Source organism: Halobacteriovorax sp. DPLXC-1 (assembly GCF_036903125.1).
Classification (GTDB): domain Bacteria; phylum Bdellovibrionota; class Bacteriovoracia; order Bacteriovoracales; family Bacteriovoracaceae; genus Halobacteriovorax_A; species Halobacteriovorax_A vibrionivorans.
Map to the genome: position 1 here is coordinate 115,344 of NZ_JAYMCO010000003.1, position 115,343 is coordinate 230,686.

Sequence of the window (115,343 nt, forward strand, 5' to 3'; positions counted from 1 at the left end):
ATTCCCCTGTTACAGGTTAGAGAGTTAATCTCTTTACCAGAGACGACTAGTGTACCATTTAGTCCAAAGTATTATGTAGGTATTATGAACCTTAGAGGTCAAGTTATCTCTATTATTGATATGCGTACAAGACTTGGTGTACAGCCTTCAGAGTCAAATGAAGAGGCCGTAATTATCGTAGAGTTTGGAGAATTATGCCTTGGAATAGTTGTAGATAATATTTGTAAAGTTCTTCCTGTTGATGAGGATAAAATTCAAGAAGTTGCATCAATTGAAACAAAGAAAAGAGATCGTCTAAATCGCGTTTATCGACATAGCGAAACAGACACTCTTATTCAACTTGTTGAGCTGGAGTCAATTCTAAACATTGACGAGTTAACTGGTTTAGCAAAAAAAGCAGCTTAATAGAGAAAAGATAAAACAAAATTTTGGGGAAAATTATGTCAAAGACAAAACTATCAATGAGTAAGAAGACAATTCTTAGTTTCTTAGGAATCTTTCTTATGTTTGGTATTGGTTTAGGTGTTGCAATCTACTCTTTTAATGGGTTAGTTGATACCCTTACTGATACAATCAATAAGGACCTTGAGAAAAAGGATTCATTCCGAATTGTGGCAAAGAATATCGTTGAACAAATCTCATATGAAAAAGAGTTTGTGATCACTAAAGATGAATTTGCAGCAGAACAGTTTCATGAGTTTTCAAATTATAATGATGATTTGATTAAAAAAATGAAGGAAACGAAGTTTGATTATTCTGCTGAGGTTGACTGGCCAGCAATAGATAAAGCCTATTTAGCATATAAAGACAATTTCAAAGAAATAGCGAGGCATACTAAGATTGAAGGTGATTCTAAAGATGGATTAAGAGGAGAGCTTAGAAGTTATGCTCACAACATCGAGGAGCATATTAAAAACTATAACTTGGGTGATTCCTTTATGGTTTCTCTCCTAACTCTAAGAAGATATGAAAAGGACTTTCTCCTTAGAAGAACTGAGAAATATGTTAAGCGTGCAATGGCCGAGTCGCAAAGAATCAAAGATGAGCTAGTTAAGAGAAATTATAAGAAATATATTGTTGATGACTTCAATAAATCTATAGATGGTTATGTAAGTACATTTAAAAAATTATATGATAATCAGCTTGAATTAAATCGTCATATGAAATTATCACAAGAATATGCTGGTAAGATGATTGTTTTAATTGATGGTGTAGTAAATCTTGTGGATAAGAGAATTGAAGAAAAAGTTGCTGGGATTAAGGTTAAAGAAAATCAAGTGACTTATACTGTTCTAGGTTTATTTGGGGTTATTGCTCTATTTGCATTTGGTTTCCAATATAACTTCTCTAAATCAATTAAGGCTATTGTTGATCTAAGTATGAGATTAAGAGAGTCATCACAAGTAACTGCAAAATCGAGTACTAATATGTCGATGGCCTCATCTAAAGTTTCGTCTTCTGTAACGGAGCAAGCAAGTGCTATTCAGGAAACTGTTGCAACATTAAATGAAATCTCAGCAATGGTAAATAAGAGTGTTGAGAGTGCAAGAACATCAACTGAAAAAGCTGATGAGTCTCAAAAGGTTGCTCAGGAAGGTAAGCTTGCCGTAAATGATATGGTAAATGCTATTGATCAAATCAACGGTAATAATGAAGATATCATGAAAGAAATGAGCCGTAGTAACGAAGAGATCGTTAAGATCGTTGACGTTATTAAGGAAATTTCAGAGAAAACAAATGTTATTAACGATATTGTTTTCCAAACAAAGCTATTATCTTTTAATGCCTCAGTTGAAGCGGCTAGGGCCGGTGAGCATGGAAAGGGATTTGCTGTTGTTGCTGAAGAGGTCGGTAATCTCGCTCAAATGAGTGGGAACGCTGCACTTGAGATTGAGGATCTACTTGGTGGATCAATTAAGAAAGTACAATCTATTGTAGAAGAGACACAACGAAATGTTGAATCACTTATAAAAGATGCAAAATCTAGTGTTGAAAGAGGTGTAGACGTATCTGAAAGTTGTGGGAGAATTCTTGACCAGGTTGTTGGCAATGTTGAAGCTGTTACTAAGTTAATGGCCGAAATCTCTACAGCATCTCAAGAACAAGCTGAAGGTATTAATAATATCACTGTAGCAATGAATCAGTTAGATGAAGTTACTCATTCTAACTCTACGATTGCTCAAGAGACTTCTGGATTTGCAGATAGCTTATCTGAACAGACTACTATCTTAAACAATATTGTTGAAGAACTAGAAAGTGAAGTACTTGGAGGCAAAGTTCATGTAAGCCAAGTATCAAAAGATGATTTAATTGATTCTATTGGAACGACTAGTTTTGAAACAGAAGATACTTATCACTCAACAGCTAGTCACTCTGTAAAAACTGAGGAAGACTTTCCAAGTTTTGAGCCAGAGATTGTTGAAGAAGATAGTTATGAACAAGTAGCTATTGCCGAAACAGCAGATGATCCTGTTATGGAAGTATCAAGTGAAGAATATCCTAGTGAAGATGATGATCGATTTGATAAAGCGGTTTAAGAAGAAGTAGTTGAGAGATAGAGATAATGGGTAGTTTAGCAAAAAGCTATATTGAGATTGCTGATGTTATGGCAAAAGAGAGTGGAGCGCACTTTACAGCGCAAAACAACGCCATGATCAAATCTCGTATTGATAAGAGAATCGTTGAATTAAAATTGAATGGTGTTGATGAATATTTAACTCTCATCAAGAAACCAGGCAATCAAGAAAAGAATGCTCTTATATCGCTACTAACTACTCATTACACTTTCTTTATGCGTGAAAAGGGCCATTTTGATTTTATTGTTAAATCATTGCCTAAAATAATTGAAAGAGCAAAATCCAAAGGTCGCAAGAAGCTTAGTATATGGTGTGCTGCTTGTAGTAAAGGTGACGAAGTCTATAGTCTGGCGATGGTGCTAAAGTATCATCTTAAAAAAATTGATCCGAGTTTTACATTTGAAATTTTAGGGACAGATATTTGCGAAGCATCTATTAAGCATGCTCAAAAGGGTGTGTATTATTGGAAAGAGCTGCAAAAAGTACCAAAAGAGTACCTGGCCGGGAATTGGTATAGAGGAAGTGGAGATATTTCTGACTTTGTAAAAGTTAGTGATGATCTTAAGAAATATTGTCGTTTTAAGACACATAATCTTGTAAATGATGATAGTCCTGAATATAAAGAAGAATTTGACTTTGTTCTTTGTCGCAATGTTTTTATATATTTTAATGAAGCACAAATTAACAAGGTCATGAAAAGTCTCAATAGGTGTATTGTTAATAAGGGATACTTATTTCTAGGCTTATCCGAAACATTATTAAAATATGAAGGCTTCCAAAATATTGGCCAGTCCATATTTTTTAGAACTGATACTGATGTAAATTCACCAGTTCAACTTAATAAAAGTGCAAAGAAACGAATTCTGATTGTAGATGATTCGGCAACTGTTAGAAAGCTTATTAAGAAATGTCTTGTGGATAATAATGATTTTGAAATTGTTGGAGAGGCAGTAGATGGCCAAGATGGCCTTGATAAGATTAAAGAGCTTAGGCCAGATGTTATCACTCTTGATATTAATATGCCTAAAATGTCTGGTCACGAGGTAATTAAGCGACTGCCAAGTAATCTGAAGGTAGAAACAATTTTAATTAGTTCTGTAAGTAAGAGTGATGGTGATATTGTTATGAGGTGTCTTGAAGATGGTGCCTTTGATTATATAAAGAAGCCTTCTTTTGACGATATCTTCAATTTCAAAAAAGCCTTAACGGAAAAAATTAATCTTGCTTATAGCAGTATTGTAAAAAGTAAGAGAGGACGTTTATCAAGTTGGCAAGGTCAAGGTACTTTCAATTTTCAAGAAGGACAGCTTATTGCTATTGGGGCCTCAACAGGTGGAACAGAGGCGATTAAACAATTGTTACTTACTATGCCAAAGCAATTTCCACCTATTTTAATTGTTCAACATATTCCACCAGTTTTTTCTACTGCTTTTGCAAATAGACTTAATGAATTATGTCCATTTACCGTAAAGGAAGCAGTTGATGGAGAGGAATTAAAAAATAATACCGTTTATATTGCACCTGGAGGAATCCATATGGGTGTAATAGGAACTAAGAATTTAGCTATCAAGTTAGATGAGGAAACGCCACTATATTCAGGTCATAAGCCTAGTGTTGATTACCTTTTTGAAAACTTAGCAAAAGTTAAATCTCATTGTGTTACTGCTGCATTATTAACAGGTATGGGAGCTGATGGAGCTAAGGGATTATTAAAACTAAAAGAAAATAAATCATTTACGATTACACAAGATGAAGACACATCGGTTGTTTATGGAATGCCGAAAAAAGCATTCGAACTTGGTGCATCCTGTGAGTCATTGGCCCTTGATAAGATAACCGACAAGATCTTATCAAAGATAAAATAGAGAAGAGGAGTTTGGGGGACGTATGAAGAAACAATGGACAATTAAAAAGCAATTAATTGCTTTGTCAGGAACAATGCTTTTAATTCAATTAATTATTGCGGCCGTAGGATATACTTCTCTTACTTCTGTAAAATCACATCTATACACAGTTTTCTCAAAAAGACTTCCAGGTATTGATGCATTAGTACAGGCAGATAGAGATTTTCAACAGATGCTTGTGGCAGAAAGGTCTCTTTTATTAGATGGCCTAACTGCAGAGCAAAAGAAGTCTTTTGCACAAGATTATTTCGATAACAAACAACAAGTTGTTGATCGCTTTAATAAGTATCGAAAGCTCGCTAATACTCAAGCTGAAAAAGAGATTTCTGCTGGCTTTGAAAAAAATATTGCCTCTTTTGAAAAAGCTGCAAAGGCGCATTTTGCAATCGATGGTAATGGGGATTTACCAGCAGGCACTTCTAAGGCGGAGGTAAGAAAGCATTCTCTTACAACATTAAATACATCTTTTGAAAATGCCCGTGAAGACTTAAATAAGTTACAGGAACTTATTATGAGTATGGGGGCTGCAGAATTTAAAGACGCTGATAAAACATACTCTAGTTCAGTATTTTTAATGACATTTATTTCAATATTCAGCTTTATTGGTTCGATCTTTATTGCTGTCTTTATGGCACGTAAAATTGATAGTCGTATTAACGGAATTGTGGATTCAATCTCAACTGAAGGAAATAATCTAGATGCAGTTTCAAAAACATTTAGTAGTCGCTCTGTGGCATTGAGTTCTATCTCTGAACAATTATCTGCTGCGGCTACAGAAACATCGAGTTCTCTTCATGAGATATCTCAAATGATTAAGAGTAATACAGATGGATCAAATAAAGTAGCTCATCTAATTCAAGAGAGTCAGGGACTTGTAAATGATGGTGTTGGTTATCTTTCTGATCTCGCTCAAGGTGTAAAAGAGGTTGACTCTAGTACGACTGAATTAGCAACGACTGTAGAAAAAAGTAATGAAGAGCTAAATGAAATTGTTAAAGTATTTGAAGAGATTAACGTTAAAACGCAAGTTATTAACGATATTGTTTTTCAAACGAAGCTCCTTTCTTTCAATGCTTCAGTAGAAGCTGCTAGAGCAGGAGAGAATGGTAAGGGTTTCTCTGTTGTCGCTGAAGAAGTAGGTAACCTTGCAAAAATGAGTGGTGAATCAGCTGATGAGATTTCAAAGCTTCTCGTCGATAGTTTAAAGAAAGTTTCACAGATTGTTGAAGACTCAAGTCGTCAGGTTAATAATTCTTTAAATGCAAGTAAGGATAAAATTAATAAGAGTGTTGAGATTAGTAGCCAATGTCAAAAAGTTTTTGGACAAGTTATTAATAACTTTGATGAAGTAGCTGCAAACTCAAATGAGGTTGCATCAGCATCAAAAGAACAACTTATTGGAGTCGAAGAAGTTAGTAAGGCAATGCAGGAAATTTCGAGTTCTGCTAGTCAGACAAGTCAATCTGCTCATGACCTTAAAGCTGCTTCAACAGATCTAAGTCAGTCAGTAGTAAATATTGGTGGTAATATTACTAACTTAAAAACATTAATTACTGAGAATACTTCTTTTGTAAAAAAAGGCGAAGTGATCAACTTTATGCCAAAAGCAAAGAAGGCTTCACCGAAGAATAATAAAGCCGCTTAAAATATCATTTAGGGGTAACTCATTTATGAGTTATCCCTAATATAATCCTAAGAACTTCCACCAAATACCGCCTACTATCATCCAGATCGCAATATTTACGATAGAAATAATAAATCCAATTATCCACCATTCACTTAATTCCACATAACCTGAACCAAAGAAAACAGGTGCTGGGCCTGAACCATAATGAGTGAGACATCCAAATAAGTTTGAGAAGAAGCCAAGTGTAATGGCCATTAGGTAGGGAGGTATGCCAATTTGAATCCCTACGGCCAAAAAAACTCCGGCCATGGCCGTTACATGTGCTGTTGCTGATGCAAAGATATAGTGTGAGTAGAAATAGACTCCAGCTAATATTGGAAATGCCATTTTCCATGCTTGTCCTGAAACTTCTTTTGCAACAAGTTCACTGAACCAAGGGATGAATCCAAACTTATTAAGATATGAGGCCATCATAACTAAGACCCCAAACCATATTAATGTATCCCATGCACCTTTTTCTGATTTAATATCATCCCAAGTTAGTACATTTGTTATAAGCAATATAGATAATCCTATGAAAGCTGTTGTTGTGGAATGAATCTTCAGTGTTGATCCCAAAATCCAAAGAATAATTAGGGTCACAAAAGTAAAAATCATAATCCACTCACTTTTGGTAATAGCTCCCATCTCTTCTAGTTTCTCTTTTGCTATCTTTTTTGCTTCCGGTGTTTTCTTTACAGTGGGTGGATAAATCAAGAAGACTAGAAGAGGAATTATTATAAGAGAAGTAAGACCGGGGACGACTGCAGCGATTGCCCAGCTACTCCATGTGATTTTTACTCCATTTTCAGCTGCAAATTGTTGTATCAATGGATTTGCCGCCATGGCCGTAAGAAACATCGCAGAAGTAATCATACACACTTGAAAGCAAGTGATTGTTAAGTAGCGGCCAATTATTTTTCTTGAATCAGACTTTGGTCTGGATTCATAGCTTAATGAAAGAGATCTCATTATTGGAAAGATAATCCCTCCTCCTCTGGCCGTGTTTGAAGGAGTTGCTGGCGCTAAAATTAAATCACTAATGGCCAATCCATAAGCTAATCCAATCGTTTTTCTTCCAAGAATATATATAAAGAAATAGGCAATCCGATTACCAAGGCCTGTCTTGGCAAAACCATGGGCAATAAAGAAGGCAATTACAATTAACCAAATGGTACTATTTGAAAAGCCACTTAAAGCCTGTGTCTTTAAGTCTAATACTCCAGTTAAAGTAGAGATGGCCAAACCGAGCATACACATTGATCCCATTGGCATGGCCTTAAAGATAATGCCTAATATCGTTGATAGAAATATTGCAAATAGATGCCAAGCTTTTGTCTCTAGGCCACTTGGTATTGGTGAATTCCAAATGATAAGACCTATCATTGCTATGACAAATAATTTTAAGAGGCTAATTTCTTTCTTCATCACTAGTCCTGTCGATGATATTTATTGATACTATTCGATATTCATACTGCTTGCAATTTAACTTTTTATTAGGGAGAATTCGCTCATGAAAATTTTGGACTACCATGCACACCTATATTACGACGAAGAAACTTATGAAAAAGCATTAAGAGTTATTAATAAAGCTCGAGATCTTAACTATATTCAGGTTGGAAGGGCCCATCAAAAAGAGGTTGGTCCTCATCCTCGATGGAGTTGTCAGTTTCTTTTTTCTAAAGAAAAGCTTAATGATTTTATACCTTGGCTTTTTGAAAATAGAGATGAATTAACAGTTTTCTTACACGCTAATACTGGTAATGATTATCTTGATCATACTCAAAATACTTTATGGATGGGTGAAGTTTTAAGTTTGAAACTAGAAATATTTAATAAATAATATCTCTCTCAAAGCCTATAAATACTATGTGTTACAGTTCTACTAAAATTGTGGGAAAACGTAAAAGTGTCAAAAGTATTATGATCTATAAACTATTATCGACCTCTTATTGAGCTATAATTTAGTTTAGGCAATAACATAGTTATGTACTTAGGGGGAGAATATGAGTAATGAAGTCAATTCTGAAATTCAAGAATTAGTTTCTGATCATAAGTCATTACGAGATGACTTTAAAGAGCTCATTATCATGGCCAAAGAAGTTGAAGTAAAATGTGTCGATCCGGATGTCCCAAAAGAGATTTCAACATTCTTACTACGCTTTTGGGTCACTATTGAGGCATTGATACAAAAAGAAGAGGGGATCATATTTCCTTTAATCTTAGATGATCGTGTTGATGAAAGTTATGGTGATATACAAGAGGTATTAGCAGTACATCGCTGTTTTGAAAAAGAATTACAACCATTAATTGATGAAGTGTTAAACTATGAAGTTGCGACAAAAAGTTGTGATTTATGGAAGAGCCTAGTTGAGAGAACACGTCTTTTTGTTGAAGATCTACAGGCCCATGTTAAAAAAGAAGATCGTTTTTTAAAAAAATCAATTGTTATCTTTGATAGCGAGTCAATTGATGAGCTCGATTTAGAACTTGAACTTGAGCTTGAAGTCAGTTAGTGAGGTCATGTTTTATCAATAAAATATTTGTGCAAACAAATTAATCTTACAAAGAAAAACTCTTTAATTTCATCGGCTTAATAACTTTGTAGTTTAAAAGCTTGTACCAAATTTACCATGATGAATATCATATTATTTGCACCGCATTGAGTTAGGATAAGAAGCTAAGTATAGTTGTCTTATCAAGGGTGTAAAAGTGAGTGCTGAATTCAAAGCCAAAGTAGAAGAGTTAATCTCTTATCATCAAATTATTCGAAATGAGTTTAAAGCATTAATGCGTAGATCATATGAAATTGAAGAGAAGTACCAAGATGATCCAAATATTCCAAAAGGACTTTCTAATTTCTTCATCCGTTTTTGGATTACTATAGAAGCAGATATGCAAAAAGAAGAATCTCATTTATTTCCTCTTCTTTTATCAGATGAACTAGAAGCCTGTGAAGATATCAAAGAAATATTAGAAGGGCATGAAGAGCAGGAAGTAGAGTTAAAAGAGCTAATGGCAAAGGTTCAGGGATACGAATTAAGTAGTGAAGTGAATAAAGAGTGGACTGAATTTATTAAAGATATCAAGAGAGTTGTTTCAGATATTAATATTCACATGGATCGAGAAAATGAAATTCTCTTTAAATATCTTTGTGAAATTGAAGAGTCTAGCTCTTTACAAGCTTGTTCTTAAAATAGAAAGACACCAAACTCTTGTAGCAATAGTTTAACAGAGGAAGAAATTGATTTCTTTGATGGTGTTACTGCCCAAATTGGGATTGATTGTTGTGTGTAGTCACTTAGAAGTGGTAGCAGAGTTTTATTTCTAATATGGTCTAGAACATAGACACCTGGGAGTTTACAAATACCTAGGCCTTGAAGAGAAGCATTCATGATGGCCCTACCGTTTGAACTTCTAAAGTTTCCTCTTATTGAAACTTTTTCATTTCCACTCTCATGAGTAAAGCTCCACTTTTCATTGCTACCGATAAGACAATTGTGGTTAATAAGTTCTTTTGGTTTTTTTGGAATACCGAATTTATTTAAGTAATTTGGAGAAGCACACACAAATTCTTTTCTTTCTGAAATCTGTATGGCAAATCCCTTTGTCGGTTTTTTTTCAGCGACGCGAATTGCAAGATCAAACTCATGAGTTGTTATATCCACAAGCTCTGTAGAGAAGTCTAATTCCGCTTCTATTCCTGGATGCTTTAATAAGATATTTGATATCATTGGTGCGATAACATCTTCTCCGTATGCACCAGCTAAAGAAATTCTAATCTTACCTTTGGTGTCTTTTACTGTTTCTTTAGAAATCTTAGTAAATCTTTCTATTTCTTCGATATGATTTGCACAAGTTTCGAAGTATTTTTTACCAAAATCAGTAAAGTCAATAAAACGGGTATTTCTTTTTAAGAGAGGCTGACCGAGCTTTTCTTCTAGCTCCTTAACAGACTTACTCAAATGTGAACGTGAAACCTTGAGCGCTTCTGCGGCCTTTGTAAATGAGCGAAATTGGGCAACTTTGATAAAGCTATAAATATGGGTAAGGTCCTTTATTGTTTCCATGTGTAAACAATTTGTATCAGTATGTCACAATTGTCAACAATCTGGTTTCCCCTTATAATAATGAATCAAATAAATAATTAATCGGAGGTATATATGAAAGTAAAAGCAGCTGTTGCTTGGGGCCCAAATGAGCCACTTAAAATTGAAGAAGTTGACCTAGAAGGACCAAAGAAAGGTGAAGTTCTAGTCAAGATGCACGCAACTGGTGTTTGCCATACTGATGCATACACGCTCTCTGGTGCAGATCCTGAGGGGCTTTTTCCTGTAATTCTTGGCCATGAAGGTGGTGGGGTTGTTGTTGAAGTTGGTGAAGGTGTAACAAGTGTAGAAGTTGGTGATCATGTTATTCCTCTATACACTGCTGAATGTGGTGAATGTAAAATGTGTAAGTCTGGAAAGACCAATCTTTGTTCTTCTGTAAGAGAAACTCAAGGTAGAGGACTGATGCCAGATGGGACAAGCCGTTTCTCTAAAGATGGTAAAATGATCCATCACTATATGGGAACTTCAACTTTTGCTGAATATACAGTAGTGGCAGAAGTTTCACTTGCTAAAGTTAGTAAGGAAGCTCCTCTTGATAAAATCTGCCTTCTTGGTTGTGGTGTAACAACAGGTATTGGTGCCGTATTCAATACTGCAAAGGTAGAAGAAGGTGCAACAATTGCAGTTTTTGGACTAGGTGGTATCGGACTTTCAGTTATCCAAGGTGCCAAGATGGCCAAAGCAGGAAGAATTATTGCAATTGATATTAATGACGATAAGAAAGACATGGCCATGAAATTTGGTGCAACTGATTTTGTTAATCCAAAAAAATATGACAAGCCAATCCAAGAAGTTATTGTTGAATTAACTGATGGTGGTGTTGATTACTCATTTGAGTGTGTTGGTAATGTTGAGCTTATGAGATCTGCTCTTGAGTGTTGTCATAAAGGTTGGGGTGAATCGATTATCATTGGTGTTGCCGGTGCTGGACAAGAGATTAGCACTCGTCCATTCCAACTCGTAACTGGACGTGTTTGGCGTGGTAGTGCTTTTGGTGGTGTAAAAGGAAGAACTGAACTTCCAGGCTACGTTGATCGTTATATGTCAGGAGAAATTAATCTTGATGACCTTGTAACATTCAAACTTCCACTAGAAAAAATCAATGAGGCTTTCGATTTAATGCACGAAGGGAAGGCCATTAGAACAGTTATTGATTTTAACACTGAAGGGTAAGCTATGAGCTTTGAAAAAGTAAAGAGTCATAAATCGTTTGAAGGGGAGACAGCTTTCTGTCTCCATTCATCAAGTGTAACAAAAACAGATATGAAGTTTTCGTACTTCAAACCTAAGACAGATAAAATTGAAAATATCATTATTTGGTTATCTGGACTTACTTGTACTGAAGAAAACTTTATTACAAAAGCAGGAGCTCAGCTTCATCTTGCAAATACTAATACTATGATTGTTTGTCCTGATACTTCACCAAGAGGACTCGATCTTCCTGGTGAGCATGATAGTTATGATTTCGGTTCTGGGGCCGGTTTTTATCTTAATGCCACAACTGAAGGATATAAAGATCATTATAATATGTATGACTATATTGTGAGTGAACTCATTCCAATGCTTAAGGATGAATTTAAGCCTGAGAACTTCTCAATCACAGGTCATTCAATGGGGGGGCACGGAGCTCTTGTTATTGGTTTAAGAAACCCTGATCTTTTTAAAGCGATTTCTGCATTTTCTCCAATTGTTAATCCTACAGCAGTAGCTTGGGGAGAAAAAGCGCTCACTGGTTATCTTGGTGATGATCGTGAAGCATGGAAAGCATATGATGCTTGTGAGCTTGTAAAAAGTGGGAAGCGTCATGTTAAGAAAATCTTAATTGAACAAGGTTTAGCTGACGAATTCTTTGAGGGACAACTTAAAACTAAGAACTTCGAAGATGTTTGCACTGATAATAATCAGGATTTACAAGTTAATTACCGTGAAGGTTATGACCATAGCTATTACTTCATTGCTAGCTTTATTGGTGATCATATAAAACATCTAATTTCATGATATAGGCCTCCTTTTTGGAGGCTTTTTTACTTTCTTATATTTGTAACATTAGAATAATAAGCGATATAATATCCCCTATGGATAATATGAAGCTTGTATTTTATGGTGCCACTTCAACAGTAACTGGATCTAAGACATTATTAGAAATTAATAATAAGAAGGTACTTGTTGATAGTGGAATGTATCAAGGTGATAAAGATTCTACGAAAAAGAATCAAGTTCTTCCCAATTTCAATATTAATGAAATTGATGCAATCTTTTTAACTCACGCTCATTACGATCATTGTGGCTACTTACCTGTGCTAATAAAGAATGGCTTTAAAGGCAAGATCTATTGTACAGAGGGAACACGTAAGATTGTTGAGCTTATTTTAAGAGACTCTGCAAGTATTCAAGCTTACGAGTTTAAAGAAGGTAAGTCTCAGTCAATCCTCTATGATCTTGATGATGTTGATGCAACTCTAAGTCATCTAAGATCTGTAAGTTTAAATAAATGGTATGATAAAGGTTTTCGATTTATCTATGAAGAAGCGGGCCATATCCTCGGTGCCGCCAATATCACATTTGATAATGGGACTAAAAAGATATGCTTTTCTGGTGATGTTGGAAGAAGAGATGATCTAATCCATAATCCTCCTCAAAAGAATATTCAAGCGGACTATCTTGTTTTAGAGTCAACATATGGTGATCGACTTCATAAGAAAGAAGATTCTATTGAAATATTAAAAAAACATATTGAACGAGTAATTTCAACAAATGGCGTCTTACTTATCCCTGCTTTTGCTGTCGCAAGAGCGCAGGTTCTTATGTATCTTCTGGCTGAGCTGTTTACAAAAGAGCCTCAAGTAAAAATACCTGTTTATCTTGATACTCCAATGGGGGTTAGGGCCACAAGGCTCTATATGGGCATGGCCGACTCGCTAAAAGTTGATCCTGAACAATTTAATGAAGCAATGAAGTCTGTGAAGTTTATAGAATATAGCTCTGATACAAAGAAGCTCGCTAGAACAAAGAAACCATTTATTCTAATTAGTTCGTCGGGAATGATAAGCGGTGGAAAAGTTCTCAAATACATGGAAATGTATGGAAAACATGAAAATAACACTATTCTTATAACTGGATTTCAAGGTGAAGGAACAATCGGAAGGAAGTTAGTAGAAGAAGAAAGGGAGATTTACTTACTCGGTCACAGTATGGAAGTTAAGGCCCATGTTGAGAAACTCGAGTCTTTATCTGCTCATGCCGATCGAGATGAATTAATCGAATTTATTCAAAAAGTTGGGCCATCGCTAAAGAAAGTCTTCTTAAATCACGGAGAAGAAGAAACAGTCATACATTTTGCTAAGAGTATTGAAGAGCGATTAAAGATTAAGGCCATCAATGTTGAAGATGGTAAGACATATCTTTTGGATAGTTAATGAGCGCTAGAAAAAATAAAAAGCTTAAGTACTTAATTCGAAAAGTGAATCGTACGTATGAAGAATTTGATAAGAAGAAGTTTGCAAAAAGTTTAAAAGCTGCTGGTGTATCGAAAGAGGACACTGAAGATATTGTTAATGAGGTCTATCAGGGACTAGAGCCCCTATCATCAACAACCAAAATACATCAGCAAACATATCGAGCTTTAAAGAAGATCTCCAAAGTCGATGCAGCTAATTATAATATCAAAAGGGCCATCTATAAATTAGGTCCAACAGGTTATCCTTTTGAAGTCTTATGTGCAGAGATGCTGAAGGCCAAGGGGTATGAAACTCAAGTTTCTGTTTTAAAAAAAGGAGTGAATGTTCTACATGAAGTGGATGTCGTCGCGGAACGTGCTGATGGTGATATATATTGTGAATGCAAATTTCACAATCGCAAATACTATAAGAACGATGTGAAAATTCCTCTCTATGTTCATTCACGCTACCTAGATATAAAAGAGGCCAATCCAGAGTTAAACTTTCAATATGCACTTATGTCCAATACTCAATTTTCTGAAGATGCTATTGCCTATGCTAATGGAGTAGGTCTGCTTCTTTATTCAATGAATTACCCTAAGAAGAATACTTTCTGCCAATTGATTCAAAAATATCGTATCTATCCAATAACAGCTTTATCGACTTTAAGGGCACGAGAGAAGAAGGCCCTATTGCAAAGAAATATCGTCGTTATTAAGCACTTAGAAAGAAAGCACCTTGAAAAGCTTGGTCTCTCAAAGAATGAAATCAATAAGGTCATGAGAGAAGTTAAGCTACTTCTTAAGCGAGATTAATCTAGAGGTACCTAATTTTAGGTGTTTAGCTCTGGTAATTATTACAATTTTCCTACGAAATGATCGTGCTCAAACATGAATATGTCATAATTCTGCCATGCATCATTATCATTTAGGGAGAATAAAATGAAAAGAGTAATGTCTGGAGTTCTTTCAGTTCTTATCTTGTCCACATCAGTTAGTGCTCATGCTTCTGATTTTGAGAATTATGTGAGGACTATTAAGAATGCAAAGCTAGATTCACAACTTGAAGCTGAAATCAAAGATGTTGTATCTCGAAATAAATTACCACTTACTCGTCCAGAGTTTTGTCCACTAAATAACACTCGCTCATATGAACAAGCATTAACAAGTCTAAAAAATATTGTAACGGTATTTAAAGATGATTGTTTTGATGGGAATGAGTCTTTAATTGGAAACCTTATTGATAGTTCAAATGAGTTAGAAACTGAATTAAATAAATTGAAAGAAGAGCAAGGAAAAGAAACGACAGACGTAATCCCAAGTAGTGAAGAAGTAACTGTAGATGGTATTCCTGTAGCTCAAGTAATTAATGGTGTTAATACGTTATTTTCAAATAATAGTTGTTCTAGTTTAGAGAGAACACCTTTCTTAGAACGATCAGCAGATATCATTCAAACATTTTCACAATTTGGTTTATATTCGCCATCTGGAATTACTGTTGCATATGGTGGATTAGCAGTTGCTTCAATCTTAAGATTTGTAAGCAATATCTTTAATGATAGATTTGAATTTGAAAATGAAGAAGATATAAATACTTTCGTAAAACTTAATTGTGCTTACTATGATGTTCGTAATCAGGTGAAAGCTTTAGAAATTTTTGATATTGACACTCAAAGACACTATACAGACCGTGAGCTTTCAAAAGCACTTGTTGCACAAATTAAAAAAGATTATGAAGCATTAGCAAAAGCGAAAGAAAATGTTGAAGCAGAGTTTGAAAAGATTAAGTCGGCAGAAGTTAATAAGATAGATGCAGAAGTTGAAAAATTAATTTCAGGTCTCTATGAGAAAATGAAAAATCCTCTATCAGATCTGCCAGGAAAGTCTGCTCGCTATCAGCAAGCTGAGGTTTTAGGAGAGTTGGCTTTTTCTAAAGATTTATTAGAAGAGTATCTAGATTCTTATATTTCAGAGTCTAAAGGAGCTGATCGTTTCTTAAATATTTTATTTAAGCAGAAGCTAAGTCTTTTGGATAATCCTATGGCACTTATGGAAATGAGCGTGAAAGACTTTAATAAAGAATTTCTTGCTGATATGGCAAGCTCTTTCAATCGTGTTCTTAAAAACATTAGTGCAAAGAGAGAGAAAGCAAGATCTATATTTGATGATACATATATTATCTCTTTGGGTGATGAAAATATAACAGTGAAAGAGTATAAGGAACTTTTAAAGAGTGAAGATCTTAAAAAGAGAGAAAAGAGAATCACTGATGCTTTAGCTGCAATTTCAGATGTCGACAATAGACTTGCTGCGATTATTGCAAAAAAAGAGTACTCATCTGAAGACTCTAAAGATGGTGATCTAAGAGAAATTATTAAATCATTAGATATCATTAGAAATCATGTATACGGAAAGTACGGCCGTGAATTTGTCGATAAAATGAGAAGTATGGCAGAAGATCAAAATAAGAACTTTAATGATAAGTATAAAGATTTAGAAAAGCATTACAATATTAGTAAATCTGGTGAGTCTGATGACTTAGGCGAAGATAGAAAACTAAATGCTTGTGTTGATGTTCAAACAACTCGAGAAGTATGGGTTTATGCTCAAAAGTTATCAGAGCTTGGTTATGACTTTTTGGCCACAAATAATGATATCTTTGGAGATGCTGATAATAAGGATCGCAGAAAAATTAAGTCTCATAATGATTCAGCAATTCTAGCAAGAAGAATCATTACTGCTAGAAATTACTTAAAGAAAATCTCAATGCAAAGAGAATTAGGAAGAAGTGAAGTTGAAATTGAAGGAGAGACTTACTCATTAGAAGTTGCTGATAATGTTGCTCGTACGATTAACTTTTACGGTAAAGAGTTGACATTAGAAGAAGCCCAAGAGTACCTGGATGATAAATTTGGTCATAAGGGATTAAGAGCAGACCGCCTAGGTCAAATAATGATGGAGATTGTTAATAATCGCGATCGAACAGTTGGCCTACAAAAGTTTTATAAAAAGAATAAATGTTCTAATTTAACAACAATAACAAGGTAAAGAAAGGCCCTATTTTAGGGCCTTTTTTTTACTTACAATTAACCTTCTTTAAGTACTCTGAGTCTTTTTCTATTGCTACAAGTACATCTAATTTTTTAATTAACTTGTATGGAGGGGAAATGAAAAGAGTTCTTACAACAACACTATTTTTATTAAATTTACTATTTGCACAAGGCGCTAGTGCTCAAACATCTGATATTTTAAATACTGTTGAATACGCACTGACTGACTCAGTTAAATCATTAAAGATACATTATTCAGCTCATAACGGAGCAAATGTAAAAGAGTTTTTAAGAGGACGAGAACTTGTTAACTCTGTTCTTAAGGGAATCATTGATGAAGGCTTTACACCAATTCAACCAACTTTAGATATTGGTATAACACCAGTTAAGATGCCTGAAGGATTAAGTGTATTAAAGGATGGAAAGCTATTTGTTTCAATTACAATTGATGAGGACACTTTAGAAAGAGTACTTCTTGACTACTTTAGGTTTGATACTGTTACAGAGGATGGAATTTTATTTTTCCTACATAATAGCTCTAATACAGAGGAGTTTCACCTCGGAAAGGATCTTGTTTTAGCAGTAATTGCAAAGATTAAAGAAAGTGGATTTGTCATGGATGTTACAAACTTAGAAGTTGGAATCTCTCCTGTGACAATGTCTGGCGAGCATATTATTGAAAAAGATGGAAGGCTTCTAGTATCCACAGAAGTTAATCTTGATAATTTAGAGAGAACTCTTTTAAAATACTTTGTTTGGCCAAATTAATTATAAGAATAAAAAAGACTAGCATAAGCTAGTCTTTTTTTATGGTGCCTCGGGCGAGACTTGAACTCGCACGCTATTGCTAGCAACGGATTTTGAATCCGTCGTGTCTACCATTCCACCACCAAGGCATAGAGAAGATACGTGAGTTATAAGTCTATTCATATATGAAATATCAGTCAATTATTAATATTACTAGTCTTTGTTTGTGCCATGTGTCGTGGTTGGGTTTTAATAATATCTTCTTAAAATAAAAATCCTTCATTTAATAATTTACCTTTCTTAACTTATTGCATGTGAATGCAGTTCCGAAAAAGTTTACGTAACTATAAAAAAGGAAAAGTTATGAAACTAGGATTTGCAATTGTATTTTTATGCCTAATCTCATTCTTTGTTGGACGAGGCACAAGTGTCATGTCGACGGCATTCACTGAAACCAAGCAGTATTTTAAAAACCCAATGATGAATGCTAAAGAAGATAAACTTGTATCACTTGAAAATGGAGCAAAAGTCACTCAAGAGACAAAAGATTATTTAAATCTTCCATCAGAAAGTGAGAAGAGAGGTTCTTATGATAAGTTGACAACAGTTAACTTAGGAAACGGTCTTTACACTATTGGAAGTGAGAGTATTGTAAACTCGCATTTCATTGTAGGCAAGGGGGGAGTCATTATCTATGATACTGGAGATAATGCCCATGACGCAAAACAGTTCTATAGTGAAATGAGAAAGGTCACAAATTATCCTGTTAAGGCCATCATCTATTCTCATGAACATTATGCACTTGGTACTAAGTATATTGTTGATGAAGAAAAGAAGCGTGGAAATTCAAGGATTCGAATCATCGGCCATCCGGATACAAATAAAGAAATGCTAACAACTGGAGGAGTTTCAACTCTTCATCCAGAGGTTGGAGGTGTTCTTATGGCAAGATCAGTTGAACAATTTAATCTCTATCTTCCAGACTCAGGTCCTGATGCCAGATTTAAAAATACCATTATTCCAGGAGCCTCTGGATTTGTACCTGTAAATACTCCCGTTAAAGATGGTCAAAAATTAACAGTGGCTGGAATTCAGATGGTCTTTTATACAGAAGGAGTTGGAACTGACACTAATAATCAAGTTCTCGTACATATCCCATCTAAGAAGGCAGTTTTAAATAATGTCATGTGGGGCTGGTACCCAAATATTTATAGTCTGCGTGGTGGACGTTATCGAAATCCATTAGGATGGAAACAGTCAGTTGAGTTAATCAAAAAATTAAAACCTGAAGTTCTTATGAGTACACATTCGACAAGTGTTGTTGGAGCAGAGAAAGTTGCACAAAGATTACAAAATTATCAAGATGGCCTGTCTTATGTTCTTGATCAAACTCTCAAGGGGATTGCACTTGGTATGGGGCCTGACGAACTTCGCTATTTTGTAAAACTTCCTGAATATCTTTCAGAAGAAGCGACATTGATTCAAAACTATGGCCCAATTTCGACAATGGCCCCTCGTATTTTTACAGCAATCTTTGGGCAATTTAATCGTGATGCGACAACTCTGTTTAAGCTTCACCCAAAAGATGAAGCTAACCGTATGGTAATGTCTATGGGTGGGGAAGCACGTGTTAAGTATCTTGCAGATAAGGCTTATCGTGATGGTGATTACCAGTGGTCTTGTCAGTTAGCACGATATCTAGTGGATGTTAATGACAGTAAGGATAATCGTAAGATTAAGGCAAATTGTCTTAATGAAATTGGATATAGAAGTCTTGCGACGACAGCTCGAAGCTGGGCCCTTAGCCAAGCAAGAGAAGCTGAAGGTAAAACTGCAATAATTAAGAATGCACCAGCAGATAAGACTCAAGTTGTTAATAATGTTGGTGACTTTGTGAACTACTTTAGGATTAGAATTAATCCAGAGCAGTCAGTAGGAACTAGAGAGTTTATTTCTCTGGATTTTGGCAACGGTATGAAATATGGACTAAATATTAGAAATGCAGTTGTTGACTTTGTTGATGATCAAAAGAGAATCGAAAAGGAGAAAACTGTCGAATTAAGAATGAAGCCTGAAGTATGGGTGAGTATCTATAATAATCTCGATAATGTTGAGAACTTAATTCAGCAAGATCTCGTTTCTGTGACAGAAGGTTCTAATGAAAAAGCGATCTCTGCTTTTTCTAAATTTGATATGATTTATGATTGGCAAAATGATCCAGCACTTAAGCAGCTCGTTGAGCGCTCAATTGCGAGTGAGCAAGAAGACTAGATTTTATCGCCCTTCCTTTTAAGGGAGGGGCTTTCTTAATAGCGATAAAGTCTTTTTCGTATCGTATTTGAAAATATCTTTTGAAATATATTTTTGAATCTTAGAATTATCAATAACACATGAATACATAAGAAAGTCTAAAAAGTACCCTGGAAATGTCCATAGCTTTTTAAATACTTTAGAAACCACTCCTACAGTGAATATAGGAAATGGGATATTCTTTGTACCGATGATTTTCTTTGCTTCTTGTAAGGAGATTGTTTGGTCTGGAGCAACATTATATACACCTGTTGGAACTTTATCTAATGTTTCAAACAATATATTGGCCATATCATATTCGTGAATGAATTGAAGAATCGGATTAAAGTCAATTGGAACAGGTGTCATATGTGATGTTAGGTACTTTGTGATTGTATTATCAATTTGAGGCCCAATAATATTACATGGCCTTAGCACAACAGTCTCAATAGAATCTTGATTTTTCCACATCCAGTTCGTACATAGAGCATCAACTTCAGTAACATCTCTTAATTCTGAGTGTTTGATACTTGCTCTAAGAGGGAAGTCTTCATTAATAAAAACTGGATTATCTGCAAGTGCTCCATAAACATGGTATGAGCTTAATAGGATATATTTCTTTACTTTATTTTTCTGTGCTAATTCTAAAACCTTATTTGTATTGACGAGACTAAAACTTAGGCGTTGTTCAATTGTTCCGCCTGGAGGGGTGAGACGTCCAAGTTGATAGATGGCATCGAATTTATTTTCTCTAAAAAGCTTCTCAAAATTTCTTCGAGTATATCTCATTCTTTCAAAAGAGAAGTTCTCAAAGTCGATATCATTTTTTAAGGCCCTTGTATCGATCCCTATGACACGACATTCACTTCTGCGTTTTGACAGTATTCCACATAGAATATTGGCAAGTCCACCAGCGGCACCAATGATAAGAATTGAAGGTTGCTTGTTCATTAATTTGCATCCTTTTTTTGATCTTTTGAGAAGATCCAAGGTCTTCTTTTTTCTCTTCCCTCATTAATCATCTCTTGAATTGTTCTTTCAATCTCTCTTATATGTGGTGTGATCAAATGGTCTTCACTTTCTGAATTAATATCAGTTGGAAGCTCTATTGGTTTACCGACATGAATATCGATAGGAGAAGGTAGAGGAAAGTAATTGGCACTTATGGGTAATGCGGGAAGATTAAGTGCTTGGGCAATCCCTTTGGCTTGATATACATAAGGGAAAACTTCTTCAGCTCCAACAACTGCAACGGGAAGTATTTTAACTCCGCTTTTAAGGGCCATACGATAAAACCCTGTTGTAAAGTCCTGAAGTTTGTAAAAGTCACTGGTACTCTTTGATACTCCACGAACACCTTCTGGGAAGATGAGTAGAGATTCCTTTCGTTTTAAAAGATTTAGGCAATTGTCGCGGTCACCTAAGACTGCTCCGCACTCAGCAGACCACTTATTTATAAAGGGAAGTGCTGTAAAAAACCTCTCAACCATTGGCCTTAATACTCTTGGTTTATCAACTTCAAAAGCAAAGGCACAGCCTATTAGTAGGCCATCAATAGCGATTTGTCCTGAGTGGTTTGAGATAACCATATAATGTTCGTCTTTAATATTTTCTTTACCAAAGAAGCGTACTTTAAAATAATGCTGATATATGGCGTAGAGTATTTCGATACTCTTTCTGGCCTTTGGGATATTTAGTCCCCAAGGATCTTCATTTTCACCGTATTTTTCAAGAAGTGCTTGATAAGATTTCTCAACTTGTTCTTTTTCTTTACTGGTAAGCATCTCTAAGTAAGCTGAGAGCTTTTTTTCAAGAACTTGTTCAAAACTAATGAATTTTTTAGTGAAAAAATCTAATGAAATCATACTCAACTTTTTGTAAGATGTTGCTATAACAATTATTGGGGAAACCCTTACTTTATTCTATCTGAAAGAGTGAATTATGCAAAAAGAGGAATGGAAAACCAAGATTAAGAGAATAGTTGATGACTGCTCTCAGGAACTGTCAAAAGCTACAGTTATTGGTAAGAAAATGCTTACTGCTTCTCATACTAATGCAGCTCTCAATGAGAAGTATCAAGAACTTGGCCAGCTTGCCGCTAAACATCTTCGTAGTGGAATATTAGAGTGGGAAAATCCAAGAGTTAATGAACTCTTAAAAGAAATTGAAGAGTACGAAAATCAGCTCGATCTTATGGAAAAAGATGTCTCAAAAATTAAATCTAAGAAATAATCTTTCTTACATTGAAGCTTGCTTATTAAGCTCATTTTGTAAGAGTAGATAATTTACAATGGCATCTTCTAGTTGAGGAAGACCTTTGCCTTTTAATGCCGAAATAAAGTGTATTTGTGAAACCCATTTATGTTGCTTAAAGATCTCTGGCTTTAATTTATTAAGCGCCGCTCTTTCTTTTTGAGTTTTTAACTTATCTAATTTGTTAAATAGTAGAAATGCTTCATGCCCAAAAGGAGCAAGGTAATCTCTAAAGACGAGGTCTGCTTTTTGATTTGGGTGTCTAGCATCTTGCAGATTAAGCATTAGATTCTGATCACCACAATTTCTAAAGAACTCATCCATTAGGTGGGCCCACTGTGCACTCATGTCTTTAGAAACTTTTGCATGTCCATATCCAGGAAGGTCAAAGAGGTAAAATGGAGGTAAGTCCTCAACAGGTTTTCCTTCCTTTTCAAGTTGAAACGAAAAGATATTTACTTGTCGAGTTCGACCAGGAGTTTTTGAAGTAACTGCTGTATTCTTTCCAAAAAGAGAATTGATAGTTGAAGACTTTCCTGCATTAGAGCGCCCAATAAAGCTTACTCCAATTGGTTTTTCTTCATTTAACCATTCAACTAATTGATTTGAATCAGTCATTCCGTATCTGAATTTTGTAGTACCTCTGGCAACTTTATATTCCATATCTTTTATCTTCCAATTATTTATAGTGTGCTTAATTTCCAAGGAGTTATATCATGATAGAAGTACCAAAGTTAGATAAGCTTGTAAAAGATACATTTTGCCATTTCGGCCATCATATAGAAATTACACCACTTTTTGGACGAAAGAGGCGTATTGAGCTCAAGAGAACAAGGTATGATCTGGTTTTAAGTGGTCAGGATCTGATTATTTCGGCCACAAGTATCACTTTACCTAAATTAATAAATCCTGGTGAAGGTCTTGAAGTTAAATTTCGCATTAGTTTAATTCCAACAAATATTGGGGATATTTACAGTATTTCATGTAATCAAAAGGGGGGAAATCTTATAAAGGTCAATGGTGTTTATACTTCTCATGCATATCTAAGAATTGGAGATGAAGTTATTATTGGCCGCAACAAACTTAAGATTAAGGCTCCAATAAATTGCGATTCCTATGATCGCTCTCATTCAGAATTAATTAACTCAATCCATCCCAGTCTGAATGTTTTAATTGAAGGTGAAACGGGAACAGGAAAATCATTTCTTGCCAAAAAACTACATGAAGAAAGCCAAGTTAAAGGGGAGTTTGTTCATTTAAATCTAAGTGCCTTTGGAAAAGGAACTCTTGAATCAGAATTATTTGGTCATCGAAAAGGATCTTTTACAGGAGCAGTAAATGATAAGGATGGAGCATTAAAACGTGCTAATGGAGGAACTCTTTTTTTAGATGAGATTGATTCGATATCAAAAGAGCTGCAAACTAAATTGCTACTCTTTCTCGATGATGGGCTCTATTATCCTGTTGGAGAGAATCAACCACAATATGTGAAAACTCGTCTTATTGTTTCTTCTGGTCAAGATTTATTAAACTTAGTGAATAAGGGAGAGATGCGCAGAGACTTCTATTATCGAATCAGTTCTGAGGAAACTATTTTCTTAAAGCCTCTTCGTAAGAATAAAGACAGGCTACAAGATATTCTAGATTCATATGAGATGAAATTTGGAATTACAATTCATCCTAAATTGAAAAGTTTTTATCATGGATATGAATGGCCAGGTAATATAAGACAAATCAATGCTCATATAAAAAAGAAGAAAATTAAATCAAAGGGAAGTTTACTAACATATTGTGAAATTGATGAAGCACTATTGAAGCTTACTTGTAAAAGTAATCTCGTTTCAGATATCGAAGAAAATCTTCCGAGTTATCGAGAACTTAAATATCAGTATTTTTTAAAGGTTTACAATCGTTGTCATCAAAATGTGAAGGCGACATCAAAGTTATTGAAGGTATCAGATCAGACCGTTCGTTCTGTTCTAGCCATTTAAAATTGAGTGAATGAATACTTCATCGACACGGCCTTCGATCTTTAAGTCTTCTATGAGATGATTAACTTCTCTGCGAATTTTTTCCTTAATAATCTTCTTTCCCTCTGGTTCGAGAGGAAAGTTAGGTACGACGGCCTGGAGAGAAGAGTTTAATCGATCGCGTATCATGATCTCGTTTTCTGGCTTGTAGAAGTAACGAGCGGTGTAGCGATTATTTGTTTTAAGTGAAACATCAATTTGTAAGTTCTTCATTCCATTTCTATTCTTGATATAAATTGGAATATAAACATTTCTTAGAAAGATTCGTTGTTTTTGAATATTGCGAAATCTTGTTCTTCCCCATCTTTCTTTGTCTTCTTTAGATACACTTGCAATTTTTCTAACTTGCTTTGGGGATGTTTTATCAGCAATTTCTTTTACATTTTGATAAACAGAAATTCCTCCAAGTGAAAAGACTGTAAGGGTACAAGTAAGACCTACTGCTTTTGCTGGAGATAGTGCAGCAACTTTTGCGACAATATTCTTTGATACAAATTGCTGTGTACTTTTATACATTAGGAGAGGAAGCTCTCCCGTTAACTTAAAGCCTTTTAGAGATGCTACTAGTTTCGCCGCAGACTCTTTCTTGGCCATTAGAAAACTGATAATGATGGCAAGCTTTGCCATAAACCAACGTTTTCCATTTTCTTTAAAGAAAAGAGGGATCTTTGCAAAGGTTGTAAAGAATTTACTAATAGAGTTCTTAATTCCAAGATATGTATTTTTGAAACTATTGGGCGTTAACTTCTTAAAGAAGTTAACAAGCTTAATTAAAAGCCCATTGATTAAATTTTCAAGTTTGACCCATTTGTCCATCATATGGAAAATCCCCATTATTCTCTCTAACTCTTATCGGTAGGAAATGAGATTTCCTAAGTATTCCTGAGTAAAACATTTAGCTAGGTAGATTTTGCTGAAATTGAGCTAAATGTGGGCAAATTTTAAGAATTTCACCTATTTTCACCGTAAAGTGCAGAAGATGGGGGAGATAAGTAAGGAGAAATTATGCTTAAAGCATTAACACTACTTTCATTAATAGCAATCGTTTCGTGTGGGCCAATTTCTATGGACCGTCGTTTCTTAAATGAGATGGGAACAGAAGAAGATGATGGATTTGCACTTTTTAGCCCAGGAAAGGCCTTTGATACAGTTGGGGGCGATCCAAGTTATGAACGCTATACTCGTGAAGAGATGATGGAGAGAACTCCCGCAAGTGAAGAAGATTATCCAGAGTGGACCCAGGATCGAAGGCTTAAGCGTGAGCTACAAGGTAAGCTTAATAGCCTAAGGCCAGCTGATCGCGAAGAGTTTTATCGTAAAGAGCGCTACTTTGAAAATGATTCACAAAAGCTCTATTATTTAAGTTTAGGGCGATATGAACAAAAGAAATATGATGAGAATCTATATGCTTACCGCAATCAAAGAAGTTTTAGACATAATAGAAAGACGAGCGCAAAAAGTCGTAATTTAGCTTCAGTTTTTCATTATTCACCAAGAGCACAGGCACATCGTGAAATCGAGATCGGAATGGATAAGAAAGCCGTTATACAGAGATGGGGAAATCCACACCGAGTTGATACGGCCGGTAATCCTAGACTTGGCAACGAGCGTTGGACTTTCTATGAGAATGGGGACAGTAAATATGTCTTCTTTAGTAAAGGCAAGGTTGATGGATGGACTTTAGAGTAATCTAAGGGGCCAATTCAGCAGCAATAGATTTGATATGGACTGCGTTATAAATAAGCTAGTAAATATTGAATATTATTATAAAGCTTGTTGTTGATAAGGTCTTTTAATTAGGTTAAAAAAGTCATTCATTGGGAGAGGAAATGGCCAAAGAAATACATTCAATGACTGGTTTTGGTAAAGGCGAAGCTGGAGATGACAAACTTCAATTAACTGTTGAGATTAAGACTGTTAATCACCGTTTTAAAGACATTAGATTTAAGATGTCCTCACTTTTTAATAGCACTGAATTAGAAATGAGAAATCGCATCGCTAAAAACTTTAAGCGAGGAAGTTTTGATATTAATGTCAATTACAAGAAGCTTGAAACTAAATCACGTTTTGATGATATCGATAAAGAAAAAGTGAACGCATTTGTTAGTTCCATGAAAATTTTGGCCGATGCTAATGATGTTCAACTTGATATCAAACCGACAGATTTCTTAAGAAATGAATTCATGAAAGAAGTGGATGAGTCTTCTATTGAAAAAATGTCGAGCTATGCCTTAGAGGCGCTAGATTTGGCGATTGAAAATTTAAAAGAGTCACGTCGAAGCGAAGGCCAGAAGATGCTGAGTGTAATTGAAAAGCACCAACAAGCATATGAAAGCTTTTTTAAGGTAGTCACAGATAAATCTCAAGAATTTCAAGATACAGTAAAAGAAAGATTAGAAAAGAAGTTTGAAGAATACAAAACTTCGATGCCTACAGATGAGCCTCGCTTTATGCAGGAAGTAATCTTTTATCTTGAGAAAATGGATATTCACGAAGAAATTAACCGAATTAATGCCCACCTGACGAAGTTAAATGATATTCTATCTAAAGGTGGAGAAGTTGGACGTCAACTGGACTTCTTAGTTCAAGAGTTGAACCGAGAAACAAATACAACTGGCTCAAAGTCAACGATACAAGAGATCTCTGAAGCCGTTGTTCAAATGAAGGTTCAACTTGAGAAGATTCGTGAACAAGGATTAAACCTCGAGTAATATGATGAATAAAGGAAAGATAATCGTAATTGTTGCTCCATCGGGCTCAGGTAAATCGACGCTTATAAAGAGAATTAAAGCGGAGTTTCTTGATTTACTTGAATCTGTGTCGTTTACAACTCGTAAAGCACGAGAAGGTGAAATCAATGGACAGCATTATAATTTCATCTCAGAACAAGAGTTTCTTGATCGTAAAGAAAATGATGAATTTCTAGAATGGGCCAAGGTTCACGGGAATTATTATGGTACTTCAAAGAAGTTTGTTGAAGATGAGATTTCAAAAGGTCACAACTTACTTTTTGATCTTGATATTCAAGGAACTGATTCTTTTAAGGAATACTTTGGAGATCGCGCAAGAGTAATCTTTATTGCTCCTCCTAGCGTTGAAGCTTTAGAAAATAGGCTAAGAGGTAGAGGGACTGAGACAGAGGAGAGTCTTAATATTCGTCTTGAAAATGCGAAGAGAGAATTACTTCGTAAAGATGACTATGACTATCTTGTCGTAAATGACGAATTAGAAAAAGCATATTTAGACTTAAAAGATATTTTTGAAGGAATCCTTAGATAAATGTACCAGCAACTTGATTTCACTCACGAGCGTGAATTAAATATTGATGAACTTTGTCGACGTGTCGAAGCCTATTATCCCGATGCGAACTTTACTCTATTGAGAAAAGCGTATCTCTTTGCTGAAAAATCACATGAAGGGCAAATGCGAAGCTCTGGTGAAAAGTATATTATTCACCCATTAAATGTAGCAGCGACTTTAGTTAAGTTACACATGGATTTGGATACTATCATTGCAGGTCTTTTACACGATGTTGTAGAGGATTGTAATGTAACACCAGAAGAGATTGAAAAAGAGTTTACGACAGAGATTGCACAAATTGTTGTTGGCCTGACAAAGATTTCAAAAATGAAATTTAAGTCAAAGGAACAATCTCAAGCAGAAAACTTTCGTAAGATGGTTGTAGCAATGGCCCAGGACTTAAGGGTCATTATTGTTAAGCTTGCAGATAGAATGCACAATATGAAAACACTTCAATATGTGCGTGAAGAAAAGCAAAAAAGAATAGCTGAAGAAACTCTGGATATTTATGTTCCATTAGCTTCAAGACTCGGTATTAACTCAGTTAAGATTGAACTTGAAGATATCTGTCTTCGCTATTTACATCCAGATGTATATTATCGCTTAGCTGAAAAAGTTGCGATGAAGAAGTCTGAACGTGAAAATTATATTGGTGAAACGATAGGTGTTGTTACAGAAAAGCTATTTGAGTATTCTGTAAGGGCCGATATTACAGGACGCTCAAAGCACTTTTATTCAATTTATAAGAAGATGGTTTCTCGTGGTGTCGATTTTGAACAAATCCACGATATCCTTGCTTTTAGAATTATCGTAAATAATATCACTGAATGTTATAAGGCCCTTGGGATTATTCACTCGGCCTTTACTCCAATTCCTGGTCGTTTTAAAGATTATATCGCTATTCCAAAAGTTAACAATTATCAATCTCTTCACACGACAGTTGTCGGGCCTAAGGCAGAGAGAATTGAAATTCAAATTCGTACCCAGGAAATGCACGAAGTTGCTGAACGAGGGATTGCGGCCCACTGGAAGTACAAAGAGGGTGTCTCATCAGGTAAAACTAAACTTGATTGGGTACAAGAACTTCTTGAGTATAATAAAGATACAGACAATAGTTCTGAATTCATGTCACATGTTAAAAACGACTTAGATGTCGGTGGAGTCTTTGTCTTTACTCCAAATGGTGATGTTTTCGAGCTACAGGATAATGCGACACCACTAGATTTTGCTTATCGTGTACACACTGATATCGGAAATCGCTGTGTTGGTGCAAAAGTAAACGGAAGAATGGTTCCACTAAAATATTCTCTAAGGTCTGGGGATACAATTGAGATTCTAACTTCTAAGACTCAAACACCAAATAAAGACTGGCTTAATATTGTAAGATCATCAAAGGCTAAGGCCAAGATCAAATCTTATCTTTTAAAAGCTGAACGTGAAAGAAATATTGAAGTTGGTAAAGAAACTTTAGATAAAGCATTTAAAGTTCTAGGAACAAGCTTAAAAGCGGTTCTTAAAAGAAATGAATTAGATAATGCAAAAGAGAAGCTTTCTAATATAAAAACTTTTAGTGAAATCTACAATAACGTTGGAGCAGGTAAGCTTCACGTTGATAAGGTTATTGAATGTATTCCTGGCCTAAAAGATGATCACGATAAAGACGAAACAAAGAAGAAAGAGATTGATACTCTTTCTACGACAATTTCTAAAACGGCAAAGAGACGTGCCCATAAAGATAATGCGGTTATCGTTGATGGCCTTGATGATTTAATGGTTAGAATGGCCCGTTGTTGTAATCCAATTCCAGGTGATCCAATTATTGGTTATATCACTAGAGGACGAGGGATTACAATTCACCGCTCAGATTGTACACGTTATGATGTTGGTGATGTTGGAAGACAAATAGCTGTAGAATGGAATGAGAATTTCAGCTTTAAGCATCCTGTAAATATCAGAGTTCTAACACATGATCGCCCAGGTATTCTTTCGATGATCTCAAAAGAGCTTGGTAACTTAGGGGTTAATATTCGCTCTGCTGTTGCAAGGTCAACGCAAGATAGAAAGGGAAGTTTAGTTTTTGAAATTGAAGTAAAAGATTATTCTGAACTTTTAAAGACCATCTCGGGTCTTGAGGCACTAGATGCCGTAATTTCTGTTACAAGGGGATAGCCCTTTTAAGATAAAAAAAGCAGGCCATAAGCCTGCTTTTTTTTTATACCTAATTTTTAAAGTAACCAATTAGCGTTTCAACACCTTGACCAGATCCACCTTGTTGAACAAGTGATGGCCTAAATCCTGATGTCCAACCGAAGATATCAAAGTGTGCCCACTTTGTATCACCAATGAACTTTTCTAAGAAAAGAGCAGCACCAATTGAGCCACCTTTAACCTTAGACATATTATTCATATCTGCAAAATTCGATTTGAATCCTTTATAATATGGACGGTAAAGAGGCATACGCCATGAAAGATCACCATTTGCTTGTGATGCTCTTAAAAGCTTATCAGCGAGTTCATCATCATTTGCAAACATGCTTGTAACAAAATCACCCATTGAAACTTTTGCTGCACCTGTAAGAGTTGCGAAGTCGATAAGTACTTCAGGTTTTTCTTTTTGAGTGATTGCAATATCCATTGCATCTGCAAGAGCTAGTCTTCCCTCTGCATCAGTGTTTCCAATTTCAACTTTAAGTCCATTACGAGAAGTGTAGATATCTCCTGGACGTGAAGCGTGTTCATTAATTGCATTTTCTGCAAGAGCTAGATAGATATCAACTTTCTTTTTAACTCCTGAATTCTCAAGCCATGTAGCAAAGCCCATAACTGTTGCTGATCCACCCATGTCTTTTTTCATAACACCCATACCGGCGCCACTTTTAACATTAAGTCCACCACTATCAAAAGTGATACCTTTTCCAACGATTGCAGTAGGTTTTCCCTTTGCTCCTGCTGGCCTATATTTTAAATGAACAATTCTTGGAGGATTTGCAGCAGCTTGTCCAACACTTAGGATTAGACCGCACTTTTCTTTTTCTAACTTCTTTTCATCGTAGACAACGACTTTCATTGTTGAAGACTTTGCAAAGTGTTTCTTTACAGCATTTGTATAAGTTACTGGGTTAAGTAAATTTGCTGGAAGGTTAACTAGGTGTCTTGCTGTATTAATTGACTGAGCAATGGCCAGTGCTTTATCAGCAATTGATTTTTTAACTTTTTTCCCATCATCTAGGAATGTAATTGAACCATGACTTAACTCTTCGTTGTAACGATATAGTGCAAGTTCTAAACCAACGATTGCACCAGTTACCATTTCTTCATCTAGTCCAAAGAAATTGATTTCAACTTTCTTAGAGCGCTCTTTCTTAATGCTTCCAACAAGAGAGCCTAGGGCCTCTCTGGCAATAGAGTAATTGCTGTCAGCAATGAGGTTATAGTGTTGATCTTCTTGGCTTTGAGTATCGATAACCTTAAAGATAATTGGTCCTTCACTACCAAGGATACTAACTTCTTTCTCATCTCCAATTCTCTCAATAATCCATTCTGGAATACTTTCTGAATGAGTAATTTTACTGTCTTTAAGAGCTTCAGTAGTTAGAAGATAAACTTTTGTTACTGTTGAACGTAGGTTTTTTGCGGCACTTTTCTTAGTTGCCATAATTGATGGAACGATATTCATTATTCCTCCCTTTGTATTTTTTAATCTTTACTTGCAAGAGCTAAGTAAGTAAGTGTTCTGAAGTATTTAAATACTTCTTTGTAGATGATTTTTAGACTTCTAAAAGATGCGAGATCAGACTTGACCCCCCAGTAATAGAATTGGTAATTATCAGTTTCTCTTCTTCTGTAGTTTAGAATCGATTTGATTCTAAGGATGTGATAATCGTGAGAAACGATTAAAACAGTTTCAATATTACTCTTCTTACGTAAGGCCTGTAGTGTCTCAAGAACGTTTTCCAGGGTATTTCTCGCATTATAATCAATATCAAGAAAGTCATGATTTATTTCATCTGTAATATCATGAGTTCTAACTAGGATATTTACATTATTATTTGTGTGAACACCTGAGATCAGAATATTTTCTTGATTGTATTCTTTAGCTAGTTTTATGGCCTCTTGAATTCGTCCGCGATCACCAGTGAAGACGGCGATAAGGTCAGGCCTCTTTTTAAAGAAGGTTTCTTTAGTTTTTACGTTTTCGTTTTGAGAGTAGAGTATGAGGATATAAGAAAGAAGAGAGTATCCGAGGAAAACAAATAAGACTTTGAAGAAAAGGCTCGTTGCCTTTCTCCAAAATCTTGTCTCTGTGGTCTCGAATACATACTTCTTATCAAACATATATTAAACTAGCTTTTTGCAGCAATAACTTCAATTTCAACAACTGCATCCTTTGGAAGAGCTGCTGCTTGTACACAGCTTCTTGCTGGATACGGCGCTGTAAAATACTTTTCATAAGCAGCATTTACTTCACCGAAGTTTGCAAGATCTGTAACGAAGATTGTCGTTTTAATAATATTTTCTCTTGTAAGGTCTTGAGACTCTAAAAGGCCGTCTATATTTTTCATGATTTGATCAAGCTGTGGAACAAATCCTTCTTTAAGAATTCCGTCAGCTGGATCAATTCCAATTTGTCCTGAAAAGTAGAAAACGCCATTGAATTCGACACCCTGTGAGTAAGTACCTACTGCACTTGGTGCTTTATCTGTTGAGATTATATTCTTTTTAAAACTCATATTAGATCCTTTTATTAGTGTTTCGGTTCTTCAAGTGCTCTTAGAGCTGTTAAGCGACAAGAGTCAACAATTTCTTTAATCGAAGCAGTTCTTTGAATGATATTAACTGTTTGATTCATTGGAGCAAGAATTGGCCCAATTGCTGAAGCTTCACTTAATTGTGCAAGTAACTTATATGAAATATTTGCTGAGTTAAGTTCTGGGAAGATTAGGATATCTGCAGAACCACCAAGCTTACTGAAATCAAATAGATGATTCATAATATTTTCATTAACTGCAACGTCGGCCTGCATTTCCCCTTCAATAATTAATTCAGGGTACTTCTCTTTTGCCATCTTCGTTGCGTTTTTCATTTTTCTTGCATCAGGAAGTTTTGAGTCACCAAAGTTAGAGTAACTTAAGAATGCAATTCTTGGCTCTCTTCTCATTAAAGACTTGTATAAGTGCTGAGTCGACTTTGCAATCTCCACAAGATCTTCTGCTGAAGGATCAGGTTGAACTGTAGTGTCTGCTAGGAATAGAACACGGTCTTTAAATACTAGAATAAAGACACCGGCTGCCTTCTTTCCTGGCTGTGCTCCAATTACGCTTAAAGCTGGCTTTAGACAGTCACTATAGTTAAGACTTGGACCAGCAATAAATGTATCTGCTAGACCTTTTTTAACCATCATTGATCCATAGTAATTCTCTTGAATCATTAAGTCTTCAGCTGCATTTAGAGAGACACCTTCTCTTTGTTTCATTTCACAATATTCAGTGTAGAACTCTTTGAAGTTTGGAGCTTTACGTGGGCGAATAATTTCGATGCTATCATCAAGAACATCATCAAGGTTGAGTGATTTAATCTTAGCTCTAATATCATCTGGGTGACCAAGAAGGATTGGTTGAATTGCATCACCTTCTGCTAGTGTTTTAGCAACATGAAGAATTCTCGTATTAACACCTTCTGCAAATACCATCTTAATTTTCTTTCCATCACGAGCTTTAATTTGTGAAGCAAGACGATCTCGAACAGTTTTCATAAATGCACCAGATGCCGATAGACGACTTGCTAGGTGCTCTGAATACTCTTGAAGATCTGTAATATTTGTTCTTGCAACACCTGTATCCATTGCTGCTTTTGCAACTGCTGGTGCAAGCTTTGTGAGAACTCTTGTGTCAAATGGTTTTGGAATGATGTAGTTTCTTCCATATTTAAAGTCTTCACCTTGATAAGCTAATTTAACTTCATCAGGAACTTCTTCTTTTGCAAGATTTGCTAGAGCATAGACAGCAGCTAGTTTCATCTCTTCATTAATTTTCTTAGCGCGAACATCAAGGGCCCCTCTAAAGATTGAAGGGAAACCTAAAACATTATTAACTTGGTTAGGGAAGTCTGAGCGTCCCGTTGCCATAATAGCGTCATCGCGAACTTCTTCAACTTCACTTGGAAGAATTTCTGGGTCTGGATTGGCCATTGCAAAGATAATTGGATTAGAGGCCATTGTTTTAACCATGTCTTTTGTTAAAACACCTTTTGCTGAACAACCAATAAATACATCAGCATTATTCATGGCATCGCCAAGCGTTCTTGCATCGGTATCAATTGCGTACTTTTCTTTGTATTCGTTCATTCCGTCTTTACGGCCCTTGTAGATAACACCGCGAGAGTCTGTCATCATCAAGTTTTCGTTTTTTACACCAAGAGCGAAGAAGATATTTGCACATGCCATTGAAGCGGCACCTGCACCAGAGAAGACAACTTTTACATCTTCGATTTTCTTTCCAGATAATTCAAGGGCATTGATGAAACCAGCTGCTGCAATAATTGCAGTCCCGTGTTGGTCATCATGGAATACTGGAATATCCATTTTTTCTATTAATTGTTTTTCAATTTCAAAACACTCAGGAGCTTTGATGTCTTCTAGGTTGATCCCACCAAAAGTTGGTTCAAGTGATTTTACAACGTTTACCATTCCTTCAACAGAAGTCTCATCTACTTCAATGTCGAATACATCGATGTCGGCAAAACGCTTGAATAGAATACCTTTACCTTCCATTACTGGCTTACCAGCTGCAGGTCCAATATTTCCAAGACCTAAAACCGCTGAACCATTTGATACAACAGCAACAAGGTTTCCTTTTGCAGTGTACTTGTAAACATCATCTGGGTTTTTTGCAATTTCTAGACATGGATGAGCAACACCTGGTGAGTATGCTTTAGTTAGATCCGAAGCAGTTAAACATGGCTTCGTTGCAATAACTTCAATTTTACCTGGTTTACCCATTGAGTGATAATCAAGGGCCTTTTGAATTTTTTGCGCGTCCACTTGCGCCTTATCAGTTTTTGTTTCCGACATATGTATTCCTTTGACTTAAAATCATACTTAAAAGCATATAAAATTAAGTCCCTAGGATACAATTTTGACAGTTATCCGACCAGTTTTTTATCCCTAATTAGGTGGTAAGAAATCAGTGTTAGACTAGTTGCAACAATACCCATATACAGCTCATCTATATTTTGGTAGAAGCCAGTTTTTGGTATATGTCGCCACGTTGCAGTAGTGATGACTCCTGCTATACATGCCGTCACAAATTGGTTGTCGGAGATTTTCTTTGGAAATAGGTGTCCAAACATGACTGGAAGCAGTAGACACGAAGCAGAAAAAGAGCCTAATGTTTTCCAAACAGATTTTATATTTCCTTGAAAATAAACGGACATAATTACTGTTAATACGCCAACAAAAATAACACCAAAATGGTGAATCCAAACACGACCGCGAAGCTTTTTTGGCGCTAGATCGTAAGCTAAATTTGTACCTGCTATAAATAGATATGAGTCCAGAGTTGATAGAATTGTTGCAATAATTCCTGCAAGTAAAAAACCTTTAAGTCCGTGAGGAAGAATTTGTACGGCATAAGTTAAGTATGCTTGTGAGCTTTCTGTATCTGGAATGACGGCCTTGGCATACATTGCACCGAATGTTGTACAAATATCAAAGCAAAACCAAATGGCAGTTGAGATAAGTATACCTTTTTTAGAAACCTTTCCATTTACAGCAGAAAAACATCTTTGATAAAAGTTTGGATCAACTAAAGTTGAAAGAGCAATGAATCCCCAGACAAATGTCGTTGCAAGTGAGTTCTTACCGGTTAAGCTCCAGTAGCTTTCAGGGAGATTAGCCTTCAAAAAGCTTATTCCACCAAATTCAAATATTGAAAAAACGAGAACAAGTAAGACTGCTGCACACATTACAAAGAACTGAATTAAGTCTGAGTAAACAACGGAGCGAAGTCCTCCCCACATTGAATAGAGAACAACAAAGCTTACGCCTATTGCTGTATTGGCAAATAAGCTGCCTCCAAAGAGTAGCTGAATAAAAATCCCTAAACTAATTGCATATGCAATAGGAATAACATTGAAGAAGTTAAAGATTGCTGTGATCTTTGCAGACTTTGGCCCAAACATTTTTCCTACCAGGTCTGGAAGTGTTACGGCACGATATGGTTCAATTTTATGAATAAGAAATAGAGCGAAGATAATATAGGCGACATACCAAAACACCCCTTGAGTAACAAAGTTGTAAATCCCCTGATTAAAGGCGATTTCAGTAACCCCAAAAATCCCTCCGTACCAAGTTGCTACTAAAGTTGCGATAAAAAGAGGAAGTGTTAATCGTCTTCCCATGATTAAGAGATCGAGAAAAGTTTCCTTTTCATTTGTTTTATTCATACGGTACTGACCGTAGATTACACTTGCTATTGTAATTCCAAGTATTGAAAAAAAGATAAATAAATCTAAAGTAGAGAGGCTCTCTAAGAGATTAATTTTATTTTGCATATAGGCTCCGCTTATGGAAGTATGATATAATATAGATTCTATAAATCAACTCTTTCGGAGACTTTTTGTTATGACAATAACACAACTGGAATACGTACTTGCTGTTGATAAACACCGCCACTTCAGAAAAGCTTCTGAAGAATGCCATGTTTCACAACCAACTTTAAGTATGCAAATCCAGAAGCTCGAAGATAGTTTGGGTTTTGTTATATTTGATCGCTCTAAGAATCCTATTGTACCAACAATTGAAGGTGAGATCTTTATTACTCAAGCAAGAGTTGTTACAAGAGAGTTTAAAAAATTAAAAGATATTGCCAGTGATCCAATCGTTGGAATTGAAGGTGAGTTTAAATTAGGTGTTATCCCGACTCTTGCACCATATCTCGTTCCTCTTTTTTTAAGTCGTTTTATGAAAGAGTTTCCTAAAGTTGATCTCATTATTGAAGAGCGAACAACTGAAGAAATTATTGATAAATTAGACCGTGATGAGCTTGATGCTGGTCTTCTAGTCACTCCTCTTCATAATAATCAAATTATTGAAAGAGTATTATTTTATGAGCCACTATATGGTTTCATTTCAAAAGATCATGAACTTTACCACAAGACCCAATTAGACTTTTCAGACCTTGATAAAGATGGCCTGTGGCTTCTGCAAGAAGGTCATTGTCTAAGAGGCCAAGTTTTAAATCTATGTAAGAAAGTAAAAGGCTTTCAACATTTTGAAAGTGGCTCTTTAGAGACGATAAAGAATCTTGTGGCAAAGGATAGTGGTTACACTATTATTCCTCATCTTGATGTCCAAGATATAACTGGTGCTCGCAAGAAAATGGTTCGTCCATTTAAGCAGCCAGTGCCGACACGTGAAGTTTCTATTGCCTATAGTCGTATCTTCTATAAAGAGAAAGTAATTGATGCAATTGAAGAAACTATCTTAAAACTTATTCCAAAAGAGTTAAAAAGTTACAAAAATACAGATGTTGAGATAGTTCCAATTGATTAAATCCTCATAGAGGGATCATTTTGCACCTATTTCTTATGTGTAGTGGGTGTAATATATGTGAGTTTTCTTACATTTGCTTAACTTTGGGCCTTTTTAACCTCCTGAAACTCCATGGCCATTCTTATTTAGCTTCAATTTTTCTATAACTTACCTAATCAACAGATTCATTAGGGGAATCTGGAGTGAGTTCAAACAGGAAGATTTGAGGAGAGGGTATGTCAGTGAAAGGTTACATGGTTTTTTTAGTCGTAATGTCCACATTTTTAACGGTCTCATGTGGAGATTCAGTTCCTGCAGGTAATGCAACTTCAATGACGGGATCAATTATTGTAGGAGAAGTTGATTGGGTAGAAGTTACGACTTTTGATTCTGAATCGGAGATCAGAAAGAATTCGAAGGCCGTGGCCGATGTGCAATTTGCAAATGGTGGAAGATGTACAGGTTTCTTTGTTTCAGATGATGTTCTAATGACTAATGAGCACTGTGTTGGAAGTGCATCAGATGTTGTTGGGATGAAAGTATTTATGAAGCATGAGAAAGGAGTGCCTGAGTCAGAATATGCCGAGGTTAAGTGTAATGAGTTTATCGGAAATGATGTAACTTTAGATTATGCCTTAGTTAAATGTGAAGGAAGTCCTGGACAGAGATATGGAAAAGTTACTTTAGAGACAACTCAAGCTGTTGAAGGAGATAGTATCTATATCATCCAACAAAATTGTGACTACTATTCTGATTACAATTGTAACTGGAATAAGAAAGTATCAGAAGGAAAGGTTGTCGGAGTTGAAACAGATGTATTCTATGATGCTGATACTTTAGGCGGCTCATCAGGATCACCAGTATTTAACGCTGACTCAGATAAGGTCTTTGCTATCCACCATGCTGGTTACGGAGGAGGATGGACTGGGCGAGGTATCAAGAATGCCGCAGTACCAATGAGTAAAATTGTACCTCATATGCAAGCAAACTTCCCTTCAGTCTTAGCTGATAGTGGTGACAGTAGTGATGATGGTTCAACAACTCCATCACAAGATAATAATACATTTGAAACAGCTGCAAAATTAGAGTCGGGAGATTCATTTAAAGCTGAAATCGAAAGCTCACAAGAGATGGATTTTTATAAAGTAGAAATGAAAGCAGGTGAGGTATTGGATTTTGAAATCAAGTTCTCTCATGCTCAAGGTGACTTAGACTTCGTTGTCTATAAGAAAGTAGGTGGATCATTTAAGGTTGTAAGCCGCAAGCAGTCTTCAACAGATGATGAACGAGTAAGATTACGTGTTTCAACAAGTAAAGCTTATTATATAAAAGTTTATGGTTATAGAGGAGCGACAGCAGAATACGAAGTGAAGTTTAAGAAGTAAAAAATTAGTTACAAAAGCCTCCATCATGGAGGCTTTTTTATATTTTCATTTTTAAAAATTCTAAGATTCTTAATTCATACCAATAGTACTCATCTCGAAAAGACTTCACAAACCCCACGTGCCCACCATGTTTTGGCACTTCAAGAAATATATTTTCTTTTTCTTTTGCTAATTTAAAAGGATAGCTTTCCTTTGATAGAAATGGATCATCATAAGCATTTAGGATATAAAATGGTATTTTAATTTTTTCTAAATGGGCCAGAGGTGAGGCTTGAGAGCGATAATCCTCGCCATTTCGATAGCCATATAATGGAGCTGTTACATAGTCATCAAACTCATCAATATGTTTAATCTTTCTTACTTTATTTAGATCCACAGGAAGATCCATTACCTTGGCTTTTTCAATAACCTTCTTTCTCATTGAGTAGACAAATGCATGGCGATAGATAAATCGCGAAAATTCAGTTCTCAATTTCTTATTACTTGCATTTAAATCAAGTGGTGAGGAAAGAATAAAGGCACGATAGACTTTAGGATGAACGTTATCGCAATTTCTTCCTAAGTAATTTGTTGTAATCGCACCACCAAGACTAATTCCCATTAAAGAAACTTTCTCATAGTCATCAGCAATATTTTCAATTAAAAATTCGAGGTCTTTAAAGTCCTTGGCGTTATAAAACTTTTTCGTACGATTGAGTTTTCCTCCACAAGATCGCATATCCCATGAGATGACATCATAACCTTGGGCCGTAAACTTCTTCTTCATATCGATGATATAGCGATCTCGACCGTTGCCTTCTAGGCCATGACTAATGATAATGACATGATTTAATGGATTTTCTGCTTTGGAGACGTAATAGCGTAAGAAGTCTCCATCGGGAGTTGTTAAGGTACGAGTGAGGAGCTCATGTGGCTTCCCCCATCGGATAAAGAATGGAATCAATGTTTGAATATGGCCATTCTTAAGAGATTGATGACATTGATATTCAGATTGAATGACTGGCATATATAACCTCCATCAACTTATTATATACGAAATGTCTCAATAAAAAAAAGGAGGCATTGTGCCTCCTTTTTTTTATGAACTAAACTTTAACTTTCTTTTATTCTTGAAGTAGCTCTTTTGGAACCCCTCTAGGGATCGCGCTAAGAAGCTTCTTCGTGTATTCGTCTTTTGGATTATGGTAAACTTCTTCAGCTGGACCATATTCTACAATTTGACCTTTGTTCATAACACCAATTTCATCTGAGATATACTTAACAACAGATAGGTCGTGTGAAATGAAGATATATGTAAGACCTAGCTCATCTTGAAGGTCTTGAAGTAGGTTAAGTACTTGTGCCTGAACTGATACGTCTAGTGCTGATACCGACTCATCACAGATGATAAATTCTGGCTTAAGTGATAGGGCACGTGCGATACAAATTCTTTGACGTTGTCCACCAGAGAACTCGTGTGGGTAACGGTTAAGGTGATCACCTTTAAGACCAACTTTTTCAAGAAGGTCGGCCGCAACATCATATCTTTCTCTCTTTGTTGAACCAATACCGTGAATTACCATTGGCTCAGTAATGATATCACCAATAGTCATACGTGGATTAAGAGATGAGTATGGATCTTGGAAAATGATTTGCATTCTCTCTCTAATTTCTCTCATTTCTTTTTTATTTAAGTTTGTAACGTTAATTCCATCATAGATAACTTCACCAGCTGTTGGCTCCAGAAGTCTAAGAATTGAACGCCCAAGAGTAGTCTTTCCACAACCAGACTCACCAACAAGTCCTAGGGTACGACCTTTTCTAACCTGAAGACTTACATCATCAACGGCCTTGAACCAATCAACAGTACGCCCAAAGATTCCACCTTTAATTGGAAAGTGCTTATTGAAGTTTTTGATTTCAAGAAGTACTGGGTTTTCTGTTTCGCTAATTGCTCTTGGCTTCTTCATTTCAAGTGATGAAACATCAATATCTTCTTTTGCATTTAAGAAGTCATCAACAGTTAGAAGTCTAACTGGGTTTTCATCAAGACTTGGACGACAAGCTAGGAGACCTTTTGTATATGGGTGTTGTGGATTTTCAAATAGTGCTTTCGTAGTGTTTTGCTCAACAAGATCACCTCTAAACATTACGGCAACTTCATCTGCAATGTCTGCAATAACAGCAAGGTCGTGAGTAATGAATAGCATACTCATTCCGTGCTTTCTTTGTAGATCAAACATTAGTTCAAGAACTTGCTTTTGGATTGTAACGTCAAGAGCTGTTGTAGGCTCATCACAAATTAGAAGTTCTGGCTCACATGCCATTGCCATTGCAATCATTACACGTTGCTTTTGACCACCTGACATTTGGTGAGGATATTTATTTACTGATTCTTTAGGCTCAGGAATACCAACTTCTTCATATAATTCGATTGTTCTCTTGCGAGCTTCTTCTTTATTCATCCCTTGGTGAAGCATTAGTACTTCATCAATTTGGTTACCAGTTGTAAAAACTGGGTTTAATGAAGTCATAGGCTCTTGGAAGATCATTGCGATCTTATTTCCACGAAGTTGTCTAAGTCTTTCATTTGAAACTTTTGTTAGGTCTTCACCATGATAAAGGATTTCACCTTCGCTGATACGACCTGGAGGATTAGGGATTAGGCCCATGATTGCAAGGGAAGTAACAGATTTACCAGACCCTGACTCACCAACAAGTCCAACAGTTTTTCCTTTTGGAATTGATAGGTTGAGGCTTTTGACGGCCTTTACTGATTCATCTTCAGTTTGAAATTCAACTGTTAGGTTCTTAATTTCAAGCAACTTTTCTGCCATAACATCTCACTTTCTGATATTTAATAAGTATTTATATAATGTATTCTTATTGAACTCTTAATACTAACTTAAATTTCTACCACTTCCGACACATAATTTCACGACTTAATTCATCAAAAACTCTGATTTAATTACGTATATTTAAGTACTTAGAAGTCGACGTATAGACGATTTTCTTTAGTTAGTAGCTCTTGCGATGCGACAATCTGCTCAGAGTACTTAATGAGGTCTTCTTTATTTAGACCCTTTGCGAAAAAAGGTTCACCGTAATTGATGTAGATATGACCAAATGGCTTTGGAAGCTTCGTCTTATCCCAGCTTTTTTCAAAGCAGATATGTCTACTGGAAACACATTGAATTGGAAGTATTGGTATTTCACATTCGTGACTAACGTGAACTATTCCTCGTTTTGGTTTGTGGCGAGGTCCTCGCGGCCCATCCACCGTAATTGCAGCGCAAAGACTAGTTTGCGAAATTTGACTGATCATGGACTCGAGGGCCTGGGCACCGCCTCGTGATGAACTTCCTCGCGTTGGAGTAAAGCCTAATTTCATAACGGTATCTGCTGCAAGTGTTCCATCTTTTGATTTCGAGGCCATGACAATCATGCCTGTATCAATCTCACTAATTACACTTGTAGGATAGTGTTCATGCCAAGCAGCGAGAGCATAATTGCCATGCTTGCTCATGCTCTTGGCCTTTTCAAGATTTTCTTTATTTAAGACAGTTATCTTAGAAGTCAGTCTGACAAATCGTAAATACCAAGAGACTAACGTCGGAACTAATTTAAGTAGGAATTTCATTCGCAAATTATAGGTAAAAAGCTCGACTTCGTAAATATGAAGGTGTTCTGACTAAATTTTTACCAATGAATTACCATCTTTTAACTTAATTAAGATGAGCGTCATTCATCTATCGACTATGATCAATATAGAAAGAGTTCTCGACTGAATCGCTCGGGAGCTGCTAGTTCGACGCTGACCATGAAGGAGGTGTTATGGCAGGATTACGTGAGATTAAAAAACAACGAACAAGAGAAATGATTCTAAAAAACTCAATGGAATTATTTACTCAAAAAGGGGTCGATGAAGTAGGAATGCGAGAATTGGCCCAGGTGTGTGGATTGGGAATTGGAACTTACTATAATTACTTTAAGTCGAAAGAAGACGTTATCTTTAGTTTATTTCGAGAGAATCTGAACGCGGCAATTACTCAACGGCCATTCAAGGTTGATGAGTCGATGTCAAATGCAGATAACCTCACAGCAAATTACAAAGAGGTCTTCCAAGAGTTAATGATTCATAAGAATATAGCGGATGAATTCTTGTCTTTGGCATACAACACAAAGAATGTCTCAGATAAGGACTCAGTTGGAGCACGATTAACTCCTCAGATTATTGATCTCTATTGGGGATGGGTTCAACCGCTTTTTAGAAGTGCAGGAATAATTATTCGAACAGAAGAAGAGGAAGGTTTTAGAAGAATGCTTTGGCATCACTTCCTATCAAGCTTTCATGCTTACACTTCTTCATTTGGTGCAGAAGAAAGTATTGATTATATACGTTTCACTTCTCGACACCTTTTAGGTGGACTAGGTTCTAGCTCAGCTAGTTCAGAGGCTAGCGCAAACTCAAGTCAAGGCTTTGGTTCAGGTTCGAATACAGGTAACTTTTAGCGATTCAGATTTTCTTAAAGGGGGCCACAAGCTCCCTTTTCATTTTTTCTTAACTCCTCACCATTCGAATTAAACCGATAAACTCCTTATGAACAAATCAAAGTGGATAATATTACTGATAATACTTTTCTCGTGTATTCAAGAAACTCCAGAGCTACGTGAAAGGGCACCTGCCAGCTTCTATTCCTATAAAGTTATTACTTATGGAAATAACTCAATAGAATGTCGAGGCTATCTGGATGAAGATGATGCTGTGGGGACTCTACTGGAGACAATTCCTCTTAGCTATAATGGTCAGGCTCCATTGCGTATATGCGGAGAAAATATCGAAGATATTGAAAGTGGGGTGAATAACTATTAAACACTGAACAAAATCAGTTTTGGCACAGTGGTTGCAACATAATATTCCAAACAAACAAATGAGAACGAGATTCAGCTAGTTAACTATCTCAAGCTGAACAAGTTTTAGACAACTGTTTAAGGAATGTTATGAAACAACAAACTTTTAAGTACTTAGTGACTACTTTATTAACAACAGTGGCTTTCTCTTATAGTGGGCCAGTGTTTAAGCTTAATAAGAAGAGTGTCCCAAAAGACCTAGTCCCTAATATTGAAAGATTCCTATCTAATGTTGATGAGAAAGTTCCGGCCACGGTTCGCGATGCCATTGGTGAAGCAGTTGAAATTACCTTTACGAAATTTAAAGAGAATGAAGCCTTTTCAAAATTTCCTACAAATCGTTGTGATGATGCAGCTGGGATTAAGTATGGAAAAGTAAGTTTCTTTAATCGCGATGAAATAAAAATATCTTCTCTATTTATAAACGAAATTATCAACAATGAAGAAGACACAGTTCAATTTAACTGTGGTCATCGAAATTATCTTCGTAAGGCCCAGGCAACTATTCTACATGAACTTGCCCACCTCTATGACTTAAAATATGTCAGAACGGACGAGCATAAATCAAAGGCACGTATTTGTGAAAGAGAAAAAGAAGATCGCAATCATGTGTCTTCAGAATGTCGTGCTGTACTTTCACAAGAGAGAAATAGAAAGTCGATTAGTGGACTACATTCATTTTTTAAATTAGCAAATTGGAAGAAGGGATTCTTTAAAAAGAAAACAAAGAATCTTTCAAATAAGAGATCAGCAGACTCGTACGAATATGAAAATCTAGACGAGCATAATGCTGTTAATTTTGAATTCTTTTTAATGGATAAGGACTATAAGTGTAAAAGACCAAGTTATTATAAGTTCTATAGTGAGTTATTAAATCACAGGCCATTTGAAGATAATAATTGTGAAATCTATTCTAAGATTGTTTTAGACGATCTTAAAACAGTAAGAGATATAAACCCAGATCGTGTTTATCGTGTTGATTACTTACTTGCTTCAAAAGGTGACTCTGTAATTTCTGGTTTTGGTCACTCAATGTTTAGAATTGTTCTTTGTGCTCCTTTTAGAAAGAAGGTCGATGAGAACTGTTTAAAAGATAAATTATACCATGTTGTTCTATCTTATCGTGCCAATGTTTCAGATATTAAAAGTGACATGTTAAAAGGTGTCTTTGGTGGATATGATTCAGTATTATTTATGCTTTCATTTCCAGAAGTACTTAATGAGTACAATGGTGGAGAGTTAAGAGACCTAATTAGCCAACCTATCTATTTATCAAAAGAAGAGAAACGTGACTTTATCTATAAAGTTCTAGAAACATATTGGGAGTACGAAGGTGATTATAAGTTTATCACTAACAATTGTGCTTCAGAATCAAATGAATTATTTCAAGCAGCTTTCCCTAGTAGTGACTTTGCACATGAAAGAGTAATTCTGCCTTACTCTCTATTAGATAAGTTTACTGAAAGTAAGTTTTCAAATGAGGAAGATTTAGATGACCTTGAAAAGGCCCAAGAGCAAGGAATGTTCTTTCCAAGTGATATCGACCTTTTAAAGCATGTTAAGAAGTCATTATTTGGAATGGAAGAATCTGACTACAAAGTATATCGCAGAAGAGTTGGTCCTCAGCACCACCACCGCTATAAAAAGATTAAGCGTGAAAAGTTTATTAAAGACATCTTAGAAGAATTTGATGTTGATCGCTTATTTGAAAAATATGAAGAGTTAAAACTTGCTGGCGAAACTAGAGATGTTGAGCAAGGTTTAAAGAATCTTTCAATTCTAACAGGCGCAATCTTTAAGATTAAGCAAGCTTATATTGATGAAGAAGTTGGTAACTTCTTAGATAAGAATATGGAAGAAGAGACTGAGCTTGGAAAAAGAATTAACAGATGGAATGAGCTTCGTAAATCAACAAGAGTTAAACCAAATGACCATGATTATGGAATTCCACTAGTTGTTAAGGACTCAGACTTTGAACGTCACAATACAAAGGCCCACGAATTAGAAGAGATGGAGAACCAGTTATTAGAAGATGTTAAAGCAAACTATGAAGATGAAGTACAAGATTTAGCAAGAGTACTAGATTTAATTAGAAATATAAGAAACGAATCACGAATTATGTCAATGAAGATTTATTCAAACCAATAATTTAACAAATACAAAAAACAAAAAAGGAGAACAAAATGAAAAAAATGACAGCAACAGCACTACTTACACTAATCGCACTTCAAGCAAACGCAGTTGAAATGAGAGATGCATCTCTTGGTGCTTCTTCAAAAGTTTCAGAAGCTATTTATGATGCAGGAAAAAGTGCTACAGATGAAACAGTTAAAGTAGCTGACTTTACAGGTGAGCAATTAGAAGCTTTTATTTCTAAGAATCTACAGTCATCTTACAGAGCTTCAGAAACGATCGCTAAACAGATCGTTAAGCTATCAGAAGTATCTAAGCCAGCTTTCCGTTTAACAGGTAAAGGTCTTGCAATGGTATTTGAAGTATCTGGAGATGCAACGAAAGCAGGTCTCGATGTTTCAAAGAAAATCTATATTTTTCTTGAGCCAACTCTTGAGCAAACTGGTGAATTCTTAATGGAAATCATCGAGCTTGCATTTGAAGGAACATCAGAAGCATCTGAACTAATTACTGATATTAATAGATTCCTATCAGAGGTTTTTGAAAAGCCACTAGATATTACAACAATGACTTTAGAAGAGATTGCAAAGCTAGTTGAAAAAGCAAGTGAGCAGTCAACTAAGGTTTCTGAGTTCTTACTAGGTGCTGAAAATCTTGAAAAAGGTATTGAGTATACTGGAGAAGGAATTTCTCTAACTTCTAACGGAATTGGAGCAGCATTTTACCTAGTTTCTCAAGCGACAACTGGTATCTCTCAATTATTTGATTTCAACAGAAAAGAAAGAGAGCAGATTGAGCAAATGGTTGAAAGAGGTGATGTTGAAGGTCTAGCAGGTCTTCGTGATCTAATCAGACACAATATCAACGAAAATATCGCAAATGGTGAAGATCTTAATGCGCTACTTGATGACAATGCAGTTGATGCTTATATCAAGCTTAAGCTTACAGTTCCTAACTTAGAAGAAAATCTTAAACAAGTATACGGAATTAAATAATCATTCCTATTGGGGGGCCATTTTTTTGGTCCCCATTTATAAAACAAAATAACAAAACATACATATACACAGAGAGGATAGAAATGAAAAAGATGACAGCAGCAGCATTGCTTACATTAATAGCACTACAAGCAAACGCAGTTGAAATGAGAGATGCATCTCTAGGTGCTTCTTCAAAAGTATCGGAGGCATTATATGATGCCGGAAAAAGTTCAATTGATAAAACAGTTGAAGTCGCAGATATTACTGGTGAACAACTTGAAGCTTTAATTTCAAAGAGTCTTCAGTCTTCTTACCGTACATCTGAACAAATTGCTAAACAAGTTATTAAAATATCTGAAGTTTCAAAACCAGTATTCCGTTTCACTGCCGATGGAATTGCGATGGTTTTTGAAGTATCTGGAGATGCTACAAAAGCTGGTCTTCAAGCTTCAAGAAAAATCTATATTTTCCTAGAGCCAAGCTTAGAGAAAACTGGTGAGCTTCTAGATCATATCCTAGACCTTGCTTATCAAGGTACAACAGAAGGATCAGAGCTACTGACAAATATTAATGAATTCTTATCAAGAGTATTAGAGAAGCCTATTGATATTACATCGATGGCAACAGAAGAAGTTGCAAAGCTATTGTCAAAGGCAACACGTCTTTCACGAATTGAGAGAATCGTAGAACTAGCTTTAGAAGCGACGACAAAAGGATCAGAGCTTTTAACGGACTTAAATGAATTCCTTTCAAAAGTACTCGAGAAGCCAATTGATATTTCTTCAATGGCAACAGAAGAGGCACTTGAACTTATTGCTAAGGCCAGTGAAGAATCTTCTGAACTAACAACATTCCTAGTTGGTGCTGACAATCTTGAAAAAGGTACACAGTATACTGGAAAAGGTATCTCGTTAACTTCAGACGGTATTGGTGCAGCTTTCTACCTAGTTTCACAAGCAACAACAGGAATCTCTCACTTATTTGATTTTAATAGAAAAGAAAGAGAACAAATTGAACAAATGGTTGAAAGAGGTGATGTTGAAGGTCTTGCGGGGCTACGTGATCTTATCAGAAATATGATTAATGAAAATGTTGTTAATGGAGAAGACTTAAATGCTCTTCTTGGAGATAGAGAAATTGATGCCTATATTAATTTAAAACTTTCTGTTCCTAATTTAGATGAGGAATTGGAGAGAATTAATGAAGGACATATTGAATTTGTTAAATAAAACTTTATTCTCATAATAGAGGAGAGCCTAGCAAATGCTAGGCTTTCTTATTTTATAATTGAAATTCTCTGTGCATGTATTCAAAACCTTTTCCATCATATCGATTAAAGCATCCATATACTTGTCCATTTGATATCCAAGGATTTGAGTCTAAATCCACTCCTGCAAAGTCGTAAAGTCTACGCTTGGGCCAGAGTGTTCTGACACGATCTAATTCACTTAATTTATAAAAATATAGGTTTTGCATATTCCTTGAAATAAGGAATCCGCCAGAAATAATGGCCTTTGGCATATGTAGTGCTTCTCTATTTTGACGAATTGGAACAACTCTTTGTTGATTCATATTTTCGTCTAAGATAACCAGTCCTTCATAGGCCCTCTTCTTTGTTGAGAAGTTGTAAGTAACATTATCGAGCATCACAAAAAGTCTTCCATTATAAGTATCAATTCCTGTTGCTGTTGATACTTGTCCTCTTTCGTGAGGTAGGTCAAATTGATGATTTGATTCGATGCTATTTCCAAGAAGGTCAATCTTTATTAGGCCAAGTGAGCCGTGAGCGATAAAGAGTTTATCATTGAGTATTGCCATATCTTGAGCCGTTTGATGCTTCTTTGTCATTTGCTGATCGGTAGTTGGAAAACTTGTGACGAATTCATAGTCACCGAGACGGTGGACAAAAACATAGTCTGGAGTAAGGATATAGATCTTATCATCGTATTCTCTTACTGACCGTATTTCATATTTTGAAAAGATCAATCTAATTTGATCTTCTTCAAATTTATAGAGAAAAGCTCCTTTGTAGATATAGTAGTTATCACCATTCTTATAGTGACCAGTATCGCCTTTCTTTGATTTACAGAATTGATCAAGGCTTGCTTGGGCCGATACCGAGCTTATAAAAATAGCTAATACCAATAGAAATTGCTTCATTTTGAACTCCCTAAGTTTTGTTGAATATAATAATTATCGAGTGCTATATGCCATTCGTCAAAAAGCATGACATGCCATGATGAAGCGTGTTAGAAATGGATTATGTTAGACAGAATCTTTATCGAAATTTCAAATATTTGCAATTTGCAGTGCTCATTCTGTCCAGTGGTGGAACGCGATAATAAAGTCATGGGCCCTGAGGATTTTGAAAAGGTTCTAAAGCAAGCAAAGCCTTTGGCGAAACAAGTATGTCTTCATTTAATGGGGGAGCCACTGGCCCATCCTAACTTTGTTAAAATGATGGAGATATGTGAAGAAAATAACGTACCTGTTCAGATAACGACTAATGGTGTGGTGATTGCCAATCGAAAAGAGATCCTTCTAAAAAGCAAGGTTCTTAGGCAAATAAATTTTTCAATACAAAGTTATAAAGATAATTTCCCCAATCGCGATTTCTACACTTACTTGCGTCCTATTCTCGATTTCTCTCGTGAGTTAAATGAAGTCTCACCTGAGACATATGTGAATTATCGACTTTGGAATCTCGGCCGAAATGAGCAGATTATGGAAGAAAATGAAGAAGTCTTCCAGATCCTTGAGCGCTTTTACGATATTGAAGTGAATCGTCGTACACAAGTTGAATCAATTAAAAGTAAGAGAATTTGGAATCGTGTCTATCTTCATTTTGATACGCATTTTGATTGGCCATCTTGGGATCTTCCAAATCAAGGTGAGATCGGCCGTTGCCATGCTCTTAAATCACATATTGGAATCCATGCTGACGGTACAGTCGTACCTTGTTGCCTGGATAAGGAATGTCAGATTCCACTTGGAAATGCATTTGAACAAGACCTTGCTGGTATATTAAAGTCTGACAGAGCAATTGCAATGAGAAAAGGCTTTGATAATAATAAGAGAGTTGAGGAGTTCTGTAAGCATTGTACTTATATCAATCGATTTCAAAAGTCCTAACTAATAATACTTTTTAATTTCTCAAGATTTGAAACCATCATCTTTCTATTTTTTATAGGAAAGTCTTTAAGTTTTACTGAGATCTTTTCTTGAACTTCTGACCAGACCTCATTGTAAAGTCCCTGGCCCTTAGTGCTTAAGCTTAATAGTGTTAGTCTTCCATCTTCAACTGACTTCTTCTTTGTAACAAGCCCTTCATCAACAAGAATATTGATAGTCTTTGTCATGGCCGGTTGGCTAATCCCATGATGTTCGGCCAATTCACCCACTGTCGTCAGTCCGCGACCGATATTTGATAAGGCCCTAAATTGGGGATAGGAAATACGTGGAGATGCCACGGCCTTAACTTCGTCTCTAATTGAGCGAACAATAAAGGGCATAATATCTAAAAGTATTCTTGAAAATGCTAAGTCTTTCACAAGCATATTATATACACGATAAAGCTGGTTAGTAAACGAAGGCAGCGACCACTATGGCCGCTGCGAAAAGGGTTTAATATTCGACTTCTAGATCAGAGTCATCGGACGTTGTCTCAGATCCAAGTGCAGATGATTCTTCTGACGAAGTATCTACACAATCATCAGTCGCCGAGCAATCAGTTGCTGGTGCATTATCAGAACTTTCATATTCTGTTGCTGTTTCAGTCTCACTTGTTGAGTCTGACCAATCTTCTTGTGCAAACGTTAAAGAAGTGTTGAACATCAAAGATAGGAGTAACAGTAGGCTAAGCTTTTTCATCATTAATTTCCTCATAAGTTATTAGTATATACTTAAGATATATACCTTATTTATATATCTAGGTTATATAATATTCCTGTCTCAAATTTCGCACAATAGAAAAATGCACTTCCTATGTAAATTTTTTGTCTTTATAATAAAATCTGATATTTAGTGAATCTCCTGGGGAGGGTAAAAATGTGGCATCCACCAAAAATTGAAACAAAACGACTTGAGCTTAGAGAAATTAGACTAAGTGACCAAGATGCCATTTTCGAATATGGCAAGAAGCCACATATATCAAAATACACCCTTTGGGAGCCTCATGAATCTGTCCAGGATAGTATCGACTTCATCGAAAAATATGCATTTTCAAATTACGAGCAAGGAGTTCCCGAGCCTTTTGCCATTACTTTAAAAGGTGAGGGAAAGTTGATTGGTTGTGTAGGATGCTTTTGGGTATCAACGAAGAATAAGAGTATGGAATTGGCCTATGTCCTAAATGATGAGTACTGGGGACAAGGGATTATTGTAGAAGCTGCCGATGCTGTTATTGAGTATTGCTTTGAGCACTTTGATATCGAGCGAATTCAATGCCGATGTAAGTCTGAAAACCTTGCAAGTGAGAGGGTTATGCAAAAGCTTGGAATGACCTATGAGGGAACATTAAGACGTGAGATTTATCATCGCAATAAGTTTTGGGATATGAAATATTACTCAATTCTTAGAGATTAAAAGTAGAAAGCTGTCTCTAAAGTCGCGTAGGTATGATCTTTTGCTCCTTCAAATTGAGCGCTATAATAATTCACTTTTAAAGTTAGACGAAATGATTGTAGGAGAAGGTGAAATCCTGCATCGGCCTTATAATAGATATCTTTCATATCCTCGCTGGCAATTACATAAGTAGAATCTTGCTTCTTTGAGCCTTGTAAAATGGCATTGAAGTAATTATTTACAACAGATCCATTTGTAAAGAATTCAAGAAAACCAAGATGGATGGCCATCTTAAGGCCAAGTTCTACATCTCTAAGAAGCCCACCCGTGTGCCCTTGTAGCCAGGGAGAGAATTCAAAAACGGGACCTCGATTAATTTTTATAATCTTAAACTCACCATTATAAAATGTTTGATTACTTGTTTGATTTTGCCATCCATTTACTTCTGATGATGGCGTCATTCGATGAAAGAGATTCTGAAGTGATCCGGCCTTTGCATCTGGGCCTTGTTTTCCATACCAGAGATCGGCCCTTAGATAATAGCTATTATTGACGTGGCTAAACCCAAAGATTCCATAGAGTAATCCTGTATATGGATGGTCTCCTTCAACAACAGCTGTGCTCAGAGTTGCTTCTGGAGTGAAGATCTTGTGGGCAACTCCAAGACGAAACTTTGTTAACGAGCTTTGACCACCAAATCTTCTTTTATACATAAGTTCAATTCCATTGGAGTAGTACTTATCTGTTTCAAAGGCAGCATCATTATCAAATTTAATAGAAAGCTCATTGGCGCGCTTACTTTGGGCCAAAGATAAAGGAGAAATTAAGAATAGTATTGATATTAATAATACTTTCACTAAAAAAGTTTATCATTAATCAAATGTTCAAAAAATTAGTCGGAATTATTGTTCTAGTTATCGGACCTTATTACTCGACTAATGCCTTTGCTTGGGCTTTAAGTTGAACAGATGCTGATGTATAGCCACCATCTCCTCCATCTATAAAGTGAATATGACCTCCATCATCGATTGTTTCAACTAAGCAAGTCATGAGAGCAGTATCTGATAGGTGAGTTCCGTAGATGATAGTTCCTTTTTGATATTGCTCTTCTAAATAAGTCTTGATTGATTCGATTTGATCATTAGAACAATCAAGAACTAGCCTAATCATGTCATCAAACTTCTTATAATCACTATGGCTTCCCATTTGATTGCGATAATTTTCGACATTTGGGTAGTTTTTAAACTTTCCCCATTTAAAAAGCACAATAGAAAAGAAGATATCTTTCAGTCGCTTAAAAGAAAGAGAAAATTTTGACTCTTCAATTAAGCAGCGAAGAAAACTTTTGTATGACATCTTTTCAAGATTCATTGGACCCGATTGAGCAATATCTTTGCCCATAATCTCATTAATTCTTTGAAGTATTTCTTTGTAATGATCTTCAACTCCAATTGATTCAATAAGTAGAGTTAAGATTTTACCTTTTTTACTAGGGATAGGGTTCCATCGACATGACAAATTACTTAAGTCAGAATCGGCAATAGGGTTACTATCTTTAAGTTGGTATTTATCATATTGGTCTTTAATAATACGGTCTGCTTCTTTGAGGCCACCGCCACTAAAGACTGCAATACTTTGATTGGGATTAATTCGATAGCGAGATATTTTTGTTTTAATATCTTTTTCAAGTAATTCTGAATTTAAAATCATTCCCACTCTAAGTTCTAAGCCAAATTTCTTTTTTGAAATATTCATTAATGCAATAAGCTCGCCTCTGACTTTTTCAATGGCTTCATTTGGCAAAACAACAGTTGCACCATCACCCCCAAAAACGAAAGGGAAGTTTAAGGTCTTTAATTTTGCCTGAATTGAGGAGATTGTTGCTGCACCAATAAGGTTTACGTCCTTATATTTTCCTGCTGCAACGGCCTTTGTCGAGCCTTTGACGTCTGTTACAATAATCGACCAATCACTTGGTAGATCGCGGTAGAATTGTCGATCAGTCATATTATTAAAATCAGTGATTACCGGTAATTTCTCATAGAAGTCAAAAGCCATAGAATATCCTTTAATTACAGTATTTTAACCTATCTAAAGAATTAACACACTATCATATTTACAAGCTATAAAATCTGCCTTCTGTGACATGATATAAATGAGCAAAGGAGAGATTATGAGGTACATATACTGCTTAATTATAAGCGTTCTATGTTCTAGTATTTATGCTGGTTCATTTACGTTAGAAAACCATGGTTATGTTAAATGGAATGTTTCTGTAAAGAAGAAAGCTGGAAGCATTTCAGTCGTTAGGAATGGAAGAACGGCAAAGATGGCAAAGTTAAGCATGGAAGAGAGAAAGCAGGTGGATGCAAGATTATTTTCTTTTTCTGACTTTGGACGTTTCAAAGAGTCTACAATGGGCTTTTCTTATTCTGATGAGAGATCACAAGAAAGTATCATAAAACAGATGACTAATGATTTCTACGTTGAGCTAATGGCAAAAATGCAAAATATTGAAGTAACATTTGAAGATACTTATCTTTCAAATATTAAGTGTGAAGAAACCGGATTTTTTAAAAAGGTTTTAAACTGTCATGCAAAATTTAAAAACGTTATTGAAGTGGACCTACAATAGGCTATGAACAGTCATCTTAAAAACAAAGTCATTGCTATTACCGGTACAACTGGAGGACTAGGAAAGGCCTTGAGTCTTGAATTAGAAAAGCGAGGAGCTAAGCTTGCATTAATGGACCTTGATGTCGAGCAAGTTAAAAAGCAGGCCAGTGAGCTCAACGCCTTAGGATTAGAAGTTGATATAACAGATTACGAATCGATTAAAAAGGCAATGGCCAAAGTTAACGATCATTACGGACAGATTGATATTGTTATTGCTAATGCTGGCATAACTCAAATGGCACCAATGACGACAACTGATGAAAGAGACTTCTCAAGAGTTATCGATATAAATTTAAATGGTTCATGGAGAACATTTAAGGCTGCACTTTCGTATATTGAAGAAAGCAAGGGCTACCTCGCTGCAATTTGCTCGATGGCCTCATTTGTTCATTGTCCTTTGCAGGCATCATATGCTGCTAGTAAGGCCGGAATGCTCGCTGTATGCAATAGTATTAGATTAGAAGTAAAACATCTCGGAGTCGATGTTGGAAGCTATCATCCAACTTTCTTTCCTTCTCCATTAATGGATAATGTAACGAGTGATCCCGTGGGGCACAAATTATGGGGGGGAAATAAAGAAGGCCCTTGGAAAATGATCACTGTTGAAGAAGTTGTGGATGAGATCTTAAATGGCCTCGAAGATCGAGCTGAGTTAGTTGTCATTCCTAAGCGCAAGACTTTAGTGGCAAAGGCGAGTGGCTTTTTTCGACGCTATATTGAAAAACGAGGCTTTAAAGGCAATGAAGTACAAGAGGCCATTGAATTAGCAAAGTCTCTATCTAATTAATTTCTGAAATCTGTTTGGCCATTTTCGTCTGTTTGATTAAGTATATAGACCGCTTCGGTGAGGCTCTGTGCACTTTTTAAAACCTCTGTATCGAGATTATCATTACTATTCATAATAAAGTTATCAATATCTTTTTTAAGGTTTCTAAAAAGTGGAATTAGGTTTTTCTCTATTTTATTTGAGTATTCAAAAGATGTTTCTTGTTTAACAAGGTCTTTAATTCTTGCATTTATAATTTCATGCTTAAAATAGAATCCTAGGACGACTTTCGTAAAGTAAATGATAAAGGAAATAAACATAATAATATGTGTTGTATCTGCAGTGACAAGAGAGAGAAGGCAAGCCGTTGTCGATAAAATATAAATATACTTCTCTCGAGTATTGGCCGCTAAGACTATTGTAAATAGAAGGCTACTCAATAGTAGAGAGAGTGAGACAGCAGACTCATGGCTGAAGTAATATTTAGATGAAAAAAGAATTTGTGCTATCAGCAGATAAAAGAAACTTACTTTCTGAATAGAGTAGTGATTCTTTGTCTTATAAAGATGAAAGGCAAAAACTAGAAAGTTTATAACGATTGCTAGGCCAGTATATGAGATATTTGAAATCGATGCATGGATATCAATTGTATAGAGCATATAGAATAAACAAATCGATAAGATGACTATAATCGAAGACTTCTTAAAGTTATTGAAAATTGGAATGTTGAAAATATCAACTTGATAGTCGAGTAGGTGGTCAACGTCATCGAAGTCTTCGTCTAAAAAATCTTCGATACGAGAGCTATTTTTAATTAGGCTTTCTTCTATTTTCTTTCGATCTTTAATCCCAGAAGAAAAGACATTTAATATATTATTGATGGGATTTAATAAGTTATGAGCGAAGTAGCTTTTGAGATTTAAAATATTCTTGTGGAATTCTTTTTTATGTAGAATTTCAGTAGCGTTATTTCTAAAAATAATCGATTGGATTGAACTCACAGTTGTAATGAATATGTGGAGAAATGTAATTAATACGAGATTGGGATCATCAAGCAAAAAATTATTAAAAGAAATAATAAGAAAGTGCAGGAGACAGTACTTTATATTTGTATGCTGAAGATGAAAGGCCAAAATAATAATGGCAGCAATATAACAAAAAGAGCTGACTGGAGTGTATCCCGCCAAACGTGGGTAAATAGTCCACATTAAACTTTCGACAACAACGGTGAAAAAAAAGAAGCCCGTTAAGTGGTTTTTAAAGTATTTCTTATGAAAACAAAATGCCATTAATAAATTAAATGGAATAAGAAGATTAAAGGCCTTTAAAAGGTGAGGCTCAATATTAAAATATGAGAAGGCAATATAGATGATAATCATCATCACTGCTGCCAAAACGTGCATTTGAAAGAACTCACGATATTTTTGATTCAAATGGAAGTAGTCTTTCGCTTGCATACTATTTAGTACACCCCTTAATAAATAATATTAATTATACAATATATCGTGTTTATTCACAGTGTGGTACGTGCTTTTTGTAATTTAAACAGGGTTATGACAAATATTTATGCAGTTTTTGTTACTTTGAAGACCCCTGATAGAGCGTGTATACAGCTTCAGGACGAGACGCGTATCGCAACTTTTTATACGCAATCTCGTACCTGATAGTGCTAAAGTATTGAAATGTTTTCAATTAAAATTGAAAGTCTCTTAGGGCCTCTTCTGTTAATGCTTCTTCACCAACAATACAAATCCCTGAGCATACATAAGTGTTGTATGAGCAGTGGGCCTCACTACTTACACGACGACAAATATAACCATCCATTTGACCTTTATTCTTATCACACCAAGAAATCATGGCCTCATAGGCTTCATGCTTTTTTCCCGATTTACCAATACCAACAACAGGTAGATTAAATGCTTGAGTGCTTAATGTTATTAAGATGAAAAATAAACCTAGAAATCTCATATCCCCTCCATATGATCTAATAGTGACTTTTTCACGAACATATCTTCTAAAGAAATGGTTAGTCTAGTTACTTTATTTGATGAATTGGAGGTTGAATGAAAAATAGGGCCTTATATAAAACTAGTACTCCCTGGGGTGTCGTGCGTCAAAAGTACCCCTAAGGGCAGTTTTGAAGCACAGATGAATGTGTCTTAAGAAATCATAGCTAGTCGTTGGGAAATATTAATTAATTGAAAGTTCGAATCCCCAGAAAAACAGTGTAATTCAGGTTTCGCGTACTGCTAAAGGTTTTCGATTGTTATATCACCGCTACCAGTATTCGCATTGATTATGTACTTTGAGTCATTGCTCTCCTGTACCTTGTTTTGAACTTTTCCGCTTGCAGAGTTTAGCTTTGACTTTATTTTTAAGCCTTGTGGAATCATGACAGATATAGCACCACTTCCTGACTCTAGTTTTGCCATGTGCGCCTTTCGTTGTGAATTAATGAGTTTGATATCTCCACTTCCAGATTCTAAGGTAGCGTTAGTAAATAGACCACTTGTCTTAATGTCTCCGCTACCAACTGATGCCTTTAGTGAATCCATTTGTGAATTTATTAGGTTGATATCGCCACTTCCTGACTTTAGGGTAGCATTGGCCATCAGACCTGAGATGGTAGTGTTTCCTGATCCAACAAGAGTCGATAGTATCACTTGCTTAGGCATTGTGATCGTAAAATTAACTTGGCAATTTGGACCTGATGAAAACCAACCAGAGTCTTTCCTCTTCTTTGCTTTAACTTTTACATTAACAATGTCATTACTTTGCTCAAGCTTTAGGTCACAGCCTTCTTCCCATTTCTTCTTTGTATAAGAGATTTTCACTGTGCTCTCATTTGTTCCTGTAACAGAAACATTACCACTAGAGTTCTCTAAAACGAGTTGTCCATTTGAAAGGTTGAAGCTTTCTGTTTGCGCAAGAAGCGTAGTACTTAAAAATAGTGAGGCAATAGTAATTAAATATTTCATTAGTTAATCCTTTCTTAGGTCGAGTGAATTTATTAATGAATGTTAATTATAATTATTTGGTTATATCTAAAAGAGGAGTGTAATAATTTTATGAGAGTCTTTGAAATGAGGTTGTGAAGAAAAGTAGGGGCCTAAAATATAAAAGGCCAGATCTAAGATCTGGCCTAATATAAAACTGGTACTCCCAAGGGGGGTGTAAGTTTTATATGTTATTTTAGTCAGTTATGCTTAATTAGCTGTCATTTAATTAAATTATTTTGATAATTACTAATTACTTTTGTCTTTTCTAGATTCTTACAACTTACTGAATTTGTAGAGTTTGCTACTAATGTTATCTTCAAATTTCTTTTGCATAATGGGATTAAAGTTTAGTTGTCTTGATACTGCAATAATAATACATGCATAAAGCGCTTCATTTATATTTCCAATATTAATTTGATTTAAAAATGGTTTATATCTGATATTTCCACCACTCTTTGTTTTATTTGTGTGAACTATGCAGTTTCTCATATCTGTCACAAGCTTACCCAGTTTTTCATCTTTTTTTGGCGTTGGAAGATTATCGTGTAGTACCTTTCTTAAGCTTTCAGTTGCATACTCATCTAAAAATAAATCGCAGTAATTTTTCACTGTTCCATTTTTTTGCGCCATTAATTGCTCTATACCGGCAAGGCTGATTAAGAAATGCTGCATACTGTTGGGCGACAGGCTGTTCCGGGAATAAGATACATCGTGTAGTAAGTTTAAATCATCAGTCTTGAGGCTATGCCAAGCTTCAAGTGTTTTTTGAAAATCACTTATAAAACGAATATGAATATTGTTGAATGGATAATTGTCATTAGAAATCATTGCTTCTCTAGATTTATCATTAATATAGAGTGATGTAAGTACATGTATTGTTAAATCTTCAGTGTGAAACTTTAATTCAATGATATTCACATACTTCATTAATATAAATGCAAAAAGAGATTTAACTTCATTTATATATGTTATGTAATTTTCAATATCATCTTTGTTTGATTTTAATTTTAAAGAAAATATATAATCGATTTCTTTTTTTAGGCCAAGCTCAAGGTTTTTATATTTTTGCTTTAATTCGTTTAGCTTTTCACTTAACTCTTTTTTAAAATCTTTATTGCTCGATATTAAATGAGTCTCAATGAAGTTGTCAGCAAAACTAGCAGTTGCAGTCATTGCTAAGTTTAAACTATAGTCTTTCATATCAGCACTAAGTATAGGTGAATCTTTGTATGGAGTATAATCAGTACCGTAGGGGGAGCAAAACTCTATGAGTGAGCTTAACTTAAAACTACACTTCTTTATTTTTAATGATTCCTCAACGTGACAACCAATTAAGAGTAACTTTGCGTAAATAGTTATATCAGATGATATGATTGGGGATTTCATATTTGGAGTATGATTAAAGCTAACGTCTACTAATGTTACTTTTCCAAGTTCTTCAACATGGCCAATGAGACTCTTTGAATTGTAGTTGATAGAAGAGATATCTGTAGTTAGTGTCGCTTTTATAGTAATCCCTTTGTCTGGGGTGTAGGATAGTCGACCAGTAAATCGTTTTTCGAGATTCCCGATATTATAGAAATAACCTACCCATTCATATGTTTTAGTATGGTTGTATTTTTTGCTCATGTGGCTCCAAGTTGTTTTTCTACGTTAGGGTGTTTATCTATTAATGAAACTGTTAACAAACTTCTTAAATTCGAGATATAACTGATTGTCTGTATTGTTTTCACCGGGGTGACTAATACCGTTATTACATCTTAGGTGTGCAATATCTTTCAGTATTCTTATGTCGTTCATTGATAGAACCTCTTTACCTAGATTTTCAATTAATATATTGATGTTGTAGTTCTTTTCAGCTTTAGAAGGGTATTTAGATTTGGAGTACTCTATTAATATATTGTAAAGATGATTTAGGCACTTGGAGTAATCCTTTCTTCTTTCTGCTAATGAGAGATATTTACATTGATGTACTAGACTAGGTATCGTATCGAATAATTCTTTAGGGGGGAGAAGTTTTATTGTATCTTCGTCTATGTACTCATTTGTTAAGCTTCTCTTCAGTAAACTGAGGTAACTAGACTCTTCTTTAATATTTAAAATTTTTGTTTTTAGGTTATCTGTTAACATATCGTTGATTAGTAAGTACTCTATGAAGTGATATATAGAATAGTCGATTATTTCCTTTGTTAAGCACTCTTCTATGAACTCAATTAAACTTTTAATAAATTCAGGATTTTTGTTGAAGAAATTTAAAATTTGCTTTGGAGCAACTAAGATATTCCTCCTGTTGATCGTTTCTACAGTGTTTTCTTGATCAAGAATAGTTTTGTATGTATCTTCCTTGTCCAGAATATTTTTTACATCTTTAAGGAAAAGCTTGTTAAGCAAAACCATGTCACTAGTTGAAATATCTTCTTTTTTATTAATTACTATTTCCTTAACTAGCTGGGAACTTTCGTTCACTATATCCCTATGGTTTAGGAGTTCATTAAATTCTAGTTTTAATTTTCCTTCACTGTTACTGACTATACTTGAAGTCTCTAAGAAGTTTACTAAGTCCTGAGAAGATGTAATATGTAAAATTTCACTTTTTTTACTGTTAATTTCTAAACCTAGCTCATTTGCAACAAAAAAAGAAATGTTTGCGATAAGAGGGTTTAGGTCCTCTTGTGAGAAGACTCCAGTTTGCGAAAGTATATAAATATCATCTACATATCTAAGGTACTTCCATTCTTTATCTGTTTTTGAAAGTAATTTGTAGACATAGTCGTCTAGTTTGTGAAGGAATGCATTCGCAATATAACTAGAAACAACATTTTGATTTGATACTGCAAGCCCTTTAGTGTCGTCCATTATTAAGTATAGAAAATCTAATATATCTGTTTCAAGCTTGTTATCAAGTTGCATCCTTTTTAGGGACTCTTTTGTGGAGTAATCCTTTATGGTTTTAATTAGCTTGCTGTGGTCAATTGAATAATAGAAGTTTTTAACATCAATCTTTACAACGAAAAAGTTGTTTCCGTCTGCGAAAATATCTTGTGTGTATTTCTTAAGACTATTTAAAAAATCATTGTAGTCCTCTTTGTAAGTTACTCTACTTTGTTTAATGTCATGATTATTAATTTCTGCACCATAGTATGTACTGACCTTGTTCTTAAAATCTAATGAGTTTGAAATATGGTCGAAGGTTGGCTTGATTAATTCTTGTATGTATAAACCCAGTGCAGAGTAGAGAACCAAGGATTCTCTTTCTTGGAAGTGAAAACATCTTGTACCATTTAACCCTTTAGCTACATTATATTCCTTAGCTTTTAAATATTCATGATTATTGTAAAAATTGTTATTTTGAACAAAGTTTTCATAGATAGAACTAGCACAGAGATTCGTTTTACAGTTTTTATATATTAGATATTCTATGTTGTTAAATGAACCTGCACCTGAATTTTGCTGAAGTTCTATTAGGTCAATTGCTCTTTGGATTCTATCGATTGTAAAAATTGTGTTTAACATTAATTCCCCCTTTATGCATAATTTTAACAGAGAAATGAACGTTGTTTATGGGGAATAAATATCCATTTCTTTATAGAAAGTTATTTAGAATGTATTTTTCACCTGTTTTTGAATCTTTTAGTAATTCAATATACCTTTGTGTTTGATTTATGGACTCGTGGCCCATTAGCCTTTGTATTATAGAGATGTCAGTAGCTTTTCTATAAAGCTCAGTAGCATAGTAAACTCGAAGCATATGAGGGGTTAGCTTTGTATTGGCTTTTGTTCCGTATTCTCTTAGAATTCTTGAAATACTATCTGATGATATGCTTAATTGCGGTATGTTGTTCTTATATGATGTTATTAAGAATTTTGTTTTATATGTTTTAATTTCGGATATATATTCTTTAATCTTATTCTTTAGTTCTTTAGATATAATTATTATTCTTTTTCTTTGTCCCTTACCATTTATCTGTATTATATTTTCATTTATATCTTCTAGTTGAATATTTCTTAATTCGCTTCGTCTTATTCCCGTATTAGCTAGTAAAGTTATAATGAGTTGATCTCTTTTTCCTATTTTTGTTCGTAAGTTTATACATTCGAGAATCTTTTTAATATCATTTTTTGTAGGGCATGATGTCTTCAATGCTCTTCTATCTATTTTGTATGGGCGAATTAATTTCACTGTATTATTTTGAATCAAGTTTGCTGTATACAAATAGTCAAAGAACTTTTTTATTGGTGCTATAGTTGCATTTAATGTGTTCGGTGAATAGTTTAGGGATTCAAGATATTGGATATATTTTTCAACTAGAATATGGTCGATTTGATGAATACTATTTATCTTATTTTCTACAGCCCATTCAAAAAACAGCTTAATTCTCTGTCTGTAGGTTCGTTTTGTTTGTTCTGCTCTTCTTGCTAAAAATGCATCGAAAACAACTTGGTAATTACTTATCGTGTTTGTCATTAGTTCGTATTTCATAGGCACCACCTTGTGATTAGTTTAGTTTAATAGTACTTTCGCAACAATGGGCCGCTGTAATTAATACTGAATTTTATCTTGTGGTTAATGCTCAAGAAAACTCATTACTTGTATTTTAAGTAAGTTATTGCTGACGAGAAAATACATGATGGTGTTACTTTATAGTATGCAAATCAATGTCGGATAATATCCATTATACGACGTTGAGGGCTATTTTTGGGTACATGGAGGGGGGGGGGGATGCTTTACTTTACATCCATGGATGTCCACATCATCATAAACACACTTTTGTTATGCGTATAGTCTTTGGTTTGTATTATCCGAGCAAACGGCCGAACTAATTGTAATTATTCCAATATTGAATTTTTCGAAAAATACTTCTTTACCGGTACATATTATCCGAATTGTCATGACTACATAGAAACAAGAGTAACTCTTTTTTGTAAGCGCTTACAACAAATCATTTAAAACAAAAAAGGAGCATATCATTATGTTAAACAGATTAACTCAAATTGTAGCAAGATTTTATGAACAGAGGCTAACGGGCTCTCTCATTCTTTCATTTCAGTGTGGCACACCATACAAAATTACAACTAATGTAGATGAGGTCTTAAGTTGCCAGGAGAAGGATAAAGAGGAGGATTGTTAGTCTATGGAAAATCAAAAATATTTTACGTTAAAAAAGATCATTGAGCCGGGGTTATTCCCGGCTGTTATGTGGTTGGTTTGTGGCTTAATAAACCGTAAGGAATTTATTTTAATTTCTGCTGCTGCAAAAGTGGGAAAGACGTTCTTCTGCCTTGTTCTAGCTATTACCGTTGCAAAAGGAGAGAAATTTCTCGGTAGGTTTCCTACAAAAAGGGGAAAGGTGCTGGTAATTCAAACAGAAGTTTCAGATGCAATGTTAGCAGAAAGATTAAGAACACTTATAGGTGATGAAGATGTAGCGGAATATGGCGATTCAATAATCTTTTACAATGAAAGAATTAAAATTGATTTACCTTAAGGCAAGAATAGGCTTGTTGAAATTTTAAGAGAAGTTAAACCTGATTTACTCATTCTTGACCCACTTTATACGCTTCATAATAAAAATGAAGACTCTTCAAGTGACATGGCTCCACTTCTTACGGACTTAAAGACTATTGTGTCTGCTTTTAATATTGCATGTGTGCTTATTCACCACCAAGGGAAGAGAAGCGAAAAATCAAACGGTAGTCAACCGGGACATAAGCACAGAGGCTCAAGTGCTCTTGCTGATGTTCCCGATGCGTCATGGAGCTTGGAAAAAACAAAAGAGAAGGACTTGTTAAAGCTTTCGTTTGAGATGAGAAATCATGAGCCTTTGGATACTTTGAAGATTAAGAGAGGGGAAAACATGACCCTAGAAGTGATTGAAGAGTATGTAGTAGAAAGTAAAGTTGTAACAAGTGATGATATCTTTCAGATAGTTGAAAATATTGGAGCAGTTACATCAGGTGAGCTTGTGAATTTGATCATAGAAAAGTTCTCTATTAAGGAGAGGAAAGCACGTGATGAAATCAAGAATGCTTTCGGCTTAGGGAAAATTAATAAGAAGAACATTGGTAAAAATTCGTTTTACTATACAAGAGAAGAACAACTGCAAGGCTGCATGACCGTATAGGATATGCATTAGTGCAGACGTAAATGGAGAAAATTATGAATAAGAATATTAATGAAAGTTATATTAAATCTAAACAAGCGTATGAGAACTGGAGGAATGGAGTTATTCCTAAGTGTGAGCAAAGTGTAAGAAGGCAGATGCACTTCGAGGATGATCTTGAAAAATTTGGGCTTACGCCATTGGATGTTATGAAGCTAAAGAAAGATGAGTTTGAGTTTAGGCATATTCCATTAAGTGACAAGAAAGAAGTAATGAAAGCGAAAGAATTTATTAAGAAGTACGAGTACCTTAGAAAGCTGGCTCAAAGGAACACTCATTATTTTGCAAGTTACTTCAAAGGTGAAATGGTTGGTGTGCAAGTTTTAAGTACTCCTAATATGTTTTCAAAAATACTTGGTGAAGACACGGCAAAGCTTGAGAAAGTGCTTAGTCGAGGTGCATGTAGCTCCATTGCGCCACCTTTTCTAAATTCGTGGCAAATATCTAAGACTATAGATTGGATGTCAAAGAATACAGAGTCGAGACTTTTCTATGGTTACAGTGATGTTTATGGTGCAGGTGAAAGGGGGATTATCTATAAGGCATCTAACTTTATGTATCTCGGTGATAATTACGGCGGAAAGAGGGCATTGTTTGATCACTCTAGTCCAGATAAGGGGATATTCTCTGATCGAGAGGCGAGGAAGTTAGCTGCGTATAGGCGATATGCAAACGCCCTTGGTGTAAGTTGGGATATTTCGTGGAGTGAATCTGGGCGCGTTAACTGGGAGAATATACCTAATAACGTTGAAACTGATCTTAGGTCATCTAGTCGTAACTACGTTGCTAGCTGTGAGAAGATTATTACACCACCAAAGCGTAAATGGTTATGCATTAAAGGTGCTAATAGGCGAGAAACAAAGTCACTACTTAAAAGGTTCTATGAGGTTAACCCTAAGTTTTCACCATCTTCAGGAGTTGCAATAGGTGGTTTACCTTATCCTAATGATCTGGTTGGAGTATAGGCATGAAGGGAGATTTCAGAGCGGCCTTCCCAAAGCCAACTTCATGTGCAATAAGTAGCGATACTGAAAGCATTGAAGAACTAATGTCTGTAAATGATGTAGCAAGCTTTCTAAATGTATCTAAGGGATACGTGTATCAGTTATGTCGAAAGGGTCTTATTCCTAATTATAAACGCTTAGGAAAGCTCTATTTTTTAAGAAATGAATTAGTCAGGTGGGTTAGGTATGGAGAAGTTTGAAGTAGTAAATATCGAGACTTTCGGTGATCTTTGGCAGGTGTATATTACTAACCAATTATCTAGCTTACAGCCACAAACACAACGGAACAGAATAGAGCTAGCAAAGTTCTTTGATGGGATCACTGCGATCCCGTTAAAGGATTTTACAGCAGAATTGATGTCACAGTATTTAACTTTCAAGAAACAGCGATGTGTTAAGAATAAAAACCACAAAAGAAAGTCGTTTGATAATGAGCTAAAGTTGTTGAGGGCCGTGTTTAATTGGTATCGTGAGCACTTTGATTATCGCTTTGTTGTACCTATTACTAAGGCACATTGGAAGCTGAGTCGTATTACATCTGAGAAGAAGACGATTAACAAGATGACAGAGCATGAATTAATTAGATTTTTAAATGCAATTGATAGTGAGGTGTACCGTGACCTTGCTATCTTTCAATTCTTGCTGGCGTTAAGAGTTCAAGAGGCTGCCGGTGTAAGATTTGAGAGTGTTGATCTTGATAAGGCAACTGTGCTGATTAAGGACGTTATTGTTTGGGGTAGAAATAAGCGATTTGAAAGCCTTAAGGAAGTACCAAAAAATGGTGAGATTCGTTGCTGTCACTTAAGTAATGAATTGATTGATATTGTGAAGAGACGTTTTCAGTACTTTGATAAAGAGCACGGGCTTATGTTTCATGATAGAGGGCACCCATTAAGCTATAGGGCGATTCAGTATCATTACAATAAGGCTTTAAAGAAAGTGGGCTTATACGGTAAGTTCTCGTCAACTCACTTCATTAGGCACTCTATGGCAACACTTACTAGGATACACTGTGGGAGCTTAGAGGTTGTTCAAGCTGTTACAGGCCATAAAGATCAAAAGCTTGTGCAGCATTATGCTAAGTTTGCACCTAGTGATCATCAAAAAATGGCCGTTAATTTATTATCTGAGAAACTTGGCGCTTTAAGTTCCCTGTAGATATCAGAGATAAGTAATTGTAATTAATTGCAATAAAAATAGTTGATGATTTTCTTATTGAGTACCGATAAGGGCTTTGAGGGGGAAGTATGAAACGAAATTTTATTGCATTAATTACATTATTGGGAATTATGAGCTGTGCAAGTGTTACAACAGAAGAAGGTAGCAAAGTTGTAGAAATGCACCACACTAATCCATTAACTGCTATGTGTACTGTTATTAAAGACGAAACGTATAATAGTAATGGGTGGTTTTCTGGTGAAGATAAATTTGTAAACCACTTTAAAAATCAAGCTGCAAAGCTGGGCGCTAACACAATTTTTAGTCCTCTTGAAAATAAGGGGTATAACGTTTACAGAACGATTATGCTTGATTGCCCTAGAAGTGTTCATCTTGGAGACATTTCATATATTAAGAAACAATGCTTAAAGCAGGATAATCAAAGTGCCTGTACGGCAGCACGTAATTATTTTCATCTTAAAAGAAATATTAGCGAAGCTGCAGAAGTATCAAAGCATGCCTGTAATAAATTAAAAGATGAAGCAGAGTGTACACTAACAAGAGACTTTTATACAAAGTATGAGCAGTGCTATGAGCAGAATAGCGCAAAGTCATGTATGGATATTTCGATGAGAGCATATGAGTTAAAAATGATAGAGTTTGCTATTGGGTACGCTGTACAAGGCTGTCGAATTTCATCAAAGACTTGTAAAGTGGTTGAAATGCTAAGGGAAGTCAAAGAGTCTCAGGACAGGGATGCATATAGACGCCAATTAGCCTCACAACAGCAAATACATATGATGAATCAGCAAAACCTTATGAATGAGCAACAACAGTTTTATCAGAATATGAATAGGGAATATAATAATAAGGTCATGAAAGAGTTCCTGAAGAATATTGGTGGTGGATACTAGCTATCTTTTTACGGCATTATTTAATTGGTTATTTAAACTTCTATTAATATTGCTAAATAAATATTGGATTATATGTAGTCTCGAACATATGAAATTTATGAGATATCGAGTAAAATATTTTTAAGTATATAAGATAGGTTTAATATTTATGAGTAAAGAACAAATTAATGTCGAAGAGCTAAAAGTTAAACTGAGAAAGTTTGCTGAAGATAGAGATTGGGATCAATTTCATTCTCCTAAAAATCTCTCAATGGCGCTCTCTGTTGAAGTATCAGAACTAGTGGAAATTTTTCAATGGCTTGGCACTAAAGAATCACTAGAAATCATGGGTAATGATAAAAAAAGAAAAATGGTAGAAGATGAAGTCGCAGACATCTTTTATTATTTATTAAGAATCACTGATAAGTTAGAGATTGATCTTGAATCTGTTTTGATGCGAAAAATGATAGATAATGAGCAAAAGTACCCAGTAGAGCTATCTAAAGGCAGTGCCAAAAAGTATACAGAACTTGAAGGGAAGTAAGCATGAAAGTTGTACTACAACCATGTGGTAATAAAGACTCTAGGCAGCACTACGTCGATACTATTGAAAATAAAGTTAAGCTTGCAGATCATGATGAACTAAGAGCTCTTGTAGAGGCTGAATTATTCCCTAGTGGAGAAGCAGCTGTTTGGGGTGTTACTCCCGGGAAGAATAATACAAATGTAAGTAAGTACAACAAGGCATCGACTGGAGATGTTGTACTATTCTTTAAAAACAAGGAGCTTTTTGCCTCTGGGGTTATTGCATATAAGTTGCATTCAAGTTCTTTAGCGAGAAGGCTGTGGGGTGTAAATTCAGATAATATGACTTGGGAATACATTTATGTATTAGATGAATTGAAAAATATGAGTATTAGTCAGAAGGACTTTAATATAGCAGCTGGTTATAAGGAGAACTTTATAACTCAAGGCTTCAGTGTTTTAGACGATGATAGAAGTTTAAATATACTAGAAATTTTTAAATTAGAGAGCGAAGTTTATACAAATGAGTTTAATCAAGAAGATTTTAAACAGGCTGTTAAAAAATTTGATGAAGGTACAGAGCTAAATAAGGAAGTTAAATCTACGGCCAGAGTTGAGCAAGGCTATCTTAGAAATTACTTATTCAAGAATAGTAAGGTAAGTAATTGTAGTATATGCCATAAAGAATTTCCTGTTCAGTTTCTAATTGCCGCACATATAAAAAAAAGAGCACATTGTACAAATGAAGAGAAAATAGATGCCGAGAATATTGTTATGAGTGCCTGTCGCCTTGGTTGTGATGATCTATTTGAAAGAGGTTATATAACAATAGGTGATGGTGGAACCGTAGAGAGATCTGCAACTAAGACATTTACACCTATATTAAATGACTACGTTACAAAAATTGAAGGCAATATCTGTAGTGCATACTCGAAGGGATCACATAAGTACTTCAAATGGCATTCAAAGTATCATTCTTAGCAAAGTCATACCTAATCTTAGGGGCCTTCTCAAAAGCTCCATATGTTGCTATAAATTGCTTGTAGTTTCTTAGATAACTTTTGTGGCACACCCGAATTTCACTTGCGCCGTAGCTAGAAAATAAAAAAGCCAGACTAGGTCTGGCTTCTTTATAAAACTGGTACTCCCAAGGGGATTCGAACCCCTGTTACCGCCGTGAAAAGGCGGTGTCCTAGACCGGGCTAGACGATGGGAGCGCTAACTTATTTCCCGGATTTGGAAACCAAAATGGTGATCTCTCTGCGACTCGAACGCAGGACCCTCTCCTTAAAAGGGAGATGCTCTAACCAACTGAGCTAAGAGACCATCTGTGTTTTGGTGAGATAGAATATAAGTGTTCTTGGTTCAGAAGTCAATGCTGATTTTCAAAAAAGTTAAGAAAAATGGTAATTTTTTTAGGAAGTTAAATTTATTTACTCATGGTATTTTTTATCGCCTAACTTGTCACGAAAGCCGAAATAGTCTATTTTAAGCCGATTAATACAGGACTTTATAAAGGTAGACTTCAGTGACGACAGAAGTAAATTCAACAGATAATAATTCACAAAAAAAAGTGGCATTCCACACTTTAGGATGTCGTTTAAATTTTTCAGAGACGGGAACAATTTCTCAAGGCTTTGTTGAGCGTGGATATGAGGTTGTTGAATTTGGTGATAGTGCTGATGTTACTTTTATTAATACATGTACAGTAACGGATGGTGCGGACTCTACGTGCCGCAACTTAATTCGTAAGGCCCATCGAGCTTCTCCTGATGGAAAGATTGTCGTCGCTGGCTGTTACGCCCAAATGGATGCCCCACGCATTGCTAAAATGACTGGTGTTGATCTTGTTCTTGGAACGAGTGAGAAATATAAAGTCTTTGATTATTTAAGTGAAGATGAAACCGATACCATTCATATTGATAAATCTAAGGATTTCTTTGGTGCGGCAACTTCAAAAGAAGAAGGTCACACGAGAGCGTTTCTAAAGATTCAGGACGGGTGTAATTACGTTTGTTCATTCTGTATTATTCCTTTTGCTCGTGGACGCTCTAAGGCCGTCTCAATCGCTCAGGCGATTGAAGAAGCAAAGAGTGTTATTGCTCAAGGATTTAAAGAAATTGTTCTCACTGGTGTTAATATTGGTGAATACGAAACAACGTCAGGTGAAAAACTTCTGGATCTTTTAAAAGAGTTAAATGCACTTGAAGGCCTAGAGAGAATTCGCCTTGGAAGTGTTGAGCCAAATACTATCACAGATGAGCTTCTTGATTATATGGCCTCTTCACCTAAGTTTCTTGATCACTTTCATGTTCCTATGCAAAGTGGAAATGATGAGATCCTCACAAAGATGAAGCGTAAGTATCTTGTGGAAGATTATCGTCGCATTATAAATAAGATCATTGAGCGTTTTCCAAATGCTGGGATTGGGGCCGATGTTATTTGTGGTTTTCCTGGTGAAACAGATGAGCAATTTCAAGATACTTTTAACCTCTTAAAAGAATTACCAATTACACACTTTCATGTGTTCCCATACTCTAAGAGAAAGAATACGGTTGCAGCACGTATGGAAGACCATATCCAACATCCAGTAAAGAAGAGTCGAGTAAAGACTCTGATGATGTTAGGCGATGCTAAGCTTAATATGTTCTCTGAAGACTTTATTGGTGAAACGTCTAACGTTCTTTTTGAAAAGAAAGATAAGAACGGACTTTGGGAAGGTTATACATCCAACTTTATTCGCGTAAAAGTTTCTCATGATGGTGATTTGAAGAATCAAATTCATCAAGTGCAACTTAAAGAGTTTAAAGACAATAAGGTTTTTGCAGAGTTATTGTAATTGCTGCGCCGCTCACGGTGCTTTTGACAATTTTTTAACAATTTAAAACCGATTCCTAACAATAGTTGAACAAATGCATATCAACTTTTGCGTATTCTAATCTTGTCGATAGGGAACGCAAAAGGAAGTAAGCTTTATTTTGTTCTGCTTTTAAAACTCCTCTTACTCCTTGTGCTTATCTCAACTTGTCCCTCCCTGAGAAGGTCCCTATCGACGAGTACAAAAGCTTTGTGCCATTTCGATCATCTCTCTCTCTCCGGTATGGCACAAAGACCTTTTGACTAAGAAAGTAAGAAAATACATCGCTCTAGAAAAGATGCGATAGAACCTATATCACACACGCCAATGAGTTGCTCTGAATAGGGCGCTCGCCTCAATGATGGTAGTCTGCAACGGCCATCTCCCAAAACAACGTTCAAGATAGAAAGGCCTAGGTAGAACCTAGGCCAAAAATCTTTCTTATTTTGAATGATTAATTAGAAGTATTCTTTTAGAAATTTAATTTCAGATCTTTCTGGACCGAAGGCAATGATTCCAACGGGGATTTCAATCGCCTCTTCAATTAGTGCGATATAATCTTTTACTTCTTTTGAAAGCTCACCTTTGAAGTCATCGTTAAAACCAGCAACTTCTTTAAGAATTGGTTTAACTTTTGAAAGATCAATTCCTGGATAGGCACAATCGATTGTACGTCCTTCGTACTCATATCCTGTACAAACTTGAAGTGGTCCCATCTCACTTAGAACATCAAGCTTAGTCAGCGCAATGGAAGTTAAGTTAGAGCATTTAACAGAGTATTTTAGAAGAGGAAGGTCAAGCCATCCACATCTTCTCTTACGTCCTGTTGTCGCTCCAAATTCTCCACCTTTAGTTTGAATATCTTCACCCATTTGATCAAATAATTCAGTAGGGAATGGACCTTCTCCAACTCTAGTAGTGTAGGCTTTTGTAATCCCTAGAACTTCTTCAACGGTACCACCTGGAAGTCCCGCTCCAGAGTAAATTCCTGCATAAGCAGTTGAAGATGATGTAACAAATGGATATGAACCAAAGTCGATATCAAGAAGAACACCTTGTGCGCCTTCAAAAAGAATCTTCTTACCAGCGCGCTTTGCTTCATCAAGGAAGCTAAATGTATCGCAAACAAATGGTTCAAGTTCTTTAGCAAGACTCATAAGTCTTTCTACTTCTTCTTCAACACTTGGGTATTCACACTCATATAATTTAGTGAAAAGAGTTTCTTTTTCTAAAAGGTTTGCCTTTAGCTTTTCAGTTAAAACTTCTTTGTCGAAAAGGTCTTTTACTTTGATCCCTTTTCTTGAAATCTTATCTTCATAAGCTGGGCCAATTCCTTTTCCTGTTGTTCCGATTTTTACTGGACCTTTGGCCTCACGTTGCCCGTCAAGAAGACGGTTATAAAAAGTGATAACAGAGGTATTCGAAGAAATCTTAAGTTTCTCAGGAGTAACAGTTAGACCAGAGTTTTTAACATTTTCTATTTCTTTAGAGAATGCTTCTGGATCTAGAACAACACCATGGCCAATAACTGAGACACAGTGATCGTGTAAAATTCCTGAAGGAATCAAGTGTAGTACCACTTTCTTTTCACCAACAATGATCGTGTGACCAGCGTTGTTTCCTCCTTGGTAGCGAACAACAACATCGCATTTTAATCCAAGTAGATCAGTGATTTTACCTTTTCCTTCATCTCCCCATTGAGAACCAATAATCGCAAGTGATTTCATAATTAAGCTTTAACCTCGTGTAGTAAATTATCATTTAAAAAGTATTCTTTAAGTTGATTTACTGCCATTTCTCCAACTCTTAATTGTGCTTCATCAGTTGCAGCACCTAGGTGAGGAGTTAATACGAGATTTGGGATTTGGCGTAGGGGAGAGTCTTCTTCAAGTGGCTCTGTTGCAAATACATCAAAGCCAGCTGCTTTTAGCTTACCTTCTTTAAGAGCACTAACAAGGTCTTCCTCGTTAACAATTCCTCCGCGAGAAGCATTAACTAAAATAGCATGAGACTGCATTTTATTAAATAAGTCCTTGTTGATCATTCCTTTCGTCTCTTCCATTAGAGGAGTATGAAGTGTAATGATGTCACAAGTTTCAAAAATTTCTTCTACTGATTGGGCCTTTGATACGTACGCTAGATCACTTGATTCACAAAATGGATCAAAGAACTTAACTTCTGGTTCAAAACCTTGAAGTCTTTTAGCAACGATCTTTCCAATTTGACCAAAACCAACGATACCAACTTTCTTATTTGTTAGCTCATTTCCTGTGTACTTTGATTTGTCCCAACCACCGTTTTTCATTGTGGCATCTGCTGCAGCAGTATGTCTAAGAACAGTCATCATAAGAGCAACGGCGTGCTCTGCTGCCGAGTTATTATTTGCACCTGGAGTGTTAGAAACTTTTACCCCACGCTCACCACATTTAACTTTATCGATATTATCTGTACCAGCTCCAGCACGAATAACGTACTTAAGATTTGGTGCTAGCTCTAAGTATTCTTCTTGAACCTTTGTAGCAGAGCGGATAACAAGAGCGCTTGCTTTTGGAAGAAGTTCTTTAATCTCATCTTGAGTTAATTTTGCTTTTGGATGTACGTCAAATTCACTTACAGCTTGTAATGATGCAAATACGTCAGCATCCATTCCGTCACATACGACAATAAATGGTTTCACAAAGGCCTCCATAGCTTTTTGAAGTTTTCTTAGTTGTGTTGCGATTATAGAACGCTAGCCACTACATGTAACCCTATTATTGGCAACTTTTTGTAAGTTGCCTTTTAGTTTTTCATTAGAAATAATTATTAAATGCGAAAATTATTAGAAATACTTATATTAAGCCTATTAACACTAAGTGCCGTGGCCGCAATTCCAGAAGGATACTTCGTGGACCACGATAAGCTAATTAAGGATTACCGAATTGAGAAACAATACAATCCTAATGATTTTCTCACTTATATGCTTTCTGAAAATCCAGCAGTTCCCACTGAGCAAGTGATTCAGATTGCTTATGAAACGATCACTCTTGCTGAGTGTTTTAAAGTGGATGCAAAGCTTTTTGTGGCCCTCATGAGAATGGAGTCAAATTTTGATATGACGGCCATTTCCCACACCGGAGCAGTGGGATTAACGCAATTTACTTCTATTGGTGCCCAAGAAGTCTCTGATCAACTAGGGGAGAGAGGCCCGCGATATGCGAATTCTCGCAATACTAATTATTTAAACGATATTATTGGAAATTGCACTGATCAGTGGCAGCAGCTCTGGTTGAGAGAGCGTGGCTGGAGTAATCAGAAAGAATTATTCTTAGAAGATGTTCAGCTTTCTATCGTCTACGGCATGATTCTTTTAAAGGTCTTTTTGGCCAAGAATTATGAGCAAGACCTAATGGATAATTATTATCAAGCGTTAGTGGACTATAATGGGGAGCCAGGGGATCGTAAATATTGGTATGCTCGTACAATTTTGAAGTTTTACGATGAAATCTAATTTTATTCATGCTAGAAATCTCTTATGAAAAATATTCAAGTTATTAAAGCCGATATTACAACTCTAGATGTGGACGTTATTGTTAATGCCGCAAACTCTGAACTCAAGGCCGGTGGTGGTGTTGATGGCGCTATTCATGCAGCCTGTGGTGAGGAGTTAGAAAAGGAATTAAGTGAAATGGGAGGTTGCCCTGTAGGCGAGGCCCGCTTAACAAAGGCATTCAATATTCCTGCTGAGTTTATCATCCACGCTGTCGGTCCTAAATGGGAAGGTGGCAATAACGGTGAATCAGCACTACTTGAAAAATGTTATATCTATGCACTCTCACTTGCCCAAGAAAATGAGTGTAAGTCCATTGCTTTTCCATGTATCTCTACAGGAATCTTTGGTTACCCTAAGATTGAAGCGGCCATTACAGCAACTTCTGCTGTAAAGAGTTTTGATGGAATCGATTCTTTTGATGATGTGATATTTTGTTGCTTTGATGATGAAAGTTACGAGATCTATCAGACAATATTGTGATCTTAAAAATTCTTGAGTATCTTTACTGAACTTCATTTTAGAATTTTTCTAAATAGCTGATAAGATGTGTGTAGAACAACGCTACAGAGGCACATATGTCAAAATTTAGAAAATTGTTCACTTATTCTCTTATTCCAATTTCATTAATTGTTCTCATCGCTTGTCTAGGAAGAGGACATAATCTTAGAACAACAAGTTCAGAAGTTGTGAAAACTAATGAAGGTGCAATGGCAGTTGATCGCTCTCCGGCCAGTACCTATGTTGAAGGTGTTGAAAGCCTCACTATTGGAAATTACTTTGACATTACAAATGATAATTCTAAAGAGGATACAGATGGCTTTATTCAGGAAGGAGCATGGTTTCAGGATGAACTTCGTGGCTCCGGAGGCAGTATTTCTCGCTATTCAGTAGACCCAACGGCACAAAGTATTTATCTAACAGATCAACTAGGTGATTCGACTTATTGTATATGGCTTTATCGAGTAACATCTCCTGATGCAACCGAAAGTGCATTTGTGGATATCTTTGATGGAACTGAACAAATTGGAGTGGCCAGCGTGAATATGTCATTACCGACGGATCGCAAAGGCTGGTATCCTCTTGGCGAATTTACATTTACTAATGAACAAGAAGCCAAGGTCATTGTTTATAAAGGTATTGAAGATCTCAAGAAATTAAGAGCTGATGAAGTTCGTTTCTCTCGTCTAGAAGAGAATGAAGATTGTCAGGGAAGAAAATATGTTAACGTGAATAAAGAAGCGGTGATCTTTGCCAAAGGAATGGATGAGAAATCATTTACTAGTAATGATGGGTATCGTGAATATGGTGATTGGCAGGAGAGTAATCTTAAAGGCTATCAAGAAAGCACGGTGCGAATGAGTGAGGATGAATACGCATACGCTATTTATAGCTTCATTCCTAAAAATAGAAATTACTGTATTGATATTTATCGAGTGACAACTATTGGCGGTCTCTCCAATGCTAAAGTGACTGTCTTTCAAGAGGATATAGAGATCTTCTCAAGGTTAATCAATTATAATATGAAGTCAGGAAAAGGTGGTTGGTATCCACTTGGCAAACAAAGTGTTGAACCAGATACAATGGTTTCAGTTATATTGGAAAGAGATCCTCTGGACATCGGAATTTTATTATCCGATGCCGTGAGAATATATGAATGTAATTAAATTAAAATGTGATATGTGATGAATGCGCCACCGTAGGCCAGAACTGTCATGTAACCGAACATGAGAAAGACATGTCCCCAACCGTCTGTTTCTCTTTTTACAATACCAAGTGTTGAAATACACTGCATGGCAAAGGCAAAGAAGATTAATAGTGACCAAGCTACGGCCGTATTAAAAACTGGTTTATTAGTGACTGGATCGATCTCTGATTGTAGGCGCTGTCTAAGAGTTGTGGACTCTTCATCGACATCACCAAGAGCATAGATTGTTCCAAGTGTAGAAACAAATAATTCTCTGGCCCCCATAGCAACAGTAATACCGACACCCATTTTCCAGTTATATCCAAGTGGTTTAATTACTGGCTCAATTAGTTTTCCAAATTGCCCAATCGTTGAATGCTCAAGTGAGATCGAAGCAACTTCTGCATCAGTTTTTCCAACAAGTAGTTGTTCCGCTGGTTTTGGAAATGTTGAAAGAAACCAAATTACCATCGAAAGACCTAAGATAATTGTTCCGGCCTTCTTTAAGAAAACCTTTCCCTTAAAAGTCATGGCCTTTAAAGCCGGCTTAAGAGTTGGAAGTTGATAGAGTGGTAGTTCAATAATAAATGAAGTCGTACTACCTTTATAAAGAGTTAGTCTAAATATCTTTGCAATAATTAAGGCCACAAAACTTCCTAGGAAATATAGGAAGAAGAATGAAAGTGCCTGTGAATTGAAGATTCCAAATATTGTTTTCTCTGGAACAAAAGTTCCGATTAAAAGAATATAAACAGGTAGTCTTGCTGAACAAGTAATAAGAGGAATCGTCATAAGTGTTGCAAGACGTTCCTTCTTATCTGAGATTGTTCTCGTTGCCATAATTGCAGGTACAGAACAAGCAAATCCAGAAAGGTAAGGAAGGAATGCTTTTCCATTTAGTCCAAAGTATGACATTGCACGGTCAGTAATAATTGAAGCACGAGAAATATATCCACTTTGTTCTAAAAGGCTTAGTAAGAAGAAGAGGATCATAATCTGTGGTAGGAAGATAATAACCCCACCAACTCCAGCGATAACACCATCAACAATAAAGCTATTGAGCATGCCTGGAGGAAGTATTGAACTTACGTATTCACCAAAAGCTCCCACGCCACCATCGATGAGATCCATTGCTGGGCCTGACCAAGTATAGATTGAGTGAAAGATTAAATAGAAAACGGCCAGGAAGATAACTCCACCTAGAATAGGATGAAGAACAATATGGTCAATCTTATTTGATAATTGAATTAGTCCTTTATTCTTTCCTATTGCATATGATGCTTTTAGATCACGTGCTTCTCTTTGATACTTTTCAATATTTGAAAGAGCTGCAACTTCATTTTCTAGTTGAATATGTTCTTCTTCCTCAAAGTTAACACTAAAAGGATTATACTCTGTTGATTCATTTGAAAGTTGAATTTTATTAACTGGAGTTAATACAGAAGCTGATGCATTTTCTCTTATGAATTGATCGACAGTGGCACTGCTATCTCTCATTGTTGAAAACTTTAAATAAGGAACACCAAGGTGCTGACCAATTTTATCAAAGTCATAATTCTTTGCGATATCAAGATCAATCTTATTAAAGATAACTTTTATCTTTCCACCAAAGAGATCCTTCATTGCAAGAGTTAATGAAAGAGAAGAGTCTAGACGTGCACAATCCACAACACAAACAACATCGTGAAACTCTGTTACTTGGTTATTTCTTCCAATTAGAGTTGAAGTTGTAACGGCTTCATCAATTGATGAAGGAACTAGAGAATAGATCCCTGGAAGGTCGACAATAGCAAGCTGTTCTTCATGGCGAGAGTTTGAAATAAGTCCCGCTGTTGCAGTATCAACAGTAATACCATTGTAGTTTGCAACTTTTCTATTTGCTCCTGAGAGCATGTTGAAGATGGCAGATTTTCCAGAGTTTGCTGGCCCTATAAGTAGCGTCTTTTTCATTATTGCATTTCCTCTACGTTAATGAAGCTTGCTTCACTTAGACGAAGAGCAACTGTTTCACCATCTGTTAATCTTAGAGTTAAAGGAGAGCCAAGAAATGAAGGAGCAACAATATAAACTGAATCACCAGGTAGGATACCTAAACCAGTCATTATTGTTTTGTGCTTAAGCTCGTTGCTAAAAGATAGTATCTTTACGCTTGCGCCTTTCTTTGCCTTCGATAAAACCATAGTATTCTCCATTTGTCTGAACGGGCTTACTATAGTTTCATTAGTCAAACTTGTCTAGGGATTTACTGAAAATTGTGCAACGTTCTAGTCGCGGTAAAAGGCGTCTGTAAAGTGTGCTATGAGTGAGTCTAGAACATGTTCTCCAAGTTCAAGCTGACGATAAGTGACTCCCGTCAGGTCAAAGATGCGACGAGCGATGCGATTTGTTTCTGATCCAGCATGCTTATCTTGTAAGTATACGACTTCTTTGATCTTTGAAGAGGCAAGTAGCTTGGCACATTCATGACATGGAAAGAGTGTCACGTAGCAAGTTGTATTAGCGAGTGGGCGGTTAGAGTGAAGGATAGCATTTGCTTCCGCATGAACAACGTAGCCATATTTTTGATGCTCAAGAGGTACTGTTCTCTCTTTTCCCCATGGAAGTTTCGACTCATCAATCCCTGCAACAAATCCGTTGTAACCAAAAGTTATTTGATGATTATTGTCATCAACAAAAACACATCCCACTTTAGTGGCCGGGTCCTTGCTTTTGTAGCTGGCCATAATGGCCTGAAGCATGAAGTATTCATCCCAGTTCACAGCACTCTTTGTGCTGATATGATTAATTGTCTTTTCCATGTCTGTTCTCATGGCCACAAGATTAGAAAATATTGCATTCATTGGCAACTTGTTAAGTCATAGAGGGTGGTGCAAAATATTGTAATGACAACTGAACACCGAAAGAATTTTTTATTATCTTCTATAAAAATGGCCATGGCGACTCTCTCAAGTCGCGTTCTGGGCTTTGCTCGTGAGATTTTGATGGCCAAATTATTTGGTGCTTCAGGTTTAACAGATGCCTATCAGATTGCTTTTCGAATTCCCAATATGCTTAGAGACCTCTTTGCTGAAGGAGCCTTTTCAGCTGCTTTTGTGCCAATTTTTACCAGTGCAAAAGTCGACGGGGATAAGCACGCCAGAACTTTATTATGGTCAATGGCCATTGTTCTCTTTAGTGTGACGGCCTTAATCTGTGGGCTTATTTTTATTTTCGCTCCTGAATTAATTCAGCTTCTAACAAATGAGCTTTTCACAAGTGATGCCAATCGCTTTGAGATGTCGATTCTCTTAACTCGTATGATGTCTCCTTTTTTGGCCTTTGTTTCTGTTGCTGCCTTATTTATGGGAGTTTTAAATACTTATCGCATGTTCTTTGCGCCTGCGATGGCACCAGCTTTCTTTAATATCATCATGATTATCTCGATGGTTTCATTGCCAAAGTATTTAGAAGCAAGAAATCTTCATCCAATTGTCTCTCTTGGGATCGGTGTCTTAGTCGGTGGCTTTGTTCAAATGGCCATCCAACTACCAATGCTTGTGAGCAAGGGTTTATTTAAGGTTGAAAAAATTGATATCTTCTCAAAAGATGTAAAAGAAATTTTAAAGCGTATGAGTATTGGAACAATTGGTGTTGCAGCAACGCAAATCAATTTACTTGTTTCAACATTTTTAGCTACAGGTACTGTTATCGGTGCCGTCTCATGGCTTCAATATGCTTTTCGTCTCTTTCAATTTCCAGTAGGAATCCTAGGGGTTTCAATTGGAAACTCAAATCTCGTTTATTTTTCTGAGTTGTGGAGAAGTGGAAATGAAGAAGATGCAAAAAAAGCTCTACAAACAAGCTATATAACTAGTCTCTTTGTACTTATGCCGGCCATGGCCCTGATGTTTGCTCTTGCTCAAGATACTGTTGCAATCTCATTTCAAAGAGGAGCATTTGGGCTAGATGATACTAAGATGGTAACGGAGGCCCTTTATGCTTATCTGATTGGTCTACCTTTTTATGGCCTATATAAGGTCTTCTCACCGAGTTTTTATACATTGGATAGGCCAAAGATTCCTGTAACGATTTCTTCAATTGCAGTACTTATTAATATTATTTTTTGTATTTCACTTGTCGAAACTTATGGCTTTAAAATTCTTGCAATGGGAACTTCTGTTTCAATGATCTTTATCATCGTTACTCAGTCAGTACTTTTATTTCGTATGCTAAATTTAGAGTTAACATTCTTTTTTCCAATTAGATTTTTTAAAATTTGCTTATGCGCTGTCGCTGCTTTTTTTACAGCATCTTATTTACGTTCCTTTTTTCCCGTGAATATTTTTTCTACTGTGGATAACCTTGGTGCATTTAGTATAAGTGCATTAGGAGGGGGATTAGCTTATCTTATTGCGCTGAGTGTCTTAGGTGATTACGTTTTAATTCAGCGCTTCTTAAATAAGCTTCTGCGTCGAAAGTAGTCCTATGTCGTTAGAATTTTATTAGTTTCTTACATTATTTGCCTTGCTTCACCGCTTGCAAGTCGTTAAACTTAAGAAGATTATATATTTGGAGCATTAAATGAGAACAAACTTTGAAACACTCGAAAATTTAGCGAGTCATACAATTAATACACTTAAAGAGAAAGGTGTTATTGAGTTCGATATTGCAAATCGCGAGAAACTTATCGAAGCAATGGCAACTGAGTTTGGTGTAGCGCTTGCAACTGACGAAGATATTCGTGACCAAGCAATTGAAGAAGTTGAAGAGAAAATGGGTGTAGATAATATGCCTGAAGATGTAACTGAGTCTGAAATGTTCAATCACGCTCGTAAAGAAATCATTAAGTCTTTTAGTGGTGAGAATATTGGTGGCCTTTACTTAGTAGAGTCTCTTCATAATATTGCAAAGAGAATGACAAGATTCTTAATTGGCTGTGAATTCATCGACGACGTTTTCGGAACGGATGAAGAGATTCACAACTTCCTAGTACAAAATATTAGAACTTTTAGAAGTCGTTAATATTAGAAAGGCTCCGAAAGGAGCCTTTTTTATTTCTGTTTTTTGATGTGATGTAGCGCTTGCTCAAAAAACGGTCCCTCAAGTAGACCATTTAAAACCGAGCTTTCACTTTCTAATATCACAATCCCATCATCAACTTTTAATAAGGCAGCATCGTAGTAGACACGAAGCTCGTGAGCTTTGGTTGCGGTTCCTTCCACCCTAAGAGTTTCGATCCCTTGGTCTAGTAGCTCTTTAAAGGAAGTTGGTTCATGAATGATGGAAGTGTCTTTATCGAAGACAAGTTGATTTTTAATTGCAAGTTGTTCAAAAGCATCTTGCAGGTCTTTGTATTCTTCTGTTGAAAAACTAAAGCGCGACTGCCACTCGTAGCGTGTGTCAGTTCTTTCAAATATTTTTAATTCATCTTCGTTAGTTGTTAATGTCCACCAAGGTGGTACGGGAATTTCTAATCCAAAAAATGGGAAGGGGATAGCATCTTTTAGGGCCACTTCCTTTTCACCTTTAATAACAAAGGCAGCATAAGTGGCAAAAATTAAGACGCAAATGAGAAGGATCCACCAAAATGTATTACTCATACCCGACAATTTAGCCTGTCTTTTTGTCTTCGTAAACGTAATATTAATCAGTTAAATCAGTAGTTTATAAAAAAAGTCGCCGTAATGCTTAAGTTTTATTCATATTCTGTCGTTAAGAAGATGAGGATTGTTAAAGTTTTTATGGAGAAAACTATGAAGTTAAGACTTATTAGCGCAAAGAGCATCTTGTTAGCAGCACTGATGTTCAACACATATGCTGAAATCGATATCAGCGATTGTATCTATTTAAGAGACAATGGCTATGAAGATGATGCAGCGGCATGTGTAACCAGAGCTTCTCGAGGTGGTTCAGACAACGGTGACTTCTGTGTGGAATGTTTACCTAAACTACCAGAAAGAAACGAGTGGGCCGAAGTCGCTAAAGTTGCAATCCCTTCTCTTGCTGCTATGGGAAGTGTTTATTTTCAATCAAAACACGCTGCTGATTCACAAGAAGCGTGGGCAAATTCTTTTGAAAACGGAATTAAGTCATGTCATGGCTCAATCGACTCATATCATAACTACAACCTAGAAAGAGGGGCAAACCCAATCCTTCCAGATGAGCAATCTAATATGCTCAATTCATGTAATGGTTACGGTTATGGTGCATATGCTGGTGGTCTTGGACTTACTGGTGGAATGTTTGGTGGTGTAGGAAATGGCTGGCAAGGTCAAGGTTACACAGGTGGCTTCCTTGGTGGAATGGCCGGACCAAACTTCGGTGGCGGAATCTACGGCGGTGGTGGATTTGGCATGGGTGGATACCCTGGAATGGGTGGAATGGGTAACGGCTTTGGTGGCGGTTACCAAGCAAATGTTTATATGAATCCACTAGGATCTCTTGCAGGATCAGCTCTTGCTGGACTTCTTACAGGTGGTAACGCAGGTTTCGGAATCGGTATTAATGGCGGTGTCGGAATGAATGGTGGTATGGGAATGGGTGGATACCCAGGAATGTACCCTGGCGGAAATATCTACGGTGGTATGTATCCAGGATTTGGAATGGGTGCAGGTATGGGTATGGGCATGGGTGGCTACCCATATGGAGCTGGATTTGGATCTGGTTTCGGCTCAGGTTTTGGTGCTAATTTCGGAATGGGAATGGGCAGCGGAATGGGTGTTGGAATGTATCCAGGAATGTCTGGTTACCCAGGAGCTGGGGCCGGAGCAGGCTTTGGACTTAATATTGGAATCGGTGCTTATCCGGGAATGAACTCAGGAGGAGCGTGGGGAATGTACCCAGGTTCTGGAATGGGAATGTATCCAGGAGCAGGTGTTAATGCAGGATTCAACTTAGGTTGGGGTATTAACGGCGGTGCTGGAGCTGGAGGTTATCCAGGAATGTATCCAGGTGGTGTTGCTGGCGGAGGCTGGGGCGTCAATGGAGGCGGAAACTGGGGTGGAAACGGTGGAGTTTATCCAACTTATCCAGCACCAGGACAATATCCAGGAGCCGGTGGTAACGGAAACTGGGGAATTAACACTGGTGGAAACTGGGGTGGAAATGGAGGCGGAAACGCAGCTTGTATGTGTATCTCTGCTCCTTGTTCATGTGGAAATACATACCCTGGTGGAAACGGAAATATCAATGGTGGCTGGGGCGTTAATGGCGGCTGGGCCGGCGGAGGTAATGGTAACTGGGGCGCTGGAAACAACGGTGGCTGGGGAGTCAACGGTGGAACAAGCTGGGGTCTAAATGGTAACGCTGGCGGTGGCTGGGGTGCTAATGGAAACTGGGGTGTTAATGGTGGAGGAAACTCTGCATACCAAACACAACAATTCCAAAGTTATATTAATGGACTACAGGGACAAGCTGTTGCTCAAGGTAACTACCAGAACCAAGCAACTGCAATGTATGCAAATCAGGCCCTTTATAGAAATTTACAAAATGCTCAGCAGAATATCTATGCTAATAATTACTCTGGAATGTATAACTCTGGTGTAAATTACGGCTCAATGGCCGGTGGAGCACTTAATGGTCAATTCAGTATTGGTGTCCAAGGTGGCGCTGGAATGAATTGGGGAATGAACTAGCCGCAGCATCTTGCGTAAGCAAGATTTGATGCGGTAGTAGGCCTCATTGCAATGAAATAAATAATCAATTCAACAAGCCTGCGTTTATGCAGGCTTTGTTGCCTCTAGGCCAATGGGAAAGTTGGTGCAATGTAAAAGAATCAATAGACGCACAAATAAAAAAAGAGCTTAATAAGCTCTTTTTATTGCGTTTTTGGCGAACCGAGAAACCTAAAGGTTTCTCTCTCGTATATACCCTCATTTCAAACGAAGGACGCACAAATAAAAAAAGAGCTTATTAAGCTCTTTTTTTATTTGTTATGCATGAGAACTTTGATTGTGCCGCGGAAAACGACTTCGATCTTATTGGCATCCAGGTTCTTTTCAACTAAACCAGGGCCAAAAGTTGGGTGGCCGATAACATCACCAATTTCAAATTTTTGGCGAATATTGTACTTGATTGGATCACCATCAAGCTTTGCCATTGCATCTTCCCAAATGTTGATAATTTTATCTTCAGTAGAAACACGCTTCTTTCTAGTTCCTGCCTTCTTACGAGCAGCACTTGGAGAAGCTACTTTTTTAGCTTTGTATGCGTGAGTTGACTTACATGTATTACACAGAACTTTATGTGGAGTTTCTGTATCTTTCATTGCTACGATTAAATGAGCAAGATCGAGTTTACATTTGCTACAATATGTTACAATTTCCTTACCAACACCTAGTTTTGACATTTACCTCTTCCTTTTAATGATCTGATCAATTTAATGGGGAATAGTGTTAAAGTAAAGAGAATAAAAGGTTATATGTAGATAATTATAATGAAGAAAAATACTTTACAGCTTCTTGAAAAAGCAAAACATTTACCAACGAAATCCGGCTGCTATTTGATGAAACGCAAGCGAGCAGGCGTCGAAGAGATCCTCTATATTGGTAAAGCGAAGAATCTTAGAGCGAGAGTTTCTAGTTATTTTAATAGTTCAGAGAAGTCACCGAAAACACAGATCCTAGTCTCTCATATTCAGGACTTTGATTTCATCATGACTAAGACTGATGCTGAAGCATATATCTTAGAAAATAACTTAATTAAAAAGCATATACCTAAGTATAATATTCAATTAAAAGACGATAAGAGTTATCCCTATATTCAAATCGATCTCAATGAAAAGTTTCCACGACTAGTTTATACTCGAAGACCTAAGAGAAAGAAGAAGGTTCGCCTTTTTGGTCCTTTCACCACAGGCAGTAATATTCACAAGATTTCTCGTATTTTAACCAAGTCATTTACATTGAGAGACTGTTCAATTGAGGAGATGCGCAGACGAAAAAGGCCGTGCCTTATCTATCAAATGCGACAATGTTCTGCTCCTTGTGTGGATTATATTTCACGTGAAGATTATGAGGTTGATTTAAATAATGTGATTAATTTCTTTGAGGGAAGAAGTAGTCAGGTTTTAAAAACTCTTGAAGAGAGAATGTTTAAGGAAGCTGAAAAAGAGCATTTTGAACGTGCTGCTGAAATCCGCGATAGCATTGAAGAATTAAAAGAATTCTCAAAGGCCTATCAAAAACAAAATGTAGAATTATCTACTGAGAAAGATTTTGATATTGCCGCTTATCATGTGGGAGAGCTAGAAGTCGATATTTCTATTTATATGATGAGATCGGGAATTTTATTAGGACATAAGAACTTTCATTTTGGGAAAGGGGATAGTGACAAAGAGAATCACGAACTTTTTCAAACATTCCTATTTCAGTACTATTCTAATACTAAAGAAAAACTTCCAAGTCGCATTTATATCGACGAGAAAAAGAATGATCTTGCAATGATTAGCGAGGCTTTTAAAGAGGTTGTGGACGAAGAAATAGAAGTTCAAAAACCAATTGGAAAAATGAAGTCCCTTTATGAATTAACGTATGATCATGCAAAAGAGCATCAGCGCTTTCGCGTTAAAAATATGGATGGCCCTTGGATCGGTTTAAATAAGTTAAAGGAACTTTTAAAACTAAAAGAGACACCAAAGATTTTAGAATGTTTTGATGTTGCCATTTGGCAAGGTAAGTCTCCAACTGCTTCTCAAATCGTTTTTCGCGATGGAAAACCCGATAAGACTCAATACCGTTACTACCATTTGGAAGAGAGGCCTGAAGGTAATAACGACTTTGCTATGATGAGAGAAGTTCTCGCAAGAAGGCTTAAGAAAGGAAAGCTACCTGATGTTTTTATTGTCGATGGTGGTAAAGGGCAGGTTTCAAGCTTTTTAGCTGTTTTGGAAGATTTTGAATTAGATATTCCTGTTGTTGGAATTGCAAAAATAAAAACAAGTAAGAGTGAAACTTTTAAAGATAAAGAGGTTTCAAGTTCTGATGAGCGCTTAATTATTCCTAATCGCATTAATCCATATATTTTAAAGAAGACACCTTCACTAATGAGAATTGTTGTTCAAATGAGAGATGAGGCCCATCGTTTTTCTCGTAAGCTACATCATAAGAAAGAAAAGGATCGAATTTTTACTTCATGGTTTGATGATATTGAGGGGATTGGAGAGAAGACTTTAAAAACTATTCACGAGAATATGGATTTAACTTTAAAAGAGCTTGCGCAATTATCTTTGATTGAAATTAGCCACAAGTTAAATGTGAAGGAGAGTATTGCTGAGAGAATTCAATTAAAACTTTTAAAAGAATTCCCTCAGAAATAGAGTGCTAGTTGATATGGTGAATTTTTTTTCGATTGCCGTGCCCGCAATCAGTACATCTCGAATTCTCGTGTATGTACAAATTCTTATAATCTGATAAGTGTGTGTGAACCATATTTGAACCACAAACTGGACACTCATTTAATACTTTATGTACTTGCTCGAAATCCCCAAAAAGTTCTTCGAAATTTTCAAGTTGGAAATCTGGATCGAAAGACATGTAGTAGCTCCTTTAAAATCTAATTCCCCGTAACTTTGGACTCTTTGATGCAGGGTGTCCTCAGTGGGTATGCTAGATTTATCGGAGGCTTATAAATCTTCTAAAATTTAAGCTTTTAATTTTAGTGCCTTAGGGATATTTTACCCATAGGAAAGAATTGAATGGCACAACAACTAATTTCAAAATTAACTAAAGATTTCAATAATAAGCTAAAAATCTCATCTAATGAGAAGCCGAATTACTATGCAAAAATCTTTGAAAATACCCTGTGGTTTCCTAAGTTAGTAGGTCGTACTCTTAGCTCAAATGAAGCCTCTAATAAGCCTATTGAGACCAAGAAAGAGTCTTTTGAGGTGAATGTCCCAGAGATTGCAGCAAAGCCTCAAGAAACGAAAATTGAAGTTCCTATAGTAGACAACCCTGCGCCAGTAAAGATTGAAGTGGAAAAAAAGGCCAGCTCATCTTTGGTTAAAGTTGATACATCGTTCACAAATTTAATTCAAAAATATAATGAAAATTGGAAACTAGAGACAATTCCTGGTTATCAGGACTATCAAGGTGAAATTGATATTATCTTTTTTGGATTAGATGAAATAGAGGAGTCAGAGTTTCCTGATTTTCTTCCGCTATCAATGATTGAGTCTGATCAAGATATTATGGGAAGAATGATTAAGGCGATGAAGATCTCTTCAGGGCGCTTTATTCGAGTTCCTTTTATTAAAAAAGATGCAAAAGAATTTATTTTTTCTTGTTGTGCACACTTTAAGCCTTCTCTTCTTGTTCCTCTTGGAGCGGCTGCCACTAAGCTGTGCTTAGACAAGCAGGTTCGATTGGCAAATGTGCATGGAGTATTCCATTCTATTCAAACTGAAGTTGATGGAAAAACTCAAGTAATTGAAACAATGCCACTTTTCCACCCTAAGCTATTAGAAGTTAATGAGTCGATGAAGAAAACGGCTTGGGCCGATATGCAAAAGGCGATTAAATTTCTTACAAGTTGAGTAGTATAGTAAAATCATATATCATTTTAATAGATTAAGTTGCTTGGCAAGGATGCCGCACGAATCAGGACGATGATATTTGAGAAGTCTATTCTTACTTTTTATTCTTTTATTCACTTTCAATTCTTTTGCAAGAATTAGTCCACTTCAAAATTTTAAGTCAGGTCACACTATTAAAGTGAGAGTCGCTAAGAACTTAAACAAGGTCTTTCTAGAAGGTGTTGGAATAACGAGAGAAGTTATTGCAACTAATAAATCGAAAAGCTTTAAAGGCTTTAAGAAAATAAAAATAAATTGCGGAAATTTAAAGCATGCTCGCTCGATAAGGCCACAATATCTCGCTTCTTTAACTTCAAAGACAGGTCTTATTGGTTTTGAAAAAAAACAATTCATGGGGCAGATGCACATTGTAACAAGTGAAGATGGAAAGTCATGCGATGTTGTCAATGAGATGGAATTAGATGATTACATTGCAACACTACTAGCAAAAGAGATGAATGCTTCTTGGCCAGTTGAGGCCTTAAAAGCTCAGGCCGTAGCAGCTAGAACATATGCAATTCATCATATGATGAGTTCAGGACTTCAAAATGATACACTCTACGATTTAGAGAATTCTGAAAAGCATCAAGTAAACGGAACATTTAATGATGTAACAGCAAGTACAATTGAAGCTGCTAGAAAAACAGCTGGAATGGTACTAACAAATAAACAAGGGAATCTTGTACCAGCATTTTTTCATGCAAGTTGTGGCGGAAATACTCTACAACCTGACGATGTATGGACAAATGAAGTTCATGGTTACTCCACTGTAAAGTGTGCCTATTGCCAAAGAAAGAAGAACTGGGATTCAAAGATCACTCAAATTCGTTTTAAAAAAATGATTGAGTGGGGTATGAGAAAGGGATATGTAAAAAAACAAAAGCTACACAAGAAACTTTCAATTTATCCAGACAAGAAAAATGCGAAGGCCATCTATGTTAGAAATGGAAAGAATAAGATAAAGATTAAAAAGAGTTTATTTCGTCGCTATTTTGGTCGAGTAGACTTTCCTTCTAATTACTTTTACCTTGTTGATCTTGGCCGCGAAGGACTTCAATTCGTTGGAAAAGGTAATGGCCATGGTGTGGGTCTTTGTCAGGTAGGTGCCTTAGGTCTTGCCCAAAAAGGAAAGGGCCATAAAGAAATTCTGGCCCATTATTTTCCTAAATTAAATATTTTAAAATTGTATTAAGTCTTACTGACATCCCGGAGGAGCAAAGTTGATTGTCAACGCTGTTGCTTGTAACGGTACACCATTTGGTGAAGTGTACTGTGGTACATAAACGTAGAATTGACCAGCAGAGATTACATTTGTTGGACAAAATGCAGTTGCTGTTAGAACTGAAGGTGAAGTCATTTGAATACCGTTAACACCTCGTTCTTTTGCTAATAGAGGGTATTTTCCAGTTCCATATTGATTATCAGTAAAGTAGCGCCCACAAAAAGAGAAATAATAATTGAATCCAACATTATTTCCATTTGTTGTTTTAGCTATAATGAGAATATCGCTATTACCATTTGCTCCCGCATAGTAATCACCAGTTTCTCCACCCATGGCACCTTGTTTTAAATTACCAATAATTCCCGTTCCATTTGTTTGGGACGTTGTTTGATAACTATCAAGATAAGTACTCATGAAAACTCTTTCTGTACTACATGGGAAGTGGCCTTCAAGGCTATTGTGAAGTTGTTCAACACCTCTTGCAACATTACCGCTTCCGTTAGATCCCCAACCAGAGAAGTTTGTAGCACCGCCACCGCCACCTGAGTCACTACCGCAGCTTGTAATTAACATTGAAGTAATTGTAGCAACCATCAATAATTTAAACTTTTTCATAATATCCTCAAATATTAATATTCACGCTACTTCCTGTATCGGCGACTCTGAAGATTTTCTTTAGAAATTGATAAAATTAATTAAGAAATAAAGATCATGAGCCGAAAAGATATGTAATTAAAACAACTTATAGAATTACTTATGTACGAAAATTTCAAGAAATCAATGTTTAATGTCGTAGCACAATCCTTAAAAGACTTTAAAAAGGATGACCAGGCAAAGTTTCGTTTGAAGCTAGGACTCATTTTTGCAGTTCTACCTTTTCTATCAATCATTGCTGGCTTCATCTTAAATTGGTTTCTTTTAAAGTCGGCAGTTATCTACATTACTACATTTAGAAAGGATCTTGATTATATTATTGATGATCTTATCTTAGACTACCTACAGATAGGCTTAGTCGAAGTTTGGCCATGGGTGATCTTTTCATTTATTTGTCTCTTAATTGCAGGAATTATTCTTGCTCAATTAATGCTTCGTCCATTTGATGAGATAGCAGACTATTGTAATGAGTTTCTATGTGCAGAAAATAAAGATGCAACATTTGATGCTGATTTTAGTTCTGAGCTAAGATTACTATCGAATTTTAGTGACTGGTTTTTTACAACTACTGAAACTTTTAGAAAGAGTGGTGTTTTAACTAAAATTGAAGTTCCAAATAAATACAAAAAGATACACAAGCCTGTCTTTGAATCAATGTTCTTCCTTAATAAGAGTTTCTATGTTGCGATTGTTTGTATACTGATGGGAATGATTATTACGATTATAAACTTTGCTCTTTTTGACGCCATTATTATGGTGGTTAATCATATCTTAACAGATAGTAAAGTTTTTAAAGATTACTTAGTTAACATGGCGTTACTGCAAAACGACATTCTCTACATCACAATTATTGTCAATATTATTTCTTATGGTATTTTTCTACTCTATCTCTATAACAAGGTTGCTACACCTGCTTTCGGGATTTTTGCCACAATGCGATCTTTCATTAGTGGACGATATGCCTCAAGAGTTCATTTAATCGGTTATAAGTATGTGCGTAATCAAACACGTGTCATAAACCGCTATCTCGACTACATGGAAAAAGAGTACTCTGCAAAAGATGATTGAGTATTTCATTTTGTTCAAGTAGAATTCTAATAATAACTTGACGTGAAATTATTGTTTAAAACAACAAAAGGGATAGTAATGAAAAAATCAATCGGCATTGTAATGTCACTTCTTCTACTTGCCAGCTGTGTAGGTAAAGATCAAATTAAACAAGCTCTTAAAGATGATCCAACTATTTTAGCAGAAGCAATTAAAGCAAACCCTGCTGAAGTTATGGAAGCTCTACAAACAGCAGCTCAAAATGCAAAAGCTGAAATGGCCAAGAAAAGAGAAGAGGAAGAGAATAAAAAACTTCATGGATTTGTTGAGAATCCTCTTAAGCCAGAAATTAGAGAGGATGAATCTATCCGTGGTACAAAAGGTGGGGCGATCACTCTAGTTGAATACTCAGATTTTCAATGTCCATATTGTACAAGAGGATTTGAAAATGTTGTAAAGCCAATGCTTGAAAAGTATGAAGGTCAAGTACAGTTTATCTATAAGCACCTTCCACTTTCATTCCATTCTGAAGCAAGAATTGCAGCAGAGTACTATGAAGCTCTTCGTCTACAAGATCCAAAGATGGCATTTGAATTCCACGATATGCTTTTTACTCAAGAAGGTCAGCAGAAACTTAGACAGTACAAAGAAAAGTACCTAAAGCAAGCAGCAAAGAAAGTTGGTGCTAACATGACTAAACTTGCTAAAGATGTTAAGTCTGAGTACGTTGTAAATAGAGTTAAGGCCGATGAAGCTGAAGCAAGAAAATTTGAAATCCAAGGAACTCCTGGTTTCGTAATCAATGGTGTTCCAGTTAAAGGTGCTTACCCAATGTCACACTTTGAAATGATCATTGATCTATTAAAAGAGAAAGGGAAGCTAAAGCTGAACTAATTCAAATATACATTTCTATATTTAATAAAAGGCCTGCATTCATTGCAGGCCTTCTTATTTGGGCAAAATCTAATCTTCTGTTATACTAGAAATAATGGAGGTTAAAAATGACAAGCTTCTTTGATCATAACCAAGTAAAAATTAATAAAGAATATATGCGTGAATCTGCTAAGCAGATCGATTATTCTCTATCTGATTTTTTACATGATGATATTCCTCATAACCTCATTGAACAAAATGTACTTGATCATGCTTATATCAAGCATGTTTCATCTCTACTTAAAACTGACTCGATTTATAAACTTGCTCATGAAATCTTAGAGCTTGAAAAAATTCTTGATAAACTTTCCGAGCACCTTCCTGTTGATATAAAGATTCCTAATATGGAAGTTTTCTATCATCAACTCGGCCCAGTCTTCATTCAATTATTTGTTGAAATTGAAGACATAAAAGAGCACTCTCAATTAGAGCTAGAGTGGCTTAAAGCCGTTAGAATCGCACTAGAGGAAGAAGTGGTAGTTTGGCAAGAAAAAAGTCTAAAATAACCTAAAAAATAAAAAAAATAACTTAATTAAAAAAAAAGGCTTAAAAAGCCTTGTCAAAGCGTGTTTCAGGCCTCATCCTATTTTTACAACAACTAAATAACTAACTATTTGGAGTTTACATGAACAGAAAAGAACTTGTAGAAGCAATCTTAAAGAACAAAGAACTTAAGCACCTAACTAAGAAAGATGCAGATACTTTCGTATCAACTACTCTTGAAACAATCAAGAAAGCTGTTAAGAAAGGTGACGATGTATCACTAATCGGTTTTGGTACTTTCACAAAAGTAAGAAGAGCAGCTAGAACTGGTATCAATCCAGCAACTGGTGAAAAGATTAAAATCAAAGCTAAGACTCTTCCAAAATTCAAGCCAGGTAAAGCTTGGAAGGAAATGTTCTAATTTTAGATTTAAATTAGTTTCATAATAAGAAGCCTCCCTTTGGGAGGCTTTCTTATTTCTAGAGGGGAAAAATTTGCCTCTCAACTCAATAAGCGTCAAAAAAGCGTCGACATTTTGACACCGGCCAATTTTTACATACAAGCTAAACGGTTAGAATTCCTTTAAAGGGCAATAGAATGTGGTAGAACATTCTTTACTATCTTGTAGAATTTGCCGGTAGGATGTATAATTTTTGACGAGGCACAGTTTATAAAGGAATTTTTTTCTGTGTGAAGTAAAGGATTTATAAGTATGGCAGATGGAAGTGCTGATAATACAAACCAAGGAAGTGGTAAAAGCCCTCTTTTAACAGTAGCTCTACTACTGAATATTATCTTAATGGGTGTAATCGCTTATTTTCAGTATCAGACACATGTGAAATTATCGCAGCAATCTTCAGTAGAAGATCTTGTTAAGGCCCAAATGGCCGAAGCAAATAAAGAAGCAGACGTTGTGACAACTGGAGAAGCACAAGAAGAAGAAGGTAAGCTCTTTCCTCTTGATAGCTTTACAGCAAACCTTTCACAAGGTGATGGACCTCAACGCTACATTCGTTTAAATGCTGTACTTAAGCTTTCTCTAAATGCAAAAGAGGAAGAATATAAAGCAAGAAAGCCTCAGATTAGAGATACAATTATTAGTATTCTAAACTCAAAGAGGCCAAATGATCTTCTTAAAGTACAAGGTAAGGAATACCTTAAAGAAGAAATTAAATCAGCGATTAACTCATATCTCGTTGATGGAAAAGTTTTAGATGTTTACTACGTTGGTTTCCAGATCAACTAGTACATAAATAAAAGTTTAACTTTTGGCAGGATGCCAAGATCATCAAATCCTAGGAGGGGAACGATGGCACAGGTTTTAAGTCAAGACGAAGTCGATGCTCTATTAAACGCTGTAAACGATGGTGAAGCAGATGATTTTTTAGGTGATGGTGGCGATTTCGATGATGAAGCTGAAGATGAGAATATACAGCCCTATGACTTAACTAATCAAGACCGAGTCATTCGTGGGCGAATGCCTATTCTTGAAATCATCTACGAAAGATTTATTCGTTCATTTCGTGTATCACTTTCAAATTCTTTAAGAAAGATTTCAACGATCTCAATGATCTCAACTGATCTTCTTAAGTTTGGTGAGTTCGTAAACACACTACCGATTCCTTCGTGTATGTGTATTATGAAGTTCAATGAACTAAGAGGTCCTGCTCTTCTAGTTTTTGAATCAAAGTTAGCTTATGCAATTATTGATTCATATTTCGGTGGAACGGATCGTCCATTTACAAAGATTGAAGGAAAGGAATTCACAGCAATTGAACTTTCATTCATGAGAAAAGTTATGGATATGGCCATTGCTGACCTTGAGGAAGCTTGGGCACAAGTTCACAGAATTGATGCACAATATGTAAGAACAGAGATTAACCCACAATTCGTTGGGGTTGTTCCTCCATCAGATGTAATTATCGCAACAACTCTAGAAGTTGAATTTGAGTCTGCATCTGGAACGATTATGATCGTTGTTCCTTACTCAACAATTGAACCAATTAAGCAAAAGCTTTCATCTAATTACCAAACTGATAACGACATGGCAGACAGTATCTGGACAAGTGCAATGAATGAGCACATTAAAGATACGAAAGCTGAGATTGTTGTCAAACTTGGTGAGGCACAGATGACAGTGGGTGACCTTCTCACTCTTCAAAGTGGAGATATTATTCCATTGAACCAAGAAGCTTCAAGTGAAGTTAAGGGAACAATTCAGGGAGTAGAGAAGTTACAGTGTCTAATTGGAACATATAAAGGAAGCCGAGCGGTACAAGTCACACATGTTGATAAAACACCGAAAGTTTCTATGGATATCGAAGTAGAGTAATAAAGGGAGTATATAAATGAGCGATCAAACAGAATTAAATAATGAAGTACAAGGTCTAGAAAATTTCAATACGATGGAAGTTGAAAAACTTGCTGATGAAATTAGGGCCGGTGATGATGCGATTAATAAATTAAAGGTACAAAATCTAGACTTTATCTTAGACATTCCTCTAAAGGTAACAGTTGAACTAGGGCGTACAGAGGTAATTATTAAAGACCTTCTGCAACTAGGACAAGGTTCTGTACTTGAACTTGATAAGTTAGCTGGTGAGCCTCTTGAGATTTTAGTAAATGGGAAGCTTGTCGCTAAAGGTGAAGTTGTTGTTGTTAACGAAAAGTTTGGAATTCGTTTAACAGATATCATTTCGCCAATTGAGAGAATTGAAAACCTTAAATAATAGGAACTTATTATGGCCAAACGATTTAAATTATTATTTTTAGCACTTTCTTTAATAACAGCAAATGCTTATGCAAGAGTTGAAATTGGAAAAGTTGAGTTAACTAAAGATGGAAGTACTGGTGTTGTAACCATTGCGTTAAAAGGTAACTACCGAGATACTCCTGAGTTAACAATTAAGGATGATATTATTCAAGTTGCTCTTGATGGAACAATTGTTTGGCCAAAAATTGAAAAACAAGTTTCTGTGAATAATAAGTTTGATACGAAACTTATGGCGTATCAATTCAATAAAGATGTTGCTCGTGTACGTGCCATTCTTCCTTATGAACTAAGAGGTAAGGAAGATAAAGTAAGTTTAGAGGTTGGAGATAACCAAATAAAAATGTTCTTTCCAATTTCAGCTTCTAAAAAACAAGTTGCTGTAACAAGAGCAGCTACTCCAAAGAAGGCTCCTGCTAAAACTAAAAAAGCAGAAGCATATGATGAAAGTTACTTAGAAAAACTTTTAAAAGATAAAGAAGAAGTAACAAAGAACGAAAAACCTAATAATAAAAAACTAAATGATACAAATGATTCTCTTCTAGCATTAGCAAAAGAGAAAAAACAACAAGTAGAAGATAGCGTAAGCTCTCTTTCTTCTGGAGTTGAAAAGGGTGGATTTCAAATGTCGACTTATATTTTTAAATTTATCGGATTCTTCGCTCTTTTTGCTGCCGGTATCTTCTTTCTAATGAACTTTTTTAGAAAGGGAATGCTTAAGAAAGGTGGATTAGGAATCTTCTCTAGTGCAAAGATGGTTGAAGTATTATCGACAACATATCTTGCCCCAAAAAGAAGTCTTCTTGTTGTTAGAGTTCAAAAACAAGTCTTTTTAATGGCACAGTCAGAAAAAGGTATGGATTTTTTAACAGAGATTGAAGATACATCAGCTTTCTTTAAGGAAGGTGAGAAACAAATCACTGGATCTAACTTTGATACAAACCTTGATTCTGCAAATGAAGGTTCAAAAGAATTTAAGTTAAAAGAAGTAACTCAAAATATGCATGAAGCAAGCAACTCTACAAGATCTTCACAGGAAGCAATTTTAAATAGTCTAGCAGGACAAGCAACAAGTGAAGAGAAGGTAAGTCTTACTGCTCAAATTAAGAAAAAAGTAAAAGACATGAAGTCTTTACAATAGATATTTGATTTTAAAATCAATTCAATAGGAAGTTGAATGAAGAACCTTTTAAAAGCATTATTAGTATTTAGTATCGGCGGATGGCTAAGTACGATCTTTGCACAGCAGTCAACGAACCTGGGGCTTCCAGGACTTTCTGTTAATTTTGGTCAAGGTGTTGATCTAGTCGATACGATCGAGTTAACGGTCCTTTTTACAGTTCTTACGTTAGCACCAGCTGTATTAATTCTTTGTACATGTTTTACGAGAATTATCGTTGTTCTATCTTTCATGAGACAGGCCATTGGAACTCAAAGTATGCCACCAAACCAACTGTTAATTGGTTTTGCAATGTTTCTATCTGTTTTTGTGATGCAGCCAACTGGTGAAGATATTTATAATAATGCTATTAAGCCATATATGGATAAGAAGATATCAACGACTCTTGCTCTTGATCGAATTGAAGGGTCTCTTCGTGGATTCATGAATAAACAAGTACGTAAAGCTGATATCGGTCTTTTCTATGATGTAACAGGAAGACAGGCACCACAATCAATTAATGATGTTCCTATTCATTTTTTGATTCCTGCATTTATTATTTCTGAATTAAAGACGGCCTTTCAAATTGGCTTCTTACTCTATATCCCATTTCTCATTTTAGATATGGTTGTTGCCTCTGTTTTAATGGCCATGGGGATGATGATGCTTCCTCCGGTTGTTATTTCATTGCCTTTTAAATTATTACTCTTTGTTCTTGTAGACGGTTGGCAACTGGTCACAGGTTCACTACTAAGGTCTTTTAACTAAAAGAATTGGAGAACAAGATGGACTTTTTTTCAGACATCGCAAGACAAGCAGTTACTGTAGGATTAATGATTTCAGCACCAATGTTAGCAGGTGCTCTAATTATGGGTATTTTAGTATCGATATTTCAAGCAGTTACTCAAATCAATGAGCAAACACTTTCATTCATCCCTAAGATTCTAGTGATTATTGGTGCATTAGTGTTAACAGCACCATGGATGACAGATCAACTGACTACTTTTACAAAAGAATTAATCATCAGTATTCCACAACTAGTAACTGGTAGGTAATCGTAATATATGACAATTCAAATCACTGACATTGTCCCTATAATCGCCTTTTGGTTAATCTTTACCAGATTACTTGCTATTAACTTTCAGCTACCTATTTATGATAACTTACCAATCCCAATGATGGTAAAGATCCTTTCAACTCTTGTTATGAGTTTTTGCTTCTTCCCATATATTCAAGGTGAAGTAGTAAAGGACATCATGTATGTGGGAAAAGATAACTTTTGGGCCCTCACTATTATTTACACACTCATTGGATTGATAATTGGATATTTGGTAAAATCAATCATGGGTATCTTCCTGTCAGCAGGTAGTATTATTACCCAGCAAATTGGATTTGCAGCGATTCGCTATTTTGATCCTTCTTCAGGTCAACAAGTGGGTCCTTTCGAAAAACTTATACAATGGACTGTTCTTGTAATGGTTATATCTTCCGGAGCACTTTTACCGATGTTTAAAGGGATTTTTCAATCTTTTTATTCAATTCATATCTACGATATGGGTGTCTTTGCGAAGTCTCATATTTTCTATATTGAAGCTTTTAAATCAATTTTTGTTGCTGCCATTATGCTTGCAACACCATTGATTTTTACAAATATGCTCATCAGTTCGATTCTAGGAATTATTGCTCGAACTGTACCACAAATGAATATCATTATGGTGAGCTTTGTCGTTAATATTGGCCTAGGTCTACTAGTATTCACGGCAACAAGCGATGAGTTCTTTCACGTTGCATTTAAAATGTATACGGAAAGATTAGGCGAGTGGTTTAACTTTATACTTTAAAGGAAGTAAGTCGTGGCCGAAGAAACAGATCAGGAAAAAACGGAAGATCCATCCCAGCATCGAATTGACGAATCGAAAAGAAAGGGTGAGGTCGCATCCTCAAAAGAACTAACCAGTGTGTTAGTACTAGCCGCCTGTATCATGACATTAGGTCTTTCTCTTCTTTTCATTTATCAAGAAATGGAAGAATTCATTAGATGGATTATGTATCTTGATCCAGCGACTGCCTTTACTGAAAAATCACTTAAAACAATTGCTAATAAAACAGCTTCTACGGCCCTTGTTTGTGCCGCTCCTGTTTGTCTTGTCGCTCTTTGTATGGGGATCGTTGCAAACGTCGCTCAAATCGGATTCATCTATGCTCCTGAAGTTTTAGAGTGGAAACCAGAAAGAATTGATCCAATCAAAGGAATAAAGAAACTATTCTCAATGAAAGCAGTTGTTGAGGCCGTTAAAGGTGTCTTGAAATTTGTTTTCATTCTAGGAATTGTATATTTCTATATGAAAGAAGATATTGCATCTTTTGTAGGCTTTCTTCATGTTGACTTCTTTCAAGCATTTGTAATCGGAAAAGATATTCTCATTAAGTTAGGTTTTGCAATCCTAGCAGGTCTTGTTGTTATTGCTATCGCTGATTTTGCTTATCAAAAGTATTCTCACAAAAAGAAACTCATGATGACAAAAGAAGAAGCAAAAAGAGAATCAAAAGAACAAGACGGTTCTCCTGAAGTTAAACAAAGAATTCGTAGTATTCAAAGAGAGCAGGCCCAAAAGAGAATGCTTGCAGATATACCGACAGCAGATGTAATTGTCACAAACCCAACACATATCTCAATTGTTTTAAAATACGATCAAGAAAATATGGTGGCCCCTGGGGTTGTTGGAAAAGGTGCTGATCACCTTGCAATGAGAATTAGAGAAATTGCTAAAGAACACAATATTCCAATTGTAGAAAATGTGCCTTTAGCAAGAGCATTATATAAATCAGTAAAAGTTGGGGAAGGAGTTCCTCGCACACTTTATAAAGCAGTCGCTGAGGTATTAGCGTTTGTTTATAAGCTTAAGAGAAAGAACAAAGCTCTAAGTTAATTGAAGTATTAGGAAAAGTATCATGGATGGTATCTTTAAGAGATTAAAAGTATTAACTGAAAACTCAGATCTTGCAGTTGCAGTCGGGATTCTTGCTGTTCTTGCAGTCATGATTATTCCTGTTCCACCAATTGTACTTGATTTACTTTTAGCGACAACTCTTTCATTTTCAATCATTATTCTATTAGTTTCTGTTTATACAAAGAAGCCATTAGAGTTTTCTACTTTTCCGGCCGTTCTACTTGTAACAACACTTTTTCGTCTCTCTCTAAACGTAGCATCAACTCGAAATATTTTACTTCGTTCTGGAAGTGAGGGGACAAGTGCTGCTGGTGAGATCATTAGAAGTTTTGGTGAATTTGTTGTTGAAGGGAACTTTGTTGTTGGTATCATCGTTTTTATCATCTTAGTAATTATTAACTTCATGGTAATTACAAAAGGTGCTGGAAGAGTTGCAGAAGTTGGTGCTCGTTTCACGTTAGATGCAATGCCTGGTAAACAGATGGCCATTGATGCCGATTTAAATGCCGGACTTATCAATGATGCTGAAGCAAAACAAAGACGAGCTGAAGTTGCTGAAGAAGCAGACTTTTACGGGTCGATGGATGGTGCTTCCAAATTCGTACGAGGGGATGCCATTGCAGGTATTCTAATTACTGCTATTAACGTTATTGGTGGAATTATTGTTGGTGTTGGCCAATATAATATGAACTTTAGTCAAGCAGCTGAAACATACACCCTACTTACTGTAGGTGATGGTCTTGTTTCTCAAATTCCAGCTCTAATTATTTCAACTGCAGCCGGTATTATTGCAACAAGAAATACAAGTGAAGATAATCTTGGTGCTCAAATGAGTAAGCAATTTAAGCTTCACCCAAAAGCAATCTTAATTGCAGGTTGTGTGCTTCTTATTTTCTCACTTATTCCAGGGCTTCCAAAGCTACCATTTATTGTTGTCGGTTTAGCTCTTCTTTTTGTTTCAAATAAAATGGAAAATGAAATTGCTCAGGAGAAAGTTGCAGCTGAATCAGTTGTTGAAGACGAGAAGAAATCGACTCCAGAGTCACTTGAGGATCTCCTTAATCTTGAACTTGTTGAATTAGAAGTTGGATATGGACTTGTAAATCTCGTTGATTCATCACAAAACGGTGATTTACTTGAGCGTATCACATATATGAGAAAGCAATTTGCTCTTGATTGGGGTGTTATCATTCCATCTGTTCGTATTAAAGATAATCTGGAACTTGCTCCAGGTGGCTACTCTTTAAAGATTAAAGGTGTCGAAATTGCTCAAGGTGAACTTGTTCCTGATCACTTCCTGGCCATGGACCCTGGTAGTGTTATTGAGAAAATTGATGGAATTGAAACAATTGAGCCAGTTTTCGGTCTTCCTGCCGTTTGGATTACAGAAGATCAAAAAGATGATGCAGGATTTAATGGTTATACAGTAGTAGACTTATCAACTGTTCTTGCAACTCACTTGACTGAAATACTCAGAACTAATTTACATGAATTATTTGGACGCCAAGAACTTGTTCGTGTTCTTGATAATTTTAAAGAACATTATCCAAAAATTGTTGCGGATCTCGTTCCAGATATTCTTCCTCTAGGAGCTGTTTTAAAGGTATTACAGAACCTTTTAAGGGAAAATGTTTCCATTCGTGACCTAAGAACGATCTTAGAGTCTTTATCTGAATATGGAGTGAAAATTAAGGATACAGATCTTCTGACAGAAAATGTCAGACAATCGTTATACCGCACTATCACTGAGTCTATTAAGTCTCCAAATGGTGATTTGCCGATATTTACGTTAGATCGTAAAATAGAAGAGCAGGTTGCTGGCAATCTCATACAAACAGAAAATGGTCAACAAGTTTCTTTAGACCCAAGAATTACCCAATCGATTTTGGCCAGTTTAAATGAGAAAATAGAGGAGGCAACGAATATGGGTGAAAAAATGGTTGTTCTATGTTCACCTGTTATCCGTGGCCACTTTAAGAAATTAACAGAAAAATTCATACCAAACTTAATTGTAGTAAGTCATAATGAATTAAGTCCAGATGTGAATATTAGATCGCTTGGAACGGTGAGGTTATAGGATGTACGTTAGGAAATTTGAAGCAGATTCTTTAGATGAGGCATTAGCAAATATTAAGGCCGAGCTAGGACCTGATGCAATTATTCTTAAAACACAGACGAATAAGGGAATAAAGGGTGCTTTCAAAAAGAAAAAAATTGAGATCACTGCTGCAATCTCTGAGAAGAACTACACGAAAAAAGCTCAAGTTGATAGCGTTTTAAATCCTGAACAAAAAGATTCTTTTTATCAAAATAACTCATCTTATATAGCAAATATGATAAATTCACATGATCAACATAAACAAAATCAAGGCACTAATGAAAACCCAATGGCCGGTTATGGAAGCCTTGGCTTAAACAAAAGTGTTAACTCTCTTGAAGAAAAATCGACTTCAAATTCTGCATCAGGACTTGATGATTTCTTAAGCTCTATTGATAGAGAAGAAGTTAAGAAAGCAACAGCTAATGCAGACTCTGAAAATTTCAATGATTTCTTAAATGGAGATTTCTCTCTTGATGATGAGATTGAAGTTGAGGAGCCAAAGGTTGCTCAAGCTAGACCAGCAATGCAAGACAATTATGTAACTGGTCCATCTACACCATCAATTAATAATGAAGAAGTAAATCATTTAATTGATTCACAAAGAAATAAAATCGATGATCTTGAAAAAAAGATTTATGAATTAACACAAAGTGTACAGGGGATGACTAAGCCGCAAGCACTTGGTGTTAAGGAAATGGTAACAATTTTTAGAAGTCTAGATATTGAAGAAAGATATATTCAAAAAATTGTTCGCAAAGCAAACTTTGATCTTTCTGATGATGATAAAGAGAATCCAGATACAGTTTTCGAATTTGCTCTTAAAGAGATGATGGGTGAAGTAAAGACGGCGATGCCACTTTTTTCTTCAGTCGATAACGAAGCTTCAAAGACTGTTACAGTATTAATCTCTGATGCTACTTGTGGGCAGAGCTCGATGTTAACGAAGCTTTCTGCTCTTAAAGATGATTCAGTGATTATTAGAAATAAGGGAAAAGTTGGATATAAAGATAATACTTCTTTCTCTGAAAAGTTCTTCAATGTTGAATCAAATGTGTGTGAAACAATTTCTGAAATCGTTGCGCAAACAAGAAAATCAATAGAAACCAAGAAAAATGTTTTTATCGACTACAAGGCAACAAATCAAGAAATCAATGAAATCAAGAAGTTCGTAGATGGCCTAAGACGTTCATTTGAAAATGTGGAAGTTTTAATCTGTCTTTCGGGAATCAACACAGAGTTGTATAATAGAAAAGTACTTAATCGTTATGCAAATATTGCTAACGGTCTCGTGGTGACGCATTTAGATCAGTGTTTAAATTATGGATCACTCTTTAATTTAGCAATTGATTTTAATTCGCTACCATATAAGTTTTTTGGAACAGGTGAGATTGTTCCAGATGACCTCGAAGCTGCAACTGCCGAAAGGATTTTGGCAGGAATATTTAAACTGTAGCTGATTTTATTTTTTATATTTAAATTTTAAGTTTTGTTTAGGAGACAGGATGTCCAGAAACGATCTTTCAACTTGGTTGATGTCACATAGAAGTGACAGCGATGAGATCTCTAATCTAGAAGATCTTAACGTAAAAGAATCTCTTAATTTAATCAGTGACGATTGCGAAATTATAGCTGTTGGTTCAGGAAAAGGTGGAGTTGGTAAAACAACGACAGCTTTGATGTTGGCCAATGAATTAAGTTCTAAAGGAAAACGTGTTCTTTTAATCGATTGTGACTACAATCTTTCTAACACGGCAGTTAAGCTAGGGCTTCCTTTAAATGACAACTTTTACTCCCTTATTTCTAATGAGAAGCCATTTGAAGAATGTGTCTATAAATTAGGTAATATAGATCTTCTAAGTGGATGTAATGGTAATAGCGATCTCTTTGAGAAATCTTTCTCTCACGATAAATTCATTATCGATATTATTGCTGAACATCGTACGGAATACGATCATATTATTCTTGATTGTCCAGCTGGTGTGAATAGGGAGACGATCAATCTTCAAGCCTATTCTGATTACCGATTCATGGTTGTAAATCCAGATCGTTCATCAATCACAGATACATACGCACTAATTAAAATTCTAAATCAAAAATACAATATCAAAGACAACCATTTAATCGTAAACAAAGTAGAATCGAATCAACAATACAATAAAGTTGTACGTTCGCTCGTTGATACTGTTTCAAGCTTTATGCAGGCAAACTTGAGTGTTTTAGGTGGGGTTAAAAATATCGAAATTCCATCTGATAAATTTGATCATGCACTTTTGAAAACGGAAAAGAATTCCCTTTCAAAATATTACACAAAGATCATTAATAAATTTTCCGACGAGGACGATAGTCGTATTACACCGGTAATCCTAAATGGATTTAGTGAGTCCGGAACTAGTCCACAACAGTTAGCCTAATCAAGGAGTGAGAGAGATGTCATCGTTGGCCAAAAAATTAAAGAATTTAAAAGACTACCGCTCAACAGTAGATCCAAAAGTAAAAGATGAAATCGTTGTGGAATATGCACCACTAATTAAATATATCGCACAGAAAATTGCTTCACGTCTTCCATCTAATATTGAATTAGATGATCTTATTTCATGTGGAGTTATCGGGCTAATGGATGCAATCGAGAAATTCGATCCAACTCGTGATAATAAATTTAAAACATATGCAGAGTTTAGAATAAGAGGAGCTATCCTTGATGAATTACGTTCACAGGACTGGGTACCTCGTTCAGTAAGAGAGAAGGCAAAGACTATTGATCGTGCTTATCAGAAGCTTGAATCAGAATTAGGTCGTCCTGCTACTGATGATGAAATGTGTAAGGAACTTGAATGTAGTAAAGAAGAGTTCCATGAAATGCTAAATAAAGCAAAATCAGTTTCAATCTTAAATATTGATGATTCGGCAACTTTTAATCGCAATGATAAGAGAGCAATGGCCGGTTTAAATGAAGACAGTAAATCAATGAATCCTTTTACTGCTGTTTCTAATAAAAACTTTAGAGATAAAATTAAAGAGGGTATTGAGCAATTACCTGAGAAACAAAGACTAGTACTATCACTGTATTATTATGAAGATCTAAATCTTAAAGAGATTGGTCAGGTATTAGATGTAACGGAATCACGTGTATCACAACTTCATACACAAGCTGTAATGAAGCTTAAAGCTAAGCTACAAAATATGTTTGAAGGTTATGAAGAACTAGTAAGCTAATAAAAAATAACAGATCAAAATAATCAGGCCCTCTTTGAAAGAGGGCCTTTTTTTTCCTATAAATTAAATGAATTAACCCTTTAAAAACCCGGCAAAAAATAGCATAATAGATGTAGAAATTCTTACGTTCACAGGAAGTGAAGGACCGTTAACATATGGAAGTGACTTTCCCTAGCCGCCATTTAGGAGATAAATAATATGAAGCTTCGTTTCAGCAAGCCGTTGTACATCTATTTCTCAGTTTCTCTTATTCTAACGACAGCTCTTATATCCGCTGGTGTATGGACCTTTTGGAAAAAAGGACCTGCTAATTTTGAAAGAATGACGATGATCTATGAATCGACTTCAAAATTTGATGAAGTTAAAAATTCAAATGCCCTAACAAGTATTAAAGAGCTTGTTCGAGTTGATCGTACGAAAGAAGCGATCTCAGAATTTGAAAGATTTGAAGCAGGTGTAAATGAATTAAATAATATTGCTAATATTGAAGAATATGAAGCTTTGAATGAGAACTTCTCTAATTTGAAAAAGAAGTTAAATGATATTACAGCTTCTGCAAATAAGTCGACATTGATTAATGTTTTAAGAACAAAGGTGATTGGTTTTCAAAACTTTGTTGTCCATAATCAATGGCGTACATTAACAAGAGTTTCAACAAAGATTAAAACAAAAATCTCGGTAGGCACAACAAAGAGTTCTAACTTTTATACATATTCAAATTTAAAGAAATTACATCAGTCGATTTCATCAGATGTTAATTATATGGAAAGAGTAACAATGAGATCGGTATTATCTGATGAAGATAAGAACTTGATTGTTATCCGACTTGGGACATTAAAAACAGAATTAAATCTCTTAAAAAGATCACTAGATTCTCTTAGAGACTTTGGATCAATTTGGAACTCAACAAATGAATCATATAAGATTTGGAGTGAGAAATTTGGTCCAAAACTTACTTACCAAAAAATTGAATTAAATGAAGCTTCTAAAACTACGCTATATGGCCTAATTGCAATCGTTGGTATCCTTACTCTCGTATTTGCAGGTGGAATATTTATGGTTGCCTACACTGAAAGAAGGGCATCAAAGATCTTAGAAAAAACTTCTCTAGATCTTATTAAAGATGGAGTTATTCCAGTCAGTGCAAAATTAGAAGGGGAATGGTCTCATTTATTTAAAGAAGAAATTGAAAAGTATCGTGGTTATATTCATAAGAGAATGAGCTTTGGATCAATCTTTCAAGACGCAATGCCATTTTCTTCTTTATTACTTGATTCAAACTTAAATGCTGTTTGGGCAAACTCATTATTTTATGAGCATTGGAGTATTGATAATACTAAAAATGATCACAGTATTACTTGGGACTATCTAAGCACATTTACAAACCTCGGTGAAAACGATCCTGTTATTAGTGCTGTAAGAGATGGTATTGCTGGAATTTATCAAATTCAGGTAAAAACAGAAAATGATAAAGAAGCTGCTCCTTTTGAAATGTATGTTTCACCGGTTGAATATGCAGATCAAAAAAGAATTATGGTTATCTTCTATCCATTAAGAAGTTTAGAAGAGACTTTAACAAATCAAATGAAATCAGTGGTCTCACCGGTGTGTAAGTCTCTTGATGCTTTAGTTGAAGCTAGCTTCTCAGGTGAGTTAAAAGAAAAGTTAAAACAAGACTTCTCTGCTGCTGGTATTGATAATGTATATAATAAATTCACAAAAGTTAACGATCACTTCTTAAGTCAAAAAGCATCATTCTTAAAAGAGGTAGAGCTTCTTGAAAATAACTTATTTGAACAATATAAGATAATCGATGATGTAAGAATTATTTTTGAAGGTCAAAAGGACTTACAAAAAGAAGCGATTAATAAGTTCAAATCTGCTAAGGATAAGATTGTATCAGTAGTTGAGATGAGAGCTAAGTTTGAAGAAATGAATCGTTACATGGTGGAGATGAGTAATCGTCTTTTCAATGAAGAGATTGAATTAGCGACTCGTTCAAGTGAGATTGTTGAAATTATAAATGAAAATAAGGCTGCCTTTGCTGGCCTTGTTAAATCTCGTGATCAATTTAAGTCACTTAAGTCACAAGTTGAACTCTTTAGAGCACGAAGTTCACAAATCGTTGATCAAATTCAAAGAGGTGTAGCGACAGATGCTACAATTGAAAAATTTGCAGGTGAGCTTAGGGACTTTAATTCAACTCTAGGAAACTTCTCAAAGGTATCAACTCAATTAGATGTTGGTCTTTCTAAGGTTCAGATTATTATGGACAGTAAAGAAGTTCCTGATGTTGGAGCAATTAAAGAGACATTTAAAACAATCAGAGGCGAAATGAATGAAGTTTCAACGCAAACTCAACAATTATCTCGTTTCGCTCAAGAAGAAGATGAAGAATTAATTTCATCACTTAGAGGACTTTATGGAAGTTTCCAAAACTTAAGAACTCAAAATGGTGAAATTGAAAATACTGTTGCTGACAGTCACCCTATTATATAATCTATTTTTAGTACGCGGTTCCTAAAATGGTTTTTAGGACCGCGTAACTAAAAGTCAAAATGATCTAAGAATTGTTTTAAATTAAGATCCTCAGCGCTGCCAGAGTTATCAATGACATAGTCAGCAAGTTTGGCCTTCTCTTCAATATTGATCTGTTTAGAAAGGATCTTACAGGCAAGGTCCTTTTCGATTCCATCACGTGCCATTAAACGCTCTACTTGTTTTGCTCTTGGGCAATACACCACGACTTTGAAATCAATAAATGGTGCAAGATTTTTTTCAAATAAAAGAGGAACGTCGTAGATTATAACCTTTGGAGAACCAAGGTCTTTATATGCATTGAGAAATATCTCAGGTAGTTGGCGATAGATTAAACTTTCGATATCGTTTTGAATTTGAATATCTTGAAAGAAGTATTCTCGAAGGAGTTTGAAATTAATTTCATCCTCATCGTTAATTACTTGTGAATAATACTTTTTTAAATGCTCTATAGACTCTTTAGATTTGTAGACTTCTTTAACCAATGCATCCGCATCAATAATAGGAAAGTTCTTTTCTTTTAGAATTTTTGAGACTGTTGACTTTCCTGTGGCAATTCCACCAGTAAGACCAACAATTGGGCATGGCATTTCGTAAAGACGCTTGTCTTTTTTTAGAGAAATATATTTCTTTTTTAATTTAATGGATGATTTCATATTATTTATTTTTTTCAATCTCTTTTACACGAGACCAAAGTCCTTCTAGTTCTTCTTGTGAACTTTCTCGAATCGCAATACCTTCTTGTCTTGCTATATCTTCTAATTGATTAAATCTTCTTTTGAACTTAAGGTTGGCCTCTCTAAGAGTCATTTCTGGATCAAGATCCAGGTGTCGTGCTAACTGAGCAACTGAAAAAAGTAAATCACCCATCTCTTCTTGAACACGTGCCTTATTTAAGTCGCGTCCTGGAGTTAACTCTTCTTTAAGCTCTTGCCACTCTTCTTCCACTTTATACATAACCTGAGAGTATTCTTCCCAGTCAAAGTTTATTTTACTTGTCTTCTTTCCAATCTTTGCTGAACTTGTCAGGGCCGGAAAAGATAGAAGCTCATCGCATATTTCATACTTCTTTAGACTTTCTTCTTGGGCCTTCTCAGCTTTCTTGATGGCCTCCCAATTGTCTTTGATTTCTTTAATATCGCGGGCCTTATTATTCGTAAAGACATGAGGATGGCGTCTTACCATTTTGTCAGCGATAGTTTTAGCAACAGAATTAAGATTAAATTTTCCTTCTTCACTAGCTAGTTGAGAGTGGAGCACGACTTGTAGGAGAACATCACCTAACTCGTCTTCCATTTTTCTATAGTCACCATCTTCCACGGCGTGCATGTATTCGTAAGATTCTTCCATTAAATATTTAAGAAGTGACTTATGAGTTTGTTCCAAATCCCATGGACATCCATCTTTAGGATCTCTTAATTTGGCCACAACCTCTTTTAATCTTTCCATTTCGCTTAGTGACATAATCTAGCCTTGGTAATATAATCTAATAACTGAATATTACACCCAGAATGAAGAGATTGGAAATAATGGCCTACACTAAAACCATTCAAATTGATAAATCAAAATTGGTTATTCACTTAACAGATAACGCTAGGTCTAAATGGGGATTAGAAGCATGTGAAAAGATGATGCAGGACTCACTAAAGGTCTTAAGTAATTTCCTTTTCTCAAAGAATACTTGTTTAGATAAGAAGATTCATCAAGAAATAGAAGTCGATCTTCACTTCTGTGGCGATAAAAGAATGCGTCAAATTAATAGTGAGCATCGCAACAAAGACAAGACCACTGATGTCTTGTCGTTTCCAATGTATGAAAGCCTTAGACCAGACAGTACGGATTTCGTTCTACCTGGACCTGTAATGCTTGGTGATATCATCATCAGTCGCAATGTCGCTAGGAAACAAGCACGTGAATTTAACTTAAGTCTTGAGCAAGAGGTTATTCACTTATTTTGTCACGGACTCCTACATTTGTTAGGATATGATCACGAAATATCTGAAAAAGAAGAAGAGATTATGGAGTCGCTTGAAAAAGAGATTCTCTTAAAAATAAAAAAGGCAAGAAAGTAATGGAAGAGAGTACACGTATTGGCCTTAGTGAGAAAAAATCACTCATGGCGGATTATAAGGATAAATTAGAAAGTCTTAGGAGGTCACTTTGATGTAGACCAAAAGTCTGCACGTATCAAAGAGATTCAAGAGATGGAAGCAATGCCTGGCTTCTGGGATGACAATACTAACGCAACAAAAGTTCAAAAAGAAAAAAACCTCTTAGAGGATGTCACAAATACATATACAAAATTAAAAGATCTATACGATGAGTTCGATATTCTACTCGAATATGCTGGAGAAGGTGATGAGGAATCAGCAGAAGGTGCAATAAGCATTGCTGATGAATTCGTCGATGCTTTCAATAAAGCTGAACTTAAAGTCTTACTTTCAGATGATGCCGATTCAAATAATGCAATTGTAAGTATTAATGCTGGTGCAGGTGGGACTGAATCATGTGATTGGGCAAGTATGTTATTTCGTATGGTCAATCGTTGGGCCGAACAAAAGAAATTTAAGGTTCAGGTCTTAGATGTACAAGATGGAGATAGTGCTGGGATTAAATCTGCAACTATGCTCATTGAAGGAAATTACGCTTACGGAAATTTAAAGTCTGAAACAGGAGTACATCGCCTTGTTCGTATTTCTCCGTTTGATTCAGCAAATCGTAGGCATACTTCTTTTGCTTCAATTTTTGTTTCACCAGAAGTTGATGATGATATCGAAATTGAAGTGGCCGATAAAGATATTCGTATTGACGTGTATCGCTCAGGTGGTGCTGGTGGACAGTCTGTAAATACGACAGATTCTGCGGTTCGAATTACACACCATCCAACAGGACTCGTGGTAACATGTCAGAACGAGCGTTCACAACTTCAAAATAAGATTCAAGCAATGAAAGTTTTAAAGTCTCGTCTCTATGAACTTGAGCTTGAAAAGCAAAGAGCTGCGGCCGCTGAAGAAGAGGCCAATAAGAAAGAAATTGGTTGGGGAGCTCAGATTCGCTCTTATGTTCTTCATCCATATAAAATGGTTAAAGATCACCGAACAAATTTCGAATCTTCTCAAGCTGAAAAAGTACTTGATGGGGATATTGATGGATTCATGGATGCATTCTTAAGATGGTCTGTTGATGGTAAGAAAGAAGGATAAGGAAATATAGCATTGAACTTTTTTTATCTTTTAAAAGATTTCCAATTACTCTTTTTTCGTGATCGTTCTTCACGTTACTTTATTTCTGCTACTATACTTGGCCTAATGTTTTCGTTGGCCGTTATTCTATGTAGTCTTGCTCTAATGGATGGCTTTGGGGTGACTCTTAAGAAATCTTTAAATGCTGGTAGTGGAGAAATCATTCTTACTGCAAATAGTGGTTTTTTTGAGTTAAATGAAAATGAAGAAAAAGACCTGAATAACTTTCCAATTCAAACTAAAATACCAATGCTTCGTACACAATCATTTGCAAATAAAGACGAAAAAGGAAAAGCTGTCTTTGTTGTCGGTGTTGATGAAGGTGTGGAAAAACTTGATAATGGCCTATTCATGCCAAAAGAAAATGAAGTTATTATCGGGGATCTGTTGGCCGAGAATTTGGGGGTCAAAAAGGGAGATACTCTCAAGTTTAGTTTTTCTGCTGGGAAACTAGGAGAGAGGTATCTTCCCACAAATGCTGTTTTAAGAGTTGTTGATATTATTCCGTTTAAAATTCATGAATATCGCAATCGTTTTGTTTACGTGAATTTAGATCATATTCAAAAGCTTCTTGGAGTTGGGAAAAAGATTAATATCATGAGCCTCAGGCTCGATCCCGAATACCGCACAATTAATAAGATAAATGAAGTCGTCTCAGATATGAGAAGTGTCTTCTATTATGAATTTACAGTGGCCCCTTATTGGAGTGACTTTGCAACATTTTTAAAAGCGGTTGAATTTGAAAAGTATATGATCTCAATTGTCTTTTCAATTGTTGTCATCTTGGCAATATTTAATTGCCTGGCCTTTATCATCTTTTCTAAGGAAAGAAGATCTCAAGAAATATTCTTATTATATGCGATTGGATTGTCTCCAAGTAAGTTTAAGACTCTTTGGGTTGTTCAAAATGTTGGCATCTGGCTTTTGGCATTTTTAGGTTCTTTAATTTGTGTTGAAATCTTTGATTATCTTTTAGGGACTTTAGATATTTTCTCATTACCGACAAATGTTTATCACTTAAGCCGTATTGAGTTGTATCTGGCCTTCAAAGATATTTTCGCTGTTGGGGCCATCTCATTAGCTCTTATATTATTTTTAACTTATCTCGTTCTAAAGAGATTAGATTCTAAATCAATGGCCCAAGGCCTGAGAGAGGAGTTTTCATAAATGGCTGTTTTAAATGTAAAGAATGTTCAAAAAGACTTTGGAAACTCACATATCTTAAAAGGTGTGGATCTTTCACTTAGTGAGGGAGAAAGATGTGTCATCAAAGGTTCATCTGGTTGTGGTAAATCAACACTGCTTTATTTGATTGGTGGCCTTGAGAATATTACTGCAGGAGAAATTACTGTCGATAACCTCAATATTGGCAAATTAAATGACGCGGGGCTTGCGAAATATCGTAATTCGAAAATAGGATTTGTTTTCCAATTTCATTTTCTTCTTTCATCACTAACTTGTTTGGAAAATATTTTATTGCCAGCAAGACTAGGTGGGCACAGTGTGTCGAAGACGAAGAAGTATATTGAGTCTTTAGCAAAGGCCCTGGGAGTTCAGGAGTGTCTTAAAAGATACCCATTTGAGATCTCAGGTGGCCAGCAACAGCGTATTAACCTGATACGTGCTCTATCACTTAAGCCTAAGATGTTACTATGTGATGAGCCTACAGGTAATCTCGATTCGAAAAACTCTAAAATCGTAGCGGATCTAATTTTTAATCTTTCAAAAGAATTGGGTACAACACTTCTTGTTGTTACTCACGATGAGGATATGGCCGCTAAATTTGAGAGAACTCACACGATGGTGGATGGAATATTGCATTAAAACACAATTTTGTGTCGCACTGTGTTCGTTTTTCTTTTTGTAACTTTGTAAGATTGTTGATATTTTTTTACTCAAGTATTTTTTGTCAGCATGCACACAAGACAAAATCACGGAGACTGAATGATTAACTCTTGGAAGAGTTTTATATATATTATTGTGTTTTCAATAACCTTCAATGTTATTGCAAATGAAATAGGTCCTACTAAACGTCTGTTTAAAATTTCAGATGTTCAAATTCAAGGTCTAAAGAAAGTAGAGAAAGAAGCTGTTCTTGATAAGCTTCGCGCGCGTAAAGGCCTTACCCTGACAAATGAGATTCTCTTTGATGATATCGAGACTATTTATAACTTAAAATATTTTGAATCAGTTGAAGCTCACCAAGAGGGGCAGAAGCTAATTTTCAAAGTTGTAGAAAAGCCAATTGTGGCAAAGATCATTTTTAAAGGAAATGATGAAGTTGATAAAGATGATTTGAGTGAAGGTCTAAAAACCAGAGAATACTCAATCCTTGATGTTAACTCAATACAGGCCGATGTTCGTAAGATGGAAAAGACTTACGAAGAAAAGGGCTTCTACCTTGCAAATGTTTCATATGAAATTAGAAGAGTTAACAATGAGAATGTTCATCTAATTTATCATATCAGTGAGTACGATAAAGTTCGCGTTAAAAAGATTACCTTCCTAGGTCTTACAGCGTTTGCTGAAGAAGAGCTTAAGTCAATAATGGAAACAAGAGAGGAGAGTCTCTTCTCGTTCCTATCGGGTTCTGGAAACTTTAAAGAGCTAAACTTTAAAACAGATATTGAGCGTCTTAAGTACTTCTATTCAACGAAGGGTTACTTACAAGTTAATGTGGCAGTTCCGGAAGTTACAGTTTCAGAAGATAAGAAATGGGTCTTTATTACTGTAAAAATTAAAGAGGGACCAAAGTTTGAAGTACGTGATATTTACTTCCAAGGTGAGCTTCTTTTTACAGAAGAAGAGCTTCTTGAAAAAACTCAGCTTAAGGCCGGAGAAGTTTATTCTGAGGAATTACTTCGAAAAGATATTCAGCGTCTAACAGAATCTTATCAAGATCTTGGTTATGCTTTTGCCAACGTTATTAGAAATATTCAATTAGTTCCAGGTGAGAATCGAGTTGATATTCAATACTCTTTTGAGAAAGGAAAGCTTGCAAAGTTTGGTCGTATCTCAATTACTGGTAACTCAAAAACTCGCGATAAAGTTGTTCGTCGTGAATTAAAGATTCATGAGGGTGGCAAATATTCTGGTACAGGCCTTAGAGAATCTAAAGAGAATGTTAATCGTTTAGGTTTCTTTGAACCAGGAAGTGTTGTTTTCAATACTGTTTCAGCTCCGGGACAGGATGATGTTCTCGATGTTGAAATTAGTGTTAAAGAGAAAAGTACTGGACAGATTTCAGTTGGAGCCGGTTATTCAACTGCAACAGGTGGATTCTTCCAAGCCTCTGTTTCTCAAAATAACTTTAGAGGACTAGGGCAACAGCTTTCATTCTCTACCAATCTTGCAAAAGAAACACAGAACTTCTCTCTATCATTTACTGAACCTTACTTTATGGACTCTAAGTGGACTTTAGGTGGAGAGATTTTTAGAACAGTCGATACACAACTTGACTCATATGATTATAAGAAACATGGTTTTGCAGCTCGAGTTGGTTACCCAATTTTTGAATACACAAGACTTTATACCACTTATAAACTTGAAGAAACTGAACTTACAGATATCAAAGATCAAACGGTTGATGAAAATGAAGCGGGTGTTACTTCTTCTGCAAGAGTTGCTGTTGTTAAAGACAAGCGAAATAACCGTTTTGAGCCAACTGATGGTTACTACTGGAATGTGGCAACAGAGTACGCAGGTATAGGTGGTGACAAGAAGTGGTGGAAGAATGAAATTGATATTCGTTACTTCTATCCTGTTTGGAAAGAGTTAGTCTTTAGAAGTCGTCTATATACTGGTAAAATTGAAGACAAGGGTGTTCCAATTCCACGAAATGAGAAATTCTCACTTGGTGGTGCAAGAAACTTAAGAGGGTACGATATTGAAGATATTGGACCTAAGGAGACAGCAAAGAACTCAGATGGTGAAGATGAAGAGTTTAATATTGGTGCTCCATTTACAGCATTTACAACTCTTGAGTTAGAGCATCCTCTAGCAAAAGAAGCGGGACTTAAGTTTGTTACTTTCTTTGATGCTGGTACTGCTGCTGATTTCAACAATGTTGATAAAATATATATGGATTATGGGTTTGGTTTCCGTTGGTTCTCACCAATTGGTGTACTAAGGTTTGAGTGGGGTATTCCTATCAACCCTGATGAGGACATGAACGGCGGGACAAAATTCCATTTTGATATTGGGCAATTATTCTAATTCGTAAGGAGACGATATGAAAAACTTATTAATGGTTGGATTACTTTTTTCTTCTTTAACTGCAAGTGCGATGAATATTGGGCGAGTTGATGTTCAAAAAGTTCTACTATCTGTTAAAGAGTCAAAGCAAATTAAGGACAAGCTGCAAAAAGAAATCGATAAGAAGCAAGCTGAACTTAAGAAAGAAGAAGAATCTCTAGTAAAAGAGAAAGAGAAGTTTGAGAAACAAGCTCTTGTTATGAATGAGAAAACAAAGCAGAAGAAAGGTCAGGAACTTCAAAAGAAATTCTTCACTTTTCAACAAAAAATGCAAAAGTATCAGGGTGAGCTTGCTAAGATGGAACAAAGTGCAAAAGGTCCTATCTTAAATAAAATTAAAGCTGTTGTTGAAGAAGTTTCTAAAAAGAAAGGTCTTGATTGGACATATGAAACATCAACAACTCCAATTCTTTACATTAAGAAAGTTACTGACATCACAAATGATGTTATTACAGCTTACGATAAGAAACATAAGTAATTTTTTACTGATATAGACTCTTTTAAGGGAATACTTTATGTATTCCCTTTTGTCGTTTTAAAGGAGGAGGTAAAAAGTGAAAGTTAGTCTTGAAAGCCTCATCAAAAATGATTCAGATTTAAAGTTATTAGCAGGAAATAAAGATTTATCTTTGAATAGTATTTCTTCAATTGAGGAAATTAATGATGAAGAGGTCTTATTTTTAGGAAATAAAAAATTCTTTAAAAAATATCAACAGGCCAAAGTCGAAAATAAAATTGTAATTATTATCGATGAAAAGCTTTATGAAGAATTAGATCAAGAAGATAGAGAGTATCTCTCAAATAATACACTTGCTCTGTTAACTTCTAGTAATATTCCAATTTCAATTACAAAAGCATCAAAGGTTTTCTATGAAAAGCAAAGAGGTAGTATTGCTTTTGAGCTTGATGGTAGAAAAGATGGAAGTGCTAAGATTCACCCTTCTGTAAAAATTGCTGAAGGTGTTTTCATCGGCGAAAATGTCGAAATTGAAAGCGATTGTTTTATCATGCCTGGTTGCGTGATTATGCCAAATGTTAAAATCTCTCAGGGAACGACTCTTTATTCAAATGTGACAATTTATCCCGAAACTGTCATTGGAAAGAATTGTCGAATCCATGGAGGAACTACTATTGGTAGTGATGGCTTTGGTTATAATTTCCATCAAGGCGTTCATCATAAAATCTGGCACTTCGGTGGAGTTGTTATTGGTGACGATGTGGAAATCGGTGCGAATTCTTGTGTGGATCAAGGAACATTTACACCGACACGTATTGGAAGTGGAACTAAAATAGATAATCATGTTCAAGTTGGTCATAATGTTCAACTTGGGAAAGGTGTAATTCTGTGCGGACAGGTTGCAATCGGTGGAAGTACAAAGATAGGTGATTATGCTGTCTTTGGTGGTAAGTCTGCTGTCGCTGACAACTTAGAAGTAGGAATGGCCGCTCAGATCTCTGGTGGATCAACTGTTATCGGTAATGTGGCCGCGCAGGAAACTGTTGGAGGTTATCCTGCAAGGCCAATGCGTGAATTTTTAAGATCAATTGCCTTTATTAGAAAGAATATTAAAAGGTAGGTAAGGTTATGCATTTAAGCAAAGAAGAAGTAATGAAAATTCTCCCTCACAGGGAACCGTTTTTATTTGTTGATGAAATTACAAGTGTTGAAGCGACTGGTGAGGTCAATGATATCAAAGATCTAGTTGGTGCTGTTGTTAAAGGAAATTATACAACGAGAGAAGACCATCCAATTTTTGCTGGTCACTTCCCTGGGAATCCTATTCTTCCAGGTGTTGTTCAAGTTGAAATGATGGCCCAGTTCACTTCATTCCAGTTAAAGCTTTATTATAAAAATTTAGAAGAAGGTGACTTCGAAGTTGCGCTATTATCAATTGAGGGTGCAAAGTTTAGAAAGCCTGTCTATCCAGGGATGAGATTAGAAATTGAGACTGTTTGTACAAAAATGCGAACAGGTTTTTTACAAAATGATTGTAAGATTTTTCACAATGGAGAATTAATGAGCCAGTGTCAGGTCTTAGCAACTTTTAAAGTTAAAGAATAACAAGCAAGGAGCTCATTATGAGTGATATGAATGAAAGATTCCATCCGACTGCACTTATTTCTGAAGGT

The 115,343-nt window shown here is 35.8% G+C and carries 109 protein-coding genes, 3 tRNA genes and 1 pseudogene (2 of these 113 cut by a window edge); 74 read left to right on the forward strand and 39 right to left on the reverse strand.

The features are described from left to right. The 4 genes in view from VCM44_RS10475 to VCM44_RS10490 are tightly spaced (at most 35 nt apart) and all read left to right on the forward strand, a layout consistent with a single transcriptional unit that may run on beyond the window. Nucleotides 1-405: the 3' portion of a chemotaxis protein CheW gene (locus VCM44_RS10475; protein ID WP_115362070.1), read on the forward strand. The gene continues 69 nt to the left of window position 1, outside the view; the window shows 405 of its 474 coding nt (coding positions 70-474); the start codon falls outside the window, past its left edge; the stop codon is at nucleotides 403-405. A gap of 35 nt (nucleotides 406-440) precedes the next feature. Further along, on the forward strand, nucleotides 441-2,537 hold the full coding sequence (locus tag VCM44_RS10480; RefSeq protein WP_334678754.1) for a methyl-accepting chemotaxis protein: 2,097 nt from the start codon (nucleotides 441-443) through the stop codon (nucleotides 2,535-2,537). A gap of 26 nt (nucleotides 2,538-2,563) precedes the next feature. Continuing rightward, a complete protein-coding gene (cheB, locus tag VCM44_RS10485) occupies nucleotides 2,564-4,441 on the forward strand; it encodes a chemotaxis-specific protein-glutamate methyltransferase CheB (RefSeq protein WP_334678755.1) in 1,878 nt (625 codons plus the stop codon). Nucleotides 4,442-4,463: 22 nt separating this feature from the next. Then, nucleotides 4,464-6,125, forward strand: coding sequence for a HAMP domain-containing methyl-accepting chemotaxis protein (locus VCM44_RS10490; protein ID WP_334678756.1), 1,662 nt, complete (start codon nucleotides 4,464-4,466; stop codon nucleotides 6,123-6,125). A 36-nt stretch (nucleotides 6,126-6,161) separates the two neighbouring features. Here VCM44_RS10490 and VCM44_RS10495 read toward each other — a convergent pair whose 3' ends face one another. After that, nucleotides 6,162-7,574, reverse strand: coding sequence for an anion permease (locus VCM44_RS10495; RefSeq protein WP_334678757.1), 1,413 nt, complete (start codon nucleotides 7,572-7,574; stop codon nucleotides 6,162-6,164). Between the two features lie 85 nt (nucleotides 7,575-7,659). Between VCM44_RS10495 and VCM44_RS10500 the strand changes: the two genes are divergently transcribed. From VCM44_RS10500 to VCM44_RS10510, 3 genes are all read left to right on the forward strand, one after another. Then, nucleotides 7,660-7,989: a DOPA 4,5-dioxygenase family protein gene (locus tag VCM44_RS10500; protein WP_334678758.1), complete on the forward strand. Its 330-nt coding sequence runs from the start codon at nucleotides 7,660-7,662 to the stop codon at nucleotides 7,987-7,989. 163 nt (nucleotides 7,990-8,152) lie between these two features. Then, the gene (locus VCM44_RS10505) at nucleotides 8,153-8,662 is read left to right on the forward strand and encodes a hemerythrin domain-containing protein (RefSeq protein ID WP_334678759.1); all 510 of its coding nucleotides are present in this window, start codon (nucleotides 8,153-8,155) and stop codon (nucleotides 8,660-8,662) included. A 196-nt stretch (nucleotides 8,663-8,858) separates the two neighbouring features. Continuing rightward, on the forward strand, nucleotides 8,859-9,341 hold the full coding sequence (locus tag VCM44_RS10510) for a hemerythrin domain-containing protein (RefSeq protein WP_334678760.1): 483 nt from the start codon (nucleotides 8,859-8,861) through the stop codon (nucleotides 9,339-9,341). Here the strand turns inward: VCM44_RS10510 and VCM44_RS10515 are convergent. After that, the gene (locus tag VCM44_RS10515; protein ID WP_120404133.1) at nucleotides 9,338-10,216 is read right to left on the reverse strand and encodes a LysR substrate-binding domain-containing protein; all 879 of its coding nucleotides are present in this window, start codon (nucleotides 10,214-10,216) and stop codon (nucleotides 9,338-9,340) included. The two genes, VCM44_RS10510 and VCM44_RS10515, sit on opposite strands and share 4 nt — an antisense overlap. Before the next feature lie 93 nt (nucleotides 10,217-10,309). Between VCM44_RS10515 and VCM44_RS10520 the strand changes: the two genes are divergently transcribed. From VCM44_RS10520 to VCM44_RS10545, 6 genes are all read left to right on the forward strand, one after another. Continuing rightward, nucleotides 10,310-11,431: an S-(hydroxymethyl)glutathione dehydrogenase/class III alcohol dehydrogenase gene (locus VCM44_RS10520; protein ID WP_120404134.1), complete on the forward strand. Its 1,122-nt coding sequence runs from the start codon at nucleotides 10,310-10,312 to the stop codon at nucleotides 11,429-11,431. Between the two features lie 3 nt (nucleotides 11,432-11,434). After that, nucleotides 11,435-12,256 carry an S-formylglutathione hydrolase gene (gene fghA, locus VCM44_RS10525; RefSeq protein ID WP_334678761.1) on the forward strand — a complete coding sequence of 274 codons (822 nt, stop codon included), beginning with the start codon at nucleotides 11,435-11,437 and terminating at the stop codon, nucleotides 12,254-12,256. A gap of 77 nt (nucleotides 12,257-12,333) precedes the next feature. Then, on the forward strand, nucleotides 12,334-13,674 hold the full coding sequence (locus tag VCM44_RS10530; RefSeq protein ID WP_334678762.1) for an MBL fold metallo-hydrolase: 1,341 nt from the start codon (nucleotides 12,334-12,336) through the stop codon (nucleotides 13,672-13,674). Continuing rightward, nucleotides 13,674-14,510, forward strand: a complete 837-nt coding sequence (locus VCM44_RS10535; RefSeq protein WP_334678763.1) for a restriction endonuclease — start codon at nucleotides 13,674-13,676, stop codon at nucleotides 14,508-14,510. Before VCM44_RS10530 ends, VCM44_RS10535 begins: the two co-directional genes overlap by 1 nt. Before the next feature lie 126 nt (nucleotides 14,511-14,636). Then, nucleotides 14,637-16,742 (forward strand): hypothetical protein, encoded by a 2,106-nt coding sequence (locus VCM44_RS10540; protein ID WP_334678764.1) that lies wholly within the window; start codon nucleotides 14,637-14,639, stop codon nucleotides 16,740-16,742. A gap of 119 nt (nucleotides 16,743-16,861) precedes the next feature. Continuing rightward, a complete protein-coding gene (locus VCM44_RS10545) occupies nucleotides 16,862-17,512 on the forward strand; it encodes a hypothetical protein (protein WP_115362045.1) in 651 nt (216 codons plus the stop codon). A 42-nt stretch (nucleotides 17,513-17,554) separates the two neighbouring features. Here VCM44_RS10545 and VCM44_RS10550 read toward each other — a convergent pair. Then, a tRNA-Leu gene (locus tag VCM44_RS10550) sits at nucleotides 17,555-17,640 on the reverse strand. 214 nt (nucleotides 17,641-17,854) lie between these two features. On the opposite strand from VCM44_RS10550, the gene VCM44_RS10555 reads away from it, so the two are divergent. Further along, a complete protein-coding gene (locus VCM44_RS10555) occupies nucleotides 17,855-19,762 on the forward strand; it encodes an alkyl sulfatase dimerization domain-containing protein (RefSeq protein WP_334678765.1) in 1,908 nt (635 codons plus the stop codon). Nucleotides 19,763-19,780: 18 nt separating this feature from the next. Here the strand turns inward: VCM44_RS10555 and VCM44_RS10560 are convergent, their stop codons facing one another. Further along, a complete protein-coding gene (locus VCM44_RS10560) occupies nucleotides 19,781-20,731 on the reverse strand; it encodes an NAD-dependent epimerase/dehydratase family protein (RefSeq protein WP_334678766.1) in 951 nt (316 codons plus the stop codon). Beyond that, the gene (locus VCM44_RS10565; protein WP_115362039.1) at nucleotides 20,731-21,645 is read right to left on the reverse strand and encodes a lysophospholipid acyltransferase family protein; all 915 of its coding nucleotides are present in this window, start codon (nucleotides 21,643-21,645) and stop codon (nucleotides 20,731-20,733) included. Before VCM44_RS10565 ends, VCM44_RS10560 begins: the two co-directional genes overlap by 1 nt. 76 nt (nucleotides 21,646-21,721) lie before the next feature. Between VCM44_RS10565 and VCM44_RS10570 the strand changes: the two genes are divergently transcribed. Further along, entirely contained in the window at nucleotides 21,722-22,012 is a 291-nt protein-coding gene (locus VCM44_RS10570; RefSeq protein ID WP_115362037.1) for a hypothetical protein, read from the forward strand. A 6-nt stretch (nucleotides 22,013-22,018) separates the two neighbouring features. Here VCM44_RS10570 and yihA read toward each other — a convergent pair whose 3' ends face one another. Then, nucleotides 22,019-22,696 (reverse strand): ribosome biogenesis GTP-binding protein YihA/YsxC, encoded by a 678-nt coding sequence (yihA, locus tag VCM44_RS10575; protein WP_334678767.1) that lies wholly within the window; start codon nucleotides 22,694-22,696, stop codon nucleotides 22,019-22,021. A gap of 53 nt (nucleotides 22,697-22,749) precedes the next feature. Between yihA and VCM44_RS10580 the strand changes: the two genes are divergently transcribed. Continuing rightward, nucleotides 22,750-24,024 (forward strand): sigma-54-dependent transcriptional regulator, encoded by a 1,275-nt coding sequence (locus VCM44_RS10580; RefSeq protein WP_334678768.1) that lies wholly within the window; start codon nucleotides 22,750-22,752, stop codon nucleotides 24,022-24,024. Here VCM44_RS10580 and VCM44_RS10585 read toward each other — a convergent pair. Then, entirely contained in the window at nucleotides 24,013-24,882 is an 870-nt protein-coding gene (locus tag VCM44_RS10585; protein ID WP_334678769.1) for a flagellar basal body-associated FliL family protein, read from the reverse strand. The two genes, VCM44_RS10580 and VCM44_RS10585, sit on opposite strands and share 12 nt — an antisense overlap. Before the next feature lie 186 nt (nucleotides 24,883-25,068). Between VCM44_RS10585 and VCM44_RS10590 the strand changes: the two genes are divergently transcribed. From VCM44_RS10590 to VCM44_RS10605, 4 genes are all read left to right on the forward strand, one after another. After that, the gene (locus VCM44_RS10590) at nucleotides 25,069-25,752 is read left to right on the forward strand and encodes a hypothetical protein (RefSeq protein WP_334678770.1); all 684 of its coding nucleotides are present in this window, start codon (nucleotides 25,069-25,071) and stop codon (nucleotides 25,750-25,752) included. Between the two features lie 140 nt (nucleotides 25,753-25,892). Beyond that, nucleotides 25,893-26,774, forward strand: a complete 882-nt coding sequence (locus VCM44_RS10595; RefSeq protein ID WP_115362027.1) for a YicC/YloC family endoribonuclease — start codon at nucleotides 25,893-25,895, stop codon at nucleotides 26,772-26,774. 4 nt (nucleotides 26,775-26,778) lie between these two features. Further along, nucleotides 26,779-27,342 carry a guanylate kinase gene (gmk, locus tag VCM44_RS10600; protein WP_158536872.1) on the forward strand — a complete coding sequence of 188 codons (564 nt, stop codon included), beginning with the start codon at nucleotides 26,779-26,781 and terminating at the stop codon, nucleotides 27,340-27,342. After that, nucleotides 27,343-29,532, forward strand: a complete 2,190-nt coding sequence (locus VCM44_RS10605) for a RelA/SpoT family protein (RefSeq protein WP_115362023.1) — start codon at nucleotides 27,343-27,345, stop codon at nucleotides 29,530-29,532. It abuts the gene before it with no gap. A gap of 49 nt (nucleotides 29,533-29,581) precedes the next feature. Here the strand turns inward: VCM44_RS10605 and VCM44_RS10610 are convergent, their stop codons facing one another. The 5 genes from VCM44_RS10610 to VCM44_RS10630 all read right to left on the reverse strand — a co-directional run bounded on the left by VCM44_RS10610 (nucleotide 29,582) and on the right by VCM44_RS10630 (nucleotide 35,913). Further along, on the reverse strand, nucleotides 29,582-31,039 hold the full coding sequence (locus tag VCM44_RS10610; protein WP_334678771.1) for a leucyl aminopeptidase family protein: 1,458 nt from the start codon (nucleotides 31,037-31,039) through the stop codon (nucleotides 29,582-29,584). 20 nt (nucleotides 31,040-31,059) lie between these two features. Next, complete coding sequence (locus VCM44_RS10615) at nucleotides 31,060-31,698, reverse strand: YdcF family protein (protein ID WP_115362019.1); 639 nt, start codon at nucleotides 31,696-31,698, stop codon at nucleotides 31,060-31,062. 8 nt (nucleotides 31,699-31,706) lie between these two features. Beyond that, on the reverse strand, nucleotides 31,707-32,093 hold the full coding sequence (locus tag VCM44_RS10620) for a Rid family detoxifying hydrolase (protein ID WP_334678772.1): 387 nt from the start codon (nucleotides 32,091-32,093) through the stop codon (nucleotides 31,707-31,709). Between the two features lie 14 nt (nucleotides 32,094-32,107). Further along, the gene (locus tag VCM44_RS10625) at nucleotides 32,108-34,432 is read right to left on the reverse strand and encodes an NADP-dependent malic enzyme (RefSeq protein WP_148666856.1); all 2,325 of its coding nucleotides are present in this window, start codon (nucleotides 34,430-34,432) and stop codon (nucleotides 32,108-32,110) included. Between the two features lie 71 nt (nucleotides 34,433-34,503). Then, nucleotides 34,504-35,913: a sodium:solute symporter family protein gene (locus VCM44_RS10630; protein ID WP_334678773.1), complete on the reverse strand. Its 1,410-nt coding sequence runs from the start codon at nucleotides 35,911-35,913 to the stop codon at nucleotides 34,504-34,506. A 70-nt stretch (nucleotides 35,914-35,983) separates the two neighbouring features. On the opposite strand from VCM44_RS10630, the gene VCM44_RS10635 reads away from it, so the two are divergent. Continuing rightward, a complete protein-coding gene (locus tag VCM44_RS10635; protein ID WP_115362013.1) occupies nucleotides 35,984-36,913 on the forward strand; it encodes a LysR substrate-binding domain-containing protein in 930 nt (309 codons plus the stop codon). 215 nt (nucleotides 36,914-37,128) lie between these two features. Further along, entirely contained in the window at nucleotides 37,129-38,277 is a 1,149-nt protein-coding gene (locus VCM44_RS10640; protein WP_334678774.1) for a trypsin-like serine peptidase, read from the forward strand. Nucleotides 38,278-38,314: 37 nt separating this feature from the next. On the opposite strand, the gene VCM44_RS10645 is transcribed toward VCM44_RS10640, so the two are convergent. From VCM44_RS10645 to VCM44_RS10655, 3 genes are all read right to left on the reverse strand, one after another. After that, nucleotides 38,315-39,283, reverse strand: a complete 969-nt coding sequence (locus tag VCM44_RS10645) for a YheT family hydrolase (RefSeq protein ID WP_120404148.1) — start codon at nucleotides 39,281-39,283, stop codon at nucleotides 38,315-38,317. Nucleotides 39,284-39,380: 97 nt separating this feature from the next. After that, complete coding sequence (locus VCM44_RS10650) at nucleotides 39,381-41,093, reverse strand: ABC transporter ATP-binding protein (RefSeq protein ID WP_115362010.1); 1,713 nt, start codon at nucleotides 41,091-41,093, stop codon at nucleotides 39,381-39,383. 149 nt (nucleotides 41,094-41,242) lie between these two features. Then, nucleotides 41,243-41,896, reverse strand: a complete 654-nt coding sequence (locus VCM44_RS10655) for a lysophospholipid acyltransferase family protein (RefSeq protein ID WP_115362009.1) — start codon at nucleotides 41,894-41,896, stop codon at nucleotides 41,243-41,245. A gap of 194 nt (nucleotides 41,897-42,090) precedes the next feature. On the opposite strand from VCM44_RS10655, the gene VCM44_RS10660 reads away from it, so the two are divergent. From VCM44_RS10660 to VCM44_RS10680, 5 genes are all read left to right on the forward strand, one after another. Beyond that, nucleotides 42,091-42,768: a TetR/AcrR family transcriptional regulator gene (locus VCM44_RS10660; RefSeq protein ID WP_115362008.1), complete on the forward strand. Its 678-nt coding sequence runs from the start codon at nucleotides 42,091-42,093 to the stop codon at nucleotides 42,766-42,768. A gap of 88 nt (nucleotides 42,769-42,856) precedes the next feature. Continuing rightward, nucleotides 42,857-43,129 carry a hypothetical protein gene (locus VCM44_RS10665; RefSeq protein WP_115362007.1) on the forward strand — a complete coding sequence of 91 codons (273 nt, stop codon included), beginning with the start codon at nucleotides 42,857-42,859 and terminating at the stop codon, nucleotides 43,127-43,129. Between the two features lie 128 nt (nucleotides 43,130-43,257). Beyond that, nucleotides 43,258-45,315, forward strand: a complete 2,058-nt coding sequence (locus tag VCM44_RS10670; RefSeq protein ID WP_334678775.1) for a DUF7844 domain-containing protein — start codon at nucleotides 43,258-43,260, stop codon at nucleotides 45,313-45,315. Between the two features lie 35 nt (nucleotides 45,316-45,350). Further along, the gene (locus VCM44_RS10675; protein WP_115362005.1) at nucleotides 45,351-46,295 is read left to right on the forward strand and encodes a hypothetical protein; all 945 of its coding nucleotides are present in this window, start codon (nucleotides 45,351-45,353) and stop codon (nucleotides 46,293-46,295) included. An 83-nt stretch (nucleotides 46,296-46,378) separates the two neighbouring features. Continuing rightward, nucleotides 46,379-47,506 (forward strand): hypothetical protein, encoded by a 1,128-nt coding sequence (locus VCM44_RS10680; RefSeq protein WP_334678776.1) that lies wholly within the window; start codon nucleotides 46,379-46,381, stop codon nucleotides 47,504-47,506. A gap of 52 nt (nucleotides 47,507-47,558) precedes the next feature. Here VCM44_RS10680 and VCM44_RS10685 read toward each other — a convergent pair whose 3' ends face one another. Next, complete coding sequence (locus VCM44_RS10685) at nucleotides 47,559-48,437, reverse strand: hypothetical protein (RefSeq protein ID WP_334678777.1); 879 nt, start codon at nucleotides 48,435-48,437, stop codon at nucleotides 47,559-47,561. A 102-nt stretch (nucleotides 48,438-48,539) separates the two neighbouring features. Here VCM44_RS10685 and VCM44_RS10690 point away from each other — a divergent pair, with 102 nt between their 5' ends. Beyond that, nucleotides 48,540-49,409, forward strand: a complete 870-nt coding sequence (locus tag VCM44_RS10690) for a radical SAM/SPASM domain-containing protein (RefSeq protein ID WP_120404153.1) — start codon at nucleotides 48,540-48,542, stop codon at nucleotides 49,407-49,409. Here the strand turns inward: VCM44_RS10690 and VCM44_RS10695 are convergent. Together VCM44_RS10695 and VCM44_RS10700 are read right to left on the reverse strand one after the other, a co-directional pair. After that, nucleotides 49,406-49,828 carry a MarR family winged helix-turn-helix transcriptional regulator gene (locus VCM44_RS10695; RefSeq protein WP_158536871.1) on the reverse strand — a complete coding sequence of 141 codons (423 nt, stop codon included), beginning with the start codon at nucleotides 49,826-49,828 and terminating at the stop codon, nucleotides 49,406-49,408. The two genes, VCM44_RS10690 and VCM44_RS10695, sit on opposite strands and share 4 nt — an antisense overlap. 73 nt (nucleotides 49,829-49,901) lie before the next feature. Next, nucleotides 49,902-50,147, reverse strand: coding sequence for a hypothetical protein (locus tag VCM44_RS10700; protein WP_334678778.1), 246 nt, complete (start codon nucleotides 50,145-50,147; stop codon nucleotides 49,902-49,904). Nucleotides 50,148-50,324: 177 nt separating this feature from the next. Here VCM44_RS10700 and VCM44_RS10705 point away from each other — a divergent pair, with 177 nt between their 5' ends. Continuing rightward, nucleotides 50,325-50,861 carry a GNAT family N-acetyltransferase gene (locus VCM44_RS10705; protein WP_115361999.1) on the forward strand — a complete coding sequence of 179 codons (537 nt, stop codon included), beginning with the start codon at nucleotides 50,325-50,327 and terminating at the stop codon, nucleotides 50,859-50,861. On the opposite strand, the gene VCM44_RS10710 is transcribed toward VCM44_RS10705, so the two are convergent. Further along, on the reverse strand, nucleotides 50,858-51,697 hold the full coding sequence (locus tag VCM44_RS10710; RefSeq protein ID WP_115361997.1) for a lipid A-modifier LpxR family protein: 840 nt from the start codon (nucleotides 51,695-51,697) through the stop codon (nucleotides 50,858-50,860). The genes VCM44_RS10705 and VCM44_RS10710 overlap by 4 nt on opposite strands. Nucleotides 51,698-51,767: 70 nt before the next feature. Next, entirely contained in the window at nucleotides 51,768-52,898 is a 1,131-nt protein-coding gene (locus VCM44_RS10715; protein WP_115361995.1) for a DUF3095 family protein, read from the reverse strand. 115 nt (nucleotides 52,899-53,013) lie between these two features. Between VCM44_RS10715 and VCM44_RS10720 the strand changes: the two genes are divergently transcribed. Further along, complete coding sequence (locus VCM44_RS10720) at nucleotides 53,014-53,475, forward strand: hypothetical protein (RefSeq protein ID WP_115361993.1); 462 nt, start codon at nucleotides 53,014-53,016, stop codon at nucleotides 53,473-53,475. A 3-nt stretch (nucleotides 53,476-53,478) separates the two neighbouring features. Then, the gene (locus tag VCM44_RS10725; RefSeq protein ID WP_334678779.1) at nucleotides 53,479-54,303 is read left to right on the forward strand and encodes an SDR family NAD(P)-dependent oxidoreductase; all 825 of its coding nucleotides are present in this window, start codon (nucleotides 53,479-53,481) and stop codon (nucleotides 54,301-54,303) included. On the opposite strand, the gene VCM44_RS10730 is transcribed toward VCM44_RS10725, so the two are convergent. The 6 genes from VCM44_RS10730 to VCM44_RS10755 all read right to left on the reverse strand — a co-directional run bounded on the left by VCM44_RS10730 (nucleotide 54,300) and on the right by VCM44_RS10755 (nucleotide 61,761). Then, entirely contained in the window at nucleotides 54,300-55,739 is a 1,440-nt protein-coding gene (locus VCM44_RS10730; RefSeq protein WP_334678780.1) for a hypothetical protein, read from the reverse strand. The two genes, VCM44_RS10725 and VCM44_RS10730, sit on opposite strands and share 4 nt — an antisense overlap. Before the next feature lie 235 nt (nucleotides 55,740-55,974). Beyond that, nucleotides 55,975-56,250 carry a hypothetical protein gene (locus VCM44_RS10735; protein WP_120404156.1) on the reverse strand — a complete coding sequence of 92 codons (276 nt, stop codon included), beginning with the start codon at nucleotides 56,248-56,250 and terminating at the stop codon, nucleotides 55,975-55,977. A gap of 281 nt (nucleotides 56,251-56,531) precedes the next feature. Continuing rightward, on the reverse strand, nucleotides 56,532-57,260 hold the full coding sequence (locus VCM44_RS10740; protein WP_334678781.1) for a DUF4097 family beta strand repeat-containing protein: 729 nt from the start codon (nucleotides 57,258-57,260) through the stop codon (nucleotides 56,532-56,534). Between the two features lie 294 nt (nucleotides 57,261-57,554). Further along, on the reverse strand, nucleotides 57,555-58,910 hold the full coding sequence (locus tag VCM44_RS10745) for a hypothetical protein (protein WP_334678782.1): 1,356 nt from the start codon (nucleotides 58,908-58,910) through the stop codon (nucleotides 57,555-57,557). A gap of 33 nt (nucleotides 58,911-58,943) precedes the next feature. Further along, on the reverse strand, nucleotides 58,944-60,794 hold the full coding sequence (locus VCM44_RS10750; protein ID WP_334678783.1) for a reverse transcriptase domain-containing protein: 1,851 nt from the start codon (nucleotides 60,792-60,794) through the stop codon (nucleotides 58,944-58,946). A gap of 70 nt (nucleotides 60,795-60,864) precedes the next feature. Next, nucleotides 60,865-61,761 (reverse strand): tyrosine-type recombinase/integrase, encoded by an 897-nt coding sequence (locus tag VCM44_RS10755; protein ID WP_334678784.1) that lies wholly within the window; start codon nucleotides 61,759-61,761, stop codon nucleotides 60,865-60,867. A gap of 715 nt (nucleotides 61,762-62,476) precedes the next feature. Between VCM44_RS10755 and VCM44_RS10760 the strand changes: the two are divergent. From VCM44_RS10760 to VCM44_RS10790, 7 genes and pseudogenes are all read left to right on the forward strand, one after another. Continuing rightward, nucleotides 62,477-63,403, forward strand: a pseudogene (locus tag VCM44_RS10760) (AAA family ATPase). A 35-nt stretch (nucleotides 63,404-63,438) separates the two neighbouring features. Next, on the forward strand, nucleotides 63,439-64,407 hold the full coding sequence (locus tag VCM44_RS10765; protein WP_334678785.1) for a Mom family adenine methylcarbamoylation protein: 969 nt from the start codon (nucleotides 63,439-63,441) through the stop codon (nucleotides 64,405-64,407). 2 nt (nucleotides 64,408-64,409) lie between these two features. Further along, nucleotides 64,410-64,646, forward strand: a complete 237-nt coding sequence (locus VCM44_RS10770) for a helix-turn-helix domain-containing protein (protein ID WP_334678786.1) — start codon at nucleotides 64,410-64,412, stop codon at nucleotides 64,644-64,646. Beyond that, nucleotides 64,633-65,604, forward strand: coding sequence for a tyrosine-type recombinase/integrase (locus tag VCM44_RS10775; protein ID WP_334678787.1), 972 nt, complete (start codon nucleotides 64,633-64,635; stop codon nucleotides 65,602-65,604). The genes VCM44_RS10770 and VCM44_RS10775 overlap by 14 nt, the downstream gene beginning before the upstream one ends. Before the next feature lie 89 nt (nucleotides 65,605-65,693). Further along, on the forward strand, nucleotides 65,694-66,518 hold the full coding sequence (locus tag VCM44_RS10780; RefSeq protein WP_334678788.1) for a hypothetical protein: 825 nt from the start codon (nucleotides 65,694-65,696) through the stop codon (nucleotides 66,516-66,518). A 148-nt stretch (nucleotides 66,519-66,666) separates the two neighbouring features. Beyond that, nucleotides 66,667-67,041, forward strand: coding sequence for a nucleotide pyrophosphohydrolase (locus tag VCM44_RS10785; RefSeq protein WP_334678789.1), 375 nt, complete (start codon nucleotides 66,667-66,669; stop codon nucleotides 67,039-67,041). 2 nt (nucleotides 67,042-67,043) lie between these two features. After that, nucleotides 67,044-68,003, forward strand: a complete 960-nt coding sequence (locus tag VCM44_RS10790) for a hypothetical protein (protein WP_334678790.1) — start codon at nucleotides 67,044-67,046, stop codon at nucleotides 68,001-68,003. Nucleotides 68,004-68,161: 158 nt separating this feature from the next. Here VCM44_RS10790 and VCM44_RS10795 read toward each other — a convergent pair. After that, a tRNA-Glu gene (locus VCM44_RS10795) sits at nucleotides 68,162-68,239 on the reverse strand. Between the two features lie 32 nt (nucleotides 68,240-68,271). Further along, nucleotides 68,272-68,348: transfer RNA gene (locus VCM44_RS10800), tRNA-Lys, on the reverse strand. Nucleotides 68,349-68,550: 202 nt separating this feature from the next. On the opposite strand from VCM44_RS10800, the gene mtaB reads away from it, so the two are divergent. Next, nucleotides 68,551-69,861 carry a tRNA (N(6)-L-threonylcarbamoyladenosine(37)-C(2))-methylthiotransferase MtaB gene (gene mtaB, locus VCM44_RS10805; protein WP_115361985.1) on the forward strand — a complete coding sequence of 437 codons (1,311 nt, stop codon included), beginning with the start codon at nucleotides 68,551-68,553 and terminating at the stop codon, nucleotides 69,859-69,861. Between the two features lie 476 nt (nucleotides 69,862-70,337). Here mtaB and VCM44_RS10810 read toward each other — a convergent pair whose 3' ends face one another. Then, a complete protein-coding gene (locus tag VCM44_RS10810) occupies nucleotides 70,338-71,606 on the reverse strand; it encodes an adenylosuccinate synthase (RefSeq protein WP_115361983.1) in 1,269 nt (422 codons plus the stop codon). Nucleotides 71,607-71,608: 2 nt separating this feature from the next. Further along, a complete protein-coding gene (locus VCM44_RS10815) occupies nucleotides 71,609-72,556 on the reverse strand; it encodes a hydroxyacid dehydrogenase (protein ID WP_158536870.1) in 948 nt (315 codons plus the stop codon). Between the two features lie 132 nt (nucleotides 72,557-72,688). Between VCM44_RS10815 and VCM44_RS10820 the strand changes: the two genes are divergently transcribed. The 3 genes from VCM44_RS10820 (at nucleotide 72,689) to VCM44_RS10830 (ending at nucleotide 75,075) form a co-directional block, all read left to right on the forward strand. Beyond that, nucleotides 72,689-73,369, forward strand: coding sequence for a transglycosylase SLT domain-containing protein (locus VCM44_RS10820; RefSeq protein ID WP_115361979.1), 681 nt, complete (start codon nucleotides 72,689-72,691; stop codon nucleotides 73,367-73,369). A gap of 24 nt (nucleotides 73,370-73,393) precedes the next feature. Further along, the gene (locus VCM44_RS10825) at nucleotides 73,394-73,891 is read left to right on the forward strand and encodes a macro domain-containing protein (protein WP_115361977.1); all 498 of its coding nucleotides are present in this window, start codon (nucleotides 73,394-73,396) and stop codon (nucleotides 73,889-73,891) included. 95 nt (nucleotides 73,892-73,986) lie between these two features. Continuing rightward, nucleotides 73,987-75,075 (forward strand): hypothetical protein, encoded by a 1,089-nt coding sequence (locus VCM44_RS10830; RefSeq protein WP_115361975.1) that lies wholly within the window; start codon nucleotides 73,987-73,989, stop codon nucleotides 75,073-75,075. Here VCM44_RS10830 and feoB read toward each other — a convergent pair. The 3 genes from feoB to VCM44_RS10845 form a co-directional block, all read right to left on the reverse strand. Further along, nucleotides 75,072-77,045 (reverse strand): ferrous iron transport protein B, encoded by a 1,974-nt coding sequence (feoB, locus tag VCM44_RS10835; protein WP_334678791.1) that lies wholly within the window; start codon nucleotides 77,043-77,045, stop codon nucleotides 75,072-75,074. The genes VCM44_RS10830 and feoB overlap by 4 nt on opposite strands. Then, nucleotides 77,045-77,275 (reverse strand): FeoA family protein, encoded by a 231-nt coding sequence (locus VCM44_RS10840; protein WP_158536869.1) that lies wholly within the window; start codon nucleotides 77,273-77,275, stop codon nucleotides 77,045-77,047. The genes feoB and VCM44_RS10840 overlap by 1 nt, the downstream gene beginning before the upstream one ends. 84 nt (nucleotides 77,276-77,359) lie before the next feature. Then, a complete protein-coding gene (locus VCM44_RS10845) occupies nucleotides 77,360-77,935 on the reverse strand; it encodes a deoxycytidylate deaminase (RefSeq protein WP_199506642.1) in 576 nt (191 codons plus the stop codon). 42 nt (nucleotides 77,936-77,977) lie between these two features. Here VCM44_RS10845 and murJ point away from each other — a divergent pair, with 42 nt between their 5' ends. Both murJ and VCM44_RS10855 read left to right on the forward strand, forming a co-directional pair. Beyond that, nucleotides 77,978-79,555, forward strand: a complete 1,578-nt coding sequence (gene murJ, locus VCM44_RS10850) for a murein biosynthesis integral membrane protein MurJ (protein WP_133296939.1) — start codon at nucleotides 77,978-77,980, stop codon at nucleotides 79,553-79,555. 100 nt (nucleotides 79,556-79,655) lie between these two features. Next, nucleotides 79,656-80,096: a hypothetical protein gene (locus tag VCM44_RS10855; RefSeq protein WP_115361964.1), complete on the forward strand. Its 441-nt coding sequence runs from the start codon at nucleotides 79,656-79,658 to the stop codon at nucleotides 80,094-80,096. Between the two features lie 29 nt (nucleotides 80,097-80,125). On the opposite strand, the gene VCM44_RS10860 is transcribed toward VCM44_RS10855, so the two are convergent. Further along, nucleotides 80,126-80,674 (reverse strand): hypothetical protein, encoded by a 549-nt coding sequence (locus tag VCM44_RS10860; RefSeq protein WP_334678792.1) that lies wholly within the window; start codon nucleotides 80,672-80,674, stop codon nucleotides 80,126-80,128. A gap of 153 nt (nucleotides 80,675-80,827) precedes the next feature. Here VCM44_RS10860 and VCM44_RS10865 point away from each other — a divergent pair, with 153 nt between their 5' ends. Further along, on the forward strand, nucleotides 80,828-82,708 hold the full coding sequence (locus VCM44_RS10865) for a hypothetical protein (protein ID WP_334678793.1): 1,881 nt from the start codon (nucleotides 80,828-80,830) through the stop codon (nucleotides 82,706-82,708). A 290-nt stretch (nucleotides 82,709-82,998) separates the two neighbouring features. Here VCM44_RS10865 and VCM44_RS10870 read toward each other — a convergent pair whose 3' ends face one another. Beyond that, a complete protein-coding gene (locus VCM44_RS10870) occupies nucleotides 82,999-83,421 on the reverse strand; it encodes a hypothetical protein (RefSeq protein ID WP_115361958.1) in 423 nt (140 codons plus the stop codon). 87 nt (nucleotides 83,422-83,508) lie between these two features. On the opposite strand from VCM44_RS10870, the gene uvrC reads away from it, so the two are divergent. Continuing rightward, the gene (uvrC, locus tag VCM44_RS10875; RefSeq protein WP_115361956.1) at nucleotides 83,509-85,389 is read left to right on the forward strand and encodes an excinuclease ABC subunit UvrC; all 1,881 of its coding nucleotides are present in this window, start codon (nucleotides 83,509-83,511) and stop codon (nucleotides 85,387-85,389) included. A 4-nt stretch (nucleotides 85,390-85,393) separates the two neighbouring features. On the opposite strand, the gene VCM44_RS10880 is transcribed toward uvrC, so the two are convergent. Further along, nucleotides 85,394-85,606: a hypothetical protein gene (locus VCM44_RS10880; RefSeq protein ID WP_115361954.1), complete on the reverse strand. Its 213-nt coding sequence runs from the start codon at nucleotides 85,604-85,606 to the stop codon at nucleotides 85,394-85,396. Nucleotides 85,607-85,767: 161 nt separating this feature from the next. On the opposite strand from VCM44_RS10880, the gene VCM44_RS10885 reads away from it, so the two are divergent. Next, entirely contained in the window at nucleotides 85,768-86,607 is an 840-nt protein-coding gene (locus VCM44_RS10885) for a hypothetical protein (RefSeq protein WP_334678794.1), read from the forward strand. A 79-nt stretch (nucleotides 86,608-86,686) separates the two neighbouring features. Then, complete coding sequence (locus VCM44_RS10890; protein ID WP_115361950.1) at nucleotides 86,687-87,838, forward strand: SpoIID/LytB domain-containing protein; 1,152 nt, start codon at nucleotides 86,687-86,689, stop codon at nucleotides 87,836-87,838. Between the two features lie 3 nt (nucleotides 87,839-87,841). On the opposite strand, the gene VCM44_RS10895 is transcribed toward VCM44_RS10890, so the two are convergent. Next, nucleotides 87,842-88,483 (reverse strand): hypothetical protein, encoded by a 642-nt coding sequence (locus tag VCM44_RS10895; protein WP_115361948.1) that lies wholly within the window; start codon nucleotides 88,481-88,483, stop codon nucleotides 87,842-87,844. Nucleotides 88,484-88,624: 141 nt separating this feature from the next. On the opposite strand from VCM44_RS10895, the gene VCM44_RS10900 reads away from it, so the two are divergent. The 17 genes from VCM44_RS10900 (at nucleotide 88,625) to VCM44_RS10980 (ending at nucleotide 105,678) form a co-directional block, all read left to right on the forward strand. Next, entirely contained in the window at nucleotides 88,625-89,590 is a 966-nt protein-coding gene (locus tag VCM44_RS10900) for a hypothetical protein (protein WP_120404163.1), read from the forward strand. Nucleotides 89,591-89,668: 78 nt separating this feature from the next. Then, nucleotides 89,669-90,463: a DsbA family protein gene (locus tag VCM44_RS10905; protein WP_334678795.1), complete on the forward strand. Its 795-nt coding sequence runs from the start codon at nucleotides 89,669-89,671 to the stop codon at nucleotides 90,461-90,463. 107 nt (nucleotides 90,464-90,570) lie between these two features. Then, nucleotides 90,571-91,008: a hypothetical protein gene (locus VCM44_RS10910; RefSeq protein ID WP_115361942.1), complete on the forward strand. Its 438-nt coding sequence runs from the start codon at nucleotides 90,571-90,573 to the stop codon at nucleotides 91,006-91,008. A gap of 119 nt (nucleotides 91,009-91,127) precedes the next feature. Further along, entirely contained in the window at nucleotides 91,128-91,406 is a 279-nt protein-coding gene (locus VCM44_RS10915; RefSeq protein WP_115361940.1) for an HU family DNA-binding protein, read from the forward strand. A gap of 291 nt (nucleotides 91,407-91,697) precedes the next feature. Next, nucleotides 91,698-92,231, forward strand: coding sequence for a flagellar basal body-associated FliL family protein (locus tag VCM44_RS10920; RefSeq protein ID WP_115361938.1), 534 nt, complete (start codon nucleotides 91,698-91,700; stop codon nucleotides 92,229-92,231). A 63-nt stretch (nucleotides 92,232-92,294) separates the two neighbouring features. Continuing rightward, the gene (gene fliM / locus VCM44_RS10925) at nucleotides 92,295-93,317 is read left to right on the forward strand and encodes a flagellar motor switch protein FliM (protein WP_115361936.1); all 1,023 of its coding nucleotides are present in this window, start codon (nucleotides 92,295-92,297) and stop codon (nucleotides 93,315-93,317) included. Between the two features lie 16 nt (nucleotides 93,318-93,333). Continuing rightward, complete coding sequence (fliN, locus tag VCM44_RS10930; RefSeq protein WP_162929496.1) at nucleotides 93,334-93,714, forward strand: flagellar motor switch protein FliN; 381 nt, start codon at nucleotides 93,334-93,336, stop codon at nucleotides 93,712-93,714. Nucleotides 93,715-93,726: 12 nt separating this feature from the next. After that, the gene (locus VCM44_RS10935; RefSeq protein WP_115361934.1) at nucleotides 93,727-94,896 is read left to right on the forward strand and encodes a flagellar biosynthetic protein FliO; all 1,170 of its coding nucleotides are present in this window, start codon (nucleotides 93,727-93,729) and stop codon (nucleotides 94,894-94,896) included. A 36-nt stretch (nucleotides 94,897-94,932) separates the two neighbouring features. Then, nucleotides 94,933-95,682, forward strand: coding sequence for a flagellar type III secretion system pore protein FliP (fliP, locus tag VCM44_RS10940; RefSeq protein ID WP_115361932.1), 750 nt, complete (start codon nucleotides 94,933-94,935; stop codon nucleotides 95,680-95,682). Nucleotides 95,683-95,699: 17 nt separating this feature from the next. Next, the gene (gene fliQ / locus VCM44_RS10945; protein ID WP_334678796.1) at nucleotides 95,700-95,969 is read left to right on the forward strand and encodes a flagellar biosynthesis protein FliQ; all 270 of its coding nucleotides are present in this window, start codon (nucleotides 95,700-95,702) and stop codon (nucleotides 95,967-95,969) included. A 9-nt stretch (nucleotides 95,970-95,978) separates the two neighbouring features. Further along, nucleotides 95,979-96,755 carry a flagellar biosynthetic protein FliR gene (locus VCM44_RS10950; RefSeq protein WP_334678797.1) on the forward strand — a complete coding sequence of 259 codons (777 nt, stop codon included), beginning with the start codon at nucleotides 95,979-95,981 and terminating at the stop codon, nucleotides 96,753-96,755. 12 nt (nucleotides 96,756-96,767) lie between these two features. Then, nucleotides 96,768-97,844, forward strand: a complete 1,077-nt coding sequence (gene flhB / locus VCM44_RS10955; RefSeq protein WP_115361925.1) for a flagellar biosynthesis protein FlhB — start codon at nucleotides 96,768-96,770, stop codon at nucleotides 97,842-97,844. Nucleotides 97,845-97,866: 22 nt separating this feature from the next. After that, nucleotides 97,867-99,942 (forward strand): flagellar biosynthesis protein FlhA, encoded by a 2,076-nt coding sequence (gene flhA / locus VCM44_RS10960; RefSeq protein WP_115361924.1) that lies wholly within the window; start codon nucleotides 97,867-97,869, stop codon nucleotides 99,940-99,942. Between the two features lies 1 nt (nucleotide 99,943). Beyond that, nucleotides 99,944-101,419 (forward strand): hypothetical protein, encoded by a 1,476-nt coding sequence (locus VCM44_RS10965; protein WP_115361922.1) that lies wholly within the window; start codon nucleotides 99,944-99,946, stop codon nucleotides 101,417-101,419. Nucleotides 101,420-101,468: 49 nt separating this feature from the next. After that, nucleotides 101,469-102,377, forward strand: a complete 909-nt coding sequence (locus VCM44_RS10970; RefSeq protein WP_115361919.1) for a MinD/ParA family ATP-binding protein — start codon at nucleotides 101,469-101,471, stop codon at nucleotides 102,375-102,377. 16 nt (nucleotides 102,378-102,393) lie between these two features. After that, the gene (locus VCM44_RS10975) at nucleotides 102,394-103,179 is read left to right on the forward strand and encodes a FliA/WhiG family RNA polymerase sigma factor (RefSeq protein WP_115361918.1); all 786 of its coding nucleotides are present in this window, start codon (nucleotides 102,394-102,396) and stop codon (nucleotides 103,177-103,179) included. A gap of 198 nt (nucleotides 103,180-103,377) precedes the next feature. Beyond that, a complete protein-coding gene (locus VCM44_RS10980; RefSeq protein ID WP_115361916.1) occupies nucleotides 103,378-105,678 on the forward strand; it encodes a hypothetical protein in 2,301 nt (766 codons plus the stop codon). A 47-nt stretch (nucleotides 105,679-105,725) separates the two neighbouring features. On the opposite strand, the gene coaE is transcribed toward VCM44_RS10980, so the two are convergent. Both coaE and mazG read right to left on the reverse strand, forming a co-directional pair. Continuing rightward, nucleotides 105,726-106,373 carry a dephospho-CoA kinase gene (gene coaE / locus VCM44_RS10985; RefSeq protein WP_334678798.1) on the reverse strand — a complete coding sequence of 216 codons (648 nt, stop codon included), beginning with the start codon at nucleotides 106,371-106,373 and terminating at the stop codon, nucleotides 105,726-105,728. Nucleotide 106,374: 1 nt separating this feature from the next. Next, nucleotides 106,375-107,181, reverse strand: coding sequence for a nucleoside triphosphate pyrophosphohydrolase (gene mazG, locus VCM44_RS10990; protein ID WP_115361912.1), 807 nt, complete (start codon nucleotides 107,179-107,181; stop codon nucleotides 106,375-106,377). 65 nt (nucleotides 107,182-107,246) lie between these two features. Here mazG and ybeY point away from each other — a divergent pair, with 65 nt between their 5' ends. The 9 genes from ybeY to lpxA form a co-directional block, all read left to right on the forward strand. Beyond that, nucleotides 107,247-107,789 (forward strand): rRNA maturation RNase YbeY, encoded by a 543-nt coding sequence (gene ybeY / locus VCM44_RS10995; RefSeq protein ID WP_334678799.1) that lies wholly within the window; start codon nucleotides 107,247-107,249, stop codon nucleotides 107,787-107,789. A 17-nt stretch (nucleotides 107,790-107,806) separates the two neighbouring features. Further along, a protein-coding gene (prfB, locus tag VCM44_RS11000; RefSeq protein ID WP_240406497.1) for a peptide chain release factor 2 occupies nucleotides 107,807-108,920 on the forward strand; the annotation gives its coding sequence in 2 pieces (ribosomal slippage) (nucleotides 107,807-107,878 and nucleotides 107,880-108,920; 1,113 coding nt in all). Nucleotides 108,921-108,932: 12 nt separating this feature from the next. Then, a complete protein-coding gene (locus VCM44_RS11005) occupies nucleotides 108,933-110,126 on the forward strand; it encodes an ABC transporter permease (RefSeq protein WP_334678800.1) in 1,194 nt (397 codons plus the stop codon). Next, nucleotides 110,127-110,783 (forward strand): ABC transporter ATP-binding protein, encoded by a 657-nt coding sequence (locus tag VCM44_RS11010; RefSeq protein WP_334678801.1) that lies wholly within the window; start codon nucleotides 110,127-110,129, stop codon nucleotides 110,781-110,783. Nucleotides 110,784-110,939: 156 nt separating this feature from the next. Beyond that, the gene (gene bamA, locus VCM44_RS11015) at nucleotides 110,940-113,174 is read left to right on the forward strand and encodes an outer membrane protein assembly factor BamA (RefSeq protein ID WP_334678802.1); all 2,235 of its coding nucleotides are present in this window, start codon (nucleotides 110,940-110,942) and stop codon (nucleotides 113,172-113,174) included. 16 nt (nucleotides 113,175-113,190) lie between these two features. Beyond that, nucleotides 113,191-113,691, forward strand: a complete 501-nt coding sequence (locus tag VCM44_RS11020; protein WP_115361902.1) for an OmpH family outer membrane protein — start codon at nucleotides 113,191-113,193, stop codon at nucleotides 113,689-113,691. 76 nt (nucleotides 113,692-113,767) lie between these two features. After that, on the forward strand, nucleotides 113,768-114,790 hold the full coding sequence (gene lpxD, locus VCM44_RS11025) for a UDP-3-O-(3-hydroxymyristoyl)glucosamine N-acyltransferase (protein WP_120404167.1): 1,023 nt from the start codon (nucleotides 113,768-113,770) through the stop codon (nucleotides 114,788-114,790). A gap of 8 nt (nucleotides 114,791-114,798) precedes the next feature. Continuing rightward, on the forward strand, nucleotides 114,799-115,275 hold the full coding sequence (locus tag VCM44_RS11030; protein ID WP_115361898.1) for a 3-hydroxyacyl-ACP dehydratase FabZ family protein: 477 nt from the start codon (nucleotides 114,799-114,801) through the stop codon (nucleotides 115,273-115,275). A 17-nt stretch (nucleotides 115,276-115,292) separates the two neighbouring features. Continuing rightward, nucleotides 115,293-115,343: the 5' end (the start) of an acyl-ACP--UDP-N-acetylglucosamine O-acyltransferase gene (lpxA, locus tag VCM44_RS11035; protein WP_334678803.1), read on the forward strand. It continues 753 nt past the right edge of the window; only the first 51 of its 804 coding nucleotides appear in the window; it begins with the start codon at nucleotides 115,293-115,295; the stop codon falls past the right edge of the window.

Excerpts from the sequence above, each read along its gene's own strand:
- VCM44_RS10660 (WP_115362008.1), top strand. The coding sequence starts at position 42,091 with ATGGCAGGATTACGTGAGATTAAAAAACAACGAACAAGAGAAATGATT.
- VCM44_RS10635 (WP_115362013.1), top strand. The coding sequence starts at position 35,984 with ATGACAATAACACAACTGGAATACGTACTTGCTGTTGATAAACACCGC.
- VCM44_RS11030 (WP_115361898.1), top strand. The coding sequence starts at position 114,799 with ATGCATTTAAGCAAAGAAGAAGTAATGAAAATTCTCCCTCACAGGGAA.
- VCM44_RS10915 (WP_115361940.1), top strand. The coding sequence starts at position 91,128 with ATGAACAGAAAAGAACTTGTAGAAGCAATCTTAAAGAACAAAGAACTT.
- murJ (WP_133296939.1), top strand. The coding sequence starts at position 77,978 with ATGACAACTGAACACCGAAAGAATTTTTTATTATCTTCTATAAAAATG.
- feoB (WP_334678791.1), bottom strand. The coding sequence starts at position 77,045 with ATGAAAAAGACGCTACTTATAGGGCCAGCAAACTCTGGAAAATCTGCC.
- VCM44_RS10665 (WP_115362007.1), top strand. The coding sequence starts at position 42,857 with ATGAACAAATCAAAGTGGATAATATTACTGATAATACTTTTCTCGTGT.
- VCM44_RS10825 (WP_115361977.1), top strand. The coding sequence starts at position 73,394 with ATGAAAAATATTCAAGTTATTAAAGCCGATATTACAACTCTAGATGTG.
- VCM44_RS10885 (WP_334678794.1), top strand. The coding sequence starts at position 85,768 with ATGGCACAACAACTAATTTCAAAATTAACTAAAGATTTCAATAATAAG.
- VCM44_RS10605 (WP_115362023.1), top strand. The coding sequence starts at position 27,343 with ATGTACCAGCAACTTGATTTCACTCACGAGCGTGAATTAAATATTGAT.
- VCM44_RS10910 (WP_115361942.1), top strand. The coding sequence starts at position 90,571 with ATGACAAGCTTCTTTGATCATAACCAAGTAAAAATTAATAAAGAATAT.
- VCM44_RS10900 (WP_120404163.1), top strand. The coding sequence starts at position 88,625 with ATGTACGAAAATTTCAAGAAATCAATGTTTAATGTCGTAGCACAATCC.
- VCM44_RS10540 (WP_334678764.1), top strand. The coding sequence starts at position 14,637 with ATGAAAAGAGTAATGTCTGGAGTTCTTTCAGTTCTTATCTTGTCCACA.
- VCM44_RS10560 (WP_334678766.1), bottom strand. The coding sequence starts at position 20,731 with ATGAACAAGCAACCTTCAATTCTTATCATTGGTGCCGCTGGTGGACTT.
- VCM44_RS10650 (WP_115362010.1), bottom strand. The coding sequence starts at position 41,093 with ATGGCAGAAAAGTTGCTTGAAATTAAGAACCTAACAGTTGAATTTCAA.
- VCM44_RS10745 (WP_334678782.1), bottom strand. The coding sequence starts at position 58,910 with ATGAGCAAAAAATACAACCATACTAAAACATATGAATGGGTAGGTTAT.
- VCM44_RS10980 (WP_115361916.1), top strand. The coding sequence starts at position 103,378 with ATGAAGCTTCGTTTCAGCAAGCCGTTGTACATCTATTTCTCAGTTTCT.
- coaE (WP_334678798.1), bottom strand. The coding sequence starts at position 106,373 with ATGAAATCATCCATTAAATTAAAAAAGAAATATATTTCTCTAAAAAAA.
- VCM44_RS10725 (WP_334678779.1), top strand. The coding sequence starts at position 53,479 with ATGAACAGTCATCTTAAAAACAAAGTCATTGCTATTACCGGTACAACT.
- VCM44_RS10880 (WP_115361954.1), bottom strand. The coding sequence starts at position 85,606 with ATGTCTTTCGATCCAGATTTCCAACTTGAAAATTTCGAAGAACTTTTT.
- ybeY (WP_334678799.1), top strand. The coding sequence starts at position 107,247 with ATGGCCTACACTAAAACCATTCAAATTGATAAATCAAAATTGGTTATT.
- VCM44_RS10975 (WP_115361918.1), top strand. The coding sequence starts at position 102,394 with ATGTCATCGTTGGCCAAAAAATTAAAGAATTTAAAAGACTACCGCTCA.
- fliM (WP_115361936.1), top strand. The coding sequence starts at position 92,295 with ATGGCACAGGTTTTAAGTCAAGACGAAGTCGATGCTCTATTAAACGCT.
- VCM44_RS10520 (WP_120404134.1), top strand. The coding sequence starts at position 10,310 with ATGAAAGTAAAAGCAGCTGTTGCTTGGGGCCCAAATGAGCCACTTAAA.
- VCM44_RS10495 (WP_334678757.1), bottom strand. The coding sequence starts at position 7,574 with ATGAAGAAAGAAATTAGCCTCTTAAAATTATTTGTCATAGCAATGATA.
- cheB (WP_334678755.1), top strand. The coding sequence starts at position 2,564 with ATGGGTAGTTTAGCAAAAAGCTATATTGAGATTGCTGATGTTATGGCA.
- VCM44_RS10690 (WP_120404153.1), top strand. The coding sequence starts at position 48,540 with ATGTTAGACAGAATCTTTATCGAAATTTCAAATATTTGCAATTTGCAG.
- VCM44_RS11020 (WP_115361902.1), top strand. The coding sequence starts at position 113,191 with ATGAAAAACTTATTAATGGTTGGATTACTTTTTTCTTCTTTAACTGCA.
- VCM44_RS11010 (WP_334678801.1), top strand. The coding sequence starts at position 110,127 with ATGGCTGTTTTAAATGTAAAGAATGTTCAAAAAGACTTTGGAAACTCA.
- mazG (WP_115361912.1), bottom strand. The coding sequence starts at position 107,181 with ATGTCACTAAGCGAAATGGAAAGATTAAAAGAGGTTGTGGCCAAATTA.
- VCM44_RS10785 (WP_334678789.1), top strand. The coding sequence starts at position 66,667 with ATGAGTAAAGAACAAATTAATGTCGAAGAGCTAAAAGTTAAACTGAGA.
- VCM44_RS10700 (WP_334678778.1), bottom strand. The coding sequence starts at position 50,147 with ATGAAAAAGCTTAGCCTACTGTTACTCCTATCTTTGATGTTCAACACT.
- VCM44_RS10845 (WP_199506642.1), bottom strand. The coding sequence starts at position 77,935 with ATGAATGCAATATTTTCTAATCTTGTGGCCATGAGAACAGACATGGAA.
- VCM44_RS10670 (WP_334678775.1), top strand. The coding sequence starts at position 43,258 with ATGAAACAACAAACTTTTAAGTACTTAGTGACTACTTTATTAACAACA.
- VCM44_RS10585 (WP_334678769.1), bottom strand. The coding sequence starts at position 24,882 with ATGATGGACAAATGGGTCAAACTTGAAAATTTAATCAATGGGCTTTTA.
- VCM44_RS10820 (WP_115361979.1), top strand. The coding sequence starts at position 72,689 with ATGCGAAAATTATTAGAAATACTTATATTAAGCCTATTAACACTAAGT.
- VCM44_RS10580 (WP_334678768.1), top strand. The coding sequence starts at position 22,750 with ATGATAGAAGTACCAAAGTTAGATAAGCTTGTAAAAGATACATTTTGC.
- VCM44_RS10905 (WP_334678795.1), top strand. The coding sequence starts at position 89,669 with ATGAAAAAATCAATCGGCATTGTAATGTCACTTCTTCTACTTGCCAGC.
- VCM44_RS10855 (WP_115361964.1), top strand. The coding sequence starts at position 79,656 with ATGAGAACAAACTTTGAAACACTCGAAAATTTAGCGAGTCATACAATT.
- VCM44_RS10565 (WP_115362039.1), bottom strand. The coding sequence starts at position 21,645 with ATGATTTCATTAGATTTTTTCACTAAAAAATTCATTAGTTTTGAACAA.
- VCM44_RS10615 (WP_115362019.1), bottom strand. The coding sequence starts at position 31,698 with ATGTTTGATAAGAAGTATGTATTCGAGACCACAGAGACAAGATTTTGG.
- fliQ (WP_334678796.1), top strand. The coding sequence starts at position 95,700 with ATGGACTTTTTTTCAGACATCGCAAGACAAGCAGTTACTGTAGGATTA.
- VCM44_RS10865 (WP_334678793.1), top strand. The coding sequence starts at position 80,828 with ATGAAGTTAAGACTTATTAGCGCAAAGAGCATCTTGTTAGCAGCACTG.
- VCM44_RS10500 (WP_334678758.1), top strand. The coding sequence starts at position 7,660 with ATGAAAATTTTGGACTACCATGCACACCTATATTACGACGAAGAAACT.
- VCM44_RS10780 (WP_334678788.1), top strand. The coding sequence starts at position 65,694 with ATGAAACGAAATTTTATTGCATTAATTACATTATTGGGAATTATGAGC.
- VCM44_RS10655 (WP_115362009.1), bottom strand. The coding sequence starts at position 41,896 with ATGAAATTCCTACTTAAATTAGTTCCGACGTTAGTCTCTTGGTATTTA.
- VCM44_RS10620 (WP_334678772.1), bottom strand. The coding sequence starts at position 32,093 with ATGAGTTTTAAAAAGAATATAATCTCAACAGATAAAGCACCAAGTGCA.
- VCM44_RS10750 (WP_334678783.1), bottom strand. The coding sequence starts at position 60,794 with ATGTTAAACACAATTTTTACAATCGATAGAATCCAAAGAGCAATTGAC.
- VCM44_RS10810 (WP_115361983.1), bottom strand. The coding sequence starts at position 71,606 with ATGAAATCACTTGCGATTATTGGTTCTCAATGGGGAGATGAAGGAAAA.
- VCM44_RS10630 (WP_334678773.1), bottom strand. The coding sequence starts at position 35,913 with ATGCAAAATAAAATTAATCTCTTAGAGAGCCTCTCTACTTTAGATTTA.
- VCM44_RS10705 (WP_115361999.1), top strand. The coding sequence starts at position 50,325 with ATGTGGCATCCACCAAAAATTGAAACAAAACGACTTGAGCTTAGAGAA.
- VCM44_RS10720 (WP_115361993.1), top strand. The coding sequence starts at position 53,014 with ATGAGGTACATATACTGCTTAATTATAAGCGTTCTATGTTCTAGTATT.
- fliP (WP_115361932.1), top strand. The coding sequence starts at position 94,933 with ATGAAGAACCTTTTAAAAGCATTATTAGTATTTAGTATCGGCGGATGG.
- VCM44_RS10515 (WP_120404133.1), bottom strand. The coding sequence starts at position 10,216 with ATGGAAACAATAAAGGACCTTACCCATATTTATAGCTTTATCAAAGTT.
- VCM44_RS10570 (WP_115362037.1), top strand. The coding sequence starts at position 21,722 with ATGCAAAAAGAGGAATGGAAAACCAAGATTAAGAGAATAGTTGATGAC.
- VCM44_RS10935 (WP_115361934.1), top strand. The coding sequence starts at position 93,727 with ATGGCCAAACGATTTAAATTATTATTTTTAGCACTTTCTTTAATAACA.
- VCM44_RS10590 (WP_334678770.1), top strand. The coding sequence starts at position 25,069 with ATGCTTAAAGCATTAACACTACTTTCATTAATAGCAATCGTTTCGTGT.
- VCM44_RS10715 (WP_115361995.1), bottom strand. The coding sequence starts at position 52,898 with ATGGCTTTTGACTTCTATGAGAAATTACCGGTAATCACTGATTTTAAT.
- fliN (WP_162929496.1), top strand. The coding sequence starts at position 93,334 with ATGAGCGATCAAACAGAATTAAATAATGAAGTACAAGGTCTAGAAAAT.
- VCM44_RS10685 (WP_334678777.1), bottom strand. The coding sequence starts at position 48,437 with ATGAAGCAATTTCTATTGGTATTAGCTATTTTTATAAGCTCGGTATCG.
- VCM44_RS10765 (WP_334678785.1), top strand. The coding sequence starts at position 63,439 with ATGAATAAGAATATTAATGAAAGTTATATTAAATCTAAACAAGCGTAT.
- flhA (WP_115361924.1), top strand. The coding sequence starts at position 97,867 with ATGGATGGTATCTTTAAGAGATTAAAAGTATTAACTGAAAACTCAGAT.
- uvrC (WP_115361956.1), top strand. The coding sequence starts at position 83,509 with ATGAAGAAAAATACTTTACAGCTTCTTGAAAAAGCAAAACATTTACCA.
- VCM44_RS10625 (WP_148666856.1), bottom strand. The coding sequence starts at position 34,432 with ATGTCGGAAACAAAAACTGATAAGGCGCAAGTGGACGCGCAAAAAATT.
- VCM44_RS10965 (WP_115361922.1), top strand. The coding sequence starts at position 99,944 with ATGTACGTTAGGAAATTTGAAGCAGATTCTTTAGATGAGGCATTAGCA.
- VCM44_RS10735 (WP_120404156.1), bottom strand. The coding sequence starts at position 56,250 with ATGAGATTTCTAGGTTTATTTTTCATCTTAATAACATTAAGCACTCAA.
- VCM44_RS10545 (WP_115362045.1), top strand. The coding sequence starts at position 16,862 with ATGAAAAGAGTTCTTACAACAACACTATTTTTATTAAATTTACTATTT.
- VCM44_RS10870 (WP_115361958.1), bottom strand. The coding sequence starts at position 83,421 with ATGTCAAAACTAGGTGTTGGTAAGGAAATTGTAACATATTGTAGCAAA.
- VCM44_RS10610 (WP_334678771.1), bottom strand. The coding sequence starts at position 31,039 with ATGAATATCGTTCCATCAATTATGGCAACTAAGAAAAGTGCCGCAAAA.
- VCM44_RS10505 (WP_334678759.1), top strand. The coding sequence starts at position 8,153 with ATGAGTAATGAAGTCAATTCTGAAATTCAAGAATTAGTTTCTGATCAT.
- VCM44_RS10640 (WP_334678774.1), top strand. The coding sequence starts at position 37,129 with ATGTCAGTGAAAGGTTACATGGTTTTTTTAGTCGTAATGTCCACATTT.
- VCM44_RS10755 (WP_334678784.1), bottom strand. The coding sequence starts at position 61,761 with ATGAAATACGAACTAATGACAAACACGATAAGTAATTACCAAGTTGTT.
- VCM44_RS10970 (WP_115361919.1), top strand. The coding sequence starts at position 101,469 with ATGTCCAGAAACGATCTTTCAACTTGGTTGATGTCACATAGAAGTGAC.
- VCM44_RS10730 (WP_334678780.1), bottom strand. The coding sequence starts at position 55,739 with ATGCAAGCGAAAGACTACTTCCATTTGAATCAAAAATATCGTGAGTTC.
- VCM44_RS10920 (WP_115361938.1), top strand. The coding sequence starts at position 91,698 with ATGGCAGATGGAAGTGCTGATAATACAAACCAAGGAAGTGGTAAAAGC.
- VCM44_RS10860 (WP_334678792.1), bottom strand. The coding sequence starts at position 80,674 with ATGAGTAATACATTTTGGTGGATCCTTCTCATTTGCGTCTTAATTTTT.
- VCM44_RS10530 (WP_334678762.1), top strand. The coding sequence starts at position 12,334 with ATGGATAATATGAAGCTTGTATTTTATGGTGCCACTTCAACAGTAACT.
- VCM44_RS10645 (WP_120404148.1), bottom strand. The coding sequence starts at position 39,283 with ATGCCAGTCATTCAATCTGAATATCAATGTCATCAATCTCTTAAGAAT.
- VCM44_RS10675 (WP_115362005.1), top strand. The coding sequence starts at position 45,351 with ATGAAAAAAATGACAGCAACAGCACTACTTACACTAATCGCACTTCAA.
- VCM44_RS10895 (WP_115361948.1), bottom strand. The coding sequence starts at position 88,483 with ATGAAAAAGTTTAAATTATTGATGGTTGCTACAATTACTTCAATGTTA.
- VCM44_RS10775 (WP_334678787.1), top strand. The coding sequence starts at position 64,633 with ATGGAGAAGTTTGAAGTAGTAAATATCGAGACTTTCGGTGATCTTTGG.
- VCM44_RS10680 (WP_334678776.1), top strand. The coding sequence starts at position 46,379 with ATGAAAAAGATGACAGCAGCAGCATTGCTTACATTAATAGCACTACAA.
- VCM44_RS10740 (WP_334678781.1), bottom strand. The coding sequence starts at position 57,260 with ATGAAATATTTAATTACTATTGCCTCACTATTTTTAAGTACTACGCTT.
- VCM44_RS10535 (WP_334678763.1), top strand. The coding sequence starts at position 13,674 with ATGAGCGCTAGAAAAAATAAAAAGCTTAAGTACTTAATTCGAAAAGTG.
- VCM44_RS10490 (WP_334678756.1), top strand. The coding sequence starts at position 4,464 with ATGAAGAAACAATGGACAATTAAAAAGCAATTAATTGCTTTGTCAGGA.
- VCM44_RS10790 (WP_334678790.1), top strand. The coding sequence starts at position 67,044 with ATGAAAGTTGTACTACAACCATGTGGTAATAAAGACTCTAGGCAGCAC.
- fghA (WP_334678761.1), top strand. The coding sequence starts at position 11,435 with ATGAGCTTTGAAAAAGTAAAGAGTCATAAATCGTTTGAAGGGGAGACA.
- VCM44_RS10480 (WP_334678754.1), top strand. The coding sequence starts at position 441 with ATGTCAAAGACAAAACTATCAATGAGTAAGAAGACAATTCTTAGTTTC.
- VCM44_RS10840 (WP_158536869.1), bottom strand. The coding sequence starts at position 77,275 with ATGGTTTTATCGAAGGCAAAGAAAGGCGCAAGCGTAAAGATACTATCT.
- VCM44_RS10770 (WP_334678786.1), top strand. The coding sequence starts at position 64,410 with ATGAAGGGAGATTTCAGAGCGGCCTTCCCAAAGCCAACTTCATGTGCA.
- VCM44_RS10555 (WP_334678765.1), top strand. The coding sequence starts at position 17,855 with ATGAAACTAGGATTTGCAATTGTATTTTTATGCCTAATCTCATTCTTT.
- VCM44_RS10595 (WP_115362027.1), top strand. The coding sequence starts at position 25,893 with ATGGCCAAAGAAATACATTCAATGACTGGTTTTGGTAAAGGCGAAGCT.
- yihA (WP_334678767.1), bottom strand. The coding sequence starts at position 22,696 with ATGGAATATAAAGTTGCCAGAGGTACTACAAAATTCAGATACGGAATG.
- VCM44_RS10950 (WP_334678797.1), top strand. The coding sequence starts at position 95,979 with ATGACAATTCAAATCACTGACATTGTCCCTATAATCGCCTTTTGGTTA.
- gmk (WP_158536872.1), top strand. The coding sequence starts at position 26,779 with ATGAATAAAGGAAAGATAATCGTAATTGTTGCTCCATCGGGCTCAGGT.
- VCM44_RS10830 (WP_115361975.1), top strand. The coding sequence starts at position 73,987 with ATGTCAAAATTTAGAAAATTGTTCACTTATTCTCTTATTCCAATTTCA.